Annotated in this window: 69 protein-coding genes and 1 pseudogene; 30 read left to right on the top strand and 40 right to left on the bottom strand. The window is 69.4% G+C overall.

The genetic code is table 11. The features are described 5' to 3' along the window. A partial coding sequence (locus RJQ01_RS04670; RefSeq protein ID WP_350475563.1) for an ROK family protein occupies window positions 1-373 on the top strand: 373 nt, incomplete at its 5' end. Here RJQ01_RS04670 and RJQ01_RS04665 read toward each other — a convergent pair. Next, window positions 354-1,598, bottom strand: coding sequence for an MFS transporter (locus RJQ01_RS04665; RefSeq protein ID WP_350475561.1), 1,245 nt, complete (start codon window positions 1,596-1,598; stop codon window positions 354-356). The genes RJQ01_RS04670 and RJQ01_RS04665 overlap by 20 nt on opposite strands. A gap of 47 nt (window positions 1,599-1,645) precedes the next feature. On the opposite strand from RJQ01_RS04665, the gene RJQ01_RS04660 reads away from it, so the two are divergent. Both RJQ01_RS04660 and RJQ01_RS04655 read left to right on the top strand, forming a co-directional pair. Then, window positions 1,646-2,278 carry a hypothetical protein gene (locus RJQ01_RS04660; RefSeq protein WP_350475560.1) on the top strand — a complete coding sequence of 211 codons (633 nt, stop codon included), beginning with the start codon at window positions 1,646-1,648 and terminating at the stop codon, window positions 2,276-2,278. A gap of 49 nt (window positions 2,279-2,327) precedes the next feature. Further along, on the top strand, window positions 2,328-2,603 hold the full coding sequence (locus tag RJQ01_RS04655) for a hypothetical protein (RefSeq protein ID WP_350475559.1): 276 nt from the start codon (window positions 2,328-2,330) through the stop codon (window positions 2,601-2,603). 42 nt (window positions 2,604-2,645) lie between these two features. On the opposite strand, the gene RJQ01_RS04650 is transcribed toward RJQ01_RS04655, so the two are convergent. From RJQ01_RS04650 to lepA, 4 genes are read right to left on the bottom strand one after another with little or no spacing between them, the layout of a single operon-like run. Further along, window positions 2,646-3,605: a bifunctional riboflavin kinase/FAD synthetase gene (locus RJQ01_RS04650; protein ID WP_350475558.1), complete on the bottom strand. Its 960-nt coding sequence runs from the start codon at window positions 3,603-3,605 to the stop codon at window positions 2,646-2,648. Further along, entirely contained in the window at window positions 3,602-4,045 is a 444-nt protein-coding gene (locus RJQ01_RS04645; protein WP_350475557.1) for a hypothetical protein, read from the bottom strand. The genes RJQ01_RS04650 and RJQ01_RS04645 overlap by 4 nt, the downstream gene beginning before the upstream one ends. A 15-nt stretch (window positions 4,046-4,060) precedes the next feature. Continuing rightward, the gene (locus tag RJQ01_RS04640; RefSeq protein WP_350475556.1) at window positions 4,061-4,735 is read right to left on the bottom strand and encodes a DUF1990 domain-containing protein; all 675 of its coding nucleotides are present in this window, start codon (window positions 4,733-4,735) and stop codon (window positions 4,061-4,063) included. 3 nt (window positions 4,736-4,738) lie between these two features. After that, complete coding sequence (gene lepA, locus RJQ01_RS04635) at window positions 4,739-6,613, bottom strand: translation elongation factor 4 (protein ID WP_350475555.1); 1,875 nt, start codon at window positions 6,611-6,613, stop codon at window positions 4,739-4,741. 239 nt (window positions 6,614-6,852) lie between these two features. Between lepA and rpsT the strand changes: the two genes are divergently transcribed. Next, the gene (gene rpsT, locus RJQ01_RS04630) at window positions 6,853-7,113 is read left to right on the top strand and encodes a 30S ribosomal protein S20 (RefSeq protein ID WP_350475554.1); all 261 of its coding nucleotides are present in this window, start codon (window positions 6,853-6,855) and stop codon (window positions 7,111-7,113) included. Window positions 7,114-7,585: 472 nt separating this feature from the next. Here rpsT and holA read toward each other — a convergent pair whose 3' ends face one another. The 5 genes from holA to RJQ01_RS04605 all read right to left on the bottom strand — a co-directional run bounded on the left by holA (window position 7,586) and on the right by RJQ01_RS04605 (window position 15,961). Next, window positions 7,586-8,617, bottom strand: a complete 1,032-nt coding sequence (gene holA, locus RJQ01_RS04625) for a DNA polymerase III subunit delta (RefSeq protein ID WP_350475553.1) — start codon at window positions 8,615-8,617, stop codon at window positions 7,586-7,588. A gap of 72 nt (window positions 8,618-8,689) precedes the next feature. Beyond that, a complete protein-coding gene (locus tag RJQ01_RS04620; protein ID WP_350475552.1) occupies window positions 8,690-11,107 on the bottom strand; it encodes a ComEC/Rec2 family competence protein in 2,418 nt (805 codons plus the stop codon). Then, entirely contained in the window at window positions 11,104-11,808 is a 705-nt protein-coding gene (locus RJQ01_RS04615) for a ComEA family DNA-binding protein (RefSeq protein WP_350475551.1), read from the bottom strand. The genes RJQ01_RS04620 and RJQ01_RS04615 overlap by 4 nt, the downstream gene beginning before the upstream one ends. Before the next feature lie 61 nt (window positions 11,809-11,869). Then, on the bottom strand, window positions 11,870-14,434 hold the full coding sequence (gene leuS / locus RJQ01_RS04610; RefSeq protein ID WP_350475565.1) for a leucine--tRNA ligase: 2,565 nt from the start codon (window positions 14,432-14,434) through the stop codon (window positions 11,870-11,872). A gap of 141 nt (window positions 14,435-14,575) precedes the next feature. After that, a complete protein-coding gene (locus RJQ01_RS04605) occupies window positions 14,576-15,961 on the bottom strand; it encodes an anthranilate synthase component I family protein (protein WP_350475550.1) in 1,386 nt (461 codons plus the stop codon). 12 nt (window positions 15,962-15,973) lie between these two features. On the opposite strand from RJQ01_RS04605, the gene RJQ01_RS04600 reads away from it, so the two are divergent. The 6 genes from RJQ01_RS04600 (at window position 15,974) to RJQ01_RS04575 (ending at window position 21,410) form a co-directional block, all read left to right on the top strand. After that, window positions 15,974-16,771 (top strand): aminotransferase class IV, encoded by a 798-nt coding sequence (locus RJQ01_RS04600; RefSeq protein ID WP_350475549.1) that lies wholly within the window; start codon window positions 15,974-15,976, stop codon window positions 16,769-16,771. A gap of 19 nt (window positions 16,772-16,790) precedes the next feature. After that, window positions 16,791-17,420, top strand: coding sequence for a DedA family protein (locus tag RJQ01_RS04595; RefSeq protein WP_350475548.1), 630 nt, complete (start codon window positions 16,791-16,793; stop codon window positions 17,418-17,420). Window positions 17,421-17,505: 85 nt separating this feature from the next. Continuing rightward, window positions 17,506-18,954, top strand: a complete 1,449-nt coding sequence (locus RJQ01_RS04590) for a DUF2510 domain-containing protein (protein ID WP_350475547.1) — start codon at window positions 17,506-17,508, stop codon at window positions 18,952-18,954. Between the two features lie 254 nt (window positions 18,955-19,208). Next, window positions 19,209-20,096 carry a DUF2510 domain-containing protein gene (locus tag RJQ01_RS04585; protein WP_350475546.1) on the top strand — a complete coding sequence of 296 codons (888 nt, stop codon included), beginning with the start codon at window positions 19,209-19,211 and terminating at the stop codon, window positions 20,094-20,096. A 36-nt stretch (window positions 20,097-20,132) separates the two neighbouring features. Further along, entirely contained in the window at window positions 20,133-20,444 is a 312-nt protein-coding gene (locus RJQ01_RS04580) for a tryptophan synthase subunit alpha (protein ID WP_350475545.1), read from the top strand. A gap of 201 nt (window positions 20,445-20,645) precedes the next feature. Then, entirely contained in the window at window positions 20,646-21,410 is a 765-nt protein-coding gene (locus RJQ01_RS04575) for a DUF2510 domain-containing protein (RefSeq protein ID WP_350475544.1), read from the top strand. A 27-nt stretch (window positions 21,411-21,437) separates the two neighbouring features. Here RJQ01_RS04575 and RJQ01_RS04570 read toward each other — a convergent pair whose 3' ends face one another. Together RJQ01_RS04570 and RJQ01_RS04565 are read right to left on the bottom strand one after the other, a co-directional pair. Continuing rightward, window positions 21,438-23,996, bottom strand: a complete 2,559-nt coding sequence (locus RJQ01_RS04570; protein WP_350475543.1) for a DEAD/DEAH box helicase — start codon at window positions 23,994-23,996, stop codon at window positions 21,438-21,440. Window positions 23,997-24,033: 37 nt separating this feature from the next. Next, the gene (locus RJQ01_RS04565; RefSeq protein WP_350475542.1) at window positions 24,034-24,876 is read right to left on the bottom strand and encodes a CPBP family intramembrane glutamic endopeptidase; all 843 of its coding nucleotides are present in this window, start codon (window positions 24,874-24,876) and stop codon (window positions 24,034-24,036) included. A 110-nt stretch (window positions 24,877-24,986) separates the two neighbouring features. On the opposite strand from RJQ01_RS04565, the gene RJQ01_RS04560 reads away from it, so the two are divergent. Together RJQ01_RS04560 and RJQ01_RS04555 are read left to right on the top strand one after the other, a co-directional pair. After that, window positions 24,987-25,235, top strand: a complete 249-nt coding sequence (locus RJQ01_RS04560) for a hypothetical protein (RefSeq protein WP_350475541.1) — start codon at window positions 24,987-24,989, stop codon at window positions 25,233-25,235. Beyond that, a complete protein-coding gene (locus tag RJQ01_RS04555) occupies window positions 25,232-25,447 on the top strand; it encodes a hypothetical protein (protein ID WP_350475540.1) in 216 nt (71 codons plus the stop codon). The genes RJQ01_RS04560 and RJQ01_RS04555 overlap by 4 nt, the downstream gene beginning before the upstream one ends. On the opposite strand, the gene RJQ01_RS04550 is transcribed toward RJQ01_RS04555, so the two are convergent. Then, on the bottom strand, window positions 25,444-26,214 hold the full coding sequence (locus RJQ01_RS04550) for an esterase/lipase family protein (RefSeq protein WP_350475539.1): 771 nt from the start codon (window positions 26,212-26,214) through the stop codon (window positions 25,444-25,446). The genes RJQ01_RS04555 and RJQ01_RS04550 overlap by 4 nt on opposite strands. Window positions 26,215-26,295: 81 nt before the next feature. Between RJQ01_RS04550 and RJQ01_RS04545 the strand changes: the two genes are divergently transcribed. Both RJQ01_RS04545 and RJQ01_RS04540 read left to right on the top strand, forming a co-directional pair. Beyond that, complete coding sequence (locus RJQ01_RS04545; RefSeq protein ID WP_350475538.1) at window positions 26,296-27,270, top strand: DUF2510 domain-containing protein; 975 nt, start codon at window positions 26,296-26,298, stop codon at window positions 27,268-27,270. Between the two features lie 83 nt (window positions 27,271-27,353). Continuing rightward, on the top strand, window positions 27,354-28,355 hold the full coding sequence (locus tag RJQ01_RS04540; RefSeq protein WP_350475537.1) for an NUDIX hydrolase: 1,002 nt from the start codon (window positions 27,354-27,356) through the stop codon (window positions 28,353-28,355). Here the strand turns inward: RJQ01_RS04540 and RJQ01_RS04535 are convergent. The 5 genes and pseudogenes from RJQ01_RS04535 to RJQ01_RS04515 form a co-directional block, all read right to left on the bottom strand. After that, the gene (locus tag RJQ01_RS04535) at window positions 28,348-28,995 is read right to left on the bottom strand and encodes a vWA domain-containing protein (RefSeq protein ID WP_350475536.1); all 648 of its coding nucleotides are present in this window, start codon (window positions 28,993-28,995) and stop codon (window positions 28,348-28,350) included. The two genes, RJQ01_RS04540 and RJQ01_RS04535, sit on opposite strands and share 8 nt — an antisense overlap. Further along, window positions 28,988-29,536, bottom strand: a pseudogene (locus tag RJQ01_RS04530) (AAA domain-containing protein); the annotation flags it as partial. The pseudogene RJQ01_RS04530 and the gene RJQ01_RS04535, both read right to left, overlap by 8 nt. 33 nt (window positions 29,537-29,569) lie before the next feature. Further along, on the bottom strand, window positions 29,570-32,608 hold the full coding sequence (locus RJQ01_RS04525) for a TM0106 family RecB-like putative nuclease (RefSeq protein WP_350475535.1): 3,039 nt from the start codon (window positions 32,606-32,608) through the stop codon (window positions 29,570-29,572). A 57-nt stretch (window positions 32,609-32,665) separates the two neighbouring features. Beyond that, window positions 32,666-34,162: an ADP-ribosylglycohydrolase family protein gene (locus RJQ01_RS04520; RefSeq protein WP_350475534.1), complete on the bottom strand. Its 1,497-nt coding sequence runs from the start codon at window positions 34,160-34,162 to the stop codon at window positions 32,666-32,668. Between the two features lie 60 nt (window positions 34,163-34,222). Beyond that, window positions 34,223-35,128 carry an ARPP-1 family domain-containing protein gene (locus RJQ01_RS04515; RefSeq protein WP_350475533.1) on the bottom strand — a complete coding sequence of 302 codons (906 nt, stop codon included), beginning with the start codon at window positions 35,126-35,128 and terminating at the stop codon, window positions 34,223-34,225. Between the two features lie 207 nt (window positions 35,129-35,335). Here RJQ01_RS04515 and RJQ01_RS04510 point away from each other — a divergent pair, with 207 nt between their 5' ends. Together RJQ01_RS04510 and RJQ01_RS04505 are read left to right on the top strand one after the other, a co-directional pair. Further along, window positions 35,336-36,892: an SIR2 family NAD-dependent protein deacylase gene (locus RJQ01_RS04510; RefSeq protein ID WP_350475532.1), complete on the top strand. Its 1,557-nt coding sequence runs from the start codon at window positions 35,336-35,338 to the stop codon at window positions 36,890-36,892. Window positions 36,893-36,954: 62 nt separating this feature from the next. Then, the gene (locus tag RJQ01_RS04505) at window positions 36,955-37,161 is read left to right on the top strand and encodes a dodecin family protein (protein ID WP_350475531.1); all 207 of its coding nucleotides are present in this window, start codon (window positions 36,955-36,957) and stop codon (window positions 37,159-37,161) included. 7 nt (window positions 37,162-37,168) lie between these two features. Here RJQ01_RS04505 and RJQ01_RS04500 read toward each other — a convergent pair whose 3' ends face one another. Together RJQ01_RS04500 and RJQ01_RS04495 are read right to left on the bottom strand one after the other, a co-directional pair. Continuing rightward, window positions 37,169-37,636: a hypothetical protein gene (locus tag RJQ01_RS04500; RefSeq protein WP_350475530.1), complete on the bottom strand. Its 468-nt coding sequence runs from the start codon at window positions 37,634-37,636 to the stop codon at window positions 37,169-37,171. A 121-nt stretch (window positions 37,637-37,757) separates the two neighbouring features. Further along, complete coding sequence (locus RJQ01_RS04495) at window positions 37,758-38,225, bottom strand: hypothetical protein (protein ID WP_350475529.1); 468 nt, start codon at window positions 38,223-38,225, stop codon at window positions 37,758-37,760. A gap of 172 nt (window positions 38,226-38,397) precedes the next feature. Here RJQ01_RS04495 and RJQ01_RS04490 point away from each other — a divergent pair, with 172 nt between their 5' ends. Beyond that, window positions 38,398-39,522, top strand: coding sequence for a hypothetical protein (locus tag RJQ01_RS04490; protein ID WP_350475528.1), 1,125 nt, complete (start codon window positions 38,398-38,400; stop codon window positions 39,520-39,522). 16 nt (window positions 39,523-39,538) lie between these two features. Here RJQ01_RS04490 and RJQ01_RS04485 read toward each other — a convergent pair whose 3' ends face one another. The 6 genes from RJQ01_RS04485 to RJQ01_RS04460 all read right to left on the bottom strand — a co-directional run bounded on the left by RJQ01_RS04485 (window position 39,539) and on the right by RJQ01_RS04460 (window position 51,907). Beyond that, entirely contained in the window at window positions 39,539-40,879 is a 1,341-nt protein-coding gene (locus RJQ01_RS04485) for a DUF2130 domain-containing protein (RefSeq protein WP_350475527.1), read from the bottom strand. A gap of 5 nt (window positions 40,880-40,884) precedes the next feature. Next, window positions 40,885-44,340 (bottom strand): helicase-related protein, encoded by a 3,456-nt coding sequence (locus RJQ01_RS04480; protein ID WP_350475526.1) that lies wholly within the window; start codon window positions 44,338-44,340, stop codon window positions 40,885-40,887. Continuing rightward, window positions 44,337-48,326: an Eco57I restriction-modification methylase domain-containing protein gene (locus RJQ01_RS04475; RefSeq protein WP_350475525.1), complete on the bottom strand. Its 3,990-nt coding sequence runs from the start codon at window positions 48,324-48,326 to the stop codon at window positions 44,337-44,339. The genes RJQ01_RS04480 and RJQ01_RS04475 overlap by 4 nt, the downstream gene beginning before the upstream one ends. Before the next feature lie 91 nt (window positions 48,327-48,417). Then, window positions 48,418-49,818 (bottom strand): hypothetical protein, encoded by a 1,401-nt coding sequence (locus RJQ01_RS04470; RefSeq protein ID WP_350475524.1) that lies wholly within the window; start codon window positions 49,816-49,818, stop codon window positions 48,418-48,420. Window positions 49,819-50,111: 293 nt separating this feature from the next. After that, a complete protein-coding gene (locus tag RJQ01_RS04465) occupies window positions 50,112-51,314 on the bottom strand; it encodes a hypothetical protein (protein ID WP_350475523.1) in 1,203 nt (400 codons plus the stop codon). Further along, window positions 51,311-51,907: a hypothetical protein gene (locus tag RJQ01_RS04460; protein WP_350475522.1), complete on the bottom strand. Its 597-nt coding sequence runs from the start codon at window positions 51,905-51,907 to the stop codon at window positions 51,311-51,313. The genes RJQ01_RS04465 and RJQ01_RS04460 overlap by 4 nt, the downstream gene beginning before the upstream one ends. Before the next feature lie 64 nt (window positions 51,908-51,971). Between RJQ01_RS04460 and RJQ01_RS04455 the strand changes: the two genes are divergently transcribed. Further along, on the top strand, window positions 51,972-52,880 hold the full coding sequence (locus tag RJQ01_RS04455; protein ID WP_350475521.1) for a hypothetical protein: 909 nt from the start codon (window positions 51,972-51,974) through the stop codon (window positions 52,878-52,880). 119 nt (window positions 52,881-52,999) lie between these two features. Continuing rightward, on the top strand, window positions 53,000-54,937 hold the full coding sequence (locus RJQ01_RS04450; RefSeq protein WP_350475520.1) for a GmrSD restriction endonuclease domain-containing protein: 1,938 nt from the start codon (window positions 53,000-53,002) through the stop codon (window positions 54,935-54,937). A gap of 166 nt (window positions 54,938-55,103) precedes the next feature. Here RJQ01_RS04450 and RJQ01_RS04445 read toward each other — a convergent pair whose 3' ends face one another. After that, window positions 55,104-55,337 carry an ATP-binding domain-containing protein gene (locus RJQ01_RS04445; RefSeq protein ID WP_350475519.1) on the bottom strand — a complete coding sequence of 78 codons (234 nt, stop codon included), beginning with the start codon at window positions 55,335-55,337 and terminating at the stop codon, window positions 55,104-55,106. Between the two features lie 79 nt (window positions 55,338-55,416). Here RJQ01_RS04445 and RJQ01_RS04440 point away from each other — a divergent pair, with 79 nt between their 5' ends. From RJQ01_RS04440 to RJQ01_RS04430, 3 genes are all read left to right on the top strand, one after another. Then, window positions 55,417-55,905 carry a DUF1643 domain-containing protein gene (locus RJQ01_RS04440; protein WP_350475518.1) on the top strand — a complete coding sequence of 163 codons (489 nt, stop codon included), beginning with the start codon at window positions 55,417-55,419 and terminating at the stop codon, window positions 55,903-55,905. 65 nt (window positions 55,906-55,970) lie between these two features. Then, window positions 55,971-56,465 (top strand): GNAT family N-acetyltransferase, encoded by a 495-nt coding sequence (locus RJQ01_RS04435; protein WP_350475517.1) that lies wholly within the window; start codon window positions 55,971-55,973, stop codon window positions 56,463-56,465. A gap of 62 nt (window positions 56,466-56,527) precedes the next feature. Then, entirely contained in the window at window positions 56,528-56,803 is a 276-nt protein-coding gene (locus RJQ01_RS04430; RefSeq protein ID WP_350475516.1) for a type II toxin-antitoxin system TacA family antitoxin, read from the top strand. Between the two features lie 9 nt (window positions 56,804-56,812). On the opposite strand, the gene RJQ01_RS04425 is transcribed toward RJQ01_RS04430, so the two are convergent. The 6 genes from RJQ01_RS04425 to RJQ01_RS04400 form a co-directional block, all read right to left on the bottom strand. Continuing rightward, a complete protein-coding gene (locus RJQ01_RS04425; RefSeq protein WP_350475515.1) occupies window positions 56,813-58,567 on the bottom strand; it encodes a nuclease-related domain-containing DEAD/DEAH box helicase in 1,755 nt (584 codons plus the stop codon). A gap of 23 nt (window positions 58,568-58,590) precedes the next feature. Continuing rightward, a complete protein-coding gene (locus tag RJQ01_RS04420; protein WP_350475564.1) occupies window positions 58,591-59,361 on the bottom strand; it encodes a DUF429 domain-containing protein in 771 nt (256 codons plus the stop codon). 99 nt (window positions 59,362-59,460) lie between these two features. Continuing rightward, window positions 59,461-60,015: a hypothetical protein gene (locus RJQ01_RS04415; protein ID WP_350475514.1), complete on the bottom strand. Its 555-nt coding sequence runs from the start codon at window positions 60,013-60,015 to the stop codon at window positions 59,461-59,463. Between the two features lie 96 nt (window positions 60,016-60,111). Beyond that, complete coding sequence (locus RJQ01_RS04410; protein WP_350475513.1) at window positions 60,112-60,885, bottom strand: DarT ssDNA thymidine ADP-ribosyltransferase family protein; 774 nt, start codon at window positions 60,883-60,885, stop codon at window positions 60,112-60,114. Between the two features lie 51 nt (window positions 60,886-60,936). Beyond that, window positions 60,937-62,487, bottom strand: coding sequence for a bifunctional phosphatase PAP2/diacylglycerol kinase family protein (locus tag RJQ01_RS04405; protein ID WP_350475512.1), 1,551 nt, complete (start codon window positions 62,485-62,487; stop codon window positions 60,937-60,939). A gap of 102 nt (window positions 62,488-62,589) precedes the next feature. Beyond that, complete coding sequence (locus RJQ01_RS04400; protein ID WP_350475511.1) at window positions 62,590-63,519, bottom strand: DnaJ domain-containing protein; 930 nt, start codon at window positions 63,517-63,519, stop codon at window positions 62,590-62,592. A gap of 26 nt (window positions 63,520-63,545) precedes the next feature. Between RJQ01_RS04400 and RJQ01_RS04395 the strand changes: the two genes are divergently transcribed. Beyond that, the gene (locus RJQ01_RS04395; RefSeq protein WP_350475510.1) at window positions 63,546-65,801 is read left to right on the top strand and encodes a S9 family peptidase; all 2,256 of its coding nucleotides are present in this window, start codon (window positions 63,546-63,548) and stop codon (window positions 65,799-65,801) included. Here RJQ01_RS04395 and RJQ01_RS04390 read toward each other — a convergent pair. Further along, complete coding sequence (locus RJQ01_RS04390) at window positions 65,798-66,715, bottom strand: aldo/keto reductase (protein WP_350475508.1); 918 nt, start codon at window positions 66,713-66,715, stop codon at window positions 65,798-65,800. The two genes, RJQ01_RS04395 and RJQ01_RS04390, sit on opposite strands and share 4 nt — an antisense overlap. A 119-nt stretch (window positions 66,716-66,834) precedes the next feature. Between RJQ01_RS04390 and RJQ01_RS04385 the strand changes: the two genes are divergently transcribed. Genes RJQ01_RS04385 through RJQ01_RS04375 form a run of 3 tightly spaced genes read left to right on the top strand, consistent with a single transcriptional unit; the run spans window position 66,835 to window position 69,891 of the window. Beyond that, window positions 66,835-67,575 (top strand): Pr6Pr family membrane protein, encoded by a 741-nt coding sequence (locus RJQ01_RS04385; protein WP_350475507.1) that lies wholly within the window; start codon window positions 66,835-66,837, stop codon window positions 67,573-67,575. Further along, window positions 67,572-68,489, top strand: a complete 918-nt coding sequence (locus RJQ01_RS04380) for an aminodeoxychorismate lyase (protein WP_350475506.1) — start codon at window positions 67,572-67,574, stop codon at window positions 68,487-68,489. The genes RJQ01_RS04385 and RJQ01_RS04380 overlap by 4 nt, the downstream gene beginning before the upstream one ends. A 22-nt stretch (window positions 68,490-68,511) precedes the next feature. Further along, complete coding sequence (locus tag RJQ01_RS04375; RefSeq protein ID WP_350475505.1) at window positions 68,512-69,891, top strand: maltokinase N-terminal cap-like domain-containing protein; 1,380 nt, start codon at window positions 68,512-68,514, stop codon at window positions 69,889-69,891. Here RJQ01_RS04375 and RJQ01_RS04370 read toward each other — a convergent pair. After that, window positions 69,888-72,026 (bottom strand): DEAD/DEAH box helicase, encoded by a 2,139-nt coding sequence (locus RJQ01_RS04370; RefSeq protein ID WP_350475504.1) that lies wholly within the window; start codon window positions 72,024-72,026, stop codon window positions 69,888-69,890. The two genes, RJQ01_RS04375 and RJQ01_RS04370, sit on opposite strands and share 4 nt — an antisense overlap. 158 nt (window positions 72,027-72,184) lie before the next feature. Continuing rightward, a complete protein-coding gene (locus RJQ01_RS04365) occupies window positions 72,185-74,041 on the bottom strand; it encodes a DUF2207 domain-containing protein (protein WP_350475503.1) in 1,857 nt (618 codons plus the stop codon). Here RJQ01_RS04365 and RJQ01_RS04360 point away from each other — a divergent pair. After that, window positions 74,040-75,449 carry a M20/M25/M40 family metallo-hydrolase gene (locus RJQ01_RS04360; RefSeq protein WP_350475502.1) on the top strand — a complete coding sequence of 470 codons (1,410 nt, stop codon included), beginning with the start codon at window positions 74,040-74,042 and terminating at the stop codon, window positions 75,447-75,449. The genes RJQ01_RS04365 and RJQ01_RS04360 overlap by 2 nt on opposite strands. 21 nt (window positions 75,450-75,470) lie before the next feature. Here the strand turns inward: RJQ01_RS04360 and RJQ01_RS04355 are convergent, their stop codons facing one another. Then, window positions 75,471-76,367: a glycerophosphodiester phosphodiesterase gene (locus RJQ01_RS04355; protein WP_350475501.1), complete on the bottom strand. Its 897-nt coding sequence runs from the start codon at window positions 76,365-76,367 to the stop codon at window positions 75,471-75,473. A gap of 65 nt (window positions 76,368-76,432) precedes the next feature. Further along, on the bottom strand, window positions 76,433-77,914 hold the full coding sequence (locus tag RJQ01_RS04350; RefSeq protein ID WP_350475500.1) for an SDR family oxidoreductase: 1,482 nt from the start codon (window positions 77,912-77,914) through the stop codon (window positions 76,433-76,435). A 147-nt stretch (window positions 77,915-78,061) separates the two neighbouring features. Here RJQ01_RS04350 and RJQ01_RS04345 point away from each other — a divergent pair, with 147 nt between their 5' ends. From RJQ01_RS04345 to RJQ01_RS04335, 3 genes are read left to right on the top strand one after another with little or no spacing between them, the layout of a single operon-like run. Then, the gene (locus tag RJQ01_RS04345; protein ID WP_350475499.1) at window positions 78,062-78,952 is read left to right on the top strand and encodes an iron-sulfur binding domain-containing protein; all 891 of its coding nucleotides are present in this window, start codon (window positions 78,062-78,064) and stop codon (window positions 78,950-78,952) included. Window positions 78,953-79,012: 60 nt separating this feature from the next. Continuing rightward, window positions 79,013-79,312, top strand: coding sequence for a 2TM domain-containing protein (locus tag RJQ01_RS04340; RefSeq protein ID WP_350475498.1), 300 nt, complete (start codon window positions 79,013-79,015; stop codon window positions 79,310-79,312). A gap of 50 nt (window positions 79,313-79,362) precedes the next feature. Further along, window positions 79,363-79,524, top strand: coding sequence for a hypothetical protein (locus tag RJQ01_RS04335; protein ID WP_350475497.1), 162 nt, complete (start codon window positions 79,363-79,365; stop codon window positions 79,522-79,524). A 12-nt stretch (window positions 79,525-79,536) separates the two neighbouring features. Here RJQ01_RS04335 and rbfA read toward each other — a convergent pair whose 3' ends face one another. Both rbfA and infB read right to left on the bottom strand, forming a co-directional pair. Beyond that, window positions 79,537-80,055: a 30S ribosome-binding factor RbfA gene (gene rbfA / locus RJQ01_RS04330; protein WP_350475496.1), complete on the bottom strand. Its 519-nt coding sequence runs from the start codon at window positions 80,053-80,055 to the stop codon at window positions 79,537-79,539. Window positions 80,056-80,122: 67 nt separating this feature from the next. Continuing rightward, the coding region (gene infB, locus RJQ01_RS04325; protein ID WP_350475495.1) for a translation initiation factor IF-2 at window positions 80,123-81,796 on the bottom strand (1,674 nt) is incomplete at its 5' end.

The following is an 81,796-nucleotide window of genomic DNA, read 5'->3' as shown; positions in this document are numbered from 1 at the left end:
AGGGGTCGCCTCCGGACCGCGCTCCGTGCGCTGGGCGGCCGAGCAGGGCTGGGCGGGCTCGACCGGTGAGGAGCTCGCCGCCTCCGCGCGGGCGGGAGACGCGATCGCCCTCGCCGCCATCGAGCGCTCCGCCACGGCGGTGGGCCGGGCCATCGCCTCCGCGAGCGCGCTCGTCGACCTCGACGTCGTCGCCATCGGTGGAGGCTTCAGCCACGTGAGCGAGCAGTACGTCCCTCTTGTCGGCCGCGCGGTCGCCGACCACAGCGATTTCGGCTTCGTGACGAAGACGCGCGTCGTCGCCTCATCGTTGAGCGGTGAGGGGCCGCTCATCGGCGCCGCGGCGCTCGTGCACCTCAGCGAGCTCGTTCCCTGAGCTCGTCCTCCACGATGCCGCGCACCGCGAGGAGCGGCATCGCGACGAGGGTGAGCGCGACCGTCACGAGGAGGACGACGAGGCTCGGCGCCCACGACCCCGTCACCTCGTGCAGCGCCCCCAGCGCGAGCGGAGCGATCGCGGCGACCGCGTAGCCGATCGTCTGCACGAAGCCGCTCACGCTCGCCGCTGATGGCGCGCTGCGCGTGCGCAGCGACATGAGCGTGAGGCACATGGGGAAGGTGATCTGACCGAGCCCGATGAGCACGACCCACAGCAGCACGAGCGGCTGCGGCGCAAGCAGAAGGCCTCCGTAGCCCACCAAGAACAGACCCATCGAGAGCGCCAGGATCGCGGTGGGGGTGCGCAGTCGTGCCGTGAGCACCGGGGCGAGGAGTGCGAGCGGCAGCCCGGTGATGGCGAACACCGCGAGCAGCGAGCCGGCCTGGGTGGCCGTGACGCCCGCCACGTCCTGCAGGATCACCGGTAGCAGGGCGAAGGTCACGTAGGCGGAGATGCTGGAGATGGTGAACGGGATCGTGATGCCCCACACCGTGCGCGAGCGCGCCAGGGAGGCGAAACGGTGCGGGTCCGGCTCGAGAATCACGGCATCAGGGTCGGCGGCTCGATCGCGCGCCCGGGTGCGCGCGGCGCGCACGGCGAGCAGCACCCACGGCACGAGTGCGGCAGTGACGAGGATCGCCCACGAGCCGAGCGAGAAGCGCCAGTCGACCGAATCGGCGAGCGGCACGGCCAGCGTCGGCGGCACCGCGGAGCCGGCAGCCATGAGCATCGCGTAGGCGGCGGTCATCGGGCCGAGGGCGAACGGCGCGAAACGCTTGACGGCGCTCGGTAGGAGCACATTGCCGAAGCCCGCGCCGAGCAGCACGATGAAGCTGCCGAGCACCAGCACCAGGTAGCCGCCGGCCAGCGCTCGGGCGACGTGGCCGACCATCATGATGGCGACGGCGAGCAGCAGGGTCGTCTCGAGGCCGATCCGGCGCGCCACGAGCGGCGCGAGGAGACCGGAGAGCGCGAAGCCGATGGGCGGCATCATGCCGAGCACGCCGAGGGCCGCGGCGGAGAGCGGGATGTCGACGGAGATCTGCTCGGCGAGCGGCGACAGCGCTCCCACCGGCAGGCGCAGCGTCGCGGCGATGAGCAGGATGCCCGCGATACCGAGGAGGGAGGCCCCGCGACGGGAGAGCACGGGGTCGGTGGGCACCGCACAATCCTAGATCGCGGGGGCGCGCCGCCCCGTACAGTGGTGCCGTGACCGACTGGAGCCGCTTCCTGCCGCTGAGCAATCGCCCGCGTGATGCGGACGGCGAGGTCACGCGCAACTGGGCGCGGCCCGCGAGCGGGCTGCTGCTCTCGCTCGCGAATCTGCTCGACGCACGACCCGAGGCGCTGCGTCGCGAGACACTGCGCCCCGCCGTGAGCGTCGATGCCGCGGTGCGCGAGCTGCTCACTCTGCGCCGATGGAGCGGCTGGCAGCGGTTCGCCGCCCGCGTCGGAGCGCAAGAGATGCCGAGCGCGGAGGTCGCCGCGCTCGACCCCGACCGTCTCGCATCCGCGCTGCGCGAGGCCGCCATGCAGCTCTCGACCGCACGGGCCCGCTGCTCGGTGCGGGAATTCGGCGAGATCCTCGTCGCCGCTCTCGACCTCGGCACCGCCCTCGACGTCGACCTCGGCGTCGATCCTTTCGCGAGCGGCGCCGTCGCTCTCGACCTCGCCGTGCGGGCGCCGGTTCCGCGCCGCAGCGTCCTCACGGCGCGCACCCTCGTCGCGACCGACAGCGAGTGGCAGGTGGGCTCGGGGCCGGCCCTGCCGGCCACGGCATCCTCGATCGTCCTCTTCCTCGCCGGTCGTGGCGGGGTTCCGCCTCACGTCGACGAGGCCTAGGCTCGTCAGCATTGAGCCCGCCGGGCTCCCGACACGGCAGGAGCACGCTATGGCGCAGAACAACGGATTCGACCTCGGCGATATCGGCGACGTGGTCGGCGACCTCGTGAGCGGCAAGGGCTTTGATCCGGATGCCCTCCAGGGCCTCTGGGAGCAGATTCAGCCGACGCTCGCGGGACTCGACACGGACGAGATTCTCGACACGATCGGCACCTGGGCGAGAGACCTCGATGTGCCCCTCGTGAAGGACGTGCCCGACGAGGTCATCGAGAACATCAAGAACGGCGCGAAGGTGCCGCTGAAGTCGCTCCTCTCCGACAAGTAGGGTGCGCGCCGGCGACACCGCGTCGCCCACCCCGCCGCAGGATCAGACGGGTTCGGCGGCGAGCCCGAGCACCTCGCGGATGCGCAGCTCATCGAGGCCCATCTGCGCCGCGAGGGCGTCCCCCGACTCGAACTTGCGCATCGGCCGGATGTACTCGATGACGTCGAGCTCGACGATCGAGCCATAGAGGTCGAGCGTCACGTCGATCGCGTGCGCCTCCACGGTCTTCTCGAGCACGTCGCCGAACGTGGGATTGTTGCCGATCGAGACGGCGGCGCCGTACCGCTCGCCGCCGACGTGCAACCAGCAGGCGTACACGCCGTCCGCGGGAATGTAACCTTCCGCGCCGGGGGCGAGGTTCGCGGTCGGGTAGCCGAGGTCGCGCCCGCGCTGATGACCCGGCACGACGAGGGAGCGGATGCGCGGGGGCCGGCCGAGCGCCTCTGTCGCCTCGGCGATGCGACCGGCCTCGAGATCGGCGCGGATGCCCGTGGACGACACGCGCCGGCCACCCGCCTCGCACACGTCGTCGACGAGCGCGACCGTGAAGCCGTCGCGCTCCCCCGCATCGCGCAGTGTCTCGACCGTGCCGACGCCGCGCGCGCCGTAGCGGAAGTCGGCACCGACGAGCACCTCGCTCGCGGCGAGTCCCCCGACGAGCACGCTCTGCACGAACTGCTCGGGGCTGAGCGCCGCAAACTGCGGGGTGAAGTCGAGCACGAGCACGAGGTCGACGCCTGCGGCCAGCAGCGCCTCCGTTCTTTGGTCGATGCTGAGCAGCGGCGGCGGCGCGAGCTCGGGTCGCAGCACCGCCAGCGGATGAGGGTCGAACGTGACGACCACCGTGCGGCGGCCGGCAGCGGCATCCCGCAGGCTGGCGAGAACCGCCTGATGCCCACGATGCACGCCGTCGAACTTGCCGATCGTCACGATCGAGGGCACGGGCGGCTGCGGCAGCGCGTCGAGTCCGCGAGCGACGATGCCGGGTGCGCCGCCGCTCACGGGGCCGCCTCCCGTCGCCGCACCGCGGCGATGCGCCGCAGCCACAGCAGGCCGAGCACGGGCAGCACGAGCGGGATGAACGCGTAACCGCGACCGAACACCGACCACACGGTGTCGTCGGGGAAGACCTCCGGGGCGAGCAGGCTTACGACGCCGACGATGAGCACGCCGGCGAGCTCCACGGCGATGGCGACAGCCGCGACGAGGAACCAGCGGCGGCCGCGGGCGACGAGCGCAACCGTGGCGAGCACGTAGACGACGGCCGCGAGGCCGGAGAGGCTGTAAGCGAGCGGCGCCTCATCGAACTTCGTGGCGATCTGGTATCCCGACCGGCCGAGGGCGGCGAGCGCCAGGATCGCGTAGACGGCGACGAGCACGCGGCCGACGCCGCTGCTCGTGGGCCGCGGCTCAGCCTGCACCGCACGGGTTTCGCTGCTCATCTCGTTCAGAGTATGTCAGCGATCCTGAGTGGCAAGCGGCACCGTGAGAGCCCGCAGGAACCGCCGCGCGATGAGGGTGCGGGCCAGCAGGAGACCGGGCAGCAGGGGCCAGCCCCACCAGGCGGCGGGCCGCGCGAAGCTGCGCACGGTGAGCCACACCGAGCCGTTCTCCTCCCGCTCGAGGGTGAACGACTCCTCGCCCGAGAACGCGTGACCCGGCAGGGTGCCGACGGCGTACATGACGCGGGTCTCGCTCTGCTCCAGCAGCACGACGCGACCCGGCAGAGGCAGCCACAGGCGCTCCCCTACGGCCAGGCCGACGACGATGATGTCGCCCGGGCGCAGGTGCCGCTCGCCGTCCGCCGTGTAGACCTCTTCGACGGCACCCACCTCGGCGGGCTCGAGCGGCTCGCCGGTCTCGGCGAACTCCACCGGCTGGTAGGCGCGATCCGCCTCCCCCGCATCGACGGCGCGCATGCGCACGCCCATCCCGGCGCCGCGGTACACCCCGCCCGTGAGGAGGGCGTCGACCGCCCACTGCCAGCGCTCCTCGCCGTGGCCGACGCGGCCGCGCATCTCGAGCGGGCGGTAACCGGCCGGCGGGTACTGCAGCAGGTCGGGGGCCTGGCTCGCGCCGACGGCCGCATAGGTGACCGCCTGCTCGGCTCTGGCCGCATCCCGCGAGCTCATTGGCTACTTCTTGTCCTTCTTGCTCTCCGTGTCGCCGGAGAGCGCCGCGATGAAGGCCTCTTGCGGCACCTCGACGCGGCCCACCATCTTCATGCGCTTCTTGCCCTCTTTCTGCTTCTCGAGCAGCTTGCGCTTGCGGGTGATGTCACCGCCGTAGCACTTGGCGAGCACGTCTTTGCGCATCGCGCTGATCGACTCTCGCGCGATGATGCGGGCCCCGATCGCGGCCTGGATGGGCACTTCGAACTGCTGGCGCGGGATGAGCTTCTTGAGGCGCTCCGTCATGAGCACGCCGTAGGCGTAGGCCTTCTCGCGGTGCACGATCGCGCTGAAGGCATCCACCGCCTCGCCCTGCAGCAGGATGTCGACCTTGACGAGGTCGGCCTCCTGGTCGCCGCTCGGCTCGTAGTCGAGGCTCGCGTACCCGGCCGTCTTGCTCTTGAGGTGGTCGAAGAAGTCGAACACGATCTCGCCGAGCGGCATCGTGTACTTGATCTCCACACGATCCTCGCCCAGGTACTCCATGCCGATGAGCGACCCGCGCCGGCTCTGGCACAGCTCCATGATCGTGCCCACGTAGTCCTTCGGCGCGAGGATGCCCGCCGCAACCATCGGCTCGGTGACCGACGCGATCTTCGCCCCGGTCGGAAACTCGCTCGGATTCGTGACCGTGAACTCCTTGCCGTCCTCCGTCACGACCTCGTAGGTCACGCTCGGCGCCGTCGAGATGAGGTCGATGCCGAACTCGCGCTCGAGGCGCTCGGTGATGATCTCCAGGTGCAGGAGGCCGAGGAAGCCGCAGCGGAACCCGAAGCCGAGCGCGACCGAGGTCTCCGGCTCGTAGTTGAGGCTCGCGTCAGAGAGCTTGAGCTTGTCGAGCGCCTCCCGCAGCACCGGGTAGTCGCTGCCGTCGATCGGGTACAGGCCCGAGAACACCATGGGCTTGGGGTCGGTGTAGCCGGGCAGCGCCTGCGTGGCCGGCTTCTGCGCGTTCGTGATCGTGTCGCCCACCTTCGACAGGCGCACATCCTTCACGCCCGTGATGAGGTAGCCCACCTCGCCCACCCCGAGACCCTTGCTCTGCACTGGTTCGGGTGAGCTCACGCCGATCTCGAGCAGCTCGTGCGTCGCCCGAGTCGACATCATCTGGATGCGCTCCCGAGGGCTCAGATGCCCGTCGACCATGCGCACATAGGTGATGACGCCGCGGTACGCGTCGTACACCGAGTCGAAGATCATCGCGCGCGCGGGAGCGGTCGCGTCACCCGTGGGCGGCGGAATCAGCTCGACCACGCGGTCGAGCAGCTCGTCGACGCCCTGGCCGGTCTTGCCGCTCACCCGGAGCACGTCGTCGGGCGAGCCGCCGATGAGGCTCGCGAGCTCGCGCGCATACTTGTCGGGGTCGGCCGCGGGCAGGTCGATCTTGTTGAGCACGGGAATGATCGTCAGGTCGTTCTCGAGGGCGAGGTAGAGGTTCGCGAGCGTCTGCGCCTCGATGCCCTGCGCGGCATCCACGAGCAGAATCGCGCCCTCGCAGGCCGCCAGACTGCGGCTCACCTCGTAGGTGAAGTCGACGTGACCGGGGGTGTCGATCATGTTCAAGGCAAAGGTCTGCGGCTTCTCGCCGGGCGCGGGAGACAGGGCCCAGGGCATCCGCACCGCCTGCGACTTGATCGTGATGCCGCGCTCGCGCTCGATATCCATGCGATCCAGGTACTGCGCGCGCGCTTCGCGGTCGCTGACGATGCCCGTGATGCCGAGCATGCGGTCGGCCAGGGTCGACTTGCCGTGGTCGATGTGCGCGATGATGCAGAAATTGCGAATCAGCGTCGGGTCGGTCGCGGCGGGGGCGAGGGTCGTGGAAGCGCGTGGGGACATTGTGACTCATTCTCCCATGCACCGACGGGCCCGACGAACCGGCTGATTGTCGCGTGGCGCCCCACCCTGGTAATGTTGCCTGTTGGCTTGCGTGTCAGAAAGCCCTCTCTCTTTCGACACGGAATGCGGCTGGGACAGTTCGTCACAGAGCACACGGCGCGCACCACGCTCTCGACCTCTGCGCAACCCCCACCCCGGCCGCGTCACTCACACCGATCCACTCACACGAAAGTCGATACATGGCGAACATCAAGTCGCAGATCAAGCGCATCAAGACCAACCTCAAGGCGCAGGAGCGCAACAAGGCGGTCAAGAGCGAGCTCAAGACGGCGATCCGCCGCACGCACGCCGCGATCGCCACCGGCGACAAGGCAGCCGCCTCGGAGGCCCTCGTCGTCGCCACGAAGAAGCTCGACAAGGCCGCCAGCAAGGGCGTCATCCACGAGAACCAGGCTGCGAACCGCAAGTCGGCGATCGCCAAGCAGGTCGCCGCGCTCTAACGCCGCCGCCTCACACGCGTTCCGCGTCGCACCACAGCACTCGAGGCCCCGCCGCACCCACCAGGGTCGGCGGGGCCTCGTGCTGTCCTCGGGATGCTCGTGCCGAGCATCCCGTCCGCCCCTCGGGCGTCTCCACAATTCAGGATTCGGCGCGCCTGGCAGGCATTCACGGGGCCGGCTGCGGTGTGTCGAAGCGTCTATTCTGCGAACACTCCTGAGTTGTGGAGCTTCGGCGGCGGTGCCGGGCACGGCGGTCCGGAGCGCAGCCTCGCGAGCGGCTCGCGCTCGTCGATCTCCGCAATTCAGGAGTGCCCTTGCCGGATGTGGGCGTGAGGGGCCTTGGCGGGGCGTGTCGCGCACGATTGCGTACAGAAACTCCTGAATTGTGGGGACGGCACGGCGAGGGCAGAGATCATGCCGCGGGCAGGCGCGGCGGCGGGGCGGGATGCCCGGCGCGCGCCGAGGCTGCGGGCTAGTGGCCCTCGCCGCGGGTCGCGACGACGCGCACGAGGGTCTCGAGGGCGAAGACGGGGTCGCGGCCCGCGCCCTTGACCTGCGCGTCGCACTCGGCGGCGGCGAGGATCGCGCGGCCGAGCCCCGCCTCCTGCCAGCCCTGCAGGTCGCGACGGGCGCGGTCGACCTGCCAGGGTGCGAGGCCGAGCTGCGAGGCGACCTGCCCGCCTCCGCCGCGCGTGCCGCCGACCTTCGCCATAGTGCGCAGCTTCATCGCGAACGCCGCGACCATCGGCACGGGGTCGGCGCCCGTGTCGAGCGCGTGCCGCAGCAGCCCCAGGGCCTCGCCGTGGCGCCCGGCGATCGCGGCATCGGCGACGGCGAAGGCGTTCGTCTCCACCCGGCCCCCGTAGTACTTCGTGACCGTCTGCTCGGTGATCTCGCCCTCGGTGTCGGCCATGAGCTGCTGGCACGCCCCCGCAAGCTCGCCCAGGTCGTCGCCGAAGGCGCTCACGAGCGCGCGGATGGCGAGCGGCGCGATCGGCCGGCTCGCGTGGCGAAACTCGGCGGCCGCGAAGTCGGCGCGGTCGCTGTCGCGCTTGAGCTCCGCGCAGATGACCTCGATGCCGCCGCCGGCGCCGCCGCGGATCGCGTCGAGCAGCTTCTTGCCGCGCACTCCCCCGCCGTGGCGCAGCAGCACGACGGTGTCGTCGGCCGGCTGCTCGAGGAACGACAGCGCGTCCTGAAGGAATGCGTCGGTGCACGTCGAGACGTTCGCCACGCGGATCAGCCGCGGCTCCCCGAACAGGGAGGGGCTCGCGAGAGTGAGCAGCTCGCCGGGCGCGTAGGTGTCGGCGCCCAGGTCGTGCACCTCGAGGCTCGGATCCTGCCCACGCAGGGCATCCCGAAGCATCGTCGACGCGCGGTCGGCCAGGAAGGATTCGGGGCCGGTGACGAGAACGACGGGCGCCGACCTGATCTCGTGCCACGCAATCTGCGGGATGCTCGCCTTCGCCCGCGCGGAACCCGACGACCTCTTCGTGGCGGCCATCACGCTCCTTCGGCGCTCGAGTTCGGGCAGGTCAGGCAAGTACAGGGGGTGCCGGAGTGCGGCCCCCTCAGCCTACTGAGCGCCGCCGACCTCGGGGCCTCGCCCAGCTGGCTCGTGCGGGCTGAGCACTCCGCGCTCGGTCCACAGCAGCCACGAGCCCGGCCGCTCGCCCGGCGCGAGCAGCACAATGCCGTGCAGGTCGGTGCGCGCGGCCAGCGCCCCCGCCGCGGCGACCGCGTCGAGCGCTTCGGGCGTCGGGTGGCCGTAGCCGTTGTCGGCGCCGACTCCGATGAGGGCGACGGCGGGCTGGGCGACGGCGTACAACTCAGCATGCTGGTCGGCCGCGCCGTGGTGGGCGACCGTGATCGCATCGACCGGATGCACGGCCTCGAGCAGCGCGCGCTGACCGGCCGCACCCACGTCGCCGAGGGTCAGCAGGCTCGGGCAGTCCGTGCACTGCGGCCCCGGGCGCCACTCGAGCACGAGGCTCGCGTCGTTACCGGGCTCGACCCCGCGGTGGTCGGGCGGCGCGAGCACGCGCCAGCGGTAGCCGCCGAGCTGCCCGGCCTCGCCGGCCGCGACCTCGTGCACCGTCGACCCGGCGGCGAGGAGCCCCTCGACCACGGCCTCGTCGGCGGGCCGCCCGGTCGGGCCCACGAGCACGCGGTCGGCACGGCCGTGCACGACCTCGACGGCGCCGACGTGGTCGTCATCGAAGTGCGTGAGCACGAGCAGGTCGAGGCGCTGGATGCCGAGAGTGTCGAGGCAGCGCTGCAGGAGCGCAGCATCCCGCCCCGTGTCGATGAGCGCGACCTGCCCGCCGTGCCGCACGAGAATGGCGTCGCCCTGCCCCACGTCGCACATCCCGATGCGCCAGTCGGCGGGGCGCTGCAGGAGGGCGAGCGCGTGGGCTCCCGCCGTCGCCCCGGCGACGACCACGAGCAGCGCAACGCCCGCGAGAGCGAGGCGCCGACGCACCCGTGTCGAGCCGAGGCGGGTCGGCACGCCCACCGCGAGCAGGCCCATGAGCGTGAGCACCGCGAGCAGCACGGCGCCGAGACCACCTTCGGGCCACGGCAGCACCGATCCCGGCACACCCGAGGCGACGGTCGCAACGCCAGCGATCCACGTCGACGGCAGCCACGCCAGGGCCGCGACGACAGTCGCGAGCGGCGGCACGACGGGCGCGAGCAGGCACGCGATCATTCCGAGGATCGTCGCGACCGGTGCCGCGGGGGCCGCGAGCACGTTCGCGAGCACGCCGGTGAGCGGCACCTCGGGCGCCAGAAGGATGAGCACGGGCTGGCACACGAGTTGCGCCGCGAGCGGCACCGCGATCCACAGCGCGAGCGGCGTGGGCATGACCGTGCGCAGTCGTTCGGTGAGCGGCCCGGCGAGCACGAGCAGCGCGGCCGTGGCGAGCACCGAGAGCACGAATCCGTACGAGCGCGCGATCCACGGGTCGAGCACGAGAATGCCGAGCACCGCGACCGCCAGCACGGGCAGACCCTGTGCGGGCCGACCGCTCGCGAGCGCGAGCAGCACGACGGCGGCCATGACGGCGGCGCGCACGACGCTCGGCTCGGGCGTGACGAGCAGCACGAAACCCCCGAGCGTCGCCAGCGCGACCCCGATGCGCACCGTCCGCGGCCAGCGCAGCAGTGCGCCGACGCCGAGCACGAGGCCGACGACGATCGCGCAGTTCGCGCCCGACACCGCCGTGAGATGGCTCAGGGCGCTGCGCTTCATTGAGGCATCGAGCTCGTCCGACACCGCCGAGGTGTCCCCGATCGCGAGGCCCGGCAGCAGCGCGGCCCCGTCCCCCGTGAACGGCTGCATGAGCTCGAGGAAGCGCTCGCGCAGCGCATCCGTCGCCCCCAGAAGCGGCGGAGCACCCTGAACCGGGTGCAGCTCTCCGAGCACGCGGGCGAGGGCGACGCGGTCGTCTCCCGGCTCGACGACGATCAGCCGCACCGCCCCCTCAAGGCGCACACCGAGCGGCCAGCGCCCCTGCGCCTCGACCCCGAGCAGGCGCACCGGCACGCTCACCGCGTAGGTGGCGCCCGCGCGATCGGTCACGCGCTCCAGGCGGGCATCGACGGATGCTCCGCGCCAGCCCCCGGCGGTGCCCACCTCCCCGACCGCCGCGCCGGTGATCGTCTGCTTGAGCGCCACGACCACCTCGAGTCGCTCCCCCGACGCGAGGGCGTCGCGCACGGGAGCGGGCTCGCGCGTCGAGGCGGCGAGACCTACCGCGGCGCCGAGCGTCGCGACGATGAGCAGAGGCGCAGGGGCGAACGCGAGCATGCGGCGCACGACCATCGCGTCGTACGCCCGGTCTCGACGCCGCCCCCACTCGGCGGCGAGCGCGCCCAGTAGCGCCGCAGCCGCGACCCCGAACCCCACCGCTCCGGCCGCGGGCAGCCCGATCACGACCACGACGACGACCCACCCGAGTAGCACCGGCAGGGCGAGGCGCGCGTCGGTCACAGGGTCACCTGGTCGCGGAAGCCGTCGAGCGTCGTCTGCCCGATACCGGAGACCGCGAGCAGTTCGTCGACCGCTCGAAAGCCGCCGTTGGCCTGCCGCCACGCGATGATGCGGCCTGCGAGCGCGGGCCCGATGCCGGGCAGCGTTTCCAGCGCGGCGGCGTCGGCGGTGTTGATGTTCACGAGCGTCGAGCTGGAACCTCCCGCATCATCGGGCGCGGCGGCACCTGGCGGCGGCACCTCGCCGACCCGCGGCACGTACAGCTGCTCCCCGTCGACCACGAGACGCGCAAGGTTCACCCCGCCCAGGTCGGCGTCGTCGGTGGGCCCGCGCGCGGCGGCGATCGCGTCGACGACGCGCGCACCCGCGGGCAGCTCGACGATGCCAGGGTCGGCGACCGCGCCGTGCACGTGCAGCACGAGCCGTGCGGCCTCCGGCGACGACTCGAGGACGCCCGGCTCGCCGGGCGGCGCGAGCGCAGCATCCCCGCCGGCCCCGTCAGCACGGGCGTCGTCAGCCCCGCCGCCAGCCGCACCAGCCTCACCCACCGCGACCACCTCGCCGCCCGGCGTGACGATCGCCGCGACGACGGCGGCCCCCACACCCAGAAGGGAGAGCACGACGACGCCCGTGACGGCTGCCCGCACGCGCACGCCGCGCCGCAGGGACTCGCCGCCGAGGCCCGACGAAAGCTCGCTCACGCGGGCAGGCTAGGCGCACCCCCGAGGCACACGGGCGTAGCCGGACAATGCGGGGAGAGAGCTACTTCTTGGTCGCGATGTTGACAACGCGCGGGGCGCGGGCGATCACCTGCGCGATCTCCCGGTCGCCGATGGCCCGCTGCACGGCTGCTGACGCCTGCGCGAGCTCGGCGAGCTCCTCGTTGCCGATCTTCGGGCTCACCTCGAGCCGGTCGCGCACCTTGCCGTCGACCTGCACGACCGCGGTCACCTGCTCCTCGACGAGCAGAAGGGGGTCGGCCTTGCGCCAGCCCGCGAAGGCAACGAGGGTCTGCTTGGTGCCGTCGAAGTGCCCGAGGCGCTGCCACATGTCGTCGGCGGTGTGCGGAGCGAAGAGCGACAGCCCCACGGCGACGACCTCGACCGCCTCGCGAACAGCGGGGTCGCCCGCGCCGGGGCCCGAGTCGATCGCCTTGCGGATCGCGTTGACGAGCTCCATGGTGCGCGCCACGCCCACATTGAACTTGAAGGCCTCGATCAGCCCCGGCACCTCCGACAGATACCGGTGGGTGACGCGGCGCAGCGCTTGGTCGCCCGTCTCCGGGTCGGCGCCGACGGGAGAGGTGACCTCGCCCGAGAGCCGCCACGCGCGAGCGAGGAACTTCTGCGAGCCCGTGACCGACACGTCGGCCCAGTCGATGTCGTCCTCCGGCGGGCCCGCGAAGGCCATGGTGAGGCGCACGGCGTCGACGCCGAACTGGTCGAGCTCCTCGGTGAAGTAGACGAGGTTGCCCTTCGACTTCGACATCTTCGCGCCGTCGAGAATGACCATGCCCTGGTTCAGCAGCGCGCTGAACGGCTCGGTGAAGCTCACGTAGCCAAGGTCGAACAGCACCTTCGTGATGAAGCGCGCGTAGAGCAGGTGCAAAATCGCGTGCTCGACGCCACCGATGTACTGGTCGACGGGCGCCCACTTCTCGGCCTCGGCGGGGTCGAACGCCTTCGTCGAGTCGTGCGGGTCGAGGAAGCGCAGGAAGTACCAGGAGGAGTCGACGAAGGTGTCCATCGTGTCGGTGTCGCGGCGTGCGGGCCGGCCGTCCGGCGTCGTCGTCGACACCCACTCTTCGAGGCCGCCGAGGGGCGAGGTGCCCTTCGGCTTGAGGTCCATGCCCTCCTGCCAGGGCAGTTCGAGGGGCAGGGCATCCTGCGCCATCGGCACCTCGTCGCCGTCCTCGGTGTACATGATCGGGATCGGCGTGCCCCAGTACCGCTGGCGGCTGATGAGCCAGTCGCGCAGGCGGTAGGTCTTGGATGCCCGGCCGGTGCCGCGCTCCTCGAGCAGCTCGATCGCCCGCTTGATGGCGTTCGACTTGCTGAGTCCGTCGAGGGGGCCCGAGTTGATCATGCGTCCGTCGCCGGCGAGCGCCTCCCCCGTAACGGCGGGGTCGTTCGTCGGCGGCTCCTCGGCGAGCATCTCCTCCGTGATGACGGGGATGGTGCCCGTCATGGGCGCGCTCGTGTCGACGACCATGCGGATCGGCAGGTCGTAGGTGCGCGCGAAGTCGAGGTCGCGCTGGTCGTGGGCGGGCACGGCCATGATGGCGCCGTGGCCGTAGTCGGCGAGCACGTAGTCGGCGGCCCACACGGGGATGCGCTCCCCGCTGACCGGGTTGATCGCCCAGCGATCGAGGAAGACGCCGGTCTTCTCGCGCGTGGCATCCTGTCGATCGATCTCGCTCTTCTTCTGCGCCTGCTCGAGGTACTCCTGGAAGGCTGCCCGCACTTCGGGTGTCGAACCGTTCGCGAGCTCGGCCGCGAGGTCGCTGTCGGGGGCCACGACCATGAAGGTCGCGCCGAACAGCGTGTCGGGGCGCGTCGTGAACACCGTCACCGGCTCGGGGTGGCCCTCGATGACGAAGTCGACGTCGGCGCCGATCGAGCGGCCGATCCAGTTGCGCTGCATGGAGAGCACCTTGGCCGGCCAGGAGCCTTCCAGCTGGTTGAGATCGTCGAGCAGGCGGTCGGCGTAGTCGGTGATCTTGAAATACCACTGCGTGAGCTTCTTCTTGACCACGACGGCGCCCGAGCGGTCGGAGGTGCCGTCGGGCAGCACCTGCTCGTTGGCGAGCACCGTCTGGTCGACCGGGTCCCAGTTGACCCAGCTGTCTTTGCGGTAGGCGAGGCCCTTCTTGTACATCTCGAGGAAGAGCCACTGGTTCCAGCGGTAGTACTCGGGGTCGGAGGTGTGCAGCACGCGATCCCAGTCGAAGCTCGCCGCGTAGCGCTTCATCGAGGCCTTCTGCTGCTCGATGTTCTGGTAGGTCCACTCTCGCGGGTCGGCGCCGCGCTTGATGGCCGCGTTCTCGGCGGGCAGGCCGAACGAGTCCCAGCCGATCGGGTGCAGCACGGTGAAGCCCCGTTGGCGCCAGTAGCGGGCCACGATGTCGCCGAGGGCGTACACCTCGGCGTGCCCCATGTGCAGGTCACCCGAGGGGTAGGGGAACATGTCGAGGATGTACTTGCGGGGCTTGGCGTCAGAGGCGTCGGCGGTGGAGAACGGGGCGAGCTCCTCCCACACGGGCGCCCAGTGCGCCTCGATGCGGCGGAAGTCGTAGTCGTTCTCGTCGTGCTCGGGGTGGTGGCTCACGCTGCTCACAGGTCTCTCACTCGCGGTGGGGCATGGGGGTCTGCAGGGATGGTGCTGCAGGGATGGTGCTGAGGGTTGGTGCTGCTGAGGGTGGGGGCTCGCGCGAGGGCAGGCGGCGACGGCCGCGAGCAGCGCGAACTCTCAGGGTACCGGCTGCGTCTGCACGCCGAGCGCTCGCAGCAGGGCTGCCGCTTTGAGGTGCATCTCTGCGGTCTCCGCATTCGGCTCGCTCAGCGCCGTCACGCCGCCGCCCGCGCCGACCGTCGCCGTCTCTGCCTCGAGCACGATGCTGCGGATGACCATGGCGAGGTCGGCCGAGCCGTCCGTCGCGAGGTAGCCGAAGGCACCCGAGTACACGCCGCGCGGCCCCGCCTCCCAGCCGGCGAGCAGCTCGACCGCGCGCCTCTTGGGTGCGCCGGTCATCGACCCGGCGGGTAGGCAGGCGGCGACCGCGTCGAGGGCGTCGAGCCCCTCGCGCAGGCGCCCCTGCACGGTGGAGACGAGCTGGTGCACGTGCGCGTAGCTCTCCACCTCGAGCAGACCGGTGACCGCGACGGTGCCGATCTCGCTCACGCGCGACAGGTCGTTGCGCATGAGGTCGACGATCATGAGGTTCTCGGCCTGCTCCTTGTCGCTCAAGGTGAGTTCGGCGGCGAGCGCCGCATCATGCTCGGGATCGATGTGTCGCGGCCGCGTGCCCTTGATGGGGCGCGTGCTCACGACGCTTTCGTTCACGCGCAGGAACGTCTCGGGGCTCGCGCTCAGCAGGGTGGTGCCGCCGATGCGCAGCAGGGCGCCGTGGTGGGCGGGGCTGCCGCGCCGCAGTCGGCGGTACACCTCGATCGGGTCGTGCGCCCCGACGACGCTCGCCTGCGTCGTGAGGCACAGCTGGTATGCCTCCCCCTCGCGGATCGCCTCCTGGCAACGGCTGACGAGCTCGGCGTAGTGGGCGTCGTCGTCGCGCCACACGGCGGTGGCCGACGGCGGGTCGACGACGGGGGGCGGGGATGCTGCGCTCGCGTCGCGCACGAGCTCGAGCATCCGGTGCCGCCAGTCGTCGAGCTCGCCCTCCCACTGCCCCGTGCCGCCCGGGTCGAGCGCCACGAGAGTGGCGGTGCCCGCCTCGTGGTCGATGAGCACGCCGCGGTCGACGCGCAGCCAAGCCGCCCGGTGGTGGCCCGGCACGGGCGGAACGGGCATGCCCATCGTCTCGCCCCGCAGCTCGTAGCCGAACCAGCCGACGAGGCCGAGCGGTACGGCGTCGCCCGCTCCGAGCAGGGGCAACTCGGCGAGCGCCGCGCGCAGCGCGGGCAGCACCGGCGCGCTCTCCGGCAGGGGCACGCGGTCGCCGACGGCGAGGAGGCTGCGGCCGGTGGGTGCTGCCGCGCCGCTGTCGAGCCACACGAGGCCGTCGGCCTGCGGATGGGCCGCGTCCAGGCGCAGCAGCAGCAGCTCGGGGTCGAGGCCTGCGCCGTCCTCGGGGGCTCCGAGGCGCCCGAGGGGCTCGACGAGCAGACCGTCACGCATACGCTGAATCCTATGAGTGAGGCACTGCACGTCTGGCGCGGCTCCTCGGCTGCGGGCGGCCCGTGGCAGCCGGTCGACTGGTGCGACCCGTACGCGGGTGCCGTGCTCGTGGCTGACTCCTGGCGCGTCGTCGACGGCGAGGCTCGCGGCCTGCACCATCACCGTGACCGCTTTCTGGGCAGCGTGGCGGCGCTGCTGGGCGAGGCGACGGAGCCGCAGGCGTTCTGGAGCGCGGCGCTGGCGCTCCTCCCCACGGAGGGCGACTGGTTTCCCCGCGTGGAGTTGCGCGCGCGGGCCGAGGGAGCGCAGTTGTCGCTGCGGGTGCGCCCCACACCGCCGACGACCGCGGAGGTGATCGTCGCCACCGCGCCGCACGACCCGCGCATCCAGCCCCGCGTCAAGGGCCCCGACCTGGAGTCATTGCAGCGGCTGCGCACGCTCGCGCAGCCCGCCGGCGCGCAGGAGGCCATCATTCTCAGCCCCACCGCCGAACTGGTCGAGGGTGCGTACAGCTCGCTCGTGTGGTGGCGGCGCGGGGTGCTGCATCGCGTGCACGACTCTGCACCGCGCATCCCGAGCGTCACGGAGCGCATCGTGACTGACGCGGCGGCCGCCGAGGGCGTCGAGGTGCGCGCGGTGCAGGCGCACCCGCGCGACCTCGAGGGTGCCGAACTGTGGGTGCTCAGCGCCCTGCACGGCGTGCGGCTCGCGACCGCGTGGGTACAGGGCCCCTCGCTCGCCGTCGAGGCTGGCCGCGTGGAGCGGGGCCGCGCCTGGCTGGAGGCGGCGCGTCGCCCGCTGTTCACCTGAGCGGAGTACACCGGGCGTCGTGGATGCCCTCACCGAGTGGGTCGTCGCGGCCGCCGCGTCGCCGTGGGCGCTGCCCGTCACGGCACTGCTGACCGTCGCCGACGCGTTCCTCGTGGTCGTGCCGAGCGAGACCGTGGTCGTCGCCCTGGGGTCTCTCGCCGTGTCGGAGGGGGTTCCGAATCCCTTCCTGCTCATCCTCGTCGCCGCTCTCGCCGCCGTCGTCGGCGACAGCCTCACCTTCCTGCTCGGCAGCCGCCTCGGGGCGCCGCTGCTCGCCCGCGTGCGGCAGCCGCGCGTGCGAGCGGTCTTCGCGTGGGCGGGCGAGAACCTGCACCGCCGTGCGGCGCTGGTGATCTTCGTCGCCCGCTACATTCCGTTCGGGCGCGTGGCGGTCAACCTCGTCGCGGGTGCGACGGGGTTCCCGTACCGCCGCTACCTGCCGCTGAGTCTCCTCGCCTGCTCGGCCTGGGCGGTCTACAACGTCGGCGTCGGCGCCGCGTTCGGGGCCTGGCTCGGCGACTCTCCCGTCATCGCCGTGGCCGTGTCGATCGCGGTGGCCGTGGCCGTCGGTCTGGCCATCGACGCGGTGCGCGTTCGACGTGAGGCGGCGACGCGCCCCCGGACGGGGGACACCCCGACGGGGGTATGACGAATCATCGCTCCTGAGCGCTCTCGCCCCGTACACTGGCGGGGGCCGGTGGTGCACTGCCGGCGAACGAGGGGGAACGATAAACGTGGCGGAAGACGACTACGGTCGCGTGCCGGCGGGCTGGTACCCCGACCCGCTCGGCCTGCCGCAGCTGCGCTGGTGGGACAACACCGCGTGGACGGAGCATGTCTCTGACGCGCGCCAGCCGATGGTGCCCACCCAGGCGCCGAGCGGCCCGGCAGCCCCGACGATCTACGCCGACGACGACCTTCCCCGCCGCCGCGACCTGCGCACCGCGTCCACGCCCGAGGATGCCCCGCTCGACGGGCGCGCAAGCGAGAGCTCCGCGCCCGAGAACCCGGCCGTCGAGCAGCCGACCGCGAACGTTCTGCGCCAGCTCGCCCCGCCCACGACCGAGGCCACGCCGCAACTGATCGAGCCCGACCAGCAGGCCGAACAGCCGCCGGCCCAGGACGCGAGCGCATCGCGCAGCGCCTCCTCGTCGCCCTCCGGCGGGCGGCCCGCCAATTCTGCGGCCGAAGCCTTCGCCGCGGCCGCGTTCGCCGACCTGCAGGCCGAGTCAGAGCTCAAGCCGCCGCAGGATCCTGCACGTTCCCCGTGGGTTCCGCTGCAGCGCGATGGCGCCAGCGCACCCGACTCCGCATCGGGTTCCCCGCCCCGCCCCGTCTCCGCCAGCGGCAGCGCGCCGTGGGATCTCGGCTCAGGCTCGGCACCGCAGCAGGGCAGCGCGCCGCAGTACGGCTCCGCACCGCAGTACGGCTCCGCGCCTCAGTATGGCTCCGCGCCGGGCTTCGCGTCCGCTCCCGGCGCGCCGCAGTACGCCCCCTACTCGCAGGAGTCGCCGCTCTCCGCATCCGAGACGCGCCGCACGGGCACCCACCAGACTCTGGGCGCACCGAGCGGCAACGTGCAGACCGTCGAATCCTGGGCGATCGCGCTCATGCCTATGCTGCAGCTGCTGCTGAGCCTGCTTGTCGTCGCGGCGTTCACGACCGGCCCGAGCCTCATCTTCATGGCGGTCATCTGGGTCGTGCCCTACCCGATCGTCGCCGCTCTGGCCTTCCTCGATGCCCGCACCCTGCGCCGCCGAGGCATCGACTCCCCCGCCAGTTGGCTGTGGGCGCTCGGTACCGCGCCCGTCTACCTCGCCGCGCGCGCCGTGCGGCTGAGCCGCGTCTCGGGTGCCGGGTTCGGCCCCGTGGCGGTCTGGCTTCTCGTCTCCGGCCTCGTGGGAGCATCCATTCTGGCCGTGCCCGGTCTCATCATCGCCGCGATGCCCGCCGTGTTCGCCGACCAGGCCGCGGGCACGATTCAGGCGAACGCGCGATCGATCGGCACCATGCTCCAGGTGGACTGCCCGGCATCCCCGCCGCTGTTCATCGGGCAGCAGCTGCGGTGCCCCGCCACCAACTCCTCCGGCGAGAACCTTGTGGTCACCGTGAGCCTGCAGCGCGCCAACGGGTGGATCACGTGGCAGGTCGACGATTGGGGCATCTTCACGGTCGTTCGGTAAGCGAACGGCGCGCGCGCACACGTCGCACAGGCCCGGCATACTCTAGACGCACCACCGAGAAACGGCACCACCGCACGACCCAGAACCGCACCTGGCAGCACCGAACCACCTACCAGCAGCACCGAACAACTAAAAATCGCACGACACGTCGCGTGGAACCCGAACAGCTTCGCGACAGCCCCGCAGCACCGAACGCTGCGGGTGAAGCACCGCAATCCGGCCGGGGGGCCGGGGGCACACTGGGGGACCACATCATGACGACGACAGCGATTCAGGTACCGGCAGGCTGGTACCCGGACCCGCTCGCCACGACCATCGGGGGCGAATCCACACACCGGCGCTGGTGGGACGGCGCGCAGTGGACCGAGCACGTCGAGCCGCTGCGGCCGACCGAGGTGCCGCGCAGCCCCGACGTGTCGACGGGCGCGATGCGCCGGGCACGGCGATCGGCTGGCACGAGCGACCACGTCGCCGAGCCCGGCGCGTACACGGCCACCGGCTCGGCCCCCGTCACGCTCACGCCCCACGACTCGGCGCGCGCAGCCCACCGCATGTCGCTGCACTCCACGAGCGCCGACTCCGCCTACTTCGGCTCGTCGGCGAGCGTTTCCTCTGCCGCCTTCCCCAGCCCCGCTGGAAGCCGACGGTGGCCGCGCACGCCGGTGAGCGCCGTCGACCTCGACAGCGCGCGGCCCCGGCGGCGTCGCGAACCCGACCGCGCCGTCGTCTCCGAGCCCCTCGAGCCGCGCAGGCGCGTCTACACGACGTCGGTCTGGCTCATGGCGACGATGCCGTTCACGCAGGCCCTGCTGATCTTCGCCGTCTTCACGAGCCTGCCGCCGGAAAGCTCGGCGTGGACGCGGGGGCTCACCCTCGTCTTCCCCTTCATTCTCTGCGCCGCCCTGGCGGGGCAGGATGCCCGGCTGATGGCGCTGGCCGGGCACCTGCGCACGGCCCCGTGGGTCAGCGCCCTCCTCGTGCCGCCGGTCTACCTTGCGGTGCGCAGCGCGCGCATCGGGCGCACGACGGGCGCCATCGCGTGGCCGCTGTACGTGTGGCTGCTCGCGCAGGCCACCGTCATCGGCACCTGGTGGGCGGTGGACCCCGCCGGCGTCTTGGCGGTCATCGAGCCTCTGCTCTGAGGGTGCTCACCGGCGGGGCCGTCGTAGGGTCGAGGGGTGAGCGAACGCGACCGGCCTCGAGGTGCGAGCCTCGAGGTGCTGCGCGCCGAAGCCCACGATGAGCTGCAGACGGTGATCCTCGCGCGCTGCCGGGATGGCGAGGATCCGTGGGACTTCATGACGGAGCTCCCCAGCGTGGATGAGCTTGTGGTGTGGATGCTCCGGGCCGAGTCGATCCGCTCCGACGACGACCGGCTGCCCTCCCCCGCCCGCAACTACCGCGTGCTGCGGCAGATCGCGCTCGATCACCCGGCCCTGACGACGACGGTGTGGCGCATGCTGGGCGACCTCGACCGGAGCGCCGGCTGATCGGCATCCCGCCGACGGTCGCACGCCCGCTGTACCCCATCGAGTCCCCCTTACTGGGGACTCGTATGGCGTAGGCCCGCGACCGTCCGCGTCGTAGACTTGTCCGAACCGGATTCGCGTTTACCCCCGGCGAGTGCGCCGCGCGATACCCTGCCCCCGCTGTTGTTCGACGCCACACTGTGTTCCACCCGAGGACCCGCCATGACCGAAGGCTCCGAGCTCCCCGTCGCGGGATGGTACGACGACCCTGAGATCGCCCTGCGCCTGCGCTGGTGGGATGGGTCGCGCTGGAGCCAGCACACCCGCCCGAAGCCGATCACCCAGAGTGCTCCCGCCGCCCCCGGGCTTCCGCATGCGGCATTCGGCGCCCCGGGCGAGACGGCGGTCGCCGCTCCGCAGACGGACGCCCCGTACTCCTTCTCGGCACCGTTCTCGGCCACTCCCACGTCTGCGCCGGCGACCGCTGGGGAGGGCGTCGCGGTCGAGCCCACGCGTCGCGCGAGGTTCGGCACGCGATCGACCGCGAATGCCGAACGGCCGAACTCCCCGCAGCAGTCCCTCGACTACGCCCCCGAGCGCACGACGACGATCTCGGCGTGGCTGCTCGCCGCCACGCCTCTCGTCGCCTTCCTCGCCCAGCTCGCGGTGACGGTGCTCACCGGTCTCGAGTCGACTCCGTGGTTCTGGGTGGTGGGCGCTGCGCTGCTGCCGATCCTGTGGATCATCATCTTCGTCCGCCGCGATCGCGAGCGACTGCACGAGTGGGGTCACCTCGAGCGCGCGTCGGCCTGGTGGGCGCTCCTGGGGTCGTACGGCTATCTGACGGCGCGCGGCATCGTCGTGCAGCGTCAGGCGCGGGGCGGGTGGGGGCCGCTCGTGCTCACGCTGCTGCTGACGGCGGCGCTCGTCAGTCTCGGCATCTTCACCCCCGCACTGCTGCTGGTCTTCTTGACGCCCCTGCAGTAGCGGCCGCCGCCTCAGGCGCCGCAGCTGCTACAGGCGCTTCAGCCCCTCCACGCGCACGACCGCTTCGCCGCGCTCCGCGCTCGCCGCGAGGTCGACGGTCGCGTGGATGCCCCAGTCGTGGTCGCCGGCCGGGTCGTCGATCACCTGGCGCACCCGCCAGAAGCCGGGCCCAGCATCCGGATCGTTCTCGGAGATCTGCACGAGGGATGCTGCGCGCGCGCCGCCCGCCGTGCCCACGCTCTCGTGCTCGTCGTAGTAGGCGTCGAGCGCCTCCGGCCAGCCCGCCTCCGGGTCGAGCTCGACGAGCTCGTCGTCACGCTGCAGCGCCGCCAGCTGCACGCGGCGGAACAGCTCGTTGCGCACGAGCACGGTGAACGCGCGGCGGTTCGTGGTGACGTCGGGCGGGGGCGGGGGCAGAATCGGCTCGCCTTCCCCGACGTCGGAGGGGGGCGCGGTCAGCTGCGTCCACTCGTCCTGCAGGCTCGAGTCGACCTGGCGCACGAGCTCGCGCAGCCACTCGATGATGTCGAGCACGTCGGGCGTCTTCGCGTTGTCGGGCACCGTTTGCCGGAACGCGCGGTCGGCGTCGCTGAGGTAGCGCAGCAGGAGGCCCTCGCTGCGGGCCAGCTGGTAGTGGCTGACGTACTCGGTGAAGCTCATCGCCTTCTCGAACATGTCGCGCACGACCGACTTGGGGCGCAGCTCGACGTCGCGGATCCACGGCTGGGTGGCCGCATACGTCTCGAACATGGCCTCGAGCAGCTCGGCGAGCGGGCGCGGGTGGGTGATCTCGTCGAGCGCCTCCATGCGCTCGTCGTACTCCATGCCCTGCGCCTTCATGCGGCCGATCGCCTCGCCGCGCGCCTTGTGCTCCTGCTGGCGTAGCACGGGGCGCGGGTCGTCGAGCGTCGCCTCGATGACGCTCACGACGTCGAGGGCGTAGTGCGGGGCGGCCTCGGGCTCGTCGCCCGGCTCGGCTCCCGGCGGCGGCGCCACAGCGCGCACGTCGTCCTCCGGGTCGAGCGACTCGATGACGGCGAGGGCGAACGGGCTGAGCGGCTGGTTGAGCGCGAAGTTGGGCTGCAGGTCGACGGTGAGCCTGATGCCACCGCCGGGCTCGATGACGACGACGCCCGCGCGCACGAGGGTCTTGGCGATGCCGAGCGCGCGGCGCACGAGCTCGCGCTGCCGCAGCGGCGGCTCGTGGTTCTGCGTGAGCAGCCCTCGGGCGTTGCCGAAGACGTCTCCGCCGCGCGCGATGATGTTGATGAGCATCGCGGCCGACACCTGCATGCGGCTCTCGAGCGGCTCGGGCGCCCCGCCGATGAGCCGCTCGAAGCTCGTCTCGCTCCATGTCACGAAGCCGGCGGGGGCCGACTTGCGCACGATCTTCTTTTTCTTCTTCGGGTCGCTGCCCGCCTTGGTGGTCGCGGCGTGGTTCTCGACCTCGTGGTCGGGCGCCTGCACGACGACGAGCCCGGCGGTGTCGTATCCGGCTCGACCGGCACGACCGGCGATCTGGTGGAACTCGCGCGCGGTGAGCTGCCGCATCTTCTCGCCGTCGAACTTGCTGAGCGCCGTGAGCAGCACGGTGCGGATCGGCACGTTGATGCCGACGCCGAGCGTGTCGGTGCCGCAGATGACGCGCAGCAGTCCGCGCTGCGCGAGCACTTCGACGAGTCGGCGGTACTTGGGCAGCATGCCGGCGTGGTGCACGCCGATGCCGCTGCGCACGAGGCGGCTGAGGGTGGTGCCGAACCCGGTGGTGAAGCGAAAGTCGCCGATGGCGGCGGCGATCTCGTCGCGCTGCTCGCGCGTGATGATGCGGATGCTCGACAGCGCTTGAGCGCGCTCCATCGCGGCGGCCTGACTGAAGTGCACGACGTAGATGGGCGCCTGCCCGTCGTCGAGCAGGGTCTGCACGGTCTCGTGCACGGGGGTCTTCACGTAGTCGAAGGTGAGCGGAATGGGCCGCTCGGCGTGCGTGACCTCGCTCACCGGGTGGCCGGTGCGGCGCTCCAGGTCGTCGGCGATGGGCGTGACATCGCCGAGGGTGGCGCTCATGAGTAGGAACCGCGCGTGGGTGAGCTCGAGCAGCGGCACCTGCCACGCCCACCCCCGCTCGGGGTCGGCGTAGTAGTGAAACTCGTCCATGACGACGAGCCCCGCCTCAAGCTCGGGCCCGTGCCGCAGAGCCTGATTCGCGAGAATCTCGGCTGTGCAGCACACGATGGGCGCATCCCCGTTGACGCTGCTGTCGCCGGTGACCATGCCCACGTTCTCCGCCCCGAAGATGTCGACGAGGGCGAAGAATTTCTCGCTCACGAGCGCCTTGATGGGCGCCGTGTAGTAGCTGCGCTGGCCCTGCGCGAGGGCGATCGCGTGAGCGGCGACGGCGACGAGGCTCTTGCCGCTGCCGGTCGGGGTGGCGAGGATGACGTGGGCACCGGCGACGAGCTCGAAGATCGCCTCCTCCTGCGCGGGGTACAGCGTCAGACCCTCGTCGGCAGCCCAGTTCTCGATCGCGTCGAAGGCGGCGCCGGCCTCGTAGGGGGTGGGCATGCGGTCGAGCAGCGAGAGGGTCATCGGCTCCAGTCTCCCCCACCCGCCTTGCGGGAGCGCGCTACTGCGGTGCGGGAATGAGGAAGAACGGGAAGACGCCGGGGTTGTGGGCGTGCACGATCGCGAGGAACACGACGAGGTCGAACAGCAGGTGCACGATGATGACGTAGGTGAGCGACTTGGTGCGGTGGAAGATCCAGCCCTGGAGGAGCGCGAAGGGGATCGTCATGAGCGGCCCCCACTCCTGGTAGCCGAGCTCCCACAGGAACGACACGAAGATGATGGCCTGCAGAATGTTGGCGAACAGCACCGGGAAGTGCCGCAGCAGCAGCACGTAGCAGGTGCAGATGAAGAAGAGTTCATCCCAGATGCCGACGGCGTTGACGCCGACGAAGAGCCGCGCGACCTCTGAGGTCTCGGAGACGGCAGGCCAGTTGAGGTATGCGCCCGAGCTGATGAAGTAGTACGGCAGGATCAGCCAGCCGAGGAACGGCACGGCGAACAGGTACGACTTCTCCCACGGCTGCCACTTCTGCCCGCTGCGCCACGGGAAGCGGATCACGCGGCGCCGAAACACGTACCGGTCGAGCACGAACGGCACGGCGACGGCGAGGCTCAGCACGAACCCGAGCAGGAAGAAGTTGGGCCAGGAGATGTCGGCCTTGACGCTCACGGTGCTCACGACGATGAGGCCGGCGGCGACGATGCCGAGGTCGCGCATCAGTTCGCGGTCGACCACGAACGCCACGACGAGGCCGATCACCAGCCACGGGTACCCGACGAGGCGGTTTTCGAAGCCGAAGAGCGGTATCGCGCTCGTGGCGACGATGAACGCCGGTGCGAGCTTCCAGCTCCACAGCGGCTTCGGGGCGGCGATTGCGGGGCTGGTGGCGGCGACGGGCATAGAAGCATCCTCTCAGGTGCCCGACGCGGTGGGGTGCGTTCGTCACCTCCCCCTTTCTGCGCGTTGTCAACCCCGTTGTGCGGATGCTCGCACCTCGCTTCACTGGGCCCATGACGTCACACAGCTCCCACCAGACCAGTCACGACGACATGAGGAACGACATGACCTCGGACGAGTACCAGCAAGCCGACCTCAGCGGTGTCGAGGGCACCGACCCCGATCTGACCGTGCCGGGCGCGAGCGACGTCGCAGAGTCGAATGCGCCGGGCGCTGACGACCGCTACGTCGAAGGCGAGCTCGGCGCGGGCGCGATCGGCGCCGAGATCGACGAGGACGAGACGGAAGGAGACGAAGCATGAGTGACGCACGCAGCACAAACGCCGACGACGGAGAGTTCAACCCGCTGATTCCGGAGGGCCCTCCTCCCGGCGAGAAAGAGGACGAGACGGGGCCGGGCGCTGCGCGGGTGAGCGTGCCGGGTGTGGATGCGCCCGCGGAGCCCGCCGAGGAGGAGTCGGAGGAGGAGCACCCCGACGTCGATCGCCGACAGCCCGACACGACCTCTCACTAGGGCAGCCGGCGCTCGATCTCGTCGATGACGTCGGGCAGCCCGAGCACGCGGAAGTGCCCGACCCGGTCGAGGACGACGTTCTCGGCGCCGTCGAGGTGCGCGATCGCGCGCGGCACATACTGGTCGACGGCGCTGACGAGCGACGTGATGCGGTCGTTGACGTCGGTGCGGGCATCCAGGGTTCGGATGATCGCCGACTCAGGTCGGAACTCGCGCCAGGGCCCGAGGCCCCACCGCGCGACGGGCGTGCCGGCGAAGGGCGTGTTGACGGTCACGAGGCGCGTCAGGCGGCGCTGGTCGGGGGCGGATTGTGCATCGGCGATGAGCATGGCTTTGCCGATGAGCCCGCCCTTGCTGTGGCAGACGAGGGCGACGTCGCGCAGGTCGCGCTCGCGCACGTAGTCGGTGAGGAGGTGCGCGGCGTGCTCGATGGGGTGCCGGTTGAGGCCGAGCTCGGCGACGCGATGCACGGGATGCCCGCGCGCGGCGAGACGCTCACCGAGGGTGCGCAGGTAGTGCCACGACTCGAAGACGCCGGGGATGAGCAGCACGGGCAGCCGCGCGGCGTCGCGAGAGGGGTCGTTCGGCGGGGGCGGGAGCATCCCGTACCGCAGCGGCCCCAGTCGCGATCGCGCGACGTAGGCGAGGTCGGCGGCGAGCCCGGCGGCGCTACGTGCGGGGCCGGGGCGGCGGGGCCGCCGCGCGGCGGGCGTGGCTGCGCTGTCGGGCTCGGCTGCGCTGTCGGGCGTGTGGGTGTTGTCGCTCATGGCGGCTCGACCCTAGCGAGGTCGGCTGGGGGCGCGTACGCTGGCCGCACTGCCTGAGCTTTCCCCAGTGAGAGGACTGCGATGACCGACGCGCCGCTGCCGGAGGGCTGGTACCGCGATCCGTCGTTGCCGGCGACGCGGCGCTGGTGGGACGGCACGGCGTGGACGGATCATGTGCGCCCTGATGAGGATGCTGGGCTGGGGCTCGGCAGCCTGCGACGGTCGGCGGCCTCCGCCGCGTCGGTCGCCTCCCCCGCGTCGCCGGCGGTGTCGGAGGCGATGACGTTCGCGGTGCCGTCAGAGCTGGAGGGCACCAAGCCTGTGTCGTCGGTGGGGTCTGCTGCGGCGGGCGATGCGTTCGGGGGCGGCTCGTGGCGCGCCGAGACGCCGCCGTGGGCGGAGTCGAGTGCGGCCGCGCCTTCGGGGGCTCAGTCGAGTGCGGCGGTGCCGGCGGGTGCTGGGTCGAGTGTCGCGGTGGCTGGATCAAATGTGGCGGTGCCGTCGGGCCCCGGGTCTTTCGCCGCGCCGACGTCGGTGGCGGAGCTCGAGTCGGTGGACTACGCGCCCATGGAGCGCTCGTGGGGCGCGTCGGCGGTGGCGGCGCCGGTGCGGCGCACGCCTCTCGCGGCGGGCACGGCGGGTGCGTGGCTGCTTGCCCTCTCCCCTCTGCTGAACCTGCTGCTGGCCGCGGGCGTGGGCGCTCTCGTGCTGGTCGATCCGGTGTCGCCGGTGTCGGTGATCGTGGCGTGGATCGCGACGGCGCTCGTGCTCGTGTGGCTCGTGCTCGCGGTGATTGCGGATTTCCGTCGTCTGGGAGCTTTGGGCTATGCGTCGCGCCCGTCGGTGTTCTGGATCGTTCTGGGCCCGCTGCCGTATCTGATCTCGCGCACGGTGCATGTGCGGCGGGGGTCGGGGCGCGGGTCGGGGCCGCTGTGGGTGTTTCTGGTGGTGTCGGTTCTCGCGGGGGCGGCCGGGGTGGGCTTCCTGCTGTGGATGGGCGCGGGTACCCTGACGGTGCCTGGGGTTCTGGGCGCGGTCGGGCTGCAGGGTTGGTGACCGTCACGCTGCGGCGACGGTGATCGGGCGGCTGCTTCGCGCGCGTTCTCAGCTCATTAGCGCGAACGTGCGAGAATAGGGGCATGGATGCTCCGCTCGACTCCCCCGCCGTCTCTCTCTCTGACTACCCGAGGCCTTCGGTCGCCGTCGACACAGCGGTCTTCACGGTGGAGGGCGATGAACTGTGCGTCGCACTCGTCGATGGGCCGCACGGCCGCCGTCGGCTTCCTGGCACGTTCCTGCACGAGGGCGAGACGCTGGTGGACGCGGTGCGTCGGTCCTTGCAGGAGAAGGCCGGCATCGTGGGTGGTGCGCCGCAGCAGCTGAGGGTGTTCGACGAGCCTGACCGCGATGAGCGCGGCTGGGTTCTGTCGGTGGCGCACGCACTGGCCCTGCCAGCGGGTTCGGTTCCGTCGAGCCGGATCGCGCCGATCGACCGCGCCGACCCGCTCGATTTCGATCACGGCCGCATCCTGGCTGTGGCGGTGGAGCGCATTCGCGGTGACTACGCGACCCAGCCCGACCCGTGGGGTCTGCTGAGCGGATCGTTCACGCTGCGAGATCTGCTGCGGTTGCACAGCGCGGTCGACCCGTCGACGCCCCAGCGCGACACGTTCCGCCGCATGATGGAACCGCAGTTGGTCGCGACGGGCGAGATCACGTCGGGCGCGGTCGGCAAGCCGTCTCGACTGTTCCGTCGCCCTTCTGACGCCGAGGTGCGGGAGCGTCGTGCCGAGAAGATTCAGTTGGTGTGGAGCGGCTCTCGCCGCACGTCGCGGTCACGGCGTGACGATGTGCCGACCGACCGGATGGTGACGCAGTCGAGTCGCGTGCGAGACCCGGAGGCGTGGATTCCACGGGACGCCCTGGCTGCGGGCGTGCAGCACGCGATCGAGCTGGATCGTGGCCCTGCTGGTGTCGTGGCGCGGGCGTTCGCTGATGAGCGTTCGGCGCTGTGGGCCTTCCGCGGGTTGGTGACGACGTTCGAACGGGCGGAGAACCGTGCGGGCCCGGACGAGCTGTTGCGCACGATTCGCCTGATGGGGCCGGGGGGCGTGGAGATGTCGCGTCAGGATTTCAGCTGACGCGGTCAGAGTCGTCACCGCCGAGAACGCGGTCTCGCTCCTCGGCGGCGAACGCGCGACGTGCGCCTCCGCGCACGTCGCTCAGGTAGCGGTTAAGCACGTCGCTGCTGGCCCCGACCGACTGGCGGTCGGTCGTGTAGGTGATGGAGCTGCCGGCATCGAAACCGAGGTCGACGCCGACCGTGATGGCGTCCTGGTTGGCGCCGAGGTAGACGAAGTCCCACTTCCATTCGGCGGTGAGGTCGGCGATGAGACGCTTGACCTGGTCGCGCGTGTAGCGCGTGCTGGCATTCTCGTGCCCGTCGGTGACGACGACCACCTGCACGGTCGACGGGCGCGCGTGCGGCGGCAGGACCTCGAGCGCCGAGCGGAAGCCGTCGAGCGACTCGCCCAGGGCATCCAGGAGGGCGGTCGTGCCGCGCGGTTCGAGGCGCACCTGCACGGTCGCGGGGTCGGCGAACACGGCCTGGTGCTCGATCTCGTCGTCGAAGGTGACGATGTCGACCGTGAGCGTGCCCGGCAGGTCGGCTTGCGCGGCGAGGAGGCTCTGCAGCCCCCCGATCATGTCGTCGCGAATGGCTGCCATCGAGCCGCTGCGGTCGATGATGAGCAGCAGGGCGGTGTAGTCGAGGTCAGGCATGGTGGGGCTCCTGTTCGGTGAGGCGGATGAAGGCGCTCAGCTCGGCCACGCCCTGGGGCGAGTGCGGCAGCGAGTCGAGCAGTCCGGGCGAGTGCACGAGGTACGCGGCCCACTGGGCGCGCGAGATGGCGACGTTGAGCCGGTTGCGATTGAGCAGAAACTCCATGCCGCGTGGGGCCTCCCGCGAACTCGACGCCGCGAGCGACACAATGGCCACGGCGGCCTCCTGGCCCTGGAACTTGTCGACGGTGCCGACGCGGGTGCCTCGAAGCCCGGCGGCGTCGAGCCGTTCGCGAATCGTCTGCTGCTGCGCGTTGTAGGGCGTGACGACGATGACGTCGTCGTCGGCGAGCGGCCGCGGTGCAGCATCCGGCCCCGGGTTCCAGGCCGAGCCGATCAGGCGAGGGATGATCGCGACCACCTCGTCTGCCTCTTCCGTCGACTCGGTCGCGTTGCCGTGGTGCTGGACCGCCACGGGGTGCAGCCCGGGCGCGACGCCCTCGAGACCGCGCAGAGAGCTGCTCGGGTGCGCGTGCAGCTTGCCTTCGTAGCTGAGCCGCGAAACGGGCTCGGCCTACGCGGGGTGCAGTCGACGGCTCTCGGCCAGGAAGTAGCCGAGCTCGACCGGCAGCACGTCGTGCCCGGCGCTGAGGTAGCCGAGCGCGCTGCCGTCGATCGGCTCGGGGTGCGTGCCCTGGCTCACCTGGGGCAGCTGCTGCGGGTCGCCGAGCAGCAAGAGGTTCTTGGCCGCCATGCTCGCGGCGATCGTGGCGGCGAGCGAGAACTGCCCGGCCTCGTCGATGACGAGCAGGTCGAGGGAGCGGCGGCCGACGCGCTTGGGGCTGGCGAAGTCCCAGGCGGTGCCGCCGATGACGTAGCCGCCGTTTCCGCTGGCAGCCCGCCCGGCGGCGAAGGCGGCGACGTCGTCGGCCTTGCCGAGCACGGTGTACCGAGCGGTGGCGTAGTCCGCCGGGTCGGCGCTCGACTTGGGAGCCTTGCCGACGAGGCGCGAGTCGAGTCCGGCCTCGACGATGCCCTCGAGCACGTGCTCGACCGTGGTGTGGCTCTGCGCGACGACCCCGACCTTCCAGCCGTGCTTGCTGACGAGTCGGGCGATGACGTGCGAGCCGAGGTAGGTCTTGCCCGTTCCGGGAGGACCCTGCACGGCGAGGTAACTACGGTCGAGGTCGAGCAAACTCGCGACGACGGCGCTGACCCGGTCGGGTTCACCGTGCGAGTCGTCGGCGACCTGCGCGAGCGTCGCCCCGCTTCGGGTGCGAGGCGGCACGCGCCGCAGCAGGTCACCGACGGGCTCGGCGGGCCACTCGGGCGGGCTCGACGTCGCAGCCGCGTCGACGAGCCGCGCGCCCCACTCTTCGATGGCGGGCTTCTGTTGACCGGGATTGGGCGGGCTCGCGGGGGTCAGCGCGATCGGAAGTTCGGTGTACTCGTCGACGCCGTCGGCGAGGGTCTCGGTGACGACCACCCACCCTTCGCCGATCTTCTCGAGGGCCACAGCACGCGTCGACCGTGCGAGGCGGTCATGGTTGTTCGAGGGCATCGGCCCGGGCTGGTTGTAGACGGCGAACGGGCCGCTGCGCGGGCTCACCGTCGGGCGCGAGCCGGCAGCCCAGGTGCCGTAGAGGGTGAGCGTGCGACGCAACGACCGCTGTTTGCCCGACTTGCCCCACGAGGACTGCTGGTGGGGAGCATCCGGATCGACCATGAACACATCACGCACGTCGGCCCAGTCTCGGGGGTCAGCGACGAGGCGGTCAAAGTGCTCCCACCAAAAGGTCTTGTGCTCGCGGCGGTGGTAGTCGATGGCTGCGGCGGCGTAGGCATACGCGCGTTGCTCGGGCGTGCGGTCGGGCTCGGTCGACGGCATGCCGTCGGCGTTCGCCGCCAGCTCGAGTAGCGCGGTGCGCAGTGGCGAGTCATCGAGCCGGGGCCCTGGGTCGTCCTCCGCTTCATCGTCGGCCGCGTCGTCGTCGCCGAGCGTCGGCGCGGGTGCCGGATGCTCCGCCGCAAGCCCCCGCAGCCACGCAGCAAGCCGCAGGGTGCTGACGCAGTCGACGCGGTTGTACTCGGCGATCGTGGCGAGCAGCCCGTCGGCCTCGGCAGACCTGCCGTTCTCACTGGCCGAGCGGGCGTCGACATACATCGCCACCGAGTCGTCGCCGCGGGCGAGGTCAGCGCCAGCGCGCGCCTCGGGCCAGTAGATCTTCTCGAGCGACTTGATCGAGTAGTTCGGGGTGCCGAGGCGCAGGGCGCGGGTCACGACGGGGTAGAGATCAACGAGCACGCCGCCGCGCAACCACTCGTCGACGATGTCTTCTCCCACCCCGTGCCGGGCGGTCAGCGACCGCAGGTGAGTGCGCTCGTAGGCGGCGTAGTGGTAGACGTACAGGTCAGGATGCGCGCGCCGACGGGTCTCGACGTCGGCGAGGAAGGCGATGAGAGCATCCCGTTCGTCGGCGAAACTGTGCGCCCAATACGGCGTGAACTCGGCATGGACGTCGACCATGCCGAACAGATAGTCGAGGCCCCAGACGGTCGGGTCATGCTCGGTGTAGAGCGGGTCGCCCTCGAAGTCGAAAAACAGGTCACCCGGGCTCGCCGGCGGCAGGGCGTGCAGCGGGGCCGCATCGCGCACCCTCACGGGCGGCAGGGTGCCGGCGGTCGCGCCCGCGGCCTCGTGCTGCAGCGCCGCCTGCAGGCGCAACGTGTCGAGCGTACTCGCGGCGATGCCGTTGACCGTGCTTGTGCTGGTAGCCAGCTGCGCGAGCGTTTCGATGCCGGCGGCGCCGAGCTTGGACCACTGCGCGCCGGTCAGGCCGGCGACCTGGCTCACGTCGTCGTGCGCCGCGATCTCTGACTCGCACCACGCGCACGAGCGGCAGTAGGTGACGCTCGGGTCGCGCCACGCGATGGGGCCTTCGGCCGCGGCACGGTCCCGCAGCAGGCGGTGCAGGCGGGAGCGGCGGGCACGGAGCACGGGCGCGATGTCATCGAGGCGGTGGATGCTGTGCTCACCGGTGCCCAGAATGAGAGCGACCTCGGGGTCGACCGCGACGCCGAGCCGCTCAAGCTGCTCTGCATACGCGGCGAGCTGCAGCAGGGCGGTGACCTTGGCGCGGCGCGCCAGTTTGCTGTCGAGCACGCGATAGGCGCCCTCCGGTGTGCGCACGAGAAAGTCGGCGAAGCCGACGAACGCGATCGGCAGCTCGCCCGCCTCGCCGAAGCTGTGCTCACGATCGACGAAGGTGGCCTGCACGATGACCGGCGCGCCGCGCTGGAGGGCGTCGAGCGTCTGCGCAGCGAAGGGCTCGATCGCGTCGAGGCCTGCCTTCGCGGCGCGATCGATCTCGAGCACATCGTCGGGGTGGGCGGCCTTCGCCCGATAGTCGGCGATGATGGCGGCCTCGTGCGCGTCGCCCATCGTCGCGGTGCGCGCGAGCATCGCATCCGGCTCGTCCGCAATCGGTTCGAGCCGCCCCAGCTTGGCCTCGAGATCGCGCGCAACCCGAAACTCGCACTCGGCGGCGCGCGTCAGATCGCTCGCCGAGGTCACGAGCAGTCGCTCGCCGTTCTCGTTCGTGGTCAGGTACACAGGGGTTCTCCTCCGGCCAGGGGTCTGCTCAGGGTAAGGGCGAGGGGTGACATTCGGTCAGTTGCCGTGCGGCTCGGCTGCCGCGATGCGGGTGACGGCTTCACGCAAGAAGGGTTGCGGCGACGCCGCGGGAAGCGCTGCGACGACCTCCCGCAGCGCGCGTTCGATCGGAACATCGCGGTGGAGCGCCGCGTAGAGCGCAGCGACCGAGGGCGTGCGGCTCTGCGCCTGCACGCAGTGCAGAAGCACGGTCTTGCCCTGCGCGCGGAAAGCCGCGACGGCGTCGGCCGCGTCGCGCAGCACGAGGTCGAGGTTCGGGTTCTTCTCGGGGTCGGCGTCGTCGATCAGCCAGATCTCGACATGGTCAGTAGCCCGTCGCTGCTCGACCCCGATGCGGCAGAGCGAGACCACTGCACCGGCCGGGGCATCGTCCAGGTCGAGGATCGCACCCAGCAGCACGCCCTCGTCGCGCGGGTGCTGCGTCAGGCCTCGCAGCACCCCGTAACTCTTGTATTCCATGCGCTTGGTGGTCGGCCACCCGGTCGGGTCCGGTTCGCCACCGCGTGCCGCGAGGGCGGCGAGCTCGACGAGGTCGTGCGCCCGCAGACCCGGGTGCCCGTGCAACGCGAGTCGCCAGTGGCTCGGCACTGCTGACGCGCCGAACGTCGCGCCGAGCAGCCCGCCGGCGATGGCCGCGACCGTGTCGGTGTCGCGACCGCCGCGCACCGCGCGCTCCAGCCCGTCAACCAGCGCTGCACCGTCGCGCAGCGCGCGGCCGGCGGTGGCGTCACCAGCAGAGTGCGCGGCCCTCGCACGGTGGATGCTCGACCACGCCCCCTGCAACGCCTGCACGGCCCAGCCGTTGCGGTCGAAGTCGCGCGGCTCGAGCTTCTCGGCCTCGTCGAGCAGGGCGCCCCAGCGCTCGCGCCGGTCGGCGGGGAGGGCGGCGAGCCCGATGCGAGCATCCACCGCGCCGGTGAGCACGGCGTGGCGGATCGCGAGGGTCCATATGACGCACGCGTCGCCCGCGTCGTCGTCCCAGTGGGTGAGGGCGCTGAGCGTGAGGGCGGCCTCTGCTGCGCCGGCCTCGTCGCCGAGAAAAGCGAGGGCGACCGGGGCGGTGCGCATGAGCGAGCCGTTGCCGGCGCTGCGTCCGGTGCGTTCGTGCAGCGCTTGCGAGGCGGTGCGGGCAGCCGCGGCGGTACCTCCATTGCGGGCGGCCTCGGCGAGCACCGCGCGCGTCTGGATGCCCACGTCGGAGGCGGTGCGCGCCCAGGTGATCCACGCGGCGACGATCTCGTCGAGCACGGCCTCGTCACGCAGGTCGGCCCCGCGAGCTGCGGCCTGGGCGATGGGTACGGCCATCGAGGTGTCGTCGGTCCACTCCCCCGGTGCCCAGTTGAACGTGCCGCCGCCGATCATGCCCACCGGTGCGTCATCGGGCAAGGGCGGGCCGAACTCGTAGCCCGCGCCGAGGGCGTCGCCGGCTGCGAGGCCGAGAAGCACCCCAGCGGCGCGGTCGGTCGAGACGGTGCGGGAAAGAGAAGAGGTCATACGGTCTCCTGTCGGTCGGTGTGGTCGAGCGGGCTTGGGTGGAGTGGGTGCGGGTGCGGCTTACGCGCCGACCAGCACCGGGTGCGTGCGGTCGAGGGCGGTCAGGTGCAGGATGCCGCGCGCATCATCTCCGCCCGCAAGCCGTGCGCCGAGGCCGACCATGTCGACGCGGTCGTCGCCGCGCGTGAGCTCGAACCAGCGCGGGCCCGGCGCCTCGAGGTCGCCGACCTCACCCCCGTGCAGCCTGCGACCTTGAACAGCGCGGGCAAAGGTGCGAGCCCGTTCCGCAGTGGTGGCGACGGGGTCGGTGAGGCGAGCATCCACGGCCGCGGCCTGCACGATTCCCGCCCAGCGCGACCGCAGGCCCGAGCCCGAGCAGAACAGCTCGAAGCCCATGATGCGCCCGCCGATGCCAATGATGACGCCGCGCTGGCCGTCGATGAGGCGCGGCGGGCGGATGCTCTGCCGGTCGAGGTGCCGCGTGAACGAGCTGGTCTCGCTGGAGCCCAGGTGCTGCTCGAACCTCTGGATGCGGCTCCAGACACCCGACTGCCGATCGCCGTCGAGCCCGTGCCGCGCACGTTCGTCGCCGAACCGCACGACGAGCGAGGCCCGGCGACCGCGAGCGCCGTGGTCGGCGACTCCGCCCCAGCGCCCCTGCTCGATGCAGACGGCGTCGAGCTCGCGACGCTCGTGGGCGCCGAGCACCACACTGCGGCCGAGCATGCGGTTCTGCCAGCCGCCTTCGACGAGGTCACCTTCGAGCGCGACGAGCGGGCGATCAGCGGTGTTGCGCGCGTCGAGCGTCGCGACTGCGGCTCCCTCAGCGCGCTCGGTGACGCGCAGCGCTTGCGGCGACCACTCGAGTGAGCCGATGCGCGGGGCGTCGACCCAGACCGGGAAGAGCGTGAGGCCGGCCTGGTGCGTGCCGTGGCCGACGTGCAGTGCGGGGATGGTGGTGTGCATGGCGGCCTCCGTGGGGGTCGGGTGGGCGGGTGCTCGGTCTCGGACGATCGAGTTGTCGCGATTATGCTCAAAGTATAGCACGGGGTTAGCGCGGACTCGCGCTCTTTCTCTCGTCACGGTACTGCGGGCATCCGACATCAGCGAGATCGCGGGTTCTTGTGCAAGAGAATTCGCCGGTTCGATCGGGAAGATGCGTACAGTTCCCCCATGAATAGCGAGCAGCCTCACGTCTTCGTCATCCACGGCGACCTCACCGCATTGGCCTGTGACGCGGTCATGGTGCCGACCGACGCGCGGCTGTCGGTGAAGGCCCACTGGCACGGCATCGTGCCCGAGCACTCGCGCCTCGCGGAGTTGCCCGAGCTACATGGATTTCGTCAAGAAAAGGTGCTCGCGCATGTTCTCGACCCTTCGCTCACCGACCCAGACGGCCCACTTCGCGTGCTCACCGCGGTGCCACTGAACGGCTTCACCTCAGTGGACCAGTTGCGCCCGCGCATTGGGGCATTCATTGAGGCAGCCGTCACGCGCATTCCTGCCCACCGAGAGAGCACATTGGGATCGGGGCAGCTGCGGGCGCTTCCGCTCGTCGCGATGCCCCTGTTCGCGTCAGGAGGCGGTGGCGGCGGATGGATCCGCACCACGATCATCGATGGGATTCTCGCCTCAGCGCGCGAGTTCGCCCTCCACCACCGCGTCGATGTCGCGCTCGTTTTGCCGAAGGAGCCCGACGCTGCGCTTGCGCAACAGCGGCGGCGGCAGGCCGGCAGCACTAGCTGGACGGCTCTCGAACCGCGACTCGTGGAAGTCGCTCGCCGGCTCGCGCGCCATGCGCTCGCCGACCGCATGGTGCCGTTCATGGGCGCTGGTGTGAGCATGTCGGCCGGGGCGCCGAACTGGTCGAGCCTGCTAGAGGAACTCGGCAAGCGTGCCGGGCTCGATGCCGCGACCACCGGGGCCCTGTTCGACGGTCGCATCGGGCCGCTCGATCAGGCCTCGTTCCTGCAACGGCAGTTCGCCGACGGGGAATTCCGCTCCTTGGTGGCCAAGCTCGTCGAGCGCGACCGTTACGGCCTCGCCCCGGCGCTTCTCGCTTCGATCGCAGACGAGCAGGCGATCACCCTCAACTACGACACACTGTTCGAGCAGGCCAGTGCAGCAGCGGGCCGCCCGCGCCGTGTGATCTCCGGGCCCGATGATGCCGGCTTGTCCGTCGACCAACTCAGCTTGCCCGATCGCTGGCTACTGAAATTGCACGGGTCGTCGACCCATCCCGATTCGATCGTGCTCACCCGCGACGACTACCTCGGGTTCGCCTCCGACCGCTCTGCTCTCAGCGCCATCGTGAAGGCCAACCTGTTGACCAGGCACCTACTCTTCGTGGGGTTCGGGCTGGCCGACGACCACTTCCACGAGATCATGCACGACGTGAAGCGCGCTGTCGGGCGATCAGCAACGTCGGCGACCGCGGTCACTCTCTTCGACGACCCTCTGAGCGACGGACTCTGGGGCGACTCGCTCACGGTGATTCCGATGCTCGTCGAACGGTCTTCTGCGGATGCCCTCCCACGAGCCGCGCGCACGCTCGAGCTTTTCCTCGACGTGCTCGCGGCCTACTCAATCGACTCGGAAAGCTACTTGCGCAAGCCGGAGTATGAAGAGGGACTGACCGAGTCTGAACGTCGAGTTCGCGCGTTGCTCCTGGCGCTCGAGACCGAATCGGGCCGGCACTACACGCCTCGGCCGGTTGCCGACACCCCCTAGACGCGCGCTATTCGCAGGAGTTGACTGGAGGTTCCAGCACGCACAACGAAGTGGAGAACCCCATGTCTAGCGTCGCCCGCATCACCACCATCACCGCCCGTTCGGAGAAGAGCTTCGAAGACGCCGTGCACGTTGGCATCGAGCGTGCGAACAGCACGCTGCGCAACGTCAGCGGAGCCTGGGTCAAAGAGCAGAAGCTGCACATCGAGGGCGGCAAGGTGGCCGCCTACCAGGTGACCATGGAGGTCACGTTCGTTCTCGACGACTAGTCGGCACTCACAAGCTCTCGCTCGCCTCGATCTCCGCACCACTGAGGGTCGGGGCGGGAGGCTCATGCTCGCGCACTCCGCGGGTGTGGCTGATGAGCACCGAGCGCAGGAGCACGCCAGCTCGGTCGGCGGCGGTGGATGCGGCGAGCATCCACTCTCGATCGAGGCGGCCGGGATCAGGGCCGCCGCGCCGTTCGAGACCCACGATGAGTTCAGTGGCGCCCGCATGCCGCGCGACCCCGTCGATGACGGTGAACAACGTGTCGGCCGCGTCGGCGGGCGCACGCCGCGGTAGGTCGTCGCATGGCATGGCGAGCCCGCCGAACCCGTCGTCGTTGGCGGGGAAGAACAGCCACAGCTGCCAGCGAATCGCGGGCCCGAGCGCATAGGCGAGTTGCGCTTCGGGGGTCTGCAGGTCGTCATCGGTCACGGGGCGGGTGACGGTGGGCTGGTAGGTGCGAAAGGCGCCGGTCATGCGGTGCAGGATGCCCTGCGGCTGTGGCTCGTAGCCGCGACTCCCCCGCTCAGGTACGACGTGACCCGCGTGTCAGACCTGTGGAGGAGGCACCGAAGACGTCATGCCGGGGGATCCCGCGCTACTTCCAGTCGTCGGGGGTGCGCAGGCTGAGCCCGTCGAAGCCGAGTACGGCGTTTTCGAGCCAGGCCCAAATGAGCACGACCGCTTCGGCTGCGGTGAAGAGGTCGGCTCGGCGGGCATCCACCACGGTGTTCACGGAGGAGATCACGCGGTAGGGCTCGGGCGAGTCGTCGAGCCGGCTGACCCGCATCGGCCCGTCGGGCAGACCGACTTCAACGATGAGCTCGTGCGGATGCCCCAGCACCTGCGCCCAGCGCCCGCAGCCGTCGGTACGGTCAACGGTGAGGAAGCAGTACTCCGTGTCGAGAGCGATGAGATGCAGAACGTCGCTGAGCTGCTGCCAACCGCCGAGCGACTGCGTCGGCGAGCCCGCCATGCGGTACACGTAAGGAAAGTCTTCGGGCTCGACCTGCGTGCGAAGGTCGAGCGCCGGCTCGGTCGCGCGCAGCTCGAGTGAGGTGGTCATGTGCTCAGTGTTGCGGGCACCACTGACAGAGGGGAAACGACTGTTTCTGCTGGACGAGTCACTCTAACGCCCCCTGGTGGTCGCTCCACGGTGGGCGTTTCTTGCGGTGGCGGGCGTAGCGCGAAGAGGAACTGGTGTGACAACCTGAGATTCCCTACGCCCCCGGAGGATCATGACACTCGACTCACGGCCATGGCAAAACGCGGCCCTCGTTGTCGGCGCGACCCTGCTCATCCTCACCGCTTGCACGCCTGAGGCGCCGACCCCGTCGGCGTCTCCGACGTCAGCCTCGCCAGCCCCCACTCCGGACCCGACGATCGCCCCGGCCAGCGCTCCAGAACCCCGCCTCGACCTGACGTGCGACGATCTGGCTGCGTCTCTGCCCCTGAGCACGACGTTTCCGAGCGCAGTCTCGACGAGGAGCCGCGCCCAGACCGAGTACGGCGCTCACCCGTCGTGGCCCGAAGAGTACAAGGTGCGCAGTGTCGGCGGACTCGTGTGCGAGTTCAGCAACGGGGAACCGCAGAGTCGCGTGCGCGGCTCAAACCCGGCCTATGTCGGCGCACGCATTCTCGTGCTCCCCGACCCGGGTTCGCAGTGGGATGCGTTCGTCGCGACCTATGGTGTCTCGGGCACTCGCTTAGTGTCGTGCTTCCCCGACTCTGGTGCCACGTCGTGCAGTTTTGACGCCCTTGGTGCTGACCGCTGGGTCGACGTGAGCATCGCCGGCGCCGTGAGTGAGACCGCCGGAGTCGCGCTCGGTGACGCCGTGCTCGCCGCTGTGACAAGCGCGGGCCCCGGTGCGGCCACGTGGACACCGCCCGCCGGCACCCTCGCGGTGCCGGATGCCTGCACCGACTACATCAGCAATACGGCGTTGCAGACGGCCACTGGCTTCGCCGCCCCCTTCATTCTCGGCTCTCGCAGCACCGGTGGTGGCGGATTCAGCCTGCACGCGGGCGCCGAAGAGATCAACGGTTCGCCGTCCTGCTTGTGGGCCTTCGAATCCTCCGACTCGGGTGTGGGAACCCTCAAGGTCTTGCGCGGGGGCGAGTGGGCGTGGGCTGAAGCTCAGACGATCGTCGGCTCAACGCCGATCACTGTCGCCGGCCTCGCCGCGGACGACGAAGCGTGGCTGCGCTGCGGCCCGTCAGACGCCTGGTGCGTCGTCGACCTGGTGCTCGGCGGCAACTGGATCGAGCTGTACCTCTGGGAGGACGACCCAGGGGTTCCGCTTGACCGCCGGGCCGCCGTTCAGAACATCGCGATCGTCGTGGTCGCGAACGTGACGCCATAAGGCGCCAGTTGCGGTTCTACTGAGGCTCGTCGCCGCCCTCGCCCAACTCAGCGAACTTCGCCGCCATAGTCGGGTTCCCCCGCGTCAGCTTCTTGATGGTCACATCCTGAGCCTTGTCGTTCGCGAGCCGCAGATTGCGCTCCGAACTCAACAGCGCCTCCTTGACCTTCTGCATCCGCGCGATGGCCTTGTCGATCTCGTCGATCGCCTCGCCGAACTGGCGGGTGTGCAACTCGTAGTTGCGCGCAAACCCCGTCTTGAAGGTCTCGAGGTGCTCCTCGAAGTGGGTGACGTCAACGTTCTGCGCCTTCACCAACGCCAACTCCTGCTTGTACTGCAGCGACCCGAGCGCCGCATTCCTCAGCACCGTGATGATCGGAATGAAGAACTGCGGACGCACCACATACATCTTCGGGAACCGGTGCGAGACGTCGACGATTCCGCTGTTGTAAAGCTCGCTCTCGGGCTCGAGCAGCGACACGAGCACCGCGTACTCGCAGCCCTTCTCGGCGCGGTCTTTGTCGAGCTCCTTCAGGAAGTCCTCGTTCTTCTTCCGCGCCCCAACCCCGTCCGTCTCGTTCTTCATCTCGAACATGATCGACACAATCTCGGTGCCGGCCACATCAAGATCACGGAAGATGTAGTCGCCCTTGCTGCCCGACCGCGCGTCGTTGTCTTTCTCGAAGTACGCCTTCGGAAACGCCGTGGCGCGTATGCGGTTGAACTCGGTCTCGCAGTGCTGCTCGAGCGTCTCGCCGACCATCTTGGTCGACAGCCGCGCCTTCATGTCTTTGAGCCGCTCGATCGCGTCGTCGCGATCTTTGATCTGCTGCTGGTACTTCTCTTCGAGCGCCTGCTCAGAGACTTGTCTTTCCATGGTGGCCATGGCGAGCCCGTTCTTCAGCTCGTCGCGCTCGCGCTCCACCGCGCTCAGTGCCTCTGTGACGGCAAGCTGCTTCGCCTGTTCTCCGTTTTGGATGCTCGCCTTCAGCAACTCGATCTCTGACGCCTTCTTCGCCACTTCCGCTTCGAGTTTCGCGGCGTCCTCTGCGAGCTTGGCGGCAAGCTTCGCCTCCGCCAGTTCGACGGCGACTTTGTTGGCGCTCTCCCCCGCGTCGAGCTTGGCCTTCAACGCCTGAATCTCGGAGTCTTTCGCGGCCGCAGCCTTCTGCAGCTCGCCGGCGGCTTTCGTCTCGGCAAGTTCGATCGCCCGCTGCTTCTCTCGGTCGGCGAGCTCGAGCCGCTCGTGCAGCTGCCTCTCGAAGTCGGTGTCACGCACCTGCTTGAGGATGTCGGCGTATCCGGCCTCGTCGATCGTGAAGGCCTTGCCGCAGTTCGGGCAGATGATCTCTTGCATTCTTATCATTCCCTGCGGTTCGACTCTGGGACCGTTCCCTGCACGGCCATCCAGGCCACGAGCCGAACGTCTTCTCGGTCTATCGGCGCGAGCGGCACGACCTTCTCGGCCGGCTGGATGCCAAACTGGTCGAGCACCGACTGGATGACGGGAACGAGGTCGGCACCAACCGGCTGGCCCTTGATCGCCTGACGCATGGCGTTGCGCGCCTTCACGCTCGGTACTGCCTTGAGCTGCTTCATCAGCCGCCCCTGCTGCAGGGGCCCCAACTCACCGCCGTGCTCGAGCACGATCTTGGCGGCGTCGCGGAACACCTTCGGAAGGTCGGGCGTGAGGTTGGCGGGGTCGGTGCCGCGCATCCATTCAGTGTGTGCATCCTCCCGGGCGAGATCCCAGGCAACGTACGCGCCCCTGAAGGCGGCGTCGCTGAGCTCGCGGGGCGTCGTGACGCTGCCGGGGTCGGCGGTGACAAGTGACTTGAGGGTGTCATCCTCAATCGTCATCACGCCGCCTTCGTCTGCGATCGGCGCCCAGTGCTCGTCGACCGGAACGTTGCGGAACCATACGTGCTCGCTGTCGGCCGACCCCATGCGCATGCAGAAGACGTAGTGGTTGCCCTCGATGGTGGCAGAGCGGAAGCCGCTACCGATGCCGTGCGGCAGGGCTTCGAGATGCTCACGCAACCCCGGCTCAGCATCCAGCGCGTTCGCGAGGCGGCGACGGTACTCCTCCCCCGAACCGGCGGCAGAACCGCCACTGGTCTCAACGAGCTGCTCGATCTCGTCGACGATGTCGTCGGCGTCGTAGTGGTCTTTTGGCGGGTGGGGATTCACGCCCGGCAGCACCTTGCCGGTGCCGACGGCGGCATCGGCCTGCTTCAGCTTGCGAACGAGCGTGTTCTCGAGGTTGAGGAACTCGTCGAGGTGCTCGGTCGGGAAGAAGACGCCGAGGTGGATCTTGTCGTGCTCGCTGCCAATACGGTCGACGCGGCCGTGCCGCTGCACGATGCGCATGGGGTTCCACGGCAGGTCGTAGTTAACGATGCGCCCGGCCTGCTGCAGGTTGACGCCCTCCGCGAGAACGTCGGTAGTGAGCAAGATGTCGTAGTCGTCGGGGTGGATCGGCAAGCCCTCCTTGTCGAGCTGCCCAGCCGTGCGCGGCGCAAAGCCGGCAATGGCCTTCGCACGGCTGACCTGATTGATGCCCCCGGTCTTGCCCGAGGCGTACTCGCCGATGATGGGCGGGGCAAGGCGACCGCGGTAGTCGGCGAGCGGGCTGCCCTCGGAGGCCTCGTCAAGCGCCTTCTCGATGCGCTCGTGCAGGTCGCGGATCGTGTCGGCGTAGGTCGAGAACACAATGAGCTTGCGCCGGTCGCTCGAGCTGATGCCCTTCGCGCTCGTCGTGCGCGAGTCCGCGGCGATGGCGACGAGCTCGTCGACGAGACGCTGCGCCTTCGGCTCGTCACCGGCGGCGGCATCGACGGCGAGCTGACGGATGCTGAGCAGAAGCTCGAGGTCAAGCGCGACATCCGACGCCAGAACTTCCGCGCGATAATCCGCCGCCGGGGTCGCCTGATGGGCGTTGTCGTCGTCGAGTCCGGCGACGATCTCGTCGAGGTCTTCCGACTCCGAGCTGATGTAGTCGCGCAGAGCCCCACCGATGAGCACCATGCCCTTGTCGAGCGCGGCGAGGAATCCCTCGTGGGCGGTAATGAGCACCTGCAAAGTGCTGGCGAGCGCTTGCGGCGATGACTCGAGCCGCTTGAGCAGGGCCGACCGCAGCAGGCCCATGTTCGATACCTGGCTGCCGTCGAGCTTCTCGCTCTTTAGATAGGCGCTGGGCGCGTAGCGCGAGAGCAACAGGCGTCGCGGGTCGTTGCGCCGCACCTCGAAGGAGGCGACGTGTTTCTCGCTCTCCGGGATGTCGAGGGCGTAGGTCACGGCGTCGACTAGCGCCTCGCCAGCCTCGTCAAGCGTGTAATCGACCCGGTAGACGTCGGGGTCGGGAAATTCCACGACGATCTTCGTGCCGTTCGGGCCGGGCACGGTTTCGCCGCTGTAGTTCTGCTTGACGAAGCTGCGCGTGCGGCGAACGGCGACCTCGTCCATGAGGTCGAACAAGTGCGCCGGGGTCAGAGCCTCCGGGTCCATCCGCTGCGCCTGGCGGATGTACTCGCGAACCGACGGGATGCCTCGCGAAGCGAACCGCGCGTCATCGCGCACGAAGTACTTCACGAGCGTCTCGAGGTCGATGAGCGAGTTGTTGACCGGGGTTGCCGTCAGCAGCACGACCTTCTTCGGGTGCTTGCCCGAGAGGATGACGCGGTCGAGCGCAGCGGAGCGCGCCGCCGATGCGTTGCGCAGGTTGTGGGCTTCGTCGATGATGACGAGCGCGGCATCCTCAGCCAGATCGACGAAGTCGAGGTGCTCTGGGTGGTCCTCGTCCATCCGATTGCGGATCTCCTCGTACGAGTGCACGCTCACGCGGCGGCTCAGGCCGAAGCGCTTGAGGATCGGATCCCACACGCCGGCCTTCAGCGCTGCGGGGGCGGCGATGAGCACCCGCTGCCGAAGCTCTTCGCTCGCGGCAGCGATGACTTCGAGGGCGAGAAAGGTCTTGCCAAGACCGACCTCGTCGGCGACGAGCACGCCGCCGATCTCGTCGAGCAGACGGCGCATGCGCCGCACCCCGTCGACCTGGAATCGGGTGAGCTCGAACCGCAATGACTCCGACTTCTCCTCGTCGAGGTGTGAGCCGTAGCGCTCGAGCAGCATGCGCAGGTAGACCGTCCACGGGCCGTGCTCGCCCCATAGCGGCTCGTAAAGCGCGGCGAGGTCGTAGAACTCGCTGTCGGTCCAGCACTCCTCGAACCAGTCGACGACCTGCCCGGTCGAACCGTGCTGGCCAGATGCGCCAACGTTGAGCTCGGCGTTGCGGGTAAGACCAGCGAGAGTGAGGTTGCTCGACCCGGCGAGGTAGGCGGGGTGCGTCGGGTGGTGGCTGATGTACGCCTTGCCGTGCAGGAACCCGCCCGTGTAGCGGCGGATCTCGACGACGGGTTCGCCCCGCTCGTCGGCGGCCCGCAGCCAGCTGACGAGGCGCTTCGCCGACAGCGTCGCCTCCGGCGCGAAACCGAGAGCATCGCGCTCCGCCCGCAGCCAGGCATCGTGGTCGTGCAGCGCGTCGCGCAGGCGAGCGCGCACCGCTTCGTCGGCGCGCTCGGTCAACACCGGGTCGGGAAGCGGCTCGGCACCGAGGAGGATGCGAATGCGCGGCAGCTGCTCGAGCTCATCGGCAATCAGCAGAAAGCCCGCCGGGTTCACATAAGCGGTCGCAATGGCGGCGCTTGCAGCGGCGCCGAGTGCCTCCCGGTTCACCCGGAACAGCCGCGCGATTTCCTGCCCCACCGTCATCGGCGGTGCGAGTCGATTGGTCGCGAAGACGGGTAGCTGCTCGGTCACGCGGCGTCCTTCCACTTGTCGTAGTGCTCGAGAACAGCGGCCAGGCGGTCGTCGTAGTTCCACCCGCGGTGGAACGTGGCGAATACATGCTCGATCTGCTCGCGAGTGAGGTCGTACGAGAGTGCGACGAGCGCGTCGAGCTCAGCGATCAGGGCTTGCTTCTCAACCGGATCGGTCACCGACCCCGTCGTGACGCCGACCTCCGTCGCCCAGTCGGTGTACCGCTCGTCGACGGCGGCGAGCCGTCCGGCGATTTGCACGATCCGGTCGGCGATTGCTGTGCCAGGCATGTATCGCGGAACTGGAAGCGCGGCGAGCACCTCGAAGGTGAGGTGGAGCTCGACCCAACGCCGTGCTCCCCAGTCGAACGGGATAGAACTCATGACCCCGAGCAGGAACGCTTCAGCCTTCTCGTCACCTCGGCGATTCACGAGGAACGGAGCGTTGTGAACCACCGCGCTTCCTGGCGGAATCAGACAGGCCAAAGTTGTGCGCGAGTTGGTCTGGTTGGTTACGTCACGGAACGCGATTCGCGCTCGATCGAGCGGCAAAGAGCCTTGGACAAACTTCAAAGCGAAGTAGGCCGACCGCGGGTTCACCACCGCCCTTGCCAGCTTGGCAGCCAACTTCGGTCGGAGAACTTCTGGGATCGCGTACGCATATGGAGTCCCAAAACCGGGCTCCCAGATGTTGAAAGAAGCGCCGGCGAGAACAGGTGTCCGACCTCTCGGCTCATCGACGTCGACCTCGAAACTGGCCTTGTCGCCCGTTGCATTCAGGTCACCCTGTACGGGACGAAACTCCCAAGACTCGTCGGCGGTGTCGAAACGAGGAGAGCGCTTCATATGAAGGAACACTTCCGCGGAGACTGGGTCTGGGATTAGGGGAAATGCTGCGGTCGAAGACCAACCCAGGAAGTCCGTGCCGCTTACTTCTGAAAGGTCTCCTGCAGAAGCACGGAAAGACTTCGCATTTGCGAAGGGACCACAGAACCGCACGACATGCTCAGCTCCCCGCTCGATCACTACAAGGCCAACCGTGTATCTGCCATCAACATTCTCGAACACCCATCCGCCGGTGTTCATGAGGAAGCACACGTCTGCGAACGAGCCGCCACTGATGACGTCACGGCGCCAGAGCTGCAATCCCGAGCCGGACAACGCGCCACGCGGAAGGACTACTGCGGTGCGGCCACCAGAACGAAGAAGCCTCCAGAAACGCCATGCGAATGCTTGGTACAAATCGAGGTGGGCAGAGCCGATTCCCGGATAGGGACCGCTTGACACGGCGAGATTAATTGCAGAAACAGCTTCGATTTCCGCCTCATACTGCCGCTCGAGGTCCGGTCGGCTCTCGCGGAATGCAGTGAGTGACGCCGTCCGTTCCTTCTGGGGCATGCTTCGAAGCTTCGGGATACGAAGTCCCCACCACTGGTGCTCTTCTACATGCAACTTTTCCCAAGGCGGGTTGCCGACGAGTACATCGAATCCGGCGTTCACACGGAGGAACACCTCGGGGAAGAGGTAAGGCATGTGCGCCGGGCTCAACGCGTCGACTGCTTCGCGGATGCGCGGGTCAGCTGCGAGCTCGATGAACTGCTCGGCATCCCAGGCCTCGCCGACGGGCAGGCCGAGCCGCTTGGCCAGAGCGACGTCGAAGATCGCACTCGCCGGGGCCGCCGCCTCTGTCGCCATCGCGAGCACCTCCGCCCCACGGGCGACCTCCGACTTGTCGGCCTCCGAGGCGCGGGCGTAATCCTTGAGGAGCTCGTGCGCCGCGGCCAGCGGCTCGCGGATGAGGTCTTCGAACAGTGCCTTCGCGTTGAGAGCATCCATCGCCTCGTCGACCGTGCCGATGCCCGTGAGCGAGTTGGCAAGCACTAGACCGTGGTCAAGACTCGACATCGGCAGGCCGGGTACGAATGTGTGAATCCAGAGTGCGAGGCGCGACAGCTCGACCGCGAGAGGGTTGATGTCGAGACCGTAGATGCAGCGGCGCGCCACCTGGCGACGCAGCAGCTGCGCCTCGGTGATCGCCTCGGCTGCCTGCGCGTCGGCGCCGAGCGCATCGCGGGCCTTCTCGGCGAGACGCTGCAGCTCGGCTCGCACCGACAGCACCGGGGTGGCGGTGAGGAAGTCGCGCATGCCGCGCTCGATCTTGTCGACCGCCGCGACCAGGAAGTGCGCGGAGCCCATAGCGAGATCGGCGACCCGGAAGTCGAAGAACAGGTCGCCGGCCTCGCGCTCGCGGCCCTCGTCCATGAGCGCCTTCACCCGAGCGAGGTGAGCGTCGAGAGCCGGCTCGACTGAGCGCTCGATGAGGTGATCGACAACGATCTTCGGCGTGTAATACGAGCCGGTCGCCTTGCGCTCACCGGAGGCTGAGTGGAAGTAGGGCTCGCCCGCGCGCACCTCGGGCTCGGCGCGCTCCAAAGCCGGGATGTAGACGCCGTTCTTGTCGGTGGTCAGGTCGGTTTCGGCGAGCGAGAGGGACGACTCGAGCAGGCCCTCGTAGATGGTTCCGAACTCGCGCACCTGCAGCGAGCGGAAGTCGACCGCGCCGGGCACGCCGTCTTCCGTCTGCTCGGTGAGCATCGCCTGCAGGGCGGGGCCGAGCACGCTGTCGGGCAGCTGCAAGCGCTCCAGCAGTCGGCCCTCGTCGGTCGTCGGGTCGAAGAGGCTGCCGCCGTAGGCCGGCACCTCCCAGCGCGGATTGCCGTGAGCAATCGCATCCCACACTTGAACGAGATCGCGCCAGATCGACGAGGCCTCGGCGGCGAAGTCGGCCGGGTCGGTCGTCAACTCGCGCTCGACGAAGGCTCGAAGGCTGTTCGCGTTGTAGTGCTCGTTGCGACCGGCCGGCAGCAGCTCGGTGGCCTCGCCGTAGGCCTGGAAGAGCAGCCGGAACAGGATGCGCATGCTCAGCTTGTAGGCGACTTGCAAACCCTCGGCATCGACCGTCACACCCAACTGCGGCAGGCGCTCGGCGACCGCGATCGAGAGCCGTGGCACGACGCCGAGGTAGACGCGGTCACGAAGGCGCGAGCCCAGGTCGGCAGCGTATCGCCCCGAGCCCGCGAGGATCTCGTCAGCGGAACCGCCCGGCTCGAGCGCCTCAGCCGAGAAGATTAACGGCAGAAGAGCTGCGAAGTCGGGGTCGACCATCGCGAGGTCGAGCTCGAAGTAGGTCTCGGACTGGCCGCGCTGGCCGACGCCGACGCCGTCGCGGCCAGGGTAGAGCCGCAAGGTGCTCTGGCGCAGCAGCACGACCCACGCGACTTCCTCCCGGCGGGCGAGCTCAAGGCCGTGGGCGACGGGCGACAGCTGGTGGCGGGCGCTCTTCTGGTCGAAGTTCTCCGACTCATCGAGCAGCACTGCGATCGCCCGGCGCTGGCCGGTGGTGCCGCGCAGCACCAGGGCACCGCCTGGGGCCGGCTCGCTCGTGAAGCCGAGTGACGAGATGAGCTCGGCGCCGCGGCGCGAGAGCATCGGCTCGGCGCGCTCCCCTGCGGCTTCCCAATCGGCGCGCCGAGGCACATCGCGCTTCAAGTGGTAGCTCGCAAACAGATAGTGGTTTGCGAAGCCGCCCAGGCCGATGGTCTGGTACGAGTCCTCTACCGCGCGCAGCCGATTCGCGGCGGCGAGGCCGTCGGGCTCGTCGAGCACGGCCTGCAACCGGAGCGCCGCCTGCGCGTGGGGCAGCGGGCCGAGCGGCAGGGCATCCGTGCCGCCGCTATAGATGTAGACGCCCTCGGGGGCCACCGCGGCGACGACCACGGGCATGGCGCTCTTGACCCCGCGGATCTTCCAGAGCTCGTTCATGAGAGCCTTCGTCGGCTTGCCGGTGATCGTCACGACGGCGACCTGCACCTCGCCGACGCCCGACTCGTCGCGCCCGTAGTGCACCGACTGAGCGGTTGCTCCGTCGACCTTCACGTCGTTCCACGGCACGTTCGTCGTGCCCTTCAGCTGCAGCGCATCACCCATGGTCATGCTCCTCTCCGGCCAGAACGCAGTTCTTCAGGATCTCGGGGACCACCGACATCGGATGATTCACGCGGAACAGCCGAGTGACGGCTCATCGTGTCGACTTCGCGAGGGCCGCCTGATACGCGGTCGTCACAACCTGATAGGCCAGCGGAGCCTTGCCTACACGTACGGGGTCCCAGTCCAGGGCCGACACCACTGCCTTGTAAGCCTCGGCGATGTCGAGGATGTGATCACGAACGAACTGGAGCGGCTCGATCTTCCAAGTGACTATGCCGTCAGAGGTCTGCGTCATGAGTTCCCGGACTCCGTAGACGACCGGGTAGAGGAAGCCGTCCGGGCTCGCCACGGGGATCGCTCGGCCCTCGAAGTTCGAGGTCTTCAAGCGCGTGCTCTGATTCATCTTCTTCACGGCCCCGATGCGACCGTACCGACCGTCAGCCTTGTTGTAGGCGTCGGGGAAGATCTCTTCGATGAGATCGAAGACTTCCGGCAGCGTCGCGGCGATCTTCAGCGCGCTATAAACACGCTGGTTGTGAAGCTCGAACTTGCCGCCACTCTCGGTGGTGACCGCGTCGAGGCGCATGAGATCGTCGAACTTCGTGAGGCATTCTCCCTTGTTGCGGTACAGGTTTTGAGGGATGGGCGCCACGACTGGCTTGATGCCTTCGTCGGTCGGCATCGGCTCAAGAAGACTCAGCGGGATCCAGGTGAGTGCGATCAGGTCGGACACCTTAACCGCACCGCCCTCGCCCGTTTTCCACTCGATGCGCTCGCTGATCTCTGGGGGCAGCAACATCTTCAGGTGCTCATAGAAGCCCGCCTGGTTGGATTTGCCGGCCACGACGAGTTCGGCGTTGTTGTTGCGGGCGGCGCAGATCTCGAGGATCGACGACTGGAAGTCGCTGACGATCACGACGTCATCGGGATCGCTCGGGACGATGAGCTCGACCGGCACGAGAAAGGCAAGTTCGTCGTCGCTCGATGGCTCATCCTTACCGAAGTTGGCCAGCTCACCGCGGAACTGCTTGACCGTCTCGGACTCGGTGTTCCACAGTGCCCGAAAAGACGCCCAGTCCTTGGCCTTTCGAACCTTCGCTTCGGGGACACCCGCGACACGCAGAATGTGGAGCCCGATCGCCATCGTATTGTGGCCGCCATCGAGGATTCCCTCGTTGTCACGCTCAATGAATCCGGCTCGAACTCGACCTCGATCAAGAAGCTCGTAGTTCGTCGCGCCGAGCAGAACCCCCTTCGTCTTGAAGGGGAACTCTTTCGGTGTGGTCTGGATGGATTCGATGATCGCGTTCGTGACGCGACCGACGCGCGCAGCACGGGGATTAGCCTCGAGATCGAGCGCGTCAATGATCGCCACGAAGTGGCGAGCACGAACGAATCCCGAGATCCGGGTGATGCCGTCAGCGGTCTGTGAAGCAATTTGCTCGAACTTGACCGTGATGGTCGTCGGCGCCGAAGCGTTGGTGATGGTCAATTTGTTCTCCTCTGATGAAAGAAGAACTCCTGGCCCAGAAAACGAAAAAGCCGACCTAGGTCGGCTTCTGAGTCTTCGACGACGAGAGAATCTTGACGTCTTGGCGTTTCCAGAAGCCCTTGCGGACTTGCAGCGTTGATGTAGCAACCCCTTTTCAGGAGCTATTTGGTGGTGCCCCTCACCGCCTTCCGGAAGTGAGCACTTTTAGTAAACCACGTCACAGACTGCCCCACAAGCAAAACTCAGAAATCGGGAAGTGTGATGGTCAGCGCGATCCCAGCGCCCCCAAGCCCTCAGAGATGCCCCGGAAACCAGTGCGCGGGCTCGACGACAGCAACGCGGATTGCACCGTCGTCGGTGATCGCGACGAGGTCACCATAGGTGCTGAGGCGCAGGCCAGAATGCTCGGGCGTTGAGTCGACTACGTTCTTCTGAGATTTCTGTGCCGCCTCGCGAACTTCGGCATCGACGACGTCATCGAGAGCGAGCCCGGAGTCAAGGTCAACGATCCGCCCGGCGGACACTTCGTAGTAGCGCGGGGTGAGGAAGCCGCGCGCCAACCCGTCATCGGGCTCGTCGCCGAGGTAGCCGAGCAGTCGCGGCACGTTGTCGACGTAGCCGCCGATCGCGTCGTCGCGCTCGTCGTGCCACACGCCGCCCAACGGACGGGGAGCCAGCCAGAGGCGCCGCTTTCGGGCCCACTCGTCAGAACCGACTCGCGCACGTAGACCCTGGCCGGTGCTCGGGTCGACGAGGTCGCCGATCGCGCTGGGGACGAAACGTGCGGTGGGGATCTCGCCCGTCCAACGCGCGCCGATCGCCGGTCGGCGCTCGATGGGCGGGGCCTCGACCTCGATGACGTCGGGATCGAGGGCTTCGACCGCGGGGACGGTTGCGGTGAGGAGCTCGGGCGTGAGCTCCGCTGGCTCAGCACCGTCGCCGGACTCGGGCTCAGCATCCGGGACCACAATCGGCTCGTTATCGATCTGCCACTTGCGGATGACGTCACTGAAGGGCTGGTATTGACCGGTGCGGATGCGCTGCAGCCTGCGCACCATGCGGGTCGCCAGCGCGTCGATCGGCAGGCCGTTCATGCTCGCGAACTGCTTGACGAATCCCGCGACCTCTTCGAGCTGTGCCGCGCCGGCGTTCTCGCTGAAGTGGAGCCAGGTATTGCGGGCGAAGTGCACCTTCTTCGCCATCGCGACCGAGTCGGGCTTTCCCGAGAGCGCACGTCTCAGCGGGGATTCGCCGTTCTTGAAGTACTCCGGCAGCAGCACGCTCGGATCCTGCGGGTTGATGCGACCCTTCCAGACCCCGTCCGCGCGGCGCTGCCCCTCCAGGTCCGCCCACCAATCGGAGCCGTCAAGCTCGGTGAGCCGCACGTCGCATCGCGCGTGCAAGTCGATGCCGAGCCCGCGCATGAGCGACAGGTACCCCTTCATGATTTCGCCGTAGCTGTCCTGCTCCGGCATCTCGACCCTGACCTGCGTCATGCGTGCAGGGGTTCCAGGCCGGGCTTGCCGAAACCGCTCGCGATCGGCATGACGCGGGTGATCGCGAACGCGATGAAAGCCGCCGTGGGATCGTCACTGATGGAAAAGCCCGGCGCATCCCTGTATCGCTTCGCCGCAGGGTTCAGCTCAATGACCGGGCCGGTGATGGCGCCGTACTCCTGAAGCAGGGCAGCGACGTCAGTGGCCGCCAGGCGGTCGAGGGCCTCCCACTCCACTGCCTGCAGGGTGGGCCACTCACGCTCTCCGTATGCCATCGCGCGCAGAATGCCGACCCGGCGGTCGCCGACCATCGCGAGCGACATCTTGCCGGCGCGCTCGAGGCGGCGGTAGTCGTCTGCTCCCGCCCAGAAGTTAAGCAAGCGAATGTCGTGCTCTTGCTCACCGTCAGCGATCGGCCAGGTGCACACGCCCACGTCGATGCGTAGGCCATCGGCTGTCTCAATGCGCGCGGCCCTCGCGGTGCCAGCCATAGCACCGTCGTCGCGTGCCGACATCGGTGCCCCTTCGATAGCGTGCTCGCTCGCGTCGATCCGGAGGCTGATACCGCGAAGCTCGATCGTTAGAGCGGTCATTGCTCCAGCCTATTCGTGAGTACCGATCGAATAGCGATAGCCTGCCGATCACGTGAGGCGAAAAGTGCAGATCGCCGCCCCGTCATCCCTGGAGGCCCGGTTCGTGATCACCGTGCAGATGTTCGCAGAAGCGTTCGTCATCCTTTTCTGGCTCGGCATCATCGTCGGTGTCATCGGGTTGATCAACTTATTGGCCCTGCTTGGCATGCGCCGACGGATCTGTCGAGATCTTTCGATCGAGTTCCGCAGGTGGTCGGCCAAGACCTCTCATGCCACCACCACAGAAGCCATGGCTTCGACCGTTCAAGGCCTTAAGGCGTCTCTCTCATCGTCCTTGGATGAGCGGAATCGCTTTCTCACGCACGTCGATGCTCTCGAGCAGGAACTCGCGGAGATTCGGGCCCAGCTCCACGACGCGAAGATGCAGCTTCAAGATCACAAAACGTCATCGAAAGCGCCCTCCCGTTCCGAGGTGAAGTCAGTCGATGAGCAGGCGCCGCCAAAAGTGAATCCTCCACCTCGACCCGATGAACGAGCCATAGTCACGAGGACAACTCAGGCGAATACAGGCGTTCACGACGAGGAGTTCGTTGAGTGGGCATGGTCGGAGGCCGACGACAAGAAACTACTTCGGAGCTATCTGAAGACCCGCAACATCGCGGGCACCGCCATCGAACTCAAGGTTGACCAGCGTCAGGTGGCGGCGAGGCTCGTGCGACTGCTGCTCGAACCTGACGGGGACATCCACGACCAGACGGTAGAGAACTGGGGGAAGAACTACAAAGCTGCAGACACTCGCCTCATGTTGCAGATGTGGAACGAAGGGGACGGACTTCTTGCGATCGCTACAGAACTCGGGCGAGATCAACTCGGTATCGGCTGGAAGCTCCTCGACCATTCCTCCCAACCTGTTGAGCTGAGCCAGTTGGAGATACCGAAGATTGCACGCTTCACAACCTTTGGACGGCCGTGACGAAAGTCGGTGGGCCTTGACACGATCAGTCAGTGCTGACTGTTATTCAAACCGCATGGCAAGCTGGCCATGGCGGGATCTAGTGGTTCGCGCCCCAGGCTTCTAGACCGAGGTGAACCTTGACCAGACTGAGCGCTCTGCTCCACCAGATTGAAGACCGCACGATTCTGATGCCTGAGTTCCAGCGCGGATACGTGTGGAATCGAGATCAGGTTCGTGGGCTACTCCGCTCGCTCTACCGCGACTACCCCGTCGGCAGTCTGCTTACGTGGGAAACCGAAGCCTCGAGTACAGCAACCCGTGGGTCGGGCAGCGGCGAAGGAATCAAGAGCCTGCTGCTGGATGGTCAACAGCGCATGACAACTCTGTACGGGGTCATCAAAGGGAGCCCACCGCCCTTCTTCGAAGGTGACCCGAAAATGTTCTCGCGTTTGCACTTCCATGTGGATGCGGAGGTGTTCGAGTTCTATGCTCCCGTCAAAATGCGAGACGACCGAGGTTGGGTTGACGTCACGGAATTCTTTAGAGATGGGCTCCCACCTTCCATTCAGAGGTTCAGCAACGAGCCCGATCTGTTGCCCGACCGTCTCACGAGGCTGAGCAGGCTACAGAACATCCTCGACCGGGACTTTCACCTTGAGAAAATCACGGGCCGAGACAAGACAACCGACGTGGTGGTCGACATCTTCAACCGCGTGAACTCGGGTGGGACGAAGCTCAGCAAGGGTGATCTCGCTCTGGCGAAAGTTACAGCCGAAGCACCTGACTCTCGAGACCGGATGAGAGAGGCGCTTGCGAAGTGGTCGCAGGCCGGCTATTCGTCTTTCAAGCTTGACTGGCTTCTTCGATCCGTCACTGCAGTGGCCACGGGTCGTATCCTCTTCCGGGAGCTTGACGATGTCTCCCCAGAGCGATTCCGTCAGTCACTCAGTTCATCCACCTCACACATCGGGCACCTTCTTGACTTGGAAGCAGGCCGTTTGGGGCTCGACCATGGCCGAGTGTTGCTTGCCCCGTACGGCTTCCCCGTGCTCGCCAAGTACCTTGAGGACCATGGTGGCAATTTCCCCGACACCGCCACCCAGAACAAAGCCCTTTATTGGCTTGTGCAGGCTGGCATCTGGGGTCGATACTCCGGCTCAACTGAATCGGTCATGGCACAGGACATGGAGGCAATCCAGTCTGGTGGCCTTGACAAACTGATCGATACTTTGGCCGCGACTCGTGGCGGTTCTCTAACGATCACACCGCGCGACTTCTCCGGTTCGGGCATGGGCGCGCGCTTTTATCCTCTGCTGTACATGATGACTCGGATGACAGAAGCCCGCGACTTTGTGACCAACGTTCCACTTCGAACGAACCTCCAACAGGGTCTAGCGGCACTGCAGGTTCATCACCTCTTCCCCAAGGCTCAGCTTTACGCCATGGAACCACCAATGCCGCGTGGCGAAGTCAATGCAGTCGCCAACTTTGCATATCTGACTCAATCGTCGAATCTTTCGATCGGCAAACAACTTCCCGAGGACTACTTCGCAGAGTACGAGGCGAAACACCCGGGCGTCATGGCGTCTCAGTGGATTCCCGAAGACCCCGGCTTGTGGAAGCTCGAGCGATACAGGGATTTCCTCGCCGCCAGGCGCGAGCTATTGGCACAGGCCGCGAACCAGATCCTTACGTCATTGCTCGCATCGACTGACACGCCGACCGAGCCTCTCTCGAGGATCGGCGTCGCTTTGGACACTGAGGCTTCCGAAGCTGGAGACGACCCTGTCTCGGCAGCGCTTCCGCGGCTTGCTGAACTTGGTGTTGCGACGCCGGAGCTTGATGTCGAAGTGGCACACCCCGATAGCGGCAAAATCATCACCATCGCAGAGGCCTTCTGGCCTGATGGGCTCCAACCGGGAAGAGGAGCGCCCACGATCCTCGACACCGATGGAGAAGACGGAAGTCGGGCAATTCTTGAGTCCCTGGGGTACGAAGTCTTCACCACCCCAGACTCTCTGATCGAGTTCATCGAGAGACTTCACCGCATCGACTCCGGAGAGGTCGGGGCCTGACCAGTTGCCAAAGGCCCGGCTACGCGTCTTGTCGTATCGACGCTCCGAGGGAACAGGCGCTGGCCATGTAGCCCGTGCGGTCGCTACAAAAACTGCGTTCTCACTCGGCACTTGTGGATGACATCGGCGGTCGACATTGCCCGACCGCGACGGCTGCTCGACGGCGTCAGCTGACACTCTCGAGCACCACAAGCCGATCGGTCGCGCGCGACGCCCCCACATAGAGCAGATCGCGGTGGTACCCCTTCGACAGATCGACATCGGTCAGAATCACCGCGGGCGCCTCAAGGCCCTTGAACTCGTGAATGCTCCCCCACCGAATGCGCGTCGCGTCGTCGATGCTGGTGCCGAGGCGTGAGGTGAGGCGGGCATTCGTCGCCTCGTCACTGTGTCGAGCCAACCCGGTAGCCTCGGGCACACTATAGAAGGAGCATCCATGCCCCGTCGTTTTTCAGCCGAGAGCGCAGGCGAGCGAGTCAATGCTCGAGTTTGAGACAGCCACCGCCGATATTCGCGGCGAATACCGGTACACGCTCACTCGCGTGTGGAACTCGACTGTGCCCATGATCACCTTCGTGTTGCTGAACCCGAGCACCGCCGACGCCGTGCAGCTTGACCCGACCCTGCGGCGATGTGTGGGTTTCTCGAAGCGCGAGGGGTTCGGGGGCATGACGATTCTCAACCTCTACGCGTTTCGCGCAACTGACCCGCGCGCGATGCTGGCGGCGCCTGACCCTGTGGGGCCGGACAACGATCGCGTACTCGCCGAGGCCACGGGCATGGTCGTTGCGGGGTGGGGCACCAACGCTGCTCCGGAGCGGGTGACTCAGGCCTTGGCAATTCTGCCGCCACTCCGCGCGTTGGGCGTCACAAAAGATGGGCACCCTCGACACCCGCTTTACGTGCCTCGCGACGAACCGCTGATCGAGTGGGTTCCGCAACGAAGCAACGTCGGCCCGGGACTGTAGCTTCGGGCACGACAGGTAAGTGAGTAACTCGCGCGCCAACTGAGCACAATGCCCAAGGTGCGCGGGTGATTCGCATCGAGAAGTTGGCCGGCCAGGATCGATCGCGATTCGACTGCGGAGTCGCCGAGCTCAACACGTGGCTGACCACGCAAGCGTCACAACAGCAACGCAAAGACAATGCGGTGACGTTCGTCGCCCTGCATCCCGACGACGGTCGCGTCGTGGGCTACTACTCGTCGCTCAACTACCGGCTGGACCTCGAAGAGGCTGCATCGGCCTTCGGCGTGGGAGTGCGACGGTTTCCGGTGCCAGCCATTCTTCTTGCCCGGCTCGCGGTGTGCCGAAGCGCTCAAGGCCAGCGCATCGGGGAACAGCTACTGGTGCACGCAATGCTCAACGCGACAGAAGTTGCCGCACGCGTCGGCGTCGAACTGGTTGTCGTTCACGCCATCAGCGACTCCGCTGTCGAGTTCTACGAGCGCTATGGATTCACGCGGTTCATAGATGTCGATCGAAGCCTGTTCATCACCCTGCGGGCCATCCGCAAGATTCTCGCTTGACGGACATGCGCAGAGTTGTCCCGCCTCGACCAACGTACGTACATTGGGTGTACACTTTCATCATGACCAACGCACAAGCGCGCATCAACATGCGCGTCGATCCCGACGCACTCGAGCAGATCAGGGAGGCGGCGCGGCTGCAAGGCCAAGACCTTACGGCCTTCGTGTTGGGGTCAGCCATGTCGAGCGCACGCGAGGTGTTGCTCGAGGATCGAGTGATGAGGCTCAGCCCCGCTGATGCACTGCTGGTTGAACAAGCCCTGGAGTCAGACGCAGCGCCCTCACAGCGATTGATCGATGCCTTCGCGCGCCACCGCGCCGCGAATGCAACCGACTAGCGACGACCGTCAGCTCTGCTCCAGCACCACAAGCCGATCCGTCGCCCGTGACGCCCCCACATAGAGCAGATCGCGGTGGTAGCCCTTCGACAGGTCGACGTCGGTCAGAATCACTGCCGGCGCCTCGAGGCCCTTGAACTCGTGGCTGCTCCCCCACCGAATGCGCGTCGCGTCGTCGATGCTGGTGCCGAGGCGTGAGGTGAAGCGGGCATCCGCGGGCTCGATATCGGGAGCGCGACTGGCCAGAGCCTGGCCGGCAGCCGACCGCTCGCGGGCGTAGGGCGACAGAATCACCAGCTCGCGCACCGTGAACGGCTCAGACAGGATGCGCTCCACGGCGTCGGCGAGCAGGCGCAGCTGCTCATCCATGGTGGTGAAGGTGTGGCGCTCGACCGAGACCTGGTCGTCGTCGCTGCGGCGGTGCTCGCTGTAAAGGGTCGGCTCGCCGATGAGCTCGGCCACGAACCGCGCCACCTCGGGGGTCGTGCGCACGTTCGACCGCAACTGCAGCCCCATGAGGCCCGGTGCGTGGCGCAGGACGGTGGCGCGGGCATCCGGTGCCTGGTCGCCGTCTGCGTCCTCCGCGGCAGCGTGCTTGCGGTAGATCACCTGGTGGTCGAAGTCTCCGGTGATGAAGACAGGCGCCTGCGCGAGCCCGCCCACGAGCAACGCATCGAGCACGTCGAGGTATTGCTCGAGCGCGACGTCTTGCGCTTCGTCGACGACGAGGTAGTCGTATTGCGGCCCCAGCTCGAGCGCCGCCTCGAGCGCCTGCTCGGGCAGGGTCGTGTCGTACCACTCCCTGGGCACGCGCCCGCTGGCCAGCTTGCGGGTCGCCTCGTTCTTGCGCAGGTGCCGGTCGACCACCTGCGCCATCAGCGAGTGGATGCGCCGCACCTCCACCCCCTCACCGCACAGTTCGGCGAGCCGGGCTTCGATGAGCCGGTTGAAGACCACGACGAGCGTGCGCTTTCCGCTGGCGGATGCCCGGCGCGCGGCCTCGGCCGCCACCCACGTCTTACCCGAGCCGGCGGGCCCCTCGACCAGCAGCCGCGGGTTGCCGGCCACCATGTCGAGAATCTTGTACTGCTCGGTCGTGAACTGGGCTTGCTCTGCTTCGCGGCGGCGGGCCAGTTCTTTGGCGCTGAGCTCGGCGACGAACCGCGGAATGAGCAGCTCGACGATGCGGTCGGTGTGCACGGCGTCGGGCTGGCCGGCGACCCGCCGGTAGCCGCTGATCGACTCGGCGAGGTGCTCTGATGCCTTGTTCAGCGTGCGGATCACCGCAGCGGCGGCGTTGCCGTGGTGGAGGTCGGCGGCATCCAGCAATTGCCACTCATGCCAACCGATGCCCTTGGCGAAGGTGTTTTTGCTCAGCTGGGTGAGCCACGCGGCGTGGAAGACCGGGTAGCCGACGGGGCCGGCTCCGCGCGACTGCAGGTACTCGATGATGGAGTGCTGCGCACCCGACGCCTGCTCGAAGGGGCTGCGGGTGACCCAGTCGCGGTTGCCGTACCGCCAGCGCCCCTCCCCGTCGGCCTCGATGCTCTCATGCGATTTCACTTCAATAACGAGGATGCCCTGCCCCGGCGCCACGACCACAAAGTCGGCTTCGCCCTGCACTTGGCTGACGTGCCGCGCGATCTCGAGCGAGTGAAAGACAACCCAGTTCCCCGTCGCCGGGTCGTCGCGCAGCGCGGCGAAGACTGCGTGTTCGCCCGGCGGGGCGTCGTCGCCAATCGTCGGCGGGATCATGCGGGCCATGGGTCGACGCTATCGAGCACAACTCACGAGGGGAAGCGCTCGCTCGTCGACGGGATCAGTGCAGCCTCTCCCACCGGAAGGGCGATCCAGCCCTCGCGCGAGACGCGCTCCGCGGCCTCCGGCGGCGGAGACTCGATGCGCCCGACGTGCGCGAAGCCCGCGATGACCGCCGACAGCACAGCGTCGAACGCGTCGGCAGACCGCAGCATCGCCGCGCGGTGCTCACCGAGCTCGAGCCACGGCAGCGCCGCCAGCACCGCGTCGAGCAGCTCGGCCCGGCGCTCCTCGCTGCGCTTGTAGCCCTCCTGTCGCAGGCCCCAGCAGCGCAGTGCTGCCGCCGGGTAGACCTCGACCACGCGGCTCGGTGGGGACCCGGCGCGGTCGACCGGCAGTCCCGCCCGGGCGACCGCCTCGAGGATCACCGCGCAGCGCAGGGCCGTCAGCCCCAGCCGGTCGGTCGCCACGCTCAGCGGCCAGCGGCCGGTGCGCTCCTTCACCGCGCGATCGGTGTCGCGGTAGGCGAGACGGCGGCGCCAGTCGATGTCGCCGGTCGCGTCCGCATCCAGGGGCCGGCGGTCGCGCAGTGCCGCCACGACGTCGACGAAATCGTCGGGCCAGCCGAAGGCGCAGTCGATGCCGACGAGCTCGACGTGCGCGGCGGCGTTCACGATGGAGTCGTTGCCGACCCCGAGCTGGAGGTCGGAGACGCGGGCCGACGCGGCCCGCCACTCGATGATCGCGAGGCCGGTGTGCGCCGACTCAGCGGCGAGGTCGACGCCGGCCGTGCGGAACATGGTCACGCTGCCACGCTAGCCCTAGACGGGGCAGCTGCGACGACCCCGCCGAGCGCCTCGCCACGGTGAGAGCCACCGGCACCGCCGCAGGCTGACCGCTCAGCACTCCTGCAGGTCGTCCGGCAGCGTGAACGAGAACTGCACCATGATCGACTCCGACAGGTCGTCGTTTACGAGAACGCTCGCCCCCGACAACTCGCCGTCGGTGAGCGTGAATGTAGCGTTGCCCTCCTGCGTCGACAACGTGCCCTCCGGCCCCTGGTAGTCGATGAAGTTCGCGCGGGCGCCCGACTGCTCCTGGGTGTAGGCGAAGAACAGCACGGTCTCGCCCTGCGCCGACTGACCGACCGCGAGAGAGTTGAAGACTTCGGTGGTGAGCTCGTTCGTCTGCACCGGCTCGCAGTTTGCCGCCTCGATCACCGTGTACGAGGTCGTGCCGACGGTGATCGTGCCGACGCCGGCACCCGCGCCGGCCTCGACGCCGCCCCCCGACTCCTCAGAGCCATCGTCGGCCGTCGATGCCGGCGGCTCAGCGGGGTCGCTCGGGGCTTCAGTGGGCCCCGCCGTGCAGCCCGCCAGTGCGAGCGCCAGCAGACCTGCCGCCCAGGCGAGTGCGGGCCGTGAGAGTCGTCCATCCGACCGTGCAGAGTTCATCGTTCGTCATCCCCTCGAGTGCGGTGCGAGCCATAACCTGAGCACTACTCTCACCTCTCGGCGCTCAGTTGGCAAGCATTCCTCGCACTGCGCCGGCTATTCGGCGACGACGGGCACGAACCACGGCGGGTACACGGCGACCTTGATCGTCACCCCCGCCGACCTCAGCAGGGCACGCACTTCGTCGCGGCGCGGCTCGTTCGCCACAGCGACGAGCGCCACCTTCTCGAGCGGCACGGTGCCGGGCACGAGCGCCTCGACGGCCTGCAGCACAGTGGCGTCCGCGGCGGCGCGGGCGAGCATCCGCCGCCGGTCCTCCAGCGTTCGGGCCAGCGACGTCACGACGGCGGCCGCGTCGCCGTCGGAGACCACCAGGTCGTCCTCGACGGCGCCGACGTCGACACCCAGCACGACGAAGTCGACGGTGGATGCGGCTCGCGCCTCCTCGCTCCAGGTCGGCCCCGCGGCGCCGTCCTGCACCTCGCCCCACCAGGTTGCGAGCGGGCTCAGCGAGAACGGAACGCAGTCGGCCACCGTGCGCTCGTCGTCGACCGGCGCGGTCGACCGCAGCTCGTCGGTGATGGCGCTCGCGAGCTTCAGGGCCGGAGCCGCCGTCGACGAGGGGCGCAGCTCGCCCGCGTCGAGGATCGCGGGCAGGTTCGACACGTGGGTGACGTGGAACATGCGATGCGGGAGGTTCGGCGGCCGCACCTCGGCAGCCTTGCCGGTAGCGCCCGGAGCGGGACTGCGCAGGCTGCGCGCCGCCGTGCGCGGGGAGCGGCGTGCGGGAGCCGGCTGCTGCGGCTCGGGAGGCGGATAGCACGTGGCGCACATGCCGGGCTCGAAACCGTGGACGCACTCCTCAGACACTGCACTCCTCTACCGGGCCGACGCCAGAATGCCGCGACCCGTCACCCCAGGCTACCGCGCCCCGCCCGAGCGCTCGGCCCCACCTGCGGATGCGCGCGGGGCGTAGACGCGCAGCCCGCGCGAGCGCATCGACACCTCCACCACGCCGGCCAGCGAACCGGTCGTGGCCTCACCGTCGCAGGCGAACCCCGGAGTCGCCGAGGGATCGTGCAGGGCGATGCGCACCTGGTCGACGGCGAACGACTGCACGCGCATCCGCGCGCCCGGCCCGGCGTGCAGGATGCGCACGTCGAGCACGCCGTCGTCGAGCCGACCGCGCCACAGGGGGCCCTGCTCGAGCGAGCTGTAGTCGTTCACCCCGACGAACACCGACCACACGCACGCCGACTCGCCGTTCACCGTCACCGAGAACGGCGTCGACCGGCGCAGCACACGACGCGCGGCGAGCACCGCGCCGAGTGGTTTGCCGACGCGCTTCGCCAGCCGCGACCTCTCCTCGACGAGCTGCGGGTACACCCCGAGCGACACGGTGTTGAGCGCCGTCGACGGCTCGCCCTCCCCGATGCGCACGTCGGCGACATCCACGAGAAGCCCGGCACCGTCGGTTACCGCGTGGGCTGCGTCCTCGAGCGAAGCGACACCGGCGGTGCGGGCGAACGCGTTGCGCGTGCCGGCCGGGAAGACCGCGAGCGGCAGCCCGTGATCGCGCGCCACCTGGGCGACCGCCGACACCGTGCCATCCCCGCCGGCGACACCGAGGGCGTGCACCGCATGGCGCCAGCCGCGCCGACGCAGCGCGCGCCGGGCGAGAGCCGCAACATCGCTCTCGGGCGTCGTGCGCACGACATGGGCGCGCGGCAGCCGCCGCTCGATCTCGTGACCCGCGTCGCCGTCGAGCCCCGCGGCCGGGTTGACGATGACGACCAGCCCGCGCCCCTCCGGCAGCGCCGGCAGCGGGATGCCCGGGGCGGCGGGCTCGACCGAGCGCCGAGCAGCGCGGGCCGACCGCGCGACCGCCGCCGTGGCACCCGCCGCGCCCACGCCGATGAGGGTGCCGCCCACCACGTCGGAGGGCCAGTGCGCCCCCGTGTGCACGCGCGAGTACGCCACCGCCACCGCCACCGGCGCGAGCACGGCGCCCGCGACCGGCCGCTCGATCGCGACGCCTGTCGCGAAGGCGGCCGCGCTCGCGGAGTGGCCGGAGGGGAAGGACGGCGACGTCGGCAGCCGTCGGATGCGTCGCGCGGCGGGCACGAGCGAGTGGTCGGGGCGCTGCCCGCCGAAGAGCCGCTTCCCGATGAGGTTGGCGACCGCGCTGGCCGTCAGCAGGCTCGCGACGCCGCGGATCGCCGCACGCCAGCGCCCGGCTGCCGCGAGGGAGAACGCGATGCCGAACCACAGGAGACCGCGATCAGCCCCGCGCGAGAGCGCTCGCAGGCCACGATCGACGCGCGGGTGGTACTCGCCGCGGTTGAGCCGGCGCACGATCGCGCGGTCGGCGCGACCCACCCAGCGCGGCAGCACCGCCGGTCGACGGCCCGGGTCGGCGACGAGGCTCGGCGTCTGCTCGGGCGGTGCGGTCTGCAGGCGGGAGTCAGGCATGACTCCACCGTGCCGCGAAGTTCTGCCCGTGGGAAGGGGGTTGCGCCACGACGGCAGCACGGTCACGTTCCCGGCGCGCCAGGCCCGGCAGCGCGCGGGCCGCTAGACGAAGCGCACGGTCTGCTGCAGTCGCGTGCGCACCTCGAACAGGTCCGTGCCGCCGACCCCGACCCCGGGCAGCCCGGTGCGGATGAGGTTCACCAGCCGCGACCGCTGCACGAGCAGCCCCTGCGCCCCGCGGATCGAGCGCAGCTCGGTGAGGGAGGCGGGAGCCTGAGCATCCTCGACCACAATCACGAACGCCGAAAACTTCACCTTCGCCGCCCGCGCCACCACCTTCGCCCGCTGCGCCAGCAGGTGAAGCGGCCGCTCCTCCGACCCGAGACCTTCGCCGATCAGCTCGCCGCGCTTGATGCGCACCGGCTCGCCCCAGTCTTCGCTGAGCACCGCCCATAGACCCGTGGGGCCCAGCACGATGTGGTCCACCTTGTCGTTGCGGGTCGACCCTGCGAGCACGTCGTGCCAGATCGTGAAGCCCATGCCGAGCGACGCGAGCGCCGTCGCCGACTTCTCTTCCGCGATCGCCGCCGCCAGCAGGTGCCTGATCTCGCGGGGCGCCCGGCGCACCAGCTGCGGATCGAACGGGTCGACGTCGCCGTCGCCGCGGCCGATCCACTCCTTCATGAGGTCGAGGAACTGCTCGCGGTACCACCCGCCCGGGTGACCGTGCGCCTTCGCGCTGGGGCGCGTATCCCCGCGCCGCATGCCGCCGCCCGACGACGACTGCGCCCACGTCGACCCCGGCGAGCCGCCGTCAGCATCGGCACCCAGATCGTAGGCGCGGCGCGCCGCCGGCGTGCCCACCCGCTGCCAGGCCCGTTGCACGCGATCGAACTCGGCAGCCGACCCCCCGGTATCGGGATGCGCGGCCCGCAGCCGAGCGCGGTACGCCCTCTTCAGCTCGTCATCGCTCGCCGTCGGGCTCACGCCCAGCACCTCGTACGGGCCGGCGGCAAGAGGGGATTCAGACATCTCCTCACCAGCCTACGCTGGAGGCGATGAGTACCTCCTCCGCGCCGACCGCGCCTACCGCCGCCCGCAAGCCCCACGAGCGCCGCCACCACGGCGACGTGGTCGTCGACCACTACGAGTGGTTGCGCCAGAAGGAGAGCCCCGAGGTGATCGCGCACCTCGAGGCCGAGAACGCCTACGCCGAGGAGCGCCTGCGGCACCTCGACCCGCTGCGCGACCGCATCGTGGAGGAGATCCGCGCGCGCACGCAGGAGACCGACATGGGCATCCCGGTGCGCGACGGCGACTGGTGGTACTACGGGCGCACGATCGAAGGCCAGCAGTACGGGCTGCAGTGCCGCGTGCCCGCCGCCCCGATCGACCCCGCCAACCCTCTCGACCCGGCCGTGTGGACTCCCCCGCCGCCGCTCGACGACCCCGCACAGCCGCGCGACGGCGAGCAGCTGGTGCTCGACGCCAACGTCGAAGCCGAGGGCCACGACTTCTTCTCGATGGGCTCCTTCGACGTGAGCGACGACGGGGCGCTGCTGCTGTTCGGCGTCGACACGGTCGGCGACGAGCGGTACACGCTGCGCATCCGCGACATCGCGACCGGCGAGCAGCTCGCCGACGAGATCCCCGGCACCGCGGCGGGCGCCTTCTTCGACCCCAGCGGGCGCTACGTCTTCTACTGCACGGTCGACGAGTCGTGGCGCCCCGACACCGTCTGGCGCCACCACATCGGCACGGCCGCGAGCGACGACGTGCGCGTCTTCCACGAGCCCGACGAGGGCTACTGGGTGGGCGCGGGCCGCTCGCGCTCGAAGCGCTGGCTCGTCATCGAAGCCTCCAGCAGCATCACGAGCGAAGCGCGGGTGCTCGACGCCGCCGACCCGACCGGCGAGTTCCAGATCGTCTGGCCGCGCGAGCACGGCGTCGAGTACGACCTCGACCATGCCGTCATCGGCGGGCAGCACCGCTGGCTGATCACCCACAACCGCGACGCCCCCGACTTCACGGTCGTCTCCGTACCCGTGGATGCTCCGCTCAGCGAGCCCGACACGCTCATCCCGCACGAGCCGGGCCGCCGGGTCGAAGGCGTCGACGCCTACGCGGCCTTCCTCACGCTCGACTACCGCCGTGAAGGCCTGCCGCGCACCGCGGTCGCGCGCCTCGACGGTGCGCAGGAGGGCGGCATCGACCCGCACCGCCCGCTGGCCGAGCAGCTGCAGTGGGACGAGCTCGTCGTGCCCGTGCACGGCGGCCCTGACGCGCTCGCGAGCGTCGGCACGCGCGGCAACCCCGAGTGGATCCAGCCGACGCTGCGCATCGGGTGGGTGAGCTTCATCGAGCCGACCACCGTCGGCCAGCTCGACGTCGCCACGGGGGCGATCACGGTGCTCAAGCGGCAGCCGGTGCTCGGCGACTATGCGCCGGAGGACTACGAGGAGCGCCGCGACTGGGCGCGCGCCGACGACGGCACCCTCGTGCCGATCTCCCTCGTGTGGAAGCGCGGGCTGGTGCCCGCCCTCGACGTCGACTCGGCGGCAGGCGACTCCCGGGCCAAGGTCAGCGTCGCGCCCGCCCCCGTTCTGCTCTACGGCTACGGCTCATACGAGGCGAGCATGGACCCCGGCTTCTCGATTCCCCGACTCTCGCTGCTCGACCGCGGAGCGGTGTTCGCGATCGCCCACGTGCGCGGCGGCGGCGAGCTGGGCCGCGCCTGGTACGAGCAGGGCAAGACCACCTCGAAGACGACGACCTTCACCGACTTCGCCGCCTGCGCACGGCACCTGGTCGACACCGGTGTCACCACCGCCGAGCGACTCGTCGCCGAAGGCGGCAGCGCCGGCGGCCTGCTCATGGGCGCCGTCGCGAACATCGCGGGCGACCTGTTCGCGGGCATCCTCGCCGATGTTCCGTTCGTCGACCCGCTCACGAGCATCCTCATGCCCGAGCTGCCGCTCACCGTCATCGAATGGGACGAATGGGGCAACCCCCTGGACGACCCCGAGGTGTACGCCTACATGAAGGCCTACTCGCCCTACGAGAACGTGCGCGAGCAGCGGTACCCCCGCATCCTCGCCGTCACCTCGCTCCACGACACGCGCGTGCTGTACGTGGAGCCCGCGAAGTGGGTCGCGCGCCTGCGCGAGGTCGGGGCCGACGCCGTGCTGCGGTGCGAGATGGAGGCCGGCCACGGAGGCGTGAGCGGCCGCTACGCGGCGTGGACGCAGCGCGCCATCGAGCTCGCGTGGATCCTCGACGTGCTCGGCCTCGCCGACGACGAGGTGCCCGGCTAGGCGAGGCGCGCGAGCTCCTCCTCGGTGAGCACGAGATCGAACGACTCGACGAGGCTGGCCAGCTGCTCGACGGTGCGGGCGCTGGCGATCGGCGCCGCCACGCGCGGCTGCTGCCGCAGCCAGGAAAGCGCTACCGCCGCCATGCTGACCCCGCGCCCCTCCGCGACATCGCGCAGAGCATCCAGCAGCTCCACATTGCGGGGCGTCGATAGCAGCTGCGACGCAGCACCCGCCCGCGGAGAGTCGACGGTCACCCCCGGCCGATACTTGCCGGTGAGGAAACCGCCCTGCAGCGCCTTGTAGGGCAGCTCGATGATGTCCAGGCGCGTCAGCGTCGGCACAAGACCCGCCTCGATGTCGCGGTGCACGAGGCTGTAGCCATCCTGTGAGACCGTGAACGCCTCCACACCGTGCGCCTTCGCAACATCGACTGCCGAGTGCAGTCGCTCGGCCGTGAAGTTGCTCGCGCCGATGCGGTTCACCAGGCCTTCCGCGACGAGCTCACCAAACACCATCACCACGTCCTCCTGCGGCACCTCCGGATCGTCGCGGTGCGCGTAGAGCACGTCGACGTAGTCGGTCTGCAGGCGGTCGAGCGACTCGGCGAGCGCCGCGCGCACGTTCGCGGGCGCAAGGCCCCGCCGGTCGGGCTTGCCGGATACCTTCGTGGCGATGCTGACCCTCTCGCGCATGCCTGGGCGCGCGCGCAACCACGCGCCGATGATGCGCTCTGACTCTCCGCCGACATTGCCGTCGATCCAGGCTGAATAGGCGTCGGCGGTGTCGATGGCGGTCCCTCCCGCCTCCACGAACGCGTCGAGAACGGCGAAGCTCGCCGACTCGTCGGCCGTCCACCCGAAGACGTTGCCTCCCAGCACCATGGGGCCGACATCGCGGGATGCGGAAGAAGTCATGCGGCCAGGCTATCGACCCGCGCCTGAGCATCCCGACAGGCAGACCGCTCGGTATGTACCCCGAATTGTCACCCTCTGCACCTGGATAAACCAGGTCACAAGTCGGTAACGTTGACGAGGTGACTCCGTCGTCCCCCCTCGGCGAGGCCGCAGCGTCAGCCCGACTCCACACCCTCCGCCACATCGCGGGGATCATCAGCATCATCGTCGGACTGCTCGTGCTGGTCGCGCTCATCACCCAGATCACCGACCAGATCGCGTTCGGTCGGTTCGAGCCGACCGAGTACTTCGCGTACTTCACGATCCAGACCGCGATGATCAACATCGTCGTGCTCATCGCCGGCGGCGTGCTCGCCTTCGCCATGGAGCGGGACACCCGTCTCTACACCGCCGTCCGCGCCTCCGCGTTCACCTACGCGCTCGTCACCGGCGCCGTCTACAACCTGCTGCTGCGCGAAGTCGTCAACGCTGACGGCTACGTCGGCCCCGTGTGGGCCAACCAGGCGCTGCACGTGTGGGTGCCCATCTACTTCGCCCTCGACTGGCTGCTCACCCCCGGTCGCGTGCGCATCGGCTGGTCGACGCTGTGGCTCGCCGTCAGCTTCCCGCTCATCTGGGTCGCCGTCACGCTGCTGCGCATCGAGTTCCTCGACGGCTGGTTCCCCTACCCGTTCCTCAACCCCGACGGCGCCCAAGGCGTGCTCGGCGTCGTCGTCTACGTCGTCGCGATCGCCGCCGCCATCATCGTGCTCGCCCTCATCGCCGTCGTCATCAATCGCGTGCACACCCGCGGAGTGCGCGGAGTCAGTCACGGTCGACGCGGCACCGGCCCCGTCGACCTGCCATCATCGAGGGCATGACGCACGGCGCCACCCCCACGACGAGCACGCCACCGCCCGCGAATCCCGCCCACCCGCTGCTGCTCATCACCCACGACGGCTCCGGTGCGGCCACCGGCTTCGTGGAGGCGGACGCCGAGCATCCGCACCTGAACGTGCACGATCTCGGGGCGACTCGCGGTGACGGCATCTTCGAGACCTACAGCATCGGACGAGGCCACGTGCAGGCCCTCGACGCGCACCTGGAGCGCTTCGCGCGGTCCGCCCGCATGCTCGACCTGCCGCAGCCCGACCTCGGCGTGTGGCGCGACGCCGTGCTCGCGATCGGGCAGCGGCTCGCCGACCACGAGGAGGCGTGGGTACGCACCATCCTCACCCGCGGCATCGAAGGGCACGACCTGCTCACCGGCTGGGCTCAAGGCCGACCCTCCCCCGACTACCGGCGCGAGCGCACCGACGGGCTCAGCGTCGTCCTGCTCGACCGCGGCCTGCGCAGCGACGTCGCGCAGACCAGCCCCTGGCTGCTCGCCGGCGCCAAGACCCTCTCCTACGCCGTCAACCGCGCCGCCGTGCGCGAGGCGCAGCGACGCGGCGCCGACGATGTCGTGTTCGTCTCCAGCGACGGGTTTCTGCTTGAGGGCCCCAACTCGACCGTCGTGCTGCGCCGCGGCGACACGCTCTCGACACCGCCCGTGGAGTTCGGCATCCTGCCCGGCACGACGCAGGGCGACCTCTTCGCCGCAGCACCCGAGTGGGGTCTGGAGGCCGTCATGGAACCTCTCACTCCCGACGATCTGCACGCCGCCGACGCGGCGTGGATCGTCTCGAGCGTGCGGCACGTGACGCCCATTCGCGCCGTCGACGGGGTCGAGCGCGCGATCGACGCGAGCCTGAGTGCCGCCTGGAACGGCTACCTGCACGCACGACTCTCCTAGCCGGTGCTTGTACGGTGGATGCATGGACAGCACGACGGAGTGCCTCACCGACTGGATGACGCGACAGCGGTGGTACGCCGGCAAAGGGCGCATCCCGCAGCTCGTCGAGGTTTTCCGGGAGGAATGGCAGGCACAGGAAACCGCGCGGCACGACAGCGGCCCGTCGAGCGAGCCCGCATCCTCCACCGCAGCAGACTCCGACACCCGCATCATCGTGCTCCTCGTGCGAGACCTCGCCAACAATCCTCCCTCGCTGTACCACGTGCCGATCGTCGAGCGCTCGACCATTCCGAAGGGCGCCGGACCGCACCTCATCGGGCGCACGGCCGATGACCGCTACCTGTTCGACGGTGCCTGGGACCCGGCGTACACGACCGAGCTGCTGCGCCGCCTCTCGGTGACGCGCGCCGACACGCGGTCGCGCGTGCACGGCGGCGAGCAGTCCAATACATCGATCATCTACGACCAAGGGTCAGAGGCCGCGGTCGTGGCGAAGATCTTCCGCCTCGTGCACACGGGCGAGAACCCGGACGTGACGCTGCAGACGGCTCTCACGAGCGCCGGCTATCGCTCCGTACCGCGGATGCTCGGCTTTCTCTCCGGCGCATGGCACGACCCCTACGAGCAGGAGGAGCGGTCGGTCGGCCACCTCGCGTTCGCGCAGGAGTTCATCCCCGGCGTGCAGGACGGCTGGCAGATCGCCCTGCAGTCCTCCGCCGACGGCGACGACTTCACCGAGCATGCCGCGCGCCTCGGTCGCACCACCGCTGAAGTGCACACGGGGCTTGCCGCCTGCCTGCCGACGCGCGAAGCGACGCTCGGCGACATCGTCGGCTTCGTCGCCGGGTGGCACCAGCGCCTCGCCATCGCGACCTCCGACGTGCCCGAGCTGCGCGCCCTGCGGCCCGCCATCGAAGCCGTCTACGACTCGGCGCAGGACGCGCCCTGGCCGAAGCTGCAGCGCATCCACGGCGACTACCACCTCGGGCAGGTGCTGCGCCGGCCGAGCGGCGAATGGCTGCTCGTCGACTTCGAGGGCGAGCCGTTGCGACCCCTCTCGGAGCGCACGCGCGCCGACTCCCCCCTGCGCGACGTCGCCGGCATGCTGCGCTCGTTCGACTACGTCGTCGGGGCGCGCCGCAACACGGCACCCGACGAGGCCGCGCGCGAGGCCGTCGACGGCGACTGGGCCCGCGCGGCCCGGGCCGGGTTCCTCGACGGGTATATCGCCGAGAGCGAGGTGGACCTGCGGTCGCACCGTCAGCTGCTCGACGCCTTCGAGCTCGACAAGGCCGTCTACGAGGCCATGTACGAGGCCCGCAATCGCCCCGCCTGGCTGCCGATCCCGCTCGCGGGCATCCGCTACCTCGTCTCCGACGAACGGCTTGCCGCTCGTCGCTAGAGGTTCTTCTCGAGCTCCTCGGCGAGCATCTGGCTGAGCGCCTGCACCTGCACGGTGCCCTCGGCGGTGACGTCGACGTCAGAACCGTCGAGCGCGCGGGCCGCGAGGCCCGCTTTCGCGTCGATGAGGTCGGCAATGCGCAGGTCGATCGTCTGCGCGGCAAGGATGCGCCACGCGGTGACCGGCAACTCCTGGCCGATGCGGTGCACGCGGTCGATTGCCTGCGTCTGCTCGGCCGACGTCCACGACAACTCCGCCAGCACGACGTTCGACGCCGCCTGCAGGTTGATGCCGACGCCCGCCGCCGAGAGCGAGCACACGATGACGCTCACGTCGGCATCGTTCGTGAAGCCGTCGATGGCCTCCTGGCGCGCCTTCGGGCTCTGGTCGCCGCGGATGCTCACCGAACGCATGCCCACCGAGGCGAAGTGGCGCTCCGCGGCGTCCATCACGTCGATGTGCTTGGCGAAGAACACCACCTTGCCCACGTTGCGGGCGAGCTGCGCCGTGTAGTCCGCCGCGAGCACCGCCTTCGCGGTACCGATCTGGCGCACCATCGTGAAGACGTTGTCGCCGTTCGAGGCGCCCTTCGACTCCTCGAGCTCAGCGTGCGCAACGAGGCGCACGAGGTCGTGGTCGACGCCGATCGGCGGCACCTCGCGCGCCGCGACGACGCGACGGTAGCGGTCGACGAGACGAGCGAGCAACGCGGCCTCGGAGGCACGGATCGAGCGCCCGAACTCGTCGTCGAGCTCGACGGGGATGTCGGCTATGCGGCGTGCCGGGATGTCCGACGCGACGTCGACCTTCTTGCGGCGCACGATGCCCATGTCGATCACGCACTGGCGGGACGCGGCGAAGAAGCCGGGGTCTGCCGGCGTCAGTTCCGTCTCCTCCAGCGCTGACATGAGGCGGCCCGTGGGCTTCTTGTCGTCGATCCAGCCGAGGAACTTCCAGATCATGCGGAAGTCTTCGATCTGGTTGATGAGCGGCGTGCCCGTCAGCGCCATCATGAGCGCCTTCGGGTGCAGCACGCGCAGCGCGGCGGCGAGAGACTGCACGTGGCGGGTGCGCTGCGAGGTCGCATTCTTGATGAAGTGCGCCTCGTCGACCACCATGCCCTTAAAGCCGAACCGGCCGAGCCAGCCGACATGACGGTCGAGGATCTCGTAGTTGACGATCACCACGTCGCTGAAGGCGTCCAGATCGTCGCCGTCGCCGTGCACGACGGTGGCCGTGCGCTGCGGGATCCACCGCTGCACCTCGCGCGCCCAGTTCGTCTTCACGACGTTGGGCACCACGACGAGCAGCGGGAAGGCGCCGGCGACGTTCGCCGCCATGAGCGCCTGCGCTGTCTTGCCGAGACCGGGCTCGTCGGCGAGCAGGAACGTGCGGTGACCGCCGCGCACGGCTTCGATGAGGCGGGCCTGGTGACGCATGAGCTCCATGCCGCCGGGGGTCACGAGTGACCCCGCCTCGGGCAGCTCCATCGACGCGGCCTGACCGCCCGCGCCGTACTCGAACGAGCGGAACAGGGGCTCGATGAGCTCCCAGTTCGACAGGCGCGAGCCGGCCGGCGCCGACGCCGCCGAGAGCGCGCTCAGATCGGGCGCGAGGAAGGGATTCGCGAGCTGCGCCTGCTTGACGCTCGGCGGTACGACCTGCTTGGCGACCTCGGCCGTGACGGGTGCCGCTTCGCTCACGATGAGAAGGTCATCCGGCTCGAGCTCGGCTCCCGACGCGAGAAGCATGTCGCGCCGCAACGCCCTCGCCGCGTCGGAGACCTTGGCCTCGGGAGCGAGCAGAGCGATGAGGGAGGTGTCGCGCGCGGCCGTCTTGGCCATGATGCTCGCGAGTCCGTCGAGGCGCTTGAGCACTTCAGCCCGCTCGCTGTCGCTGACCTCGGCGTCTTTCTTGACGCGCGCGCGCTCCTCGCGCACCAGCAGCGCGGCGACCTGGAACTTGGTGCGGTTCGAGGGGCTCGCCTTGCCGCGCTCGGCCGCGTTCTCCACCTCGCGCACGGCGCGGGCGAGAATCGGAATGATGCCCTGCTCGTCGAGCGGCCGACGACGGCGCGAGCCGTTGCCGCCCGACTTGGACGAACTCTTCCTCTGACGCTGGCCGGTCTGGGCCATGCCCCTCCTCGACAAGGCCGGAACACGGCGTGTGCCAGCCGAACGGTGACTGCGCGATACCGCCTACTCGAACTGCGGTACCGCCGAACGTGACGCAGCACTCCGACGCCCTGACCCGATCGAGGAACGACCGGTGGGCGGAATGCCTGCGTACGAGTTTACACCCCGCCGCCGCCTCCGCCGCCACCGCCGCCGCCGGACGACCCGCCGCCGCTCGAACCGCCACTCGAGCTTGAGCCCGAGTAGCTCGACGACAGCGTCGAGCTCACCGAGGTGACGCCCGCCGCGAACGCGCCGACGCTGAACGCGCTCGAGCTCGAGTACCAGCCCGGCTGCTGCCCCTCTCCGTAGTACTCGCCGATCACCTCGGCCCACTCCTTCTCATGCTTGCCGAGCACCGCCCACGGCAGCAGGCGCTCGTAGAGCTTCAGCCGCTCGCCGCTGTCCGCCGCGTTCACGGGCTCACGCAGGGCTCCCTCGGGCGACTGCAGCACGCGCATGCGGTCGGCCTCCGCGAGCTCGAGGTACACGTCGAGCCCCTTGAGATGGTCGACAAGCTCGGCGCCCTCCGCCGTGAGCGGCTGCCTCCACAGGTTGCCGCCGACGATGAAGAAGCACAGCACGGGCACGACAATGAGCACGAACGTGGTCAGGCCTGACCGCCCCTCCTCGTCGAGCGACACCCCGCCGATGAACGACAGCACGATCGCTCCCGACACGAGAGACGTCAGCCCGAACGAGAACTTGGCGGGGATGCTCCGTCTCCAGCCCCGCGTCAGCACCGACTTCGCGACGCGCGCGAGCTGCTTCTGGATCTTCGCGCTGAGCGTCGTGTTCTGCGCCTTCAGGGTGTGCTCGGTGCCGCCAGCCAGTCCACCGCCGAAGAAGTAGGTGAGCAGCCGGCGCTCCTCCCCCTCCACTCCCAGGGCCGATTCCAGACGCAGGCGCCACTGCCGGCGCTGAAGAAGACCGCCCTTGTCGACCTCCATGATTGTGATGACGCCCCGCACCGCGAAGTCGACCAGCTGCGAGGCGACGGCGCGCGACTTGCGGTGCGTGAGGATCGCCGCGTCGAGCAGCGACATGCCCTTCGGTGGCAGATACTCCGGCACGATCACGGGCCGGCCCCGCGCATCCCGAAAACGGGTGCGCCGCAGCACGATCGCCGCAATCGCCGCCAGCACAGCGATGGCGACGCCCGCGAACTGCACCCACGACCACGGCGAGGCGAGCGGAGAATCGTCGAAGAGCACGAAGGTGCCCGGCTCGAACGCGACCGCGAGCGTCACGTTCTGGTACGCGAAGAGGTCGCGCGCCTCCGCCACGACCGTGGCGCCCTCGACCGTGATCGAGCACGGATCCGTCGAGCCGGCGTAGCCCTGGTAGCACGCCACCTGACCGTCGATGAGGGCAGTCTCCAGGCCATCCTCGAGCAGCAGAGTGCCGCGCACGAGGCCGAACGGCTGAGCCCAGTCGGTGCCGTTGACGTTCCAGTAGAACTCCTCCGCCGTCGTGGTCGTGAAGAAGTCGACGACGTCGCGCTGCGTGTAGGTGATCACGTAGGTCTGCACGCCGCGAACGAACTGGCCCTCCGGCACTGCCGACGTCACCGTCACGACACCGGAATCGGCGTCGACGCTGTACGGGCGAGGGGCACCGGACTCATCCGTCACCGAGATCACCTTGAGGCTCGTCGTGTGCCCCTGATAGGTCGCCGGGATCGCACGACGGAGCCCGCGGTTCTGGTCGAACTCCGGGAACCGCGCGACGATCGTCTCCGTCGTCGTGAGCGTCGAATGACCGTCGTCGTCACGACCCAGCACGTACTGCGCGTCGAAACGGTCGAACGTGAAGTCGTTCACGTTGGCGGGCATCGTCGCGCCGACGACCGCGACGAGCGGGGCGGTCGTCGAGCTTACAGCGCTCACGACGGCAGGCGGGGCCGCCTGGGCAGGGCCGGCCGCGGCGAGAGGCGTGAGAAAACCGAGGCAGAGGAGTGCGACGATGGTGCGCATGGCTTCGACCGTACCCGCACCCGCCGCGCGCGACGAGCACCGGAACACGTTCAGCGACGCGGACGCTCTCGAGGCACTGCGGCAACTGCTGCGCATCCCCACCGTCTCCCGGCCCGCCACCGGCCCGGGGCCGCGCACCGACCCCGCCCCCTTCGAAGCCTTCATCGCTGCACTGCCCGGGCTGGTCCCCCGCGTGCACGAGACGCTCGCGCTCGAGCGCCTCGGCGCCGAGCCGCACCACGCCCTGCTCTACCGGTGGCGGGGCAACGACCCGGCCGGCGCTGCCCAGCCCACCGTGCTCATGGCGCACTACGACGTCGTGCCCGCCATCGACGAGGGCTGGCGACACCCGCCCTTCGCCGCCGAGATCGTCGGCGACGGCGACGCCGCCGTGCTGTGGGGGCGCGGAACGCTCGACGACAAAGGATGCGTGGTGGCGATCCTCAGCGCAGTCGAGCGCATGCTCGCCGCGGGCCGCGCACCGCGGCACGACGTGCTGCTGTGCTTCGGCAACGACGAGGAAGTCGTCGGCACCGGCGCGCGCGACATCGTGGACGCGCTGCGGGAGCGGGGCATCCGGCCCGCCCTTGTGCTTGACGAGGGCGGCGCGATCGTGCGCGAGGTCTTCCCCGGCGTCGACGAGGACTACGCGGTCATCGGCGTCACGGAGAAGGGCATCGCCACGCTGCGGCTGCGGGTCGAGGAGCACGGCGGCCACGCGGCGAGCCCGCCCGCCTTCGCCGCCACCGAGCGGCTGGCGCGCGCCATCCTGCGCCTGAACCGACGGCCAGCGCCGGCGAGGCTCGGCGCGACGACGCGCACCATGATCCGCACGCTGGGCGCGCGGGCGCGGCAGCCGCTGCGGGCCGTGTTCGGGGCCGTCGACGTGCTCGCGCCGCTGCTCGCACGCGTCTTCGTCAGCCGCGGTGCCGAGACCGCCGCGCTCACCCGCACCACGCGGGCCGTCACCGAGCTGCGTGCTGGGCACGCCCCCAACGCGCTCGCCGAATCGGCCGAGGCAACGCTCAACATGCGTATCGCCCCGTGGTCGAGCGTCCAGGACGCCGTCGACGAGGTGCACCGCGCGATCGCCGACGACGCCGTGCTGATCGACATCGTCGAGGCGAGCGAGCCCTCCCCCGTCTCCCCCGACCGCGGCCCGGCGTGGGACGACCTCGTCGCCTCCATCCGCACCGTGCACCCTGGCCTGCTCGTCACCCCCTACGTGATGATGCAGGCGAGCGACGCGCGCTGGTTCACCGCCATCAGCGACCATGTGTACCGCTTCGCGCCGTTCCGCATGAGTGGCGAGGAGCGCGCCTGCCTCCACGCGAAGGACGAGAGGATGCGCGTGACCGCGTTCCTCGACGGCATCGAGGTGTATCGGGCACTGCTCGAGCGTCGCTGAGCGACTCGAGCCGGCGGCCGGTCAGCCGTCGGCCGGGGTCGGCTGCCAGTGCGCGTGCCGGCGCGGAGCATCCGTGACCACGGCGTCGACCCCGAGGGCGATCGCGCGCTGCCACAGACGCGGGTTGTTCAGGGTGTAGACGACGACGGTGATGCCGGCGTCGTGCAGGGCGCCGACCGCGTGCGGCTCGACCTCGAACGAGCGCAGGCTCGTCACGACGGTCGAGGCGCCGACACGGTCGGCGAAACGCACCGGGTCGGCGGGAAGTCGCCTTACGACCGCCGCCCGGGCCAGACTGGGCGCTGTGCGCCAGAGCTCCAGAAGGGTCTCCTCCTCGAAGCTCGCCATGACGACGCGATCCTGCACGCCGTACCGGTAGATCTGCGCGGCGAGCGGGGCGAGGCCCTCCTCGGGCCACACTCCCTTGAGCTCGATGAGCGCGCGCGCCTCCGACCGCTGCAGCAGCGGCAGGAACTCGTCGACGGTCGGGATGCCTGTGCCGCCCCACGCGCTGCCGTACCAGCTGCCGGCGTCGAGGTCACGCAGCTCGGCGAGCGTGTGCTCAGCGACGTGGCCTGCGCCGTTCGTGGTGCGGTCGAGCAGCTCATCGTGCACGATGACGGCATGCCCGTCGAGGGTGAGGCGCACGTCGAGCTCGACGATGTCGGCGCCGCTTGCGAGGGCCGCCTCAAGCGCGGGCAGCGTGTTCTCCGGTGCGCTGGCCGGGTCGCCACGGTGGGCGACGGTGAGGGGCATGCCGTCGTTGAGGCGCGCAGAGCCCAGGGGCTGTGCGGCGTACACGGTGGCCGCGGTGTGGTCGATCGCGAGAACCGCGATGAGGGCCACGGTGGCGGTGAAGCAGGCGGCGACTCGACGCGCGGAGTATCCCGCAGAGAGCGTCGGAGTGGTGCGCGCCATCGACTTCGCTTTCGACCGTCGGGTGTGCCGCGTCGTTGCGGTACCCGCCCAGCCTAGCGCAGTCGTTACGTTTTCGTTACCTTTTCTGCGTCGGTCAACGATGACGCCTTCGCCGCCATCGACGCCGCCATACCCGCGAAGATGACGCCGTGGAACGGCAGGATCGCGAACCAGTAGAGGCGGCCTCCGAGACCGGAGGGGAAGAAGATCGCCCGCTGCTGGAGGCGCGATCCACCACCCTCCCGCGGCTCCACGGTGAACTCGAGCCAGGCGCGGCCCGGCACCTTCATCTCGGCCCGCAGCCGCAGGAAGCGGCCGCGATCGAGCTGCTCGACGCGCCAGAAGTCGAGGGCGTCACCGGGGGCGAGCAGCTCGGGATGCCGACGGCCGCGCCGCAGGCCCACTCCCCCCACGAGCTTGTCGAGCAGGCCTCGGGCGGCCCAGGCGACCGGCAGCGAGTACCAGCCGTTGTCGCCGCCGATGCTCTCCACGATGTGCCACAGCTGCTCCGGGTCCGCGTCGGATTCCACCTCGCGCAGATCGGTGAACACCGTCGCGCCGCTCCACTGCGGGTCGCTCGGCAGCGGGTCGCTCGGCGCCCCCTCAACGGCGCCGTTGCGCCAGCTCGTCTCCACCTCACCCTCGCGCATCTTCGCGAGCGCGTAGCGCACCGCGGTGCGATAGCCCGTCAGGCCTCCCTCTGGCGGGGGGATGAGCTCGTCGATGTCCGACTCGCCCACGATCGCGTCGTACTGCAGGCTCGAGATGATCGGCACGGCGAGCGCGCGCGGAATCGGCGTCACGAGGTTCACCCATTGACTCGCGAGGTAGGGGGTCAGCACCGGAAGGCTCGCGATGGGGCGTTGCTTGAGCCCCGCCTCGACCGCGTAACCGTTCATCATCTGGCCGTACCGCAGCACGTCGGGCCCGCCGATATCGAAGGCGCGGTTGACCTCCGGCGGCAGCGTGGCCGCGCCGATCAGGTAGTGCAGCACGTCGCGTACCGCGATCGGCTGGATGAAGTTGCGCACCCACTGGGGCGCGGGCATGTACGGCAGCACCTCGGTCAGGTGCCGGATCATCTCGAAGCTCGCCGACCCAGACCCGATGACGACTCCGGCCTGGAGCGCGACCGTCGGCACGCCGGAGGCCAGCAGGATGTCGCCCACCTCCTTGCGGGAGGCCAGGTGCCGCGAGAGCGGGCCGTCGGGATGCAGGCCGCCCAGGTACACGATTCTGGCGACCCCGGCATCCCGCGCCGCCGAGGCGACCGTCGTGGCGACCTGCCGCTCCACGACCTCGAAGTCGCCCTTGCCGCTCATCGAGTGGACGAGGTAGTAGAGCACCTCGATGCCGTCGACCGCGGTGCGCACGTCTGCCGCGCGTGCGAGGTCGCCCTGCACAACCTCGACGTCGTCCGCCCAGGGCACGTCGCGCAGCCGCGCGGGGTCGCGCACGATGACGCGCACGTCGTGGCCCGCCTCGAGAAGGCGGGGCACGAGTCGCCCGCCGATGTACCCGGTCGCTCCTGTGACGAGAATCCGCATGCGGCCACGCTAGGTCGCGTTGCTGGGCGCGAGCCGCGCCACGCGCCCCACCTTTTGCGCAGATCTGACGCGTGGGGGCGTTATCGCGCACTACGAGCGCCCCTGAGCGCCAGATCTGACACGGAGGGGGGTCGTAGGGTGGGGAGCGTGAGCGTGCGGGAGGCGGACGGGGAACTCGCGTCGACCGTCGTGGAGTGGTTCGCCGCGAACGCGCGCGACCTGCCGTGGCGGCGGCCGGGCTTCAGCGCCTGGGGCACGCTCGTGAGCGAGATCATGCTGCAGCAGACGCCGGTAGCGCGCGTGATCCCGCGCCTCGAGCAGTGGCTCGCGCGCTGGCCGAACCCTGACGCGCTCGCCGCCGACTCGCCCGCCGACGCGGTGCGGGCCTGGGACCGCCTCGGCTACCCGCGCCGTGCGCTGCGCTTGCACGCCGCCGCGGTGGCCATCAGCGAGCAGTACGGCGGCGAGGTGCCTCGCGACGTGGATGCTCTGCTCGCGCTCCCCGGCATCGGCGAGTACACGGCGCGCGCCGTGGCGGCGTTCGCCTTCGGAGTGCGCACCCCGGTGGTCGACGTCAACACCCGTCGAGTGCTCGCGCGCGCAGTCGCGGGTCAGGGTGAGGCAGGACCCGCGCGTTCACGGGCCGATCTCGCCGCCATGGAGGCGCTGCTGCCGAGCGACCCTGCCGAGGCGCGGGCGTTCAACGCGGGCGCGATGGAGCTCGGCCAGACGGTGTGCACGGCGCGCACCCCGCGCTGCGAGAGCTGCCCTCTCGCGCGGCTGTGCGCGTGGCGAGCGGCCGGCTACCCCGCGTACGCGGGCCCCACGGCCCCGCGGCAGGCGCGCTTCGAGGGCAGCGATCGTCAGGTGCGCGGGCTGATTCTGCGCGAGCTGCGACACAGCGACACGGCGGTGCCCGCCGACGTCATCGAGTCGCTCTGGCCGGACGCCGTGCAGCGCGAGCGCGCGCTCGCGAGCCTGCTGGTCGATGGTCTCGCTCTCGGCGATCCGAGCAGTGGATACTCCCTGCCCGGTTGACGCGTTCGTCCACCGTTCGGAGGATGCGTGCGGTCTGAGCGCGAGCGTACGCTCGGGGGCATGAGCACGAACGACACCACCACCGAGTCCGAGCGCGTCCGCAAGCAGGCCTACCGCCGCCTGAAGGCTCAGCGCGATTTCTTCCGTTTTCTGCTGGTCTGGGCGGCCGTCTCCGCCATCGTCAGCGGTGTGTGGGCTTTCCTGACGCCGACCGCCTTTTTCTGGCCGATCTTCGTCATCGGCGGCATGGGAATCGCCGCCATGTTCATGGCGATCGACGCATTCGGGCCGGGCTCTGTCATCACCGAGGCTGACATCGACGCCGAGGTGCAGCGCATGAGCCGACGCCGAGGAGCCTGAGGCACGCGGAAATCTACCCGGCGCCCAGCGATTACTGCGAGACTGTCGCTATGAGCGAGATGCAGTCAGCCCCCCGCAATCGTCTGGTCGACGTGGTGACGAAGCTCGGCCTCGCCCTGATGGTCGGCATGGGCGCGCTCATCGTCGTGGGCGGGCTCATCCTCTCGGTCGTCTCGATCGTGGCGACCGGCGCGATCGATCTCGGCCACTAGACCGAGGTCGAGCTACCGCGCCTGCTCGCCGTCGTCTGCCGGCGCGTCGTCTCCGAGCCGCGACGTGTCCGCGTCGTCGCCGAGCCCTGACGTGTCCGCGTCGTCGCCGACCCACTCGCGCGGCTTGACGTACGGGTCGGGGTCGCCGGCGTATTGCGCGGTGGCGGCCGAGCTGTGGGTGAGCTCGTCGCGCTCACGGGCTTCGCGCAGCAGCGCCTCGATCGAGGCCGCGTTCTCGGGCACCCCGTCGGGGATGAACTCGAGCGACGGGGTGAGGCGCGTGTTCAGGTTGCGGCCGACCTCGGTGCGCAGCATCCCCGTCGCGGCCGTCAGGGCGGCGGCGCTGTCGGCACGCTCCTGATCGGTGCCGTAGACGGTGTAGAAGATGGAGGCGTGCTGCAGGTCGCCGGTCACCTGCACGTCGGTGATGGTCACGAAGCCGAGCCGCGGGTCGCGCAGCCCTTTGTCGAGTCGCTTGGCGACGACCTCCTTGATGCGATCGGCCACCTTGCGTGCACGTGGGTTCGCCATGGTGCTGTCTCCTTCGGAGGAAGAGGGATGGGGTGGCCCCCCCGGGGCTGAGGGAGCAGGGCGCGCGCTAGTCGCGCGGCTTCTCCTTCATCTCGATCGTCTCGATCTCGTCGCCGATCTGGATGTCGTTGAACTTGCCGAGACCGATACCGGCCTCGAAGTCCGTGCGCACCTCGGTGACGTCGTCCTTGAAGCGGCGCAGCGACTCGATGGCGAGGCCGTCGCCCACCACGACGCCGTCGCGGATGACGCGGGCTTTCGCGTTGCGGGTGATGGTTCCGCTGCGCACGATGACACCGGCGATGTTGCCGAACTTCGACGAGCGGAAGATCTCGCGAATCTCGGCGACACCGGACTGCACTTCCTCGAACTCGGGCTTGAGCATCCCCTTGAGCGAGCCCTCGATCTCCTCGAGCGCCGCGTAGATGACCGAGTAGAAGCGAATGTCGACGCCTTCACGCTGGGCGCGCTCGCGCGCCTTCGTGTCGGGGCGCACGTTGAAGCCCACGATGATCGCGTTGTCGATCGTCGCGAGGTTCACATCGCTCTCGGTCACCGCACCCACACCGCGGTGGATGATGCGCAGCTGCACGCTGTCGTCCACCTCGATCTTGAGCAGGGCCTCTTCGAGCGCTTCGACGGCACCCGAGACGTCGCCCTTGATGATGAGGTTGAGCGATTCGACCTTGCCGTCTTCGAGCGCCTTCGTGAAGTCCTCGAGGCTGATGCGCTTGCGCGCCTTCGCCAGGAGGGCATTGCGCTCGGCGGCCTCGCGCTTCTCCGCGATCTGTCGGGCGGTGCGGTCGTCCTCGGTGACGATGAACGTGTCGCCGGCGCGCGGGACGCTCGAGAGGCCCTGCACCTGCACGGGGCGCGAGGGGTACGCCTCCTCGACCTTCTCGCCGTTCTCGTCGGTCATGGCGCGCACGCGGCCGTAGGCGGTGCCGGCCACGATCGGGTCTCCGACGCGCAGCGTTCCCGCCTGGATGAGCACGGTCGCGACCGAGCCGCGGCCCTTGTCGAGCTTCGCCTCGATGGCGACACCGCGAGCGTCGCGCTGCGGGTTGGCGCGCAGGTCAAGACCGGCGTCGGCGGTCAGCAGCACCGCGTCGAGCAGCTCGGTGATGCCGATCTTCTTGAGCGCCGAGACGTCCATGAACATCGTGTCACCGCCGTACTCCTCCGCGATGAGCCCGTACTCGGTGAGCTGTTGGCGCACCTTGGCCGGGTTCGCGCCCTCGGAGTCGATCTTGTTGACCGCCACGACGATTGGAACGTCTGCCGCCTGGGCGTGGTTCAGCGCCTCCACGGTCTGCGGCATGATGCCGTCGTCCGCGGCGACCACGAGGATCGCGACGTCGGTCACCTGGGCACCTCGAGCACGCATGGCGGTGAACGCCTCGTGACCCGGGGTGTCGATGAAGGTGATGGCGCGCTCGATCTCCTCGTGCTCCGTCCACACCTGGTAGGCACCGATGTGCTGCGTGATGCCGCCGGACTCGCCGGCGACGACGTTCGCTTCGCGGATCGCGTCGAGCAGCTTGGTCTTACCGTGGTCGACGTGGCCCATGACGGTCACGACGGGCGGGCGGATGACGAGGTCTTCTTCGTCGTCGTCCTGCTCGAGGTCGATGTCGAAGGCTTCGAGAAGCTCCTTGTCCTCGTGACCGTGCTCTTCCACCTCGGCGAGATGGCCACGGCGACCGAGTCGCTCGACGGCGCGACCTTCGAGGTGCTCGGC

This window comes from Microcella sp. (assembly GCF_040286215.1).
GTDB lineage: Bacteria > Actinomycetota > Actinomycetes > Actinomycetales > Microbacteriaceae > Microcella.
Note: the sequence above shows the minus strand (reverse complement) of the source record. Positions and strands in the feature narration are given on the sequence as shown.

Bases quoted from the DNA above. Each gene is read 5' to 3' on its own strand.
- holA (WP_350475553.1), bottom strand. From the start codon at position 8,617: ATGGCCGCCACGAAGAGGTCGTCGGGTTCCGCGCGGGCGAAGGCGAGC.
- RJQ01_RS04360 (WP_350475502.1), top strand. From the start codon at position 74,040: ATGGCTTCGACCGTACCCGCACCCGCCGCGCGCGACGAGCACCGGAAC.
- RJQ01_RS04495 (WP_350475529.1), bottom strand. From the start codon at position 38,225: ATGACCACCTCACTCGAGCTGCGCGCGACCGAGCCGGCGCTCGACCTT.
- RJQ01_RS04415 (WP_350475514.1), bottom strand. From the start codon at position 60,015: ATGAACTCTGCACGGTCGGATGGACGACTCTCACGGCCCGCACTCGCC.
- RJQ01_RS04465 (WP_350475523.1), bottom strand. From the start codon at position 51,314: ATGACGCAGGTCAGGGTCGAGATGCCGGAGCAGGACAGCTACGGCGAA.
- RJQ01_RS04560 (WP_350475541.1), top strand. From the start codon at position 24,987: ATGACGTCACACAGCTCCCACCAGACCAGTCACGACGACATGAGGAAC.
- RJQ01_RS04605 (WP_350475550.1), bottom strand. From the start codon at position 15,961: ATGCGTGACGGTCTGCTCGTCGAGCCCCTCGGGCGCCTCGGAGCCCCC.
- RJQ01_RS04570 (WP_350475543.1), bottom strand. From the start codon at position 23,996: ATGACCCTCTCGCTGCTCGACCGCATGCCCACCCCCTACGAGGCCGGC.
- rpsT (WP_350475554.1), top strand. From the start codon at position 6,853: ATGGCGAACATCAAGTCGCAGATCAAGCGCATCAAGACCAACCTCAAG.
- RJQ01_RS04475 (WP_350475525.1), bottom strand. From the start codon at position 48,326: ATGGGTGATGCGCTGCAGCTGAAGGGCACGACGAACGTGCCGTGGAAC.
- RJQ01_RS04555 (WP_350475540.1), top strand. From the start codon at position 25,232: ATGAGTGACGCACGCAGCACAAACGCCGACGACGGAGAGTTCAACCCG.
- RJQ01_RS04645 (WP_350475557.1), bottom strand. From the start codon at position 4,045: ATGAGCAGCGAAACCCGTGCGGTGCAGGCTGAGCCGCGGCCCACGAGC.
- RJQ01_RS04490 (WP_350475528.1), top strand. From the start codon at position 38,398: ATGACACTCGACTCACGGCCATGGCAAAACGCGGCCCTCGTTGTCGGC.
- RJQ01_RS04350 (WP_350475500.1), bottom strand. From the start codon at position 77,914: ATGCGGATTCTCGTCACAGGAGCGACCGGGTACATCGGCGGGCGACTC.
- RJQ01_RS04390 (WP_350475508.1), bottom strand. From the start codon at position 66,715: ATGACTTCTTCCGCATCCCGCGATGTCGGCCCCATGGTGCTGGGAGGC.
- RJQ01_RS04540 (WP_350475537.1), top strand. From the start codon at position 27,354: ATGGATGCTCCGCTCGACTCCCCCGCCGTCTCTCTCTCTGACTACCCG.
- RJQ01_RS04515 (WP_350475533.1), bottom strand. From the start codon at position 35,128: ATGCACACCACCATCCCCGCACTGCACGTCGGCCACGGCACGCACCAG.
- RJQ01_RS04370 (WP_350475504.1), bottom strand. From the start codon at position 72,026: ATGGCCCAGACCGGCCAGCGTCAGAGGAAGAGTTCGTCCAAGTCGGGC.
- RJQ01_RS04430 (WP_350475516.1), top strand. From the start codon at position 56,528: ATGACCAACGCACAAGCGCGCATCAACATGCGCGTCGATCCCGACGCA.
- RJQ01_RS04340 (WP_350475498.1), top strand. From the start codon at position 79,013: ATGAGCACGAACGACACCACCACCGAGTCCGAGCGCGTCCGCAAGCAG.
- RJQ01_RS04600 (WP_350475549.1), top strand. From the start codon at position 15,974: ATGAGTGAGGCACTGCACGTCTGGCGCGGCTCCTCGGCTGCGGGCGGC.
- RJQ01_RS04380 (WP_350475506.1), top strand. From the start codon at position 67,572: ATGACGCACGGCGCCACCCCCACGACGAGCACGCCACCGCCCGCGAAT.
- RJQ01_RS04520 (WP_350475534.1), bottom strand. From the start codon at position 34,162: ATGACCTCTTCTCTTTCCCGCACCGTCTCGACCGACCGCGCCGCTGGG.
- RJQ01_RS04335 (WP_350475497.1), top strand. From the start codon at position 79,363: ATGAGCGAGATGCAGTCAGCCCCCCGCAATCGTCTGGTCGACGTGGTG.
- RJQ01_RS04500 (WP_350475530.1), bottom strand. From the start codon at position 37,636: ATGACCGGCGCCTTTCGCACCTACCAGCCCACCGTCACCCGCCCCGTG.
- RJQ01_RS04505 (WP_350475531.1), top strand. From the start codon at position 36,955: ATGTCTAGCGTCGCCCGCATCACCACCATCACCGCCCGTTCGGAGAAG.
- RJQ01_RS04405 (WP_350475512.1), bottom strand. From the start codon at position 62,487: ATGCCTGACTCCCGCCTGCAGACCGCACCGCCCGAGCAGACGCCGAGC.
- RJQ01_RS04640 (WP_350475556.1), bottom strand. From the start codon at position 4,735: ATGAGCTCGCGGGATGCGGCCAGAGCCGAGCAGGCGGTCACCTATGCG.
- RJQ01_RS04425 (WP_350475515.1), bottom strand. From the start codon at position 58,567: ATGGCCCGCATGATCCCGCCGACGATTGGCGACGACGCCCCGCCGGGC.
- RJQ01_RS04395 (WP_350475510.1), top strand. From the start codon at position 63,546: ATGAGTACCTCCTCCGCGCCGACCGCGCCTACCGCCGCCCGCAAGCCC.
- RJQ01_RS04510 (WP_350475532.1), top strand. From the start codon at position 35,336: ATGAATAGCGAGCAGCCTCACGTCTTCGTCATCCACGGCGACCTCACC.
- lepA (WP_350475555.1), bottom strand. From the start codon at position 6,613: ATGTCCCCACGCGCTTCCACGACCCTCGCCCCCGCCGCGACCGACCCG.
- RJQ01_RS04365 (WP_350475503.1), bottom strand. From the start codon at position 74,041: ATGCGCACCATCGTCGCACTCCTCTGCCTCGGTTTTCTCACGCCTCTC.
- RJQ01_RS04400 (WP_350475511.1), bottom strand. From the start codon at position 63,519: ATGTCTGAATCCCCTCTTGCCGCCGGCCCGTACGAGGTGCTGGGCGTG.
- RJQ01_RS04545 (WP_350475538.1), top strand. From the start codon at position 26,296: ATGACCGACGCGCCGCTGCCGGAGGGCTGGTACCGCGATCCGTCGTTG.
- RJQ01_RS04550 (WP_350475539.1), bottom strand. From the start codon at position 26,214: ATGAGCGACAACACCCACACGCCCGACAGCGCAGCCGAGCCCGACAGC.
- RJQ01_RS04575 (WP_350475544.1), top strand. From the start codon at position 20,646: ATGACCGAAGGCTCCGAGCTCCCCGTCGCGGGATGGTACGACGACCCT.
- RJQ01_RS04565 (WP_350475542.1), bottom strand. From the start codon at position 24,876: ATGCCCGTCGCCGCCACCAGCCCCGCAATCGCCGCCCCGAAGCCGCTG.
- RJQ01_RS04355 (WP_350475501.1), bottom strand. From the start codon at position 76,367: ATGGCGCGCACCACTCCGACGCTCTCTGCGGGATACTCCGCGCGTCGA.
- RJQ01_RS04420 (WP_350475564.1), bottom strand. From the start codon at position 59,361: ATGTTCCGCACGGCCGGCGTCGACCTCGCCGCTGAGTCGGCGCACACC.
- RJQ01_RS04440 (WP_350475518.1), top strand. From the start codon at position 55,417: ATGCTCGAGTTTGAGACAGCCACCGCCGATATTCGCGGCGAATACCGG.
- RJQ01_RS04655 (WP_350475559.1), top strand. From the start codon at position 2,328: ATGGCGCAGAACAACGGATTCGACCTCGGCGATATCGGCGACGTGGTC.
- RJQ01_RS04535 (WP_350475536.1), bottom strand. From the start codon at position 28,995: ATGCCTGACCTCGACTACACCGCCCTGCTGCTCATCATCGACCGCAGC.
- RJQ01_RS04485 (WP_350475527.1), bottom strand. From the start codon at position 40,879: ATGCAAGAGATCATCTGCCCGAACTGCGGCAAGGCCTTCACGATCGAC.
- RJQ01_RS04375 (WP_350475505.1), top strand. From the start codon at position 68,512: ATGGACAGCACGACGGAGTGCCTCACCGACTGGATGACGCGACAGCGG.
- RJQ01_RS04460 (WP_350475522.1), bottom strand. From the start codon at position 51,907: ATGACCGCTCTAACGATCGAGCTTCGCGGTATCAGCCTCCGGATCGAC.
- rbfA (WP_350475496.1), bottom strand. From the start codon at position 80,055: ATGGCGAACCCACGTGCACGCAAGGTGGCCGATCGCATCAAGGAGGTC.
- RJQ01_RS04585 (WP_350475546.1), top strand. From the start codon at position 19,209: ATGACGACGACAGCGATTCAGGTACCGGCAGGCTGGTACCCGGACCCG.